Origin of the sequence: Sinomonas atrocyanea, from assembly GCF_030811715.1 — a bacterium.
In the GTDB taxonomy this organism is placed as follows: domain Bacteria; phylum Actinomycetota; class Actinomycetes; order Actinomycetales; family Micrococcaceae; genus Sinomonas; species Sinomonas atrocyanea_A.
In genome coordinates this window covers 1-115,343 of the sequence record NZ_JAUSRH010000008.1, presented here as the reverse complement: position 1 = coordinate 115,343, position 115,343 = coordinate 1, and the positions used below count along the sequence as shown (strand labels likewise).

Below are 115,343 nucleotides of genomic sequence, written 5' to 3'. Positions count from 1 at the left end.
ACGCGGGGGACGGCACCAAGAAGATCGTCACGATCACCCGGGACCAGGCGATCCAGCAGCTCGCAGACGCCGTGGGCAGGCCTGCCGCGGACGTGGCCGCCGCCATCACCGGGGACAAGCCCTTCAACTACGTCGCGCGCGACGTGACCCCGGACACCGAGGCGCGCGTGATGGCCATCGGCTTCCCCGGCATCCTGTCGGAGGGCGTGACCCAGCGCGTCTACCCGAACGGTGCCGTTGGGGGCAACCTCGTCGGATTCGTGGGCTCGGACGGCACCGCCCTCGCAGGCCTCGAGCAGACCCAGGACAGCGTGCTCAAGGGCCAGGACGGCTCCCGCGAGTACGAGATCGGGGCCGACGGCCTCCGGATCCCGGTCGCCACCGACAAGCTCACGCCGGCGCAGGACGGCAAGACGGTCAAGCTCACGATCGACTCGGACCTGCAGTACTTCACCCAGCAGGCCATCCAGACGCAGACGGACAAGTACAGCGCCGAGTGGGGCATCGCGATCGTCATGGACGCCAAGAGCGGCAACATCCTCGCCATGGCCGATTCGAACTCGGTCGACCCCAACGACCCGGGCAAGACCGCCGCGAAGGACCGCGGCGCGCGCGCCGTCACCGCCGCCTACGAGCCTGGGTCGGTCGAGAAGACGATCACCATGGCGGCCCTCATCCAGGAGGGCAAGGCCAATCCCCTCTCGCAGTACACGATCCCGCCCACCTACACCGTCGACGGCCAGACGTTCGCCGATGCCTTCACACACGGCACCGAGCAGCGCACGCTCGCGGGCATCCTCGGCTACTCGATGAACACGGGGACGGTCATGGCGGGCAAGGCGCTCTCGCCGCAACAGCGCTACGACTGGTTCACGAAGTTCGGCATCGGCCAGCCGGTGGATATCGGCCTTCCCGGGCAGGCGCTGGGGGTCCTGCACACCCCGCAGGAGTGGGACGGCCGCCAGCAGTACACGGTCCTCTTCGGACAGGGCGTGACCCAGTCCACGCTCCAGACCGTACGCGCGTACCAGGCGATCGCCAATGACGGCGTCATGGTCCAGCCGCGCCTCATCGACGCCTACGTCGACCAGAACGGGCACACGAGCTCGCCGCAGACGTCCCCGCCGACGCAGGTGGTCAGCAAGGCCACTGCCCAGCAGGTCCAGCAGATGCTCGAGAGCGACGTGACCGAGGGCGAGGTCAAGCCCGCGGCCATCGACGGCTACCGCGTCGGCGCCAAGACCGGTACCTCGGAGGCCCCCCGGGAGGACGGGGTCCCCGGGTACGACGGCGTGACGTCCTCGCTGATCGGCATGGCGCCGATGGAGGACCCGCGCTACATCGTCGCCGTCGTGATCCAGCGGCCCAAGGGCGACATCTTCGGCATCGGCAACGCGGACGTGTTCCGCTCCGTCATGAGCCAGACCCTCCACAAGTACGGCGTTCCGCCGTCCACCGGGACCCCCGCCAAGCTGCCCCAGTACGCCAAGTGAGCACGTGACGATGGCCCACTCCGGGCGCCCCCCACGGCGGCGCCCGGAACCGGCGTTATAGAGTTGGAACCCCGATCGATGAAGGTGAACGTGAGCGAGCAGCCCATGCCCACGGGCAGGAGTGCCTCCCCGGGGGGCACAGAGCAGGACAGGCAGCCGGCCATACGCCCGGCACACGTCGACCCGGTGCCGCTGGCCGAGATCGCGGCGCTCCTCGGCCTCCCGCAGGAGGGGCTCGAGGACGGCCCTGCCGTGACCGGGGTGACCCTCGACTCGCGAGCGGTGCTCCCCGGCGACCTCTACTTCGCGCTGCCCGGCGCCACGCGCCACGGGGCCGACTTCGCCCGCCAGGTGGTGGACGCCGGCGCGGTGGCCATCGTCACCGACCCCGACGGCGCGCAGCAGCTCGCGCTCTCGGAGACGTCGGTCGAGGTTCCCATCCTCGTCCTGGACGCCCCCCGCGCGGCCGTGGGCGCCGCGGCGGCGCTCGTCTACGGCACGGGCCGCGGTGCGGGCCTGACCCTGCTCGGCGTTACCGGCACCAACGGCAAGACGACCACGACGTACTTCGCCAACGCCCTGCTGCGCGCCCTCGGCCACCGCACCGGGCTCATCGGGACAATCGAGATCTCGGCCGGGGGAGAGCCGATCCCGAGCCGCCTCACGACGCCCGAGTCGCCGGAGGTCCACGCGATCCTGGCAGTCATGCGCGAGAAGGGCGTGAGCGCCGCCTCCATGGAGGTCTCCTCGCACGCGATCGAGTTCGGCCGCGTCGACGGGGTCCGCTACGACGCCGTCGGCTTCACCAACCTCACGCAGGACCACCTCGACCTCCACGGCACGATGGAGGACTACTACGCGGCGAAGGCACGGCTCTTCACCCCGGAGCGGGCCGCCCGCGCAGTCGTGACGGTCGACGACGTGTGGGGGCGCCGCCTCGCGGCCGAGGCGCCGATCCCGGTCACCACCCTGCGCACCGAGGCCGGCGGCGCGGACGGGTCCGACACCGCGGACTGGACCGTCGCGGATCCCCGGCGGTCCGGGGTGGGCACTGCGTTCGAGCTGCGCCACGCCGACGGCACGGCGCTGCGCGTTCGCTCGGGCCTTCCCGGCGGCTTCAACGTGGCCAACGCCGCGCTGGCCACGTTGCTCGTCCTCGCCGCGGGCGCCTCAGCCGAGGAGCTGCAGCGCGCCCTTGACACCGACCCCTTCACCGTGGAAGTGCCGGGGCGCATGCAGCTCATCGGCACCGCCCCCGCCGCCGTCGTGGACTTCGCGCACAATCCCGACGCCCTCGAGCGCGCCCTCGACGCGGTCCGCCCAGCGGGCGCAGGCCGCCTCATCGTCGTGTTCGGCGCCACCGGCCAGCGGGACCAGGGCAAGCGCCCCATCATGGGCGCGGTCGCCGCGCGCGGCGCCGAGGTCGTCGTCGTCACCGACGACGACCCGCACGACGAGGACGCCGCAGCCATCCGGGCCGACGTGCTCGCCGGGGCGCGCGCGGAGGACGCCGGGCACGGCCTCGGGCGCCGCATCGACGAGGTCGCCCCGCGCGCCGAGGCCATCCGCCATGCCGTCTCGCTGGCGGGGGAGGACGATGTGATCCTCGTCGCCGGGCGCGGGCACGAGGCCTACCAGGAGGTCAAGGGAGTGAACGTCGCCCTCGACGACCGGCTCGAGCTGCGCGCGGCACTCGCCGAGCACGGCCGCCCGGTGGCCCCGGCCGGCCCGGGATTCCCCTCTGCGGGCACCGACGCACTAGAGTCCGATGCGCAATGATTGAGTTCACAGCGGCGCAGATCGCCGAGATCACGGGCGGGCGCCTCCTCGCAGACCCTGCCATCGTCCCCACCACGGTCGTGACCGACTCCCGGGAGGCCGGCCCCGGCTCCCTCTACGTGGCCAAGCCCGGCGAGCACGCCGACGGGCATGCCTTCGTCGGCGCGGCCTTCCGCGCCGGCGCCACCCTGGCGCTGTGCGAGCGCGAGGTCGCCGACGACGCCGGGGCCCTCTACCCGTGCGTCGTCGTGCCCGACGCGGTGCTCGCCATGGGCGCCCTGGCCGCCGCAGCCGTGGCCCGGATCCGCGCCGTGCGCGCAGAGCGCGGCGAGGAGTTCACCGTCGTCGGGATCACCGGCTCGGCCGGCAAGACCACGACGAAGGACCTGCTCGCCGGGATCTTCCGTTCGACCGCCGCCGGCTCGGCGACGGCCGCCGCGACCGTGGCCCCGCAGGGCTCCTACAACGGCGAGGTGGGCGTGCCGCTCACCGTCTTCCGTGCCGACTTCACCACCCGCTACCTCGTGGTCGAGATGGGCGCCACCGGCATCGGCCACATCCGCTACCTCGCCCAGATGGTCCGCCCCGACATCGGGGTGGTGCTGATCGTCGGGACGGCCCACGCCGGAGAGTTCGGCGGCGTCGAGAACATCGCGAAGGCCAAGGGCGAGATGCTCGAGGCGCTCGCGCCCGAGGGCGCCGCCGTCATCAACCTCGACGATCCGCGCGTGCGGGCCATGGAATCCCGGACCCGGGCGAAGCCGGTCTTCTTCACCGCCCACCCCGAGGCTGCGGGCGCCTACGCCGAGCGCGGGACCGTGGTCGCCGCCCACGGCGCGTCGGTCGACGCCGGCGGCTCCCCGGTGTTCGAGCTCTCGGTGGGCGCCCAGGCGCCCGTCCACGTGGCCAGCCGCCTCATCGGCGCCCACCACACGGGGAACCTGCTCGCGGCCGCCGCGGCGGCCCACGCTGCCGGCGTCCCCCTCGCCCAGATCGCCGAGTCCCTCTCGGCGCAGGGTCCGGGGAGCCGCTGGCGCATGCAGCGCACCGAGCGCGCGGACGGCGTGACCGTCATCAACGATGCCTACAACGCCAACCCCGAGTCGATGCGCGCGGCGCTGCAGACGCTCGCCGATCTCGGCCGGGGCCGGCGCACGTGGGCCGTCCTGGGCGCCATGCTCGAACTGGGAGACGAGTCGATCGCCGCGCACACCGCCGTCGGCACCCTCGTCGTGCGCCTGAACATCGACAGGCTCGTCGTGGTCGGCCGCGAGGCCCGCCCGCTGTACGTCTCGGCCGTGAACGAGGGCTCGTGGGGCAACGAGACGAGCTTCGTCGAGGACGCCGACGCCGCCTACGCGCTGCTCGAGGAGGAGCTCGCCCCCGGCGACCTCGTCCTCGTGAAGTCCTCCAACGGCGTCGGCCTGGGCGCCCTGGGCGATCGGATAGCATTGCCGCAGCAGCAGGCCGCCGCGGACATCCAGGAACGGAGCTGACGTGATCGCACTGCTGATCGGCGGCGGCCTCGCCCTGCTCTTCGGGCTCGTGGGGACCCCGCTCTTCATCCGTCTGCTCGTGCGGCGGGGGTACGGCCAGTTCATCCGGGACGACGGCCCCACCACCCACCACACCAAGCGCGGCACCCCGACCATGGGCGGCGCGGTGTTCGTGCTCGCCTCGGTCGTGGCGTACTACCTCACCCACCTGATCACGTGGCTCATGAACCCGGCGGCCACGAGCCCCACGGTCTCGGCTGCGCTGCTGCTGTTCCTCATGGTCGGCATGGGCCTCGTCGGGTTCCTCGACGACTTCATCAAGATCACCAAGCAGCGCAGCCTCGGCCTCAGCGCCCGCGCCAAGCTCATCGGGCAGGGCCTCGTGGGCATCGCGTTCTCCCTGCTGGTCCTGCAGTTCCCGGACCACCGGGGCCTGACCCCGGGCTCGACGCACATCTCGTTCCTGCGGGACATCCCGTGGCTGGACCTGGCCTTCGGCGGCACCGTCCTGGGGGCGATCCTGTTCGTGATCTGGTCCAACCTGATCGTCACGGCCGCCAGCAACGGAGTGAACCTGACCGACGGCCTCGACGGGCTCGCCGCGGGTGCCTCGATCATGGTGTTCGGCGCCTACACGATCATCGGGATCTGGCAGAGCAACCAGGCCTGCGGCTCGGCCCGCGTGATCGGGTCTGTGTGCTACGAGACCCGGGACCCGCTCGACCTCGCGCTGCTGGCCGCCATCATGAGCGCGGCCCTCGTCGGATTCCTCTGGTGGAACACGTCGCCGGCCAAGATCTTCATGGGGGACACGGGATCGCTCGCGATCGGCGCGGCCGTCGCCGGCTTCGCGATCCTCTCCCGCACCGAGCTCCTGCTCATCATCATCGGCGGACTGTTCATGCTCATCACGCTCTCGGTCATCCTGCAGGTGGGCTACTTCAAGGCCACCAAGGGCAAGCGGCTGTTCAAGATGGCGCCGCTGCAGCACCACTTCGAGCTCAAGGGCTGGGCCGAGGTGACCGTGGTGGTGCGGTTCTGGATCCTCGCCGGGCTCTGCGTCGCAGGAGGCCTGGCCGTCTTCTACGCAGAGTGGGTGGCTGGACTGTGAAATCGTTCTCGGAATCGACCCCTGCCGCACAGCGGCTCGCATCCCTCACCTCGTGGGACGCCGACTGGTCGGGGCTGCGCGTCGTCGTGGCCGGCATCGGCGTCTCGGGCTTCGCCGCCGCGGACACCCTCATCGAGCTCGGGGCGCGCGTCGTCGTCGTCGACGCCTCCGTCACGGAGCGGGCGGAGGCCCAGGCGGACACGCTGCGGATCGTCGGTGCCGAGGACGTCCTCCTCGGGCCGGACGCGGTGGCACGCCTTCCGAAGGTCGACGGCGAGTGGCCCGAGCTCGTCGTGACGTCGCCGGGGTGGCGGCCTGACCAAGCGATGCTCGCCGAGGCCGAGCGCAGGGACATCCCCGTCTGGGGCGACGTCGAGCTCGCCTGGCGCGTGCGGACCCGGCGCGGCAAGAAGACGGCCGACTGGCTCGCGATCACCGGGACGAACGGCAAGACGACCACGGTCGGCATGACGGAGTCGATGCTGCGCGCGGCCGGGCTGACAGCCGTCGCCGTCGGCAACGTCGGCACGCCGATCCTGGACGCCCTCCGGGAGCCGGTCGAGTACGACGTCTTCGCCGTCGAGCTCTCGAGCTTCCAGCTGCACTGGGCGAGCTCCCTCTCTCCCGTGGCCTCGGTGGTCCTGAACGTAGCCGAGGACCACGTCGACTGGCACGGCTCCTACGAGGCCTACCTCGCCGACAAGGCGAAGGTCTACGAGAACACGCAGAAGGCCTGCATCTACAACGCGGAGCAGATCGAGACCGAGCGCATGGTCGAGGAGGCCGACGTCGTCGAGGGCTGCCGCGCGATCGGCTTCACGACGCGCACGCCCTCCGTGAGCATGCTCGGCGTCGTCGAGGGCCTCCTCGTCGACCGGGCCTTCATCGAGGACCGCCGCGACCACGCCGCCGAACTGGGCTCGCTCATGGACCTCGGGCCCGTCGCCCCCAGGCACATGGTGGCCAACGCGCTCGCCGCCGCGGCGCTCGTGCGCGCGTACGGCGTCGAGCCCGCCGCCGTGAAGGCGGGCCTGCAGGCCTACCTGCCCGGCGACCACCGGATCCAGCCCGTCGCGGACATCGGCGGCGTGGCCTGGATCAACGACTCCAAGGCCACCAATCCGCACGCGGCGGCGGCCTCGCTGTCCGCGTTCGAGCACGTCGTCTGGATCGCCGGCGGCCTGGCCAAGGGCGTGGCGTACGACCAGCTCGTCGCCGAGCAGGCGCCGCGGCTCCGCGCGGTCGTGCTGATTGGGCAGGACAGCTCAGAGCTCGCTGGGGCGCTCGCGCGACACGCACAGAATGTCCCCGTGTACCGCGTCGAACCGGGCCAGACTGGTGGGGACCAGTCCGCCGGAGCCGCCCCGACGGGGAGCGATGTGATGGCCTCGGCCGTCCGGCTCGCCGCCGAGCATTCGGAGCCGGGGGACACCGTCCTCATGGCGCCCGCCGCGGCATCCATGGACCAGTTCGACTCGTACGCCCATCGCGGGACGGCCTTCGTCGAGGCGGTGCACTTGCTCGCCCGGGAAGCGGCCGGATCCGGCAGGGACCGGGGAGAGACGACCGAGGAGTAGCAGATGGCGAGCCCAGCCCAGGAGCAGCGGACCCCCGCACGGTTCCTGCGAGCACCGCTCGCCCTCTGGCGGCGGATCGCGCGGCCGGACTCGGCCAGCAGCGGCACCAGCTACTTCCTCATCCTCGGCGCCACCCTCGCGCTGACGGCGATCGGCATCATGATGGTGCTCTCGGCCTCGAGCGTCGAGAGCATCGCCGCGGGGGAGAGCCCCTACACCGCGGCCCTGAAGCAGGCCCTGTTCGGCCTCGTGGGCCTCGTCGGGATGTTCGTCCTCTCGCGCATCAACGTGCGGTGGCTCAAACGGCTCGCCTGGCCGGGGATCGGCGCGACCATCGTGCTGCTCATGCTCGTCCAGCTCATCGGCCGGCGCGTCCTCGGAAACCGCAACTGGATCGACATCGCCGGCTTCAGCCTCCAGCCCTCGGAGTTCGCCAAGCTCCTGCTCGCCCTCTGGATGGCCACGATCCTGAACAAGAAGGCGGACCTGCTCGACCACTGGGGCCACGCCCTCGTCCCCGTCGCTCCCGTGGGCCTCGGCGTGGCCGGCCTCGTCATCTGGGGCCACGACCTCGGCACCACGCTGATCATCCTGCTCGTGGTGGTCGCCGCCCTGTTCTACGCCGGGGTGCCCACCAAGCTCTTCGTGGCGTCCGGCGTCCTGCTGGCGGTCGGCGCGATCGGCCTCGCCGTCACGAGCCCCAACCGCATGTGCCGCATCTACAACTGGGTCGGGCAGGAGCCCGACTTCTGCAAGGCGGACGGCGGCGACTTCGGCTACCAAGTGCAGAACGGCCTGCAGGGGCTCGCCTCGGGCGGCTGGCTCGGCGTCGGACTCGGACAGAGCCGGCAGAAGTACAGCTGGATCCCCGAGGCGCACAACGACTTCATCTTCGCGGTGCTCGGAGAGGAGCTCGGGCTCTTCGGCACGCTCCTCGTCCTCGCCCTCTTCGCCGTCCTGGCCGTCGCGGTCTTCCGCGTCGTCTCCCGGCAGAAGGAGCTGTTCCCACGGATCCTCGGCGGGACCATCATGGCCTGGATCCTCGGCCAGGCCGCCATCAACATGGCGATGGTCACGGGGATCGCCCCGGTGATCGGCGTGCCGCTGCCGTTCATCTCCTCCGGGGGGTCGGCCCTCGTGAGCTGTCTCTGCGCGATCGGCGTAGTGTTGTCCCTGGCCCGCGAGGACATGCGCCCCGTGCGGGTCCGGCGACCCCGCCGCACGGCCGCGCAAGGCGGCGGCCGCGCACCGGCGGCCTCCGCGGGCCGCCGCCCCGGCGTGAAGCCCGCCAAGGTCCCTGCCACGGCCGGCAGGGCCGCGGCGAAGCCGGCCGCCTCGCGCCCGGCAGCAGTGCCCACGCCGTCGCGCAGTACGGCGCAGCACCACACCCAGCGGAAGGCCAGCACCTAGTCATGCCCCATGAGGATCCCTCCGGGACCCCCGTTCCCGCACCGGGACCGTCCGTCGTGCTCGCGGGCGGCGGAACGGCCGGACACATCAGCCCGCTCCTGGCGATCGCGAGGGCGGTCCTCGAGGCCGCTCCCGGGGCGAAGGTCCTCGCCGTCGGGACGGCGGCCGGAATGGAGAGCCGCATCGTCCCGGAGGCGGGATTCGAGCTCGCCGTGATCGACCGGGTGCCGTTCCCGCGCCGGCCGAGCGCCGACCTCCTCCGCCTCCCCGGCCGGTTCGCCCGGGCCCTGCGCCAGTCCGAGGCCATCCTGCGCGGAGCCGGCGCCGACGTCCTCGTCGGCGTCGGCGGCTACGTGTGCACGCCCATGTACCTCGCGGCGCGCCGCCTCGGCGTGCCGATCGTCGTCCACGAGGCCAACACCCGCGCCGGGCTGGCCAACCGCGTCGGAGCCCTGCTCACCCACCGGGTCGGCAAGGCCTTCCCCGACACCCGCCTGCGCCACGCACGCACCGTGGGCATGCCGATGCGCAGGGAGGTCTCGGGGCTGGACCGCGCGGCCGCCCGGGCCGCCGCACGCGCCGATCTCGGCCTCGACCCCGCGAAGACCACGCTCGTGGTCACGGGCGGCTCGCTCGGCGCGGCGAGCCTCAACCGCACGGTCGCGGCCTCGCTCGAGGCACTGGACCGCGCCGGGGTGCAGACGCTCCACATCACCGGGCGCGGGAAGACGCTCACGGATGCCTCCGGTGCCCCGCTCAGCGCCCCGGGCTACCGCCAGATCGAGTTCATCGACGCCATGGAGGCCGCCTACGCCGCCGCGGACCTGATCCTGTGCCGGTCAGGCGCCGGCACCGTCTGCGAGGTCGCAGCCGTCGGGCTCCCGGCAGTCTTCGTCCCCCTGCCCATCGGCAACGGCGAACAGGCACTCAACGCCCGTGGCCTCGTCCAGGCCGGCGCCGCGCTCCTGGTCAAGGACGCCGACTTCACGCCCGAGTGGCTCGCGGACCAGGTCCTGCCCCTCCTCGCCGATCCCGCACGGCTCGCCGAGATGTCCCGCCGGGCAGCGCGGCTCGGCGTCCGGGACGCGGACAGGACGATGGCCGCCATGGTGGTCGAGGCCGCCGCCGCAGCACTGCAGGAAGGAACGCACGCATGAGCGCCGCGGAGCAGCACACACCGGAGCTCGGCTCTCTGGGCAAGGTCCACTTCGTGGGCATCGGCGGCGTCGGCATGTCCGCCGTCGCCCGCGTGATGGTCGGACGCGGGGTCGCGGTGAGCGGCTCGGATGCGAAGGACCTGCCCGTCATGCGCGACCTCGCCGCGCTCGGAGCGCGGATCGCCGTCGGCTACGATGCGGCCAACCTGCAGGACGCGGACACGGTGGTGCGTGGTTCGGCGATCCGGCCGGACAACCCCGAGCTCGCCGAGGCCGCGGCGCGGGGGCTGCGCGTCCTGCACCGCTCCGAGGCGCTCGCCGCGGCGATGGGCTCGGACCAGGTCATCGCCATCGCGGGCACCCACGGCAAGACCACCACCACGTCGATGGCCACCTGGATGCTCCGGGGCGCCGGGCTCGACCCCAGCTTCGCGATCGGCGCCAACGTCCCCGCGCTCGGCGTGAACGGCGCGGCGGGCCGGGATGCGGTCTTCGTCGCCGAGGCCGACGAGTCGGACGAGTCCTTCCTCAACTACCGGCCAGCGACCGAGATCATCACCAATGTCGAGGCCGACCACCTCGACCACTACGGCACGGCCGAGGCCGTGCATGCGGCCTTCGACGCCTTCGCCGCACTCGTGCCCGCGCACGGGCTCGTGCTGGCCTGCGCCGACGATCCCGGCGCACGCTCCGTCGCCGAGCGCCTGCGGTCCCGCGAGGGCGCGCCACGGGTGCTCCTCTACGGCACGGGGGAGGACGCCGACGTGCGGCTGTCCTTCGATCCGGCGGGCTCCGAGGTCCGCTGGGACGGACGGGTCCACCCGCTGCCCCTGCGCGTCCCCGGCCTGCACAACGCTCTCAACGCGACCGGGGCGTTCGCTGCCGCCGTCGACGCCGGCGCCGACCCCGCCCGCGCCTCTGCATCGCTGGCCGACTTCGCCGGCGCCGCCCGGCGTTTCGAACTCAAGGGGGAGGCCGGGGGAGTGCGGGTCTTCGACGACTACGCCCACCACCCCACCGAGGTGCGCGCGGCCCTCGCCGCGGCCCGGGCCGTCGCCGGCGGCCACCGGGTCCACGTGCTCTTCCAGCCGCACCTCTTCTCCCGCACCCGGGAGTTCGGGGCGCAGTTCGCCGAGGCGCTGTCCGCCGCGGATACGGTGCGGGTCATGGACATCTACCCTGCACGGGAGGACCCGATCCCCGGGGTGACGAGCGAGCTCGTCACCGCGCACCTCCCAGCGGGCGCGTACGGCCCGGACACCGCGGCAGCGGTCGACGAGCTCGCCGCGGCCGCCGCCCCCGGGGACATCGTGCTCACCGTGGGCGCGGGGGACGTCACGGCCCAGGGCGAGGCGCTCCTCGCGGCCCTCGCCGCGCGCGCCCGTCCCTCCGTGCCCGAGGCGAACCATGGCTCCTAGCGGACGGGTCCCGCGGATTCCGCGCGTGCCGGGACGGGATGACGCTGCGGCGGGGCGTCCGGGCCGGGACCGCGGGACGCCCCCGCGCGAGCGGGCGGCTCCGCCCGCCTCGTCCGGGACCGCGCACGACGCCGGCCACCCGCCGTCGTCGGCCAGGGTCACCGTTCGCAGCGGGCCCAAGGTCACCCTGCTCGGCTCGGCCAAGCCCGGCCCGGACGCCGGCGACCAGGTCCTCGGCGATGCGGGCGCGGACGTGACGCCGGAGGAGACCGGCGCGCCGGCGGAGGAGGCACCGACCGCCCGGAAACGGTCCCGGCCCAAGCTCTCCAACCTGGCCCCGCTCGCCGAGCTGCGCCGCACCAAGCGCGCGGAGGGGCCGCCGGACGAGTCCGCCGATGTCCTCGCCTTCCCCGAGCCGCCGCGCCGGCGCCGCAGGCGGCGCCTCCTGCTCGGCGCCGCCATCGCGGCAGCGCTCGTCGCGGGGCTGTTCGCCGTGCTGCTGTTCACCCCGCTCGTCGCCGTCCGATCGATCACCGTCCAGGGGACGCACCTGCTGACGGCGCGGCAGGTCGAGGACGCCCTCGGGCCGGTCCGCGGCAGGCCCCTCGCAACCGTGGGCACGGACGAGGTGGGCCGGCTGCTCGGCCAGTTCGTCCAGGTGAAGTCGGTCCGGGCCCGTGCCGTGCCCCCGGAGACCCTCGTGGTCGACGTCGTCGAACGGGCGCCCGTGGCGCTCGTCAAGCAGGGCCAGAAGCTCCTCGTCGTCGACGGCGACGGAGTGGTCCTCGGCGAGGCGCGCGACACCTCGCAGTACGCCGTGCCCGTCATCGACGGCTCGGCAATGCCCATGGGCCAGGCCGTCTTCAAGGCGGTGACGGCCGTGCTCGCCGCGCTGCCCGCCGACGTGCTGGCGCAGTTGGCCACAGCTTCGGCGCAGTCTCCGGACTCGGTCCAGCTCAAGCTCGCGGATGGCCGGAGCGTGGTGTGGGGCAACGCCGACGACCGGGAGCTCAAGGCGAAGGTGCTCGCCGCCCTCATGAAGGCCGGCCAGGCGCCGCAGAAGGGCCAGGCCCCGGTCCAGGTCTTCGACGTGAGCACCCCGCGCCATCCGGTGACACGATGACGGAACCGATGGCCGGGGGCCTGACGCACGTGTGGCACAGTGGAGTGGGTGAGATGGACCTGCGGTCCGCGAGGACGTGGCGCGACACGCCAAGGCGGTCGTTGCACGCCCTCAGGCCGCCCCCTACCGTCTTCCTAAGAGCTACTTGACATAACTATAACCTTCAACTTGAGGGTTAAGGTTTTGGACTCCGGGCTTCTTGCAGAACCAGCAGGCTTTCGAACAAGGGACACTCAACGTGGCAGCACCGCAGAACTACTTGGCCGTCATCAAGGTCGTCGGCATTGGCGGCGGTGGCGTGAACGCAGTCAACCGCATGATCGAAGTCGGTCTGCGAGGCGTGGAATTCATCGCCATCAACACGGACGCGCAGGCGCTGCTCATGAGTGACGCGGACGTCAAGCTGGACGTCGGCCGCGAGCTCACCCGCGGGCTCGGCGCCGGCGCCAACCCGGAGGTCGGCCGTCAGGCTGCCGAGGACCACGCCGACGAGATCGAGGAGGTCCTCCGCGGGGCCGACATGGTCTTCGTCACGGCGGGCGAGGGCGGCGGCACCGGCACCGGCGGCGCCCCCGTCGTGGCCCGGATCGCGCGCAGCCTGGGCGCGCTCACCATCGGCGTCGTCACCCGGCCGTTCACCTTCGAGGGCCGCCGCCGTGCCACGAGCGCGGAGAACGGCATCGAGGCCCTGCGCGACGAGGTCGACACCCTCATCGTCATCCCGAACGACCGCCTGCTCTCCATCAGCGACCGCAACGTCTCCGTCCTCGACGCGTTCCGCTCCGCGGACCAGGTCCTGCTCTCCGGCGTCCAGGGCATCACCGACCTCATCACGACCCCCGGCCTCATCAACCTCGACTTCGCCGACGTGAAGTCCGTCATGCAGGGCGCTGGTTCCGCCCTCATGGGCATCGGCTCCGCCCGCGGCGAGGACCGCGCCGTCAAGGCCGCCGAGCTCGCCATCGCCTCGCCCCTGCTCGAGGCGTCCATCGACGGCGCCCACGGCGTCCTGCTCTCGATCCAGGGCGGCAGCGACCTGGGCCTGTTCGAGATCAACGAGGCCGCCCGCCTCGTCCAGGAGGTCGCCCACCCCGAGGCGAACATCATCTTCGGCGCGGTGATCGACGACGCGCTCGGCGACGAGGCGCGCGTCACCGTCATCGCCGCCGGGTTCGACGACGTCCGCGCGACCTCTCCGTCGCTCGAGGACACCAAGGCGGCGGCGGCCGCACAGGCCCCTGCCGCTCCGTCGGCCCCGGCGGCGCCCGCCGGCCACGGCGCCGCGTCGCAGCCCCCGGTCCCGCCCCGTCCGAGCCAGCCCGCCCCCGCGCACGCCGGCCTGAGCCAGTGGAGCCAGAGCCGCCCGGGCATGTCGGCGGACGGCGGATTCGACGTCGAGCTCCCCGCCGTCGTCGAGCCGGACCTCTCGGGCAACCGCAACGACGACCTCGACGTGCCCGACTTCCTCAAGTGACCGGCGGCGCTGCTGCGGCCGCGCCGGCCGAAGGCCCCTTCTGGTGGCGCCGGGACGTCCGTCCCGGCGTCACCGTCGCGTTCACCGGCGCCGCGGCGGGGAACCTCGCGTTCCACGTCGGCGGCGACGACGACGGCGTTCGCCGCCATCGCGCGGCGCTCGCCGCCGCCGCAGGGGTCCCCTCCTTCCACTACATGAGCCAGGTCCACGGGCGGGAGACCGCGTGGGCGGGCGACGGTCCCGCGCCCACCGCGGACGCCCTCCTCTCGCACGGCGAGCCCCTCGCCGTGATGGTGGCCGACTGCGTCCCGGTGGTCCTCGTGGGCGAGTTCGACGACGGGCGTCCCGCCCTCGCCGCGGTCCATGCGGGCCGCCCGGGCCTCGTGGCCGAAGTGGTGCCCGCGGCGGTCACCCGGCTGCGGGAAGCCGGCGCGCACCGGCTCGAGGCCTGGCTCGGTCCCAGCATCTGCGGCCAGTGCTACGAGGTCCCCGCGCAGATGCGCGACGAGGTCGCAGCCGCGGTGCCCGGGACTGCGGCGACCACCGGCTGGGGGACGCCCGCCCTCGACCTGCCCGCCGGGGTGCGGGACCAGCTCGCCCGGGCTGGCGTGACCGCCCACCGCGACGCGGAGGCGTGCACGTACGAGCACGAGGAGTTCTTCTCCCACCGGCGCGCCCCCGGCGCCGGGCGGATTGCCGGCCTGGTCTGGTCCCATGCCTGAGGCCGGGGGACGGCGCGAGGAGCTCGCCACCCGGCTTGCCGGCGTCCGGGAGCGCATCCGCGCGGCCTGCGAGGCGGCCGGACGGGCGGACGAGCCGCAGCTCATCGTGGTGACCAAGTTCCACCCCGCCTCCGATGTGCGGCTCCTCGCGGCGCTCGGCGTGACTGACGTGGGGGAGAACAGGGACCAGGAGGCCTCCGCGAAGGCCGCCGAACTCGCCGACCTCGGCCTGCGCTGGCACTTCATCGGCCAGCTGCAGACCAACAAGGCCAAGAGCGTGGCCCACTACGCCGACGCGGTGCACTCCGTGGACCGCCCCCAGCTCGTCGCCGCACTCTCCAAGGCAGTTGCAGCCGCGGGGCGCGAGGACCAGCTGGCCTGCCTCATCCAGGTCAACCTTGACCCGGCGGCCTCGGGGCGCGGGGGAGCGCTTCCCGCCGACGTCCTGGAGCTCGCCGCGCGCATCGACGGCGCACCGGGGCTCCGCCTCGCCGGTGTCATGGCAGTGGCTCCGCTCGGGGCCGACCCCGCAGAGGCCTTCGCCGGACTCGCAGACATCGCGGCACGGGTGAGGGAGCGGTTCCCGGCAGCGACGATGGTCTCCGCGGGCATGAGCCAGGACCTCGAGGCGGCCGTCGCCGCGGGTGCGACACACCTGAGGATTGGCACCGATGTGCTCGGCCCCCGGCCAGCGGTGGGGTAGCTTCGTCACTGTCGGGTCCTTCTGGGCCGAGTGGCCCGGCTTTCGCGTTTGCACCCAGAGCGGCCCGAGGACAGGAGTCGAGCATGGCTGGCGCTCTGCGCAAGACGATGATCTACCTCGGCCTGGCGGACGGCGAAGAGCAGTTCGAGACCGAGGCCCATGACGCACGGACGGAAGAGGAACAGCCAGTGCACACTGAGCGCGAGGACCGCCGCACGGCGTTGGCCACCCGCGAGGCGACTCCGGCCGAGGTGGAGGAGTATCGTGCTCCCGTGACTCCCATCAAGCGTGCCGCCGCCGTGCGTGAAGACGGCGGACTCCGCCAGATCACCACCGTCCACCCGCGCTCGTACAACGACGCCAAGGTCATCGGCGAGAGCTTCCGCGAGGGCATCCCGGTCATCATGAACGTGACGGACATGGGCGAGGCCGACGCCAAGCGCCTCGTCGACTTCTCCGCCGGCCTCGTGTTCGGGCTCCACGGCAGCATCGAGCGCGTCACCAACAAGGTGTTCCTGCTCTCGCCCTCGACCATCGAGGTCCTCGGCGAGGACAAGAAGGTCGCCGACAACCAGGCCTCATTCTTCAACCAGAGCTGATCCACGCATCGCCATGGGCTTCCTGTTCGCCATCCTGTACCTCGTGCTCGAGCTCTTCTTCATCGCGCTCGTCGCCCGGCTCGTGTTCGACTGGGTGCAGTCGTTCGCGCGGTCCTGGCGGCCGCGGGGCGCGGCGCTCGTCGCTGCGAGCGCGGTGTACACGGTGACGGACCCGCCCATGAAGCTCTCGCGGCGGTGGTTCAGGCCGCTCCGCCTCGGGGCGATGAGCCTCGACCTGGCGTTCATCGTCCTCGTCATCGTTGTCGTCATCGCGATGTCGATCGTGGCAGGCCTGGCCTAGCGGCGCCCCTTCAGTCCCCAGCTCGTGCCCGCCCGCTGCCGCGGCGGCGGCGTGCCGAACATCCTCCAGCAAATTCAAGATACGGTAGTCGTGGTGGCGGATGCTGCCTGACCGATTAGACCAATGAGGTGAGCAGATGGCTCTGACGCCAGAAGACGTTGTCAACAAGCGGTTCCAGCCGACCAAGTTCCGCGAAGGCTACGATCAGGACGAAGTCGACGACTTCCTTGATGAGATCGTCATCGAGCTGCGCCGCCTCAACCAGGAGAACGACGAGCTCCGCAAGAAGGTGGCCGAGCTCTCCGGCAAGCAGGGTGCAGCGCCCCAGGCCGCCGAGAAGCCGGCACCTGCCGAGGTGCGCGAGGAGCCCAAGCCCGAGCCTGCCAAGGAGGTCGCCCCGGCTCCCGCCGCGCCGGCGCCTCAGGCCCAGGCCCCGTCCGGAGACGGCCGCGCCGCAGTCGCCGAGTCCGCTGCCGGCCTGCTCGCCATGGCGCAGCAGATGCACGACAAGCACGTGCAGGACGGCCTGGATCAGCGCGACAAGATCATCGCCGAGGCCCAGATCGAGGCGAGCAGCCTCGTCAACGACGCCCAGGAGAAGTCCCGCAAGACCCTCGGAGCCCTCGAGCAGCAGCGCTCTGTGCTCGAGCGCAAGGTCGAGCAGCTCCGTGGCTTCGAGCGCGACTACCGCTCCCGTCTCAAGGCCTACATCGAGGGCCAGCTGCGCGACCTCGAGTCGCGCGGATCGGTCGCCACGGCCGAGATCTCCGACAGCGCCGAGGTCTGATCCACCGCGTGAGCCATCGAGGCCGGCGGCCGCCTACGGCGGGCGCCGGCTTCGCGCTGCCATCGGAAAGAAGCATGGACACTACTGAAGACGTTCCCGCCGTCCCGCTCCGGCGGCGACGGCGCGCCGTCGTGCTCCTGGCCGTCATCGCGGCCGTCGCCTACACGGGGGACCAGCTCACCAAGCTGTGGGTGACCAGCACGATGGTCGAGGGCCAGCGCATCCCAGTCCTCCCGCCGCTCCTGCAGTGGTACTACATCCGCAACTCGGGGGCAGCCTTCTCGATCGGCGAGGGCGTCACGTGGGTGTTCACGATCATCATGACCGTGGTGGCCGTCGGGATCATCGTCTACACCCGCAGGGTCCGCTCGCTGTGGTGGGGCGCGGCCCTGGGCCTCGTCCTCGGAGGGGCCCTGGGCAACCTCACGGACCGCCTGTTCCGCGAGCCCTCCTTCGGCATGGGCCACGTGGTCGACTTCATCTCCCTGCCCCACTTCGCCATCTTCAACGTGGCGGACTCCGCCGTCGTCTGCGGCGTCGCGCTGGTCTGCCTGCTCACGCTCATGGGGCGCTCGCCCGACGGCACACGCCAGCGTCACAACAGCGGCCCCCAAGCGGGCGCAGAGGGCACGTCGGCCGGCGACGGCGCGGAGCCGGACCGTGGCTGAGCTGCACGTGGTCCCCGAGGAACTCGCGGGCGGCCGCGCCGACGCCGTGCTCGCCGCCCTCCTCGGCGTCTCCCGGTCCGTGGCGGCCGCGCTCCTGGCCGAAGGACACGTTTCCTCGGGTGGGAAGGCCGTGGCGAAGTCGGCGAAGCTGGGCGCGGGAGAGGAACTCCTCGTCGAACGGCCCAAGACCCGGGACCCTCTGGAAGTGGTGGTGGAGAAGGTGGACGGACTCGAGATCCTCATCGACGACGAGGACTTCGTGGTCGTGGACAAGCCGGTGGGCGTCGCGGCGCATCCCTCGCCCGGGTGGGTGGGCCCGACCGTCGTGGGAGGCCTCGCCGGCGCCGGCTTCAGGATCTCCACCTCCGGCGCGCCCGAGCGGGCCGGCATCGTGCACCGGCTCGACGTCGGCACCTCCGGGGCCATGGTGGTGGCCAAGACGGAGCTCGCGTACACCGCGCTCAAGCAGGCGTTCAAGGACCGGACCGTGGAAAAGGTCTACCACGCCGTGGTCCAGGGGATCCCCGACCCCCTGGAGGGCACGATCGACGCGCCCATCGGGCGCCATCCGGGCTACGACTGGCGCTTCGCGGTCATCGAGGACGGCCGCCCCTCCGTGACCCACTACGAGGTGATCGAGGCCTTCGGCCGGGCCAGCCTCGTCGAGGTCCACCTCGAGACCGGCCGCACCCACCAGATCCGCGTGCACTTCGCCGCGCTGCACCACCCGTGCGCCGGCGACCTGACGTACGGCGCCGACCCCCGGCTCGCCGCGGACCTCGGCCTGACCCGCCAGTGGCTGCACGCATACCGGCTCGCCTTCGCGCACCCGAGGACCGGCGAGCGCGTCGAGGCCGTGAGCCCGTACCCCGCGGACCTGCAGTACGCGATCGACGTCCTGCGCGAGGGCCGTATCTGAGCTGACGCGCGGCGCGCGCGGCTCGGGCGCGCCGGCGGGGGAGACCGCCGTCGTGCCTCCGCCGCGGCACCGGCGCCGACGCCTAGACTGGGTCGGTGACTTCCAGCGGTTCGTTCGTCCATCTCCACAACCACACCGAGTACTCGATGCTCGACGGCGCGGCGCGGCTCGGGGACCTGTTCAGCCACGCCGAGGAACTCGGCATGAACGCGCTGGCCACGACGGACCATGGGTTCGTGTTCGGCGCGTTCGACTTCTGGAAGAAGGCCACGGACGCCGGGATCAAGCCGGTCATCGGGGTCGAGGCGTACCTCACCCCGGGCACGGCCCGCCGGGACAAGACCCGCGTGCGCTGGGGCGAGGGCGGCCGGGACGACGTCTCCGGCGCCGGCGCGTACACCCACATGACGATGTGGGCCGAGGACACCCAGGGGATGCACAACCTCTTCCGCATGTCCTCGCTCGCCTCCCTCGAGGGCTACCTCTACAAGCCCCGCATGGACCGCGAGCTCCTGCAGACCTACGGCAAGGGCATCATCGCCACCACCGGGTGCCCCTCCGGCGAGGTCCAGACCAAGCTGCGCCTGGGCCTGTACCAGGAGGCCCGCGAGGCCGCGTCGGAGTTCCGCGACATCTTCGGCGCGGACAACTTCTTCTGCGAGGTCATGGACCACGGCCTCGACATCGAGCGCAACGTCCAGGCGGAGCTGTACCGGCTCGCCAAGGACCTCGGGCTGCCGCTCGTGGCCACGAACGACCTGCACTACACCCACGCAGAGGACGCCTCCAGCCACGCCGCGCTGCTCTGCGTCCAGTCGGGCTCGACGCTCGCGGACCCCAAGCGCTTCAAGTTCGACGCGGACGAGTTCTACCTCAAGTCCCCCGACGAGATGCGCGCGATCTTCGGCGACCACCCCGAGGCCTGCGACAACACGCTGCTCATCGCCGAGCGGTGCAACGTCGAGTTCAACACCAAGGCCAGCTACATGCCCCGCTTCCCCTGCCCCGAGGGGGAGAACGAGGAGTCGTGGTTCGTCAAGGAGGTCGAGCGCGGCCTCCACTACCGCTTCCCGGGCGGCATCCCGGACGCGGTGCGGAAGCAGGCCGAGTACGAGATCGGGATCATCACCCAGATGGGCTTCCCGGGCTACTTCCTCGTCGTCGCGGACTTCATCAACTGGGCCAAGGACAACGGGATCCGCGTCGGGCCCGGCCGCGGCTCCGGCGCGGGCTCGATGGCGGCCTACGCGATGCGCATCACCGACCTGAACCCGCTCGACCACGGCCTCATCTTCGAGCGCTTCCTCAACCCGGACCGCGTCTCGATGCCCGACTTCGACGTCGACTTCGACGACCGCCGCCGCTCGGAGGTCATCAAGTACGTGACCGAGAAGTACGGCGACGACCGCGTCGCGATGATCGTCACCTACGGCACGATCAAGGCCAAGCAGGCCCTCAAGGACTCCTCCCGCGTCCTCGGGTACCCGTTCTCGGTGGGGGAGCGGCTCACCAAGGCCATGCCGCCGGATGTGATGGGCAAGGGCATGCCGCTCGCGGACATCCACAACCCCGAGGCCAAGCGCTACGGCGAGGCCGAGGAGATGCGCGAGCTGCTGCGCACCGACCCGGATGCGCAGCGCGTCTTCGAGACGGCCACGGGCCTCGAGGGCCTCAAGCGCCAGTGGGGCGTCCACGCCGCCGGCGTCATCATGTCCTCGCACCCGCTGATCGACATCGTGCCGATCATGCGCCGCGAGCAGGACGGCCAGGTCATCACGCAGTTCGACTACCCGACCTGCGAGGGCCTGGGCCTGATCAAGATGGACTTCCTCGGCCTGAGGAACCTCACGATCATCACGGACGCCCTGGACAACATCAAGGCCAACCAAGGCGTCGACCTCGACCTCGAGCGCCTCGAGCTCGACGACGCCGCCTCCTACGAGCTCCTGGCCCGCGGCGACACGCTCGGGGTGTTCCAGCTCGACGGCGGTCCGATGCGCTCGCTCCTGAAGCTCATGCGCCCGGACAACTTCGAGGACATCTCCGCCGTCCTCGCGCTCTACCGCCCCGGCCCGATGGGCGCCAACGCGCACACCAACTACGCGCTGCGCAAGAACGGGCTGCAGGAGATCACGCCGATCCACCCCGAGCTCGAGGAGCCACTGCGGGAGATCCTGGACACGACCTTCGGCCTGATCGTCTATCAGGAGCAGGTCATGGCCATCGCGCAGAAGGTCGCCGGCTACTCGCTCGGCCAGGCCGATATCCTCCGCCGCGCCATGGGCAAGAAGAAGAAGTCCGAGCTGGACAAGCAGTTCGCGGGCTTCTCCGGGGGCATGCGGGAGCGCGGCTACTCCGACGCCGCGGTCAAGGCCCTCTGGGACATCCTGCTGCCGTTCTCGGACTACGCGTTCAACAAGGCCCACTCGGCCGCGTACGGCGTGGTGTCGTACTGGACGGCCTACCTCAAGGCGCACTACCCCGCGGAGTACATGGCGGCGCTGCTGACGAGCGTCGGCGACGACAAGGACAAGTGCGCCATGTACCTCAACGAGTGCCGCCACATGGGCATCACGGTGCTGCCGCCCGATGTGAACGAGTCCGCCCTGAACTTCACCCCGGTGGGCAAGGACATCCGCTTCGGCATGGGCGCGATCCGCAATGTCGGCGCGAACGTGGTCCACTCCATGGTCGCCGCGCGGGAGGAGAAGGGTGCCTTCACGGGCTTCTCCGACTTCCTGACCAAGGTCCCCGCGGTGGTGTGCAACAAGCGCACCATCGAATCCCTCATCAAGGCCGGGGCGTTCGACTCGCTCGGCCACCCCCGCCGCTCCCTCGCCATGATCCACGAGGAGGCGGTGGACGCCGTCATCACCCTCAAGCGCAACGAGGCGAACAACCAGTTCGACCTCTTCAGCGCCTTCGGCGACGCCGAGGGCGGCGGAGCGGCCGGCCTCGCCGTCGAGATCCCCGACCTCCCGGAATGGGAGAAGAAGGACAAGCTCGCGTTCGAGCGGGACATGCTCGGCCTCTACGTGTCCGACCACCCGCTCCAGGGCCTCGAGGGCGTGCTCGCCCAGCACGCCGAGACGGGGATCAGTGCCCTCATCGCGGACGAGGGCCCGGCCGACGGCTCGATCGTGACGATCGCCGGCATGATCACCTCCCTGTCCCGCCGCATCGCCAAGGCGAGCGGCAACGCCTATGCGCGCGCCGAGATCGAGGACCTGGGTGCGTCGATCGAGGTCATGTTCTTCGGCCAGGTGTACGGCCCGATCTCCTCGATCCTCGCCGAGGACCTCATCGTCGTGGTCAAGGGCAGGCTCCAGCGCCGCGATGACGGCAACGTGGCGCTCAACGCCATGGAGCTCACCGTCCCGGACCTCTCGGATGCCACCGGCGGTCCGGTGGTCATCAGCATGCCCACGCACAAGGCGACCGAACGGGTCGTGACGCAGCTCGGGGACGTCCTCAAGACGCATCCGGGCCACAACGAGGTCCAGCTCAGGCTCCAGGGGACGCGGAGCATCGAGGTGATGCGCCTCGGCGTGCACCTGCGCGTGAACCCGAACCCGGCCCTGTTCGGAGACCTCAAGGTCCTCCTCGGCCCGGCGTGCCTCGATGCCTGAGGCGCCCGGGATGAGTGAGGAGTCGGTCCGGCCCGAGGCGGCGGAGGGCCCGCAGCGCGCCGACCGGCGGGAGCGGGTCTCGCTCGTGCGCTGGTGCGTGTTCCCCCTGCTGGGCGGCCTGGTGCTGGGCACCGTCTGGGTGGTCGCGGCACCCGGCGGGCTCTTCTACGGCGCCGGGACCGACTACGAGACCTGGGACGAGCGGGACCTCCTGTTCGGCGCCCTGGGCCTCGCCGCGGGACTCGTGGTCACGGTCGCGCTTGCGGTGGGCCGCCGCCGGACGGGCCTGCCGAACCGGGGCCTGTCCGCCCTCGCGGGCAGCACGCTGGGCACACTCGCCGCCTGGGGGACCGGTGTGGGCCTCGGACACGTGCTCGGGTCGCGCGGCGTCAGCCCCTCGGTCGCCGAGTCCGCCTTCGGGCTGCAGGCCCTCAGCGCCCTCGCGGTCTGGCCCGCCGTCGTCGCCCTCGCGGTGCTCGCCTTCACCACCCTGTGGTGGGTCCCGCCCCGGGACTGACCCCGCCCGGGGGACAGGGCCCCGGAGGACGGGCCCGCAGGCCACCGGGCCGCCCGGTTGCCGCCGGTAGACTGGGGCGGTGACTTCCGCCGCCTCAACGCCCGCCGCGCCCGCCTTCCGCACCATCGACCTGCGGGGACACGCCCTCGGATCCGCGGAGCTGCGGGCCGCGGTCCCGCGCCTGGCGGCTGGGGACGGCACGGGCGTGGAGCAGGCGGTGCGCGGGATCATCGCCGACGTGCGGGCCCGGGGCTTCGCGGCCCTGACCGAGCTCGCGGCGAAGTTCGACGGCGTCGATCAGCGCCACCCGCGGGTGCCCGCCGAGGCTATCTCCGCCGCGCTCGCCGCGCTCGATCCCCGTGTGCGCGCCGCACTGGAGGAGTCGATCGCCCGCGCCCGGGCGTTCGCGGCCGCCCAGGTCCCCGCCGACGTCACCGTGCACCCGGCCGACGGCGCGTCGGTCACCCAGCGCTGGGTCCCCGTGCGCCGCGTGGGCCTGTACGTCCCCGGCGGCCTCGCCGTCTACCCCTCGAGCGTGGTCATGAACGTGGTGCCCGCCCAGGCCGCAGGCGTCGGCTCGATCGCGCTCGCCTCCCCGCCGCAGAAGGAGAACGGGGGCCTGCCCCACCCCACCATCCTCGCCGCGGCTGCCCTCCTGGGCATCGACGAGGTCTACGCGATCGGCGGCGCACAGGCGATCGTCTCGTTCGCCTACGGGATCCCCGAGGGCGCCGACGGCGCGCACGACGGCGGCGGACCACTTCCCGCGATCGAGCCGGCCGACGTCGTGACGGGGCCCGGCAACATCTTCGTGGCCACAGCCAAGCGGCTCGTCAAGGGCGTCGTGGGCATCGATGCCGAGGCGGGCCCCACCGAGATCGCGATCCTGGCCGACGCCGGCGCGCGCCCTGAGCTCGTGGCGGCAGACCTCATCAGCCAGGCAGAGCACGATCCCCGCGCGGGCAGCGTCCTCGTCACGGACTCGCCCCAGCTCGCGGAGCGCGTGCGCGAGCAGCTCGCCATCCTGGCCGAGCGTACCAAGCACCGCGACCGCGTCGTCGAAGCGCTCTCAGGCGAGCAGTCCGGCGTCGTGCTCGTCGACGGCCTCGAGGCCGGCATCGCCGTGTGTGACGCCTATGCGGCCGAGCACCTCGAGATCATGACCGCGGACGCGCCCGCCGTCGCCGCCCGGATCCGCAACGCCGGCGCGGTGTTCGTCGGCGACTACAGCCCCGTGAGCCTCGGGGACTACTGCGCCGGGTCGAACCACGTCCTGCCGACCTCCGGCACGGCGGCGTTCTCGTCCGGGCTGAACGTCACGACGTTCCTGCGGGCGATCCAGGTCGTCGACTACTCCGAGGCGGCGCTCAAGGGCGTCTCGGCGCACATCCGCAGCCTCTCGGACGCCGAGGACCTCCCCGCCCACGGGGACGCGGTCGATGCGAGGTTCGCCGGCGCCTGACGCCAGCGGGCCGCGCCTCTCCCGCACGGGCGGGCTCTGCACCCGGCCGCTTCATCTCCTGCCCCTACACGTAGTGTCCGTGACACTACATGTTGTGGTCATGCCTTGTGGGGGCGGTCCCCGGCTCAGTAGGATGGACTGCGTGTACTGCCCGTTCTGCCGCAACCCCGATTCCCGCGTCGTCGACAGCCGTCTCCAGGACGACGGCTCGGCCATCCGGCGCCGCCGGCAGTGCCCTGAGTGCGGCCGGCGGTTCACGACGCTCGAGACCACGAGCCTGACCGTGCTCAAGCGCTCCGGCGCCGGCGAGCCGTTCAGCCGGTCCAAGGTCATCAACGGCGTGCGCAAGGCATGCCAGGGGCGCCCGGTGACGGACGACGACCTCGCCCTCCTCGCCCAGGAGGTGGAGGAGACGATCCGGGCCGCGGGCTCGGCCGAGATCCGGGCCCACGAGATCGGCCTCGCGATCCTCGGCCCGCTCAAGCGGCTCGACCAGGTGGCCTACCTGCGCTTCGCGAGCGTCTACCAGGACTTCGAGTCGCTCGCCGACTTCGAGGCCGCCATCAGCGTGCTGCGCGCCGAGCGGGAGGGCACACCCGAGTCGGCCGCGAGCTGAGGCCCGCCGCCCGGCGGCGACCACGGCGAGGGGCCCCGGACGAACTGTCCGGGGCCCCTCGCCGTCGTCCGCAGCAGCGGGTCGGCCTACTTCGCGAGCTTGTGGTGGATCGCGACCTGGAGCGCCGCCCCCACGATGCCGGCCTCATTCTTGAGCTTGGCGGGGATGATCGGCGTCCGCAGCTTCAGCAGCGGCAGGTACTCGTCGGCGCGCTTGGAGATGCCGCCGCCCACGATGAACAGCTCGGGCGAGAAGAGGAACTCGACGTGCTCGAAGTAGCGCTGGAGCCGCACGGAGTAGTCCTCCCAGCTGAGCCCGTCCCGCTCCCGCGCCACCGCGGAGGCCCTCGTCTCCGCATCGTGGCCGTCGATCTCGAGGTGGCCGAGCTCGGCATTGGGGACGAGGCGCCCGTCGAACACGAACGCGGACCCGATCCCGGTGCCGAGGGTGATCACGAGGACCGTCCCATCGACGCCCTTGCCCGCGCCGAAGCGCACCTCGGCGAGCCCCGCGGCGTCCGCGTCGTTGACGACCTCGACGGGCCGGCCGAGCTTGTTCGTGAAGGCCTTGTCCACCTCGAAGTCGATCCACGACTTGTCCACGTTCGCGGCGGAGCGGGCCACACCGTGCTGGATGATGGCGGGGAAGGCGACGCCCACCGGGCTGTCGGCGTCGGGCGCACCCTCTCGGGCGCCGAGCTCGTCGACGATCTGGGCGACGACCGCGGCCACGGCCTCCGGGGTCGAGGGCTGCGGGGTGTCGACACGGATGCGGTCCCCGACGAGCTTGCCCTTGGCGAGGTCGACGATTCCCCCCTTGATGCCCGTGCCGCCGATGTCGATGCCGATCGCGGTTGCCCGGGACTTCTTCTTCTTCTCGCTCTTTGCCATGCGCGGCCTGCCTCTCGCGGGTCGTGTGGGGGAGGGGTGGTTCAGGGAACCGTGAGGACCTCGGCGCCGGAATCGGTGACGACGAGGGTGTGCTCGAACTGGGCGGTGCGCTTCCGGTCGCGGGTGACGACGGTCCAGTCGTCCTCCCACATGTCCCACTCGATGCCGCCGAGCGTCAGCATCGGCTCGATCGTGAACACCATCCCCGGCTCCATGATGGTGCCGTAGGCGGGGGCGGCGTCGTAGTGCGGGATGATGAGCCCGGAGTGGAAGGCCTCGCCCACGCCGTGGCCGGTGAAGTCCCGCACCACCCCGTAGCCGAAGCGCTTCGCATAGGCGCTGATGGCCCTGCCGATCACGTTGATCTCACGGCCCGGGGCGACGGCCTTGATGCCTCGGCGGAGGGACTCCTGCGTCCGCTCCACGAGCAGCCTCGACTCCTGGTCCACGTCCCCGACGAGGAACGTGAAGTTCGTGTCCCCGTGGACGCCGTCCTTGAAGGCGGTGATGTCGATGTTGATGATGTCCCCGTCGGCCAGGAGGGTCGAGTCGGGGATTCCGTGGCAGATGACCTCGTTGACCGACGTGCACAGCGACTTCGGGAAGCCGCGGTAGCCGAGGGTCGAGGGATAGGCGCCGTGGTCGAGGAGGAACTCGTGGCCCACGCGGTCGAGTTCGTCCGTGGTCACGCCGGGGCGGATGTGTGCGCCGACCTCCACGATGGCCTGGGCAGCGATCCTTCCGGCCGCCCGGACCTTCTCGATCTGCTCGGGCGTGAGCACGTTGGAGCCCGTGTACTTCTCGGGTGCCTTCTTCCACGCGTACTCCGGCCGCGGGATCGACGCCGGGACGGGACGGACGGGGCTCAGGGTGCCGCGGACAAGCGTGCCCAGAGGTGCCGTGGAGGGGGTAGAAGGCATAGGGTGAGTGTACTAGTCGAGCGCATCGTGGGGCTTCATCGACGGAGGCCCGGGAAGGGCCTGGAAATGGTCGAGTACTGGTACAACGTCCGCACGCACGAGGTAGAGGAAGACGCCCAGAGCGACTGGACGCAGCTCATCGGGCCCTACAAGACGCGCGCGGAGGCGGAGAAGGCCCTCGAGAAGGTCAAGGAGCGCAACCGCGCGTGGGACCCCTCGGACGCCGACGGCGACGGCTGGAGCGACAGGGACTGAGTCCTCAGAAGGAGTGCTCGGGACCCGGGAAGGAGCCCGAGCGCACGTCCTCGCGGTACGCCCGCGCTGCCTCCAGGAGCGTTCCCCGCAGGTCCGCATACTGCTTGACGAACTTGGCCACGCGCGTGCCCGGGCCCCCGCGCAGGCCCGCCATGTCCTGCCAGACGAGCACCTGGCCGGTCGTGGCGCTGCCGGCGCCGATGCCGATGGTCGGCACCGTGACGGCGGCGTCCACGGCGGCGGCCGCGTCCGCGGGGACCATCTCCATCAGGACGCAGAACGCCCCGGCCGCCTCGAGGGCCCTGGCGTCCTCGATGAGGCGCGCGGCGGCCTCGCCCCGGCCCTGCACCCGGTAGCCGCCGAGGGCGTGCTCGCTCTGGGGGGTGAACCCGATGTGCGCCATGACCGGAATCCCCGCCTGGACCATGGCCCGCACCGTGTCCGCGTAGTACGCGCCGCCCTCGAGCTTCACCGCGTGCGCGAGGCCCTCCTTGAGGAATCGGACGCCCGTCGCCACCGCCTGGGCGGGAGAGGCCTCGTAGCTGCCGAACGGGACGTCGGCAACGACGAGGGCGTGCGGGGCGGACACCGCGACCGCGCGGGCGAGCGGGATCAGCTCGTCCACCGTCACCGGGAGGGACGTCTCGTGGCCGTAGACGTTGTTCGCGGCGGAGTCGCCGACGAGCAGGACCTCGATGCCGGCCTCGTCGAAGATGCGGGCCGTGTACTGGTCGTAGGCGGTGAGCATCGCGAAGCGCTCTCCGCGCTCCTTGGCCTGCGCCAGATGGTGGATGCGCGTCCGTCCGGTCCTGGGCGCAGGGGCCGACCCGCTCCCGTAGGGCGCCGGCAGCTCGTCGTGACTCGGTGCGTCGGAACTCGTGGGGGCCATAGGCATGAGACTAGTCGATGCTTCAGTAGAGTGGAGGAAGCGTTGCAGGGCCCAACCGGTAAGGATGCGAAGATCCCATGAACCGTCAGCAGGAGTTCGTCCTCCGGACCATCGAGGAGCGCGACGTCCGCTTCGTCCGCCTCTGGTTCACCGACGTCGTCGGGTCCCTCAAGTCGGTGGCGCTCGCCCCCGCCGAGGTCGAGGGCGCCTTCGAGGAGGGCCTGGGGTTCGACGGCTCCTCGATCGAGGGGCTCGCGCGGGTCTCCGAGTCGGACATGCTGCTCCAGCCGGACCCGTCGACCTTCCAGATCCTCCCCTGGCGCGGCGAGACGGAGCCCACGTCCCGCATGTTCTGCGACATCCTCACCCCCGACGGTGAACCGTCCCCGGCGGACCCGCGCAACGTGCTCAAGCGGACGCTCGCGCGCGCCGCAGAGATGGGCTTCACGTGCTACACCCACCCGGAGATCGAGTTCTACCTCCTCGAGTCGGACCGGCTCGGGCCCGACGGCGCCCCGGTCCCCGTGGACCAGGGCGGCTACTTCGACCACGTGCCCGGCGGCGTGGCCCAAGACTTCCGCCGCACCGTGGTGAACATGCTCGAGTCGGTGGGCATCTCGGTCGAGTTCTCGCACCACGAGAACGGCCCGGGCCAGAACGAGATCGACCTGCGGTACGCGGACGCGCTCCAGACGGCGGACAACATCATGACGTTCCGCACCGTCGTGAAGGAGGTGGCCCTCCAGCAGAACAGCTACGCGACGTTCATGCCCAAGCCGTTCTCGGCGCACCCGGGGTCGGGCATGCACACCCACTTCTCCCTCTTCGAAGGCGACAGCAACGCGTTCCATGAGCCGGGGGCGGAGTTCCAGCTGTCGAAGACGGCCCGGCACTTCATCGCGGGCATCCTGAGGCACGCGAGCGAGTTCACCGCCGTGACGAACCAGTTCGTCAACTCGTACAAGCGGCTCTGGGGCGGGGGAGAGGCGCCCAGCTACCTCAGCTGGGGGCACAACAACCGCTCGGCCCTCGTGCGGGTGCCGCTCTACAAGCCCGGCAAGGCCCAGAGCGGCCGCATCGAGTACCGCGGCATCGATTCGGCCACGAACCCCTACCTCTCCTACGCAGTGCTGCTCGGTGCCGGCCTCAAGGGGATCGAGGAGGAGTATGAGCTTCCGCCAGCCGCCGAGGACGACATCTCGGCCCTGACGACCGCCGAGCGCCGCGCGCTGGGCCACTCGCCCCTGCCTGCGAGCCTCCATGACGCCGTCAACGCGATGGAGGACTCCGAGCTGATGGCGGAGATCCTCGGCGAGCAGGTCTTCGAGTACTTCCTGCGCAACAAGAGGCAGGACTGGAACGAGTACCGCCTCGAGGTGACGCCCTACGAACTGCACCGCAACCTCGGCATCCTCTAGGCGCACGCCGTGGCCCCGTCCCTGACGCGCCGCCTCATCGCCCTGGGGTCCGCCGACCCCGAGCGTGCCGAGCGCTTCCTCGCCGCCCGGGAGCTCGAGGGGATCGACCCCGCCGCGGTGCTGGAGGGACTGGCGCTGGCCGCGGACCCGGATGCCGCCCTCGTCGCCCTCGTCCGCCTGATCGAGCGACGGCCGGACGTGCGCCGCCTTGTGGAGGAGGGCCCGGCGCGCAGCGAGCCGATGTTCCGCCTGCTCGGTGCCTCCGAGGCGCTCGGCGAGTTCCTCATCCGGCGCCCCGAGCACCTCGACGTGCTCGAGCGCCCGCTGTCCGCGGAGCCCTCGGGCGCCGACCCCGCGGAGCTGCGCGCGGCCCTGCTGGCGGCCGTCGGAGCGGACCCGCGCTCCGCCCGCCCCGTGGCCGGGGCCACGGGGCCGGGAGCCTACGAGGCCCTGCGGGTCGCCTACCGGCGCCACCTGTGTGAGCTCGCGCTGCGGGACCTCGGCTCGGCGTCCCCGACCGACTTCATGCCCACCGCCGCGGCGGAGCTCTCCGACCTCGCCGGCGCCGCGCTCGAGGCAGGCCTCGCGGTGGCGCGGGCCGAGGCCGAGGCGAGCTTCGGGCGCGAGGACGTCGCCGCCGTCGCGCTCGCGGTGATCGGGATGGGCAAGTGCGGGGCGCGCGAGCTCAACTACATCTCCGACGTCGACGTCATCTACGTCATCGAGGCCGACGGTGAAGGGCCCGACGGCGCAGGGCCCGGCGGGGCGCCGGACAGCGCCCGCGCGGCCACGATCGGCACCGCGCTGGCCACGGGCATGGTCAAGGCCGTCTGGTCTTCCGGCCGCGAGCCGGCGCTGTGGCAGGTCGACGCGAACCTGCGGCCCGAGGGCCGCGACGGCCCGCTCGTGCGCACCCTCGACTCGCATCTGGCCTACTACGCCCGGTGGGCGGAGAGCTGGGAGTTCCAGGCCCTCCTCAAGGCACGGCACATCGCGGGGGACGCCGGCCTCGGTGCCCGCTACGAGGCGGCCGTGGCCCCGCTCGTGTGGTCCTCCGCGGAGCGTGACGGGTTCGTCGAGTCCGTCCAGGCGATGCGCCGCCGCGTGACGGAGAACATCCCGGCGGCCGAGGCCGAGCGGCAGATCAAGCTCGGCGCGGGCGGCCTGCGCGACGTCGAGTTCACCGTCCAGCTGCTCCAGCTCGTCCACGGGCGCACGGACGAGTCCCTGAGGGTGCGCGACACCACCTCGGCCATCGCGGCGCTCGCCGCGGGCGGCTACATCGGCCGCAGCGCCGCGACCGAGTTCGATTCCTCCTACCGCTATCTCCGCCTGCTCGAGCACCGCCTGCAGCTGGCCAAGCTCCGCCGCACGCACCTCATGCCCGTCTCCGAGGACGCCCTGCGCGCGCTCGCGCGCTCCACCCAGGGCGTTCTCGACCTCGGTCGCGCCTCCCCGGAGCAGCTCCTGGAGACGTGGCACCGCACCAAGCGCAGCGTCCGCGAACTCCACGAGCGGATCTTCTACCGCCCGCTGCTGAACACCGTGGCGCACATGAGCGCCGAGGAGGCACGCCTGACGCCGGAGGCGGCCCAGGCCCGCCTGGCAGCGCTCGGCTACCGGGACCCGCAGGGGGCCATGCGGCACATCGAGGCGCTCACGGCAGGCGTGAGCCGCCGGGCCGCCCTCCAGCGGCAGCTGCTGCCCGTCCTGCTGGGATGGATCGCCGAGGGCGTGGACCCCGACGGCGGGCTGCTGGCTTTCCGCCGTGTCAGTGAAGCCCTGGGCACCACCCACTGGTACCTGGGCCTCCTGCGCGACTCGGCGGCGGCGGCGGAGCGGCTCTCCCATGTGCTGGCCGATTCCCGGCTCATCGCCGACCTGCTCGAGGTCTCGCCCGAGTCCGTCAAGTGGCTGGGAGACGACTCGGACCTCGAGCCGCTTCCGCTCGAGGCGCAGTGGCAGGAGATCCAGTCCAAGCTCTCCCGGCACGCCGAGCCCCCCGCAGCCATGCGGCTCGTGCGGCTCATCCGGCGCCGCGAGATCCTGCGCGTGGCCCTCGCGGACCGCGCCGGGATCCTCGACACCGAGGCCGTGGGCCATGCCCTCTCCGACGCGGACCAGGCCGCGGTGCTCGGCGCGCTCCGGGTCGCCGAGGGGGCGGCGGAGGCGGCCGACGGCGGGCTGCTCACCCGGGTGCTCGTCGTCGCCATGGGGCGCCAGGGCGGCCGCGAGATCGGCTACGGCTCCGACGCCGACGTCATGTTCGTCCACCGGCCCGTCCCCGGCGCGGACCCCGATGCGGCGCAGCGCCAGGCCCTGGCGATCGTCGGGACCCTTTCCGCCCTCCTGACCCAGCCGCTCAAGCCGCCGGTCCTCGCCGAGCGCACGCTTGCGCTTGACGCCGACCTCCGGCCGGAGGGCAAGAACGGCCCCCTCGTGCGCTCGCTCGACTCGTTCGCCGAGTACTACCGCCGGTGGGCGCTCGTGTGGGAGGCCCAGGCGCTCCTGCGGGCGCGGCCGCTCGCGGGCGACGACGCCCTGGCTACCGACTTCATGGACCTCGTGGACTCCGTGCGCTACCCCGAGGAGCTCTCGGCCGCCGACGTCCGCGAGATCAGGCGCATCAAGGCCCGCGTCGAGGCCGAGAGGCTCCCCCGGGGCGCCGATCCGTCCCGGCACGTCAAGCTCGGCCGCGGCGGACTCAGCGACGTCGAGTGGCTCGTGCAGCTGCTCCAGCTCCAGCACGCGCGCCGCCATCCCCAGCTGCGCACCACGGGAACGATGGAGGCGCTCACGGCGGCCTCGGACCTCGGTCTCGTCCCGCCGGGGGAGGCGGCGCTCCTCGCGGAGGCGTGGCGCCTGGCCAGCCGGATCCGCAGCGCGAACGTCGCCTGGAGCGGCCGCGCCTCGGACCTGCTGCCCAGCTCGCGGCGAGACCTCGAAGCGGTGGCCCGGTGGTGCGGGTATCCGCCCGGGCAGGCCACCGCCCTCGAGCAGCACTACCTCAACGTCACCCGCCGGGCCCGGCAGGTGTTCGAGCGCCGGTTCTACGCCCCCGAACACTGAGGGCCGCCGCCCGCGCGCACCCGGCACGGAGAAAGGAAGAGACGATGCACACCCTGGTCGATATCGCCGCCGCCGCAGCCGAGGAGCTCGAGCGGGCCAGAACGAGCCCGCACGGGCGCAGCGCACGCGCCCTGCTCCACGACGGCACGCTGCGCCACACGCTCCTGGCCATCCTGGACGGGCAGGTCCTCGGCGACCATGCCAAGCCCGCCGCGGCCACGCTCCACGTCCTGTCCGGGACATTCGTGGTGCGCTCCGGCGACGCTGAGCTGCGCCTGAGCCCCGGCGAGCTCGCCGTCCTGCCCGGCCCGCGGCACGACGTGACCGCCGAGGGCGACGCCACCGGGCTCCTCACCACGGTCGCAGGCTGACGCGCGCCGCCGCACAGACGGCGGGACGCACGACGGCGCCCCCCGCCTCCCGCCGGCTGGCAGCGGGAGGCGAGGGGCGCCGTCGTGCGCGGTGGAACCCGCGGAAGGGGATCAGACCCCGAAGTAGAGCTCGAACTCGTACGGGTTCGGGCGCAGCGAGAGCGGCATGATCTCCTTCTCGCGCTTGTACGCGACCCAGGTGTCGATGAGGTCCTGGGTGAAGACCCCGCCGGCCTGGAGGAACTCGTTGTCCGCCTCGAGGGCCTCGAGGGCCTCCTCGAGCGAGCCCGGGGCCTTGGGGATGTCGCGGGCCTCCTCGACAGGGAGCTCGTAGAGGTCCTTGTCGATCGGGGCCGGCGGCTCGATCCGGTTGCGGATGCCGTCGATGCCCGCCATGAGCTGGGCCGCGAACGCGAGGTACGGGTTGGACGAGGGGTCCGGCGCGCGGAACTCGATGCGCTTGGCCTTCGGGTTCGAGCCCGTGATCGGGATGCGGATGCCGGCGGAACGGTTGCCCTGCGAGTACACCATGTTCACCGGGGCCTCGAAGCCCTTCACGAGGCGCTTGTAGGAGTTCACCGTCGGGTTCGTGAACGCGAGGACCGCGGAGGCGTGCTTGAGCAGGCCGCCGATGTACCAGCGGGCGAGGTCCGAGAGGTTGGCGTAGCCCTTCTCGTCGTAGAAGAGCGGCTCGCTGCCGTTCCACAGCGACTGGTGGCAGTGCATGCCCGAGCCGTTGTCGCCGAAGATGGGCTTCGGCATGAACGTGACGGCCTTGCCCCACTCGAGCGCGGTGTTCTTGATGATGTACTTGAACTTCTGCAGGTCGTCGGCCGCGCGGACGAGGGTGTTGAAGCGGTAGTTGATCTCCGCCTGGCCGGCAGCGCCGACCTCGTGGTGCGAGCGCTCGACCTCGAGGCCGGCGGCGTCGAGGGCGAGGCACATGGCGTCGCGCAGGTCGGCCTGGTGGTCGACCGGGGCCACCGGGAAGTAGCCGCTCTTGAACGGCGTCTTGTTCCCGAGGTTGCCGCCCTCCTCCTCGCGGCCCGAGTTCCACGGGGCCTCGATGGAGTCGACCTTGTAGAACGAGCCCTGCGGGGAGGACTCGAACTGGACGTTGTCGAAGACGAAGAACTCGGCCTCGGGCGCGAAGAAGGCGGTGTCGGCGATGCCCGTCGAGGCGAGGTAGGCCTCGGCGCGCTCGGCCACGCCGCGCGGGTCGCGGTGGTAGGGCTCGCCCGTGCGCGGGTTGACGATGGAGAAGTTCAGGGCGAGGGTCTTCTCGACGCGGAACGGGTCCACGAACGCGGTCGTCACATCCGGGATGAGCTGCATGTCCGACTCGGCGATGCCCTGGAAGCCGCGGATCGAGGAGCCGTCGAAGAGCTGGCCGTGCTCGAAGAAGTCGGCGTCGACCGTCTTGGCCGGGATGTTGAAGTGCTGCTGGACGCCGGGCAGGTCGGTGAAGCGGATATCGACGAACTTGACGTCTTCGTCCTTGATGAATGCGAGGACTTCGTCCGCAGACTTGAACATCTGTACTCCTTTGGCAGGGTGGGGGCAGTCGGGCCGGCGCGGACCGGCGCGCGCAGCAACTGCGCGTCCGCCGTGCGCCTCGTACGCAACTGGCACCCACAGTACGAACGGGGGATTTCCCGTCCGTGTCGGTATTGTTTCGGCGAGGTTACAGGGCCTTGTCCCGTGTAAACGCTAGCCGCAGCGGCGGCGCCGGGCCAGACCCCGCGCCGCCCCGGCCGTCAATGGGGCGTCCCCGCACCGGCCTAGAATGGACGGGTGATCGACCGCAGAGACCTCGGATCCTGGATCAGCGGGCCGCAGCTCGCCGAAGGCGACTTCCCCGGACGCCGCCTCGGAATGCCCCGCACCGGGCCCGGATCCGTGGGCCGCACCGGCCGCCGGGTGCTCGGACTGTGCATCGACTGGGCCGCGTCGTACGCGATCGCCGCGGCCTTCCTCGGCGGAAGCCAGCTCACCATCCTCGCCGTGTTCGCCGTGGAGCAGGTGCTCCTGGTCGGCCTGGTCGGCCACGGGCTCGGCCACCGCCTCGCGGGCCTGACGGTCCGCCGGCTCGACGGGAGCCCCGTGGGCATCCCGCGCGCGGCCCTGCGCACCCTCCTGCTGTGCCTGGTGATCCCGGCCGTGGTCTTCGACCCAGACCAGCGCGGCGTGCACGACAAGGCGGCCGGGACCGTCGTCGTCCGCCTCTGAACGCCCCGCGGCGCCTCCCGGCAGGGACAGGGGCCCAGGGAATACGGCGAAGGCCCCGGCAGCACTGCCGGGGCCTTCGCCGTATTCCGTTGCGGCTCAGCGGCCGCGCATCGCGCGCCGGTCAGGGCGCATGCGGGTGGGATCGATGCCCTTGGGGATGGGCAGGCGCGTGCCGAGCGAGGCGATGCGCTTGCTCACGGCCGCCACCTCGGTCTTGGTCAGCTGCGGCTTGAGCTTGTTCATCTTCGCCGCCACGTTGCGCAGCGGGGTCTGGCCCTCGTCGCGCCCGGTCTCGATGACGTGTACCGGCACGTTCGGCAGGATGCGCGCCAGCCGCTTGCGCTCGCCCTCGACGAGCTGGCGGACACGGACGCTCGGTCCCTCGGAGACGAGGACGATGCCGGGACGCCCGATGGCCCGGAACACCACATCCTGGGTGCGGGGGTTCACGGCGACGGGCTGCTCCTCGACGATCCAGCCGCGGCGGAGGGAGTTCAGTGCCGCGCCCGCGGCGCCGGGCTGGCCCTCGATCTGGGCGTAGGCGGCGCGCTCGGCCCGGCGGCTGAGGATGAACACGGCGCCGAGGACGCCGAGGAGGATGCCGATGATGAGCCCGGTGATCCAGTTGTCGAGCAGGAGGCCGATGAGCAGGCTCACGGCCGTCACCCCGAGGAACACGAGCAGCATGAGCCACACGGCATTCGGGTCGGCCTTCCGGGTCATCTGGAAGACCTGGAGGAACTGCTGGAAGCCGTTGGGCTTCTTCGCCTTCTTCGGAGCTCCTCCTTGGGGAGACTTGTCCGAGGGCGTGCTGGAGGTGTCGGTGCGCTTCGCCATAGTGACTCAATTCTAAGTCACCGCGCGCCGACATCACCGCCCCGCGGAGCGGCGCGCGGGGTCGGGGACGCAGAGGGGCGCCCACTGCCTCCAGTGGGCGCCCCGGGATGCTGCGCGGATCAGCCCTGCCGGGCTGCGATGAGCGTCGCGGCCTCCTGCCGGGTGGTGCCGGAGGACTCGATGTGGGCCAGGGCGGGCGGGATCTCGCGGCCCTTCTTGCGCATGGCGGTGGCCCAGAGGCGGCCGGCGCGATAGGAGGAGCGCACGAGCGGCCCGCTCATGACGCCGAGGAAGCCGATCTCCTCGGCCTCCTGGGACAGCTCGACGAATTCCTCGGGCTTGACCCAGCGCTCCACAGGGTGGTGGCGCTCGGACGGCCGCAGGTACTGGGTGATGGTGATCAGGTCGCAGCCGGCCTCGTGCAGGTCGGCCAGGGCCTGGGAGACCTCCTCGCGGGTCTCGCCCATGCCCAGGATCAGGTTGGACTTGGTGACCATGCCCTGGTTGCGGCCCTGGGTGATCACGTCGAGGGAGCGCTCGTAGCGGAAGGCCGGTCGGATGGCCTTGAACAGGCGCGGGACGGTCTCGACGTTGTGCGCGAACACCTCGGGCTGCGCCTCGCAGATCGCGGTGATGTGCTCGGGCTTGCCGGAGAAGTCCGGGATGAGGATCTCCACCCCGGTGCCGGGGTTCAGCTCGTGGATCTTGCGGATCGTCTCGGCGTAGAGCCAGGTGCCCTCGTCCTCGAGGTCGTCGCGTGCGACCCCGGTCACGGTGGCATAGCGCAGGCCCATGGACTGGACGGAGCGGGCGACCTTGGTCGGCTCGAACCGGTCCAGCGGGGAGGGCCTGCCGGTGTCGATCTGGCAGAAGTCGCAGCGGCGGGTGCACTCGGAGCCGCCGATGAGGAAGGTGGCCTCCTTGTCCTCCCAGCACTCGAAGATGTTCGGGCAGCCGGCCTCCTCGCAGACGGTGTGGAGGCCCTCCTTCTTCACCTGGTTCTTCAGCTGGACGAACTCGGGGCCCATCTGGACCTTGGCCTTGATCCAGTCGGGCTTGCGCTCGACCGGCACGGCCGCGTTGCGCTGCTCGATGCGCAGCATGCGCCGGCCCTCGGGGGCGATCGTCATGCCAGGGCTCCTTCCGTTGTCGCGGCGTCGACGGCGACGAACTCGCCGGCACGGCGGGAGAGCTCCTCGGTGATCCGGTCGACGATGTCCAGCGGGCCGACCTCGCGGCCGCACTCGGCCGAGATCGTGGTCGTGCCCGCGTCCGTGATGCCGCACGCGATGATCTGCTCGTACGGGTCGAGGCTGTTGCTGCAGTTGATCGCGAAGCCGTGGCCGGTCACGCCGTCATGCACGCTGATGCCGATGGCGGCGATCTTCCGGTCGCCGCCGCGCTCGTCCGCGCGGACCCACACACCCGAGCGCCCGTCGACGTGCTCGGCCTTGATGCCGTACTCCGAGATCACGGTGATCATCACGTCCTCGAGCAGTTCCACGTAGGCACGGATGCCGCGCGGTTCCGCGAGCCTGACGATCGGATAGCCCACAAGCTGGCCGGGGCCGTGCCACGTGAGCTTGCCGCCGCGGTCGACCGGCACGACGGGGGTTCCGTCGAGCGGCCGCTCGTGGTCCTCGGTGCGCTTCCCGGCCGTGTAGACCGGGGCGTGCTCGAGGAGGAGGACGGTGCTGGGGGCGGTACCCGCCGCCACGTCCTCGTGGAGCTTGCGCTGGGCGGCCAGTCCGTCGGTGTAGTCGACGTAGTCCGGCGCGAACCCCAGCCGGGTGAACGCAAGAGTCATGGAGTCCAGCTTAGCCCGCGGGGCGGCCCCGCCGATGGGCACTGTGACGAGGCTCGCACCTGCCGGCGCCTGTGGATAACTTCCGAGGCCCCGCCGCGATCTGCGGTAGACATGAGGCCATGGACGCACCCAGCTCCTCCGGGGCGGACCCCCAGTCCGCCGACCACGTCGTGCCAGAGCCGGCGACCGCCGAGCAGCCGCCGGCCCTGCCGGGCTACGATGCCGTGCGCCCGGTCGGCCGTGGGGCGGCCGGCACCGTCTGGCTCGTGCGCGAAGCCGACACCGGGCGCCTGTTCGCGGCGAAGATCCTCACCCCCACGCAGGCAGACCGCCTGCGCCCCGACGAGGTCCTCTCCCGGGCGCAGAAGGAGGCGAGGATCTCCCGGGCCCGGCCCCATGACCACGTCCTGGGGATCCACCGCGCGCTCCCCGCCGCGGACGGCGCGGTCGCGCTGCTGAGCGAGTACGCCCCAGGCGGCTCGCTGGGCCACCTCGTGCGGGTCCGCGGTCGCCTGCCGGTGGGGGAGTGCGTCACCGTCGTGGTGCCGCTCGCCCGGGCGCTGGCAGCGCTCCACGCCGACGGGACCGCGCACGGCGACGTCTCGCCCGGGAATGTCCTCTTCACGGCCGACGGCCGGCCGATGCTGGGAGACTTCGGGCTCGGGCGGATGGTCGGCGACGCCGGCCCGCGCCCGGCGGGCACCCCGGGGTTTGCCGACCCGTCCGTCGCCGAGGCCGCGGCGGCCGGGGCGGCCGACGGCGGTGAGCCGGCGGGTGGGCGCGGGCTGCGGCCCGCGGCGCTCGCCGCCGCGTCCGACGTCTTCGCCCTCGGGGCACTCGCCTGGTATGCCCTCACGGGCGAGCCGCCCGTGAGGACGGACCAGCGGCCGCCCCTGTCCCTCATGGTCGGCGGCGTCCCGGCCGAGCTGGCTGCCGCGATCGAGGCCGCGCTGCGGGACGATCCGCGCCAGCGCCCCTCGGCCGAGGAACTCGCCCGCTCGGTCATGCGCAGTGCGCGGGCGGAGCCCGTCGACCTCTCTCCCGCGGTCGACGCCGCCGTCCTCCCGGAGCTGCTCACCCGCCGCCAGGGGCCCCCGGCCCGTCGCCGCCCGGTCCTGCGCCTTCCTGGCTGCCGCGATTCCCGGGGCCGGCCCTCGCGCCCGCGTGCGCCCCGCTCCCGGGGCACCCATGCCGCCGCGGCCTCCCGCCTGGCCGGCCCGCGCCCGATGCGCCGCCCACGGGAGAGGGGGCGGCGCCCGGGCCGAGTGGTGGCCCTCTGGCTTGCCGCGGGGCTCGTCGCGGCGGCCGCCGCGGCGGGGTGGTGGAGCGGCGGCCATCCGACCCTGGACCGTAGCCCGGCGGCGGCGGACGCGTCCGAGGGCCGGCCCGCGGTCCAGGAGCCGGCCGCCGCAGGGCAGGGGTGGGACTCGCTGCCCGAGCAGCTCCGCCGCGGCGCCGCTGCCGAGGACCCGGTGCAGGCCGTGCAGGCCCTGTCCGAGATCCGGGCCAGGGCCATCGCGGGGCGCGACCGCGGCATGCTCTCCGCCGTCAACGCCCCCGGCTCCGAGGCGGCATCCGCGGACGGGGAGCTCCTCGACCGGCTCCTCGCCGACGGCCAGCGGCTCGAGGGCTTCAGCGCCCGCGTCCTCGCCGCGTCCCTGGACCCCGGCGGCGGGGACCCGGCCAGGGGCTCCTGGAGCGCCGTCGTGCGGGCCCACGTGGTCACGACCGGCTACACCGTGAAGGACCAGAACGGGGCGACGGTCGGGGAGAGGCCCACGGGCCGCGACGAGGTGCTGAAGGTCCTCGTGCAGCGGGACGGCCAGCGGTGGAAGGTCGCGCGGATCGGCCCCGCGTGATGCGGTGTGCGTCACACTCCTCTCCGCGGGTGTGGCCGGCCCGGGAGGGGCCGCGGCCGGTGAATATGATCGGAGGATGACTGGCTCCAGCTACTTCCGCTATCCCCACGTGCACGGGGACCTCGTGGCGTTCGTCGCCGAGGACGACGTCTGGCTCGCCCCTGTCGCCGGAGGGCGCGCGTGGCGCCTCTCCTCGCTCGGGCTGCCGGCACGCAATCCGCGCTTCGCCCCTGACGGCAGCAAGGTCGTGTGGACCGTCGTGCAGGGCAGCGCCCCCGAGGTCGTCTCGGCCGAGGTCGACGGCGGCGGCTTCCGACAGCTGAGCTGGTTCGGCCACGCCACCACGAGGGTCAGGGGCTTCGAGCCCGGCGGCCGGGTCATCGTCACGAGCGCGCACAACCAGCCCGACTCCCGCCACACCCACGCCTACACGATGCCGCTCGACGGCGGCTGGCTCGAGGAACTCCCCTACGGGCCCGTCGACTCGGTCGCGTTCGGCCCGCGAGTCGGCGACGACCGCCCCGTCGTCGTCGGAAGCGTCCTGACGCGCGAGCCCGCCCACTGGAAGCGGTACCGCGGCGGTGCCACCGGAAAGCTCTGGATCGATCCCGACGGCGGCGGGGAGTTCCGCCGACTCCTCGCCGACCTCGACGGCAACCTCGCGGACCCCCTGTGGGTGGGGGAGCGCATCGCGTTCGTCTCCGACCACGAGGGCGTGGGCAACCTGTACTCGGTCGACCGGGCCGGGGCGGACCTGCGCCGGCACACCGACTCCGACCGCTTCTACATCCGCCACGCGAGCACCGACGGCCGCAGGGTCGTCTTCGACAGCGCCGGCGAGCTGTGGATCCTCGACTCGCTCGACGCGGAGCCGCGCCGGCTCGAGATCGCCCTCGCCTCGGCCTCGACCTCCCGCCGGAGCCGGCCACTCGCCGTCGGACGCCACCTCGGGGAGGTGGTGCCGGCCCCCGACGGCCGTGCCAGCGTGGTCGAATCCCACGGCACCGTCCACTGGCTCACGCACCGCGACGGCCCCTCGCATGTCGTCGAGGCCACCCCCGGGGTGCGCGCCCGGCTCGCACGCCCGCTGGGCTCCGGCGCCGTCGTGTTCGTCGCCGACCACGAGGGCGAGGAGGGACTGTTCGTGCGCCGCCTCGGCGGACTGGGCACCGCGGCCGCTCCCGCCGAGGGCGGGGCCGCGCTCCTCGAGGACGCCGGAAGCGGCGACGACCGGGCGGCCGCCCCCGCCTCCGACGGGCTGCCGCGGCCGGTCTCCGCGCTCGCCGGTGGCCCGGACGGGGCAGGCGCCGGCGGCGCGGCCGCGACGGGGGCCTCGCGTTCCTCCGCGGGAGTCCGGATGCCGCGTTCCTATGCCGTTCCGGCCCGGGGCACGGCGGCGGGCGCGGAGGAGGACGGGGACTCCCTGCCGCGGCTGGTCCGCATCCCGCTGCCCTCGGGGCACCGGCCGGTAGAACTGGTGCCCAGCCCCGATGCGAAGTTCATCGCCGTCGGCACGGCGTTCGGCGATGTCCACCTCGTCGATGTCGCAGCAGGCACGGCGACGACGCTCAGCAGCGTGGGGGAGGGCATGGTCGAGCAGCTGGCGTGGAGCCCCGACTCGCGGTGGCTGGCCTGGATCGAGCCCGTGACCGCCTTCGGCTCGCGGTCGAAGGTCCGCCTCGCCGAGCGTGCCACGGCCCGCGTGGCGGACGTCACCGACGGCCGCTTCCAGGATGCGTCGCCGACGTTCACGCCGGACGGGAAGTACCTCGCGTTCCTCTCCGGGCGCAGCTTCGACCCCGTCTACGACGGCCATTCGTTCGACCTGTCCTTCCCGAGCCCCATCAAGCCGTACATCGTCCCGCTCTCGGCGGCCACGGCCAGCCCCTTCGGTCCCCGCGTGGCGGACTTCACGGACGACCCTGCCGGGGACGCGCACGACGGCGCCCCCTCGCCGTCGTCCGAGGACTCGCCCTCGGCGGCCGACGACGTGCGCGTCGACCTCGACGGCATCCGCCACCGCGTCACCGCGCTGCCCGTGCGCCAGGGCAACTACTCGCACCTCGCGGCCGCGCGGGACTCGCTGCTGTGGCTCTCCCACGACCTCGCGGGGGCCACCGGCGAGGGCAAGGCCAAACCGGAGGACAAGGATGCGCCGCCGACGCTGCAGCGCTTCGACCTCGTCACGGGGAACGAGACCACCCTCGTGGGCGCGCTGGAGTCGTACCGGCTCAGCGGCGACGGCTCGAGGATCGTCTACGTGCGCGACCGGACCGTCCACAGTGTGCCGAGCGACAAGCCGGCCGAGGACGGGCACGCCGAGCACGTCACCGTGGACCTCGAGCGCATCCGGGTGCGTCTCGACCCCGGCGCGGTCTGGTCTCAGGCGTTCGAGGAGGCGTGGCGGCTCCAGCGCGACTTCTTCTGGACTGAGGACATGGCCGGAGCTGACTGGGACGAGGTCCGGGACCGCTACCGGCCGATCGTGGACAGGCTCGGGTCGCACGATGACCTCGTCGACCTCATCTGGGAGCTCCACGGCGAGCTGGGCACGTCCCACGCCTATGTGACGCCGCCTGCGGTCAGTGAGCCCGGCGCCGGGGGCCAGGGCAGGCTCGGGGCGGAGTTCGACTTCGACGGCGGCTGGGTGGTCCGCCGCGTGCTCGCCAACGAGTCCTCTGACCCGCTGGCCGCCTCCCCGCTCGCAGCGCCCGGCGCGGGTGTGCGCCCCGGAGACCGGCTGCTCGAGGTCGACGGCGTCCGGCTCGGACCCGGCTTCGGCCCGGCGACCGCCCTGGCCGGCGCGGCCGGAAAGGTCGTCGAGCTGACGATGCTCAACGGCGCGGCCCATGGCGAGGCCTCGGGCCGGACCCGGCGGATCGCCGTCGTGCCCCTCCGCGACGAGGAGCGGCTGCGCTACCAGGACTGGGTGCAGGCGAACCGCAGGCTCGTCCGCGAGGCGTCCGAGGGCCGCTTCGGGTACCTCCACGTGCCGGACATGGGGGCGCGGGGCTGGGCCCAGCTCCATCGCGACCTCGACACCGAGACGGCGCTGGACGCGCTCGTGGTCGACGTGCGCCGCAACCGCGGCGGCCACACCTCCCAGCTCGTGGCCGAGCTGATCGGCCGGCGTGTCACCGGCTGGAGCGTCCCCCGCGGGGAGCAGCCCCGCACGTACCCGCGGCACGCGCCGCGGGGGCCGGTGGTGATCCTCGCGGACGAGTTCGCGGGCTCCGACGGCGACATCATCACGGCCGTGGGGAAGCTGCGCGGCATCGGCCCGGTGGTCGGGACGAGGACCTGGGGCGGTGTGATCGGCATCGACAACCGGTTCAAGCTCGCGGACGGGACCGCGGTGAGCCAGCCGCGCTACGCGACCTGGTTCGAGGGCGGCATCGGGTGGGGCGTCGAGAACTTCGGCGTGGAGCCGGACATCGAGGTCGCCTACCCGCCGCACGCGTACGCGGCCGGAATCGACCCCCAGCTCGAGCATGGCATCGGCGTGCTCAAGGAGATGCTCGTCGAGATCCCCACGCAGCGTCCCCCGGCGCGCGAAGGCTACCGCTCGGTGCGGCCGGCGCCGCTGCCCCCGCGCCCGCAGGACCGCGAGGCGGCGGCGTCGGTGCCAGCCTTCGAGGGCTGAGTGCGGGCAGCGCCACGGCGCACGAAGGGCCCCTCCCCGTGTCGGGGAGGGGCCCTTCGCTGTCCGGGGCGCGGGGCACTCCGCGCCCCGGACAGGCAGGAATCAGGACTCGAGGGTGGCCTTGAGCGTGATGGTGATCCCGGAGAGCGCCTGGCTCACGGGGCAGCCGACCTTGGCCTTCTCCGCGATCTGCTGGAACTGGTCCTCGGAGATGCCCGGGATCTTCGCGGTGACGGTGAGCTCGCTGCCCGTGACTCCCTTCCCGGGCTCGAAACCGACGGCGGAGGAGGTCTCGATGCGCTCGGCCTTGAACCCTGCGCCGTCGAGCTCGTTGCTGAAGGCCATGGAGTAGCAGGCCGAGTGGGCTGCCGCGAGGAGCTCCTCCGGGCTGGTCTTCCCGTTCGCGTCCTCGCTCCGGGCCTTCCACGTCACGTCGTACGTGCCGAGGCCCGAGGTGTCGAGGGTGGTCTGCCCCTTGCCCTCGAAGAGGTTGCCCTCCCAGACGGTGTGTGCGGTGCGGATCGTAGGCATGTGTGCTCCTTGCCATGGTCGGTGTGCCGCGGCGCAGCCGGTCGAGTGCGCCGTCCTCGCCCATCCTAGGCACAAGACGGCCCCGCCCCCGGATGTGACCGGGACGCGGGGCCGGCTGGGGCGGGGGCCGCCTACTGCCAGATCGTGGCGATGGCGATGTTGAGCAGGGCGAGGCCGCCGACGCCGTGGGCGAGTCCCGGGGCGACCTTCTCGCCGGCCTTGCGGCGGCGGTTGCCGACGAAGGCCAGGGCGCCGACGACCACGGCGATGACGAACTTCACCGTCAGCTTGATGTAGAGGTTCGTGTCGAGCGGCTGGACGCCGCTGTCGGCCTGCTTGGACAGGACCGTGATGAGGCCGACCAGGATGATGCCCGTCGCGAGCTGCGTCATCGCGCCGTCGAACTGCCGCGGTCCAACCGTGGGGTTCTTCATGTTGGCGATCCACGGGCCAACGATCATGGCTGCACCGACGACGTGCAGGAAGACGACAATGCTCAGGACGACAGTCATGAGCCGAGTCTAGTGGCGTGCTCGGCCCCGCCCCGACCTGCAGCGGCGGCGGCAGCGTCCCAAGTCGATAACAAAAGAGCGCGGCGGCCCCAACCCCGGGAAGGGTTGGGGCCGCCGCGCTCACCGGCGGTGCGTCAGAGGCCCAGGTCGGCCTCGAACGAGCCCTCCTCGAGCCGCGCGCGCAGCGTCTGGAGGAAGCGGCCCGCGTCCGCCCCGTCGACCAGGCGGTGGTCGTAGGTGAGCGAGAGGTACATCATCGACCGGATCGAGATCACGTCGTCGCCCTCGGCGTTCTGGGACACCCACGGACGCTTGACGATCGCTCCCGTGCCGAGGATGGCGACCTGCGGCTGGTTGATGATCGGCGTGTCGAACAGCGCACCCACGGAGCCGATGTTGGTGATGCTGAACGTGCCGCCCGAGAGCTCGTCCGGACCGATCTTGTTGTTGCGCGTGCGCGCGGCGACATCGGCGATCCGACCCGCGAGGCCCGCGAGGTTGAGGTCGCCGGCGTTGTTGATCACCGGGACGAGGAGGCCCTTGTCCGTGTCCACCGCGATCGCGAGGTGCTCCGCGTTGTGGTAGGTGATCTGCTGGGTCTCCTCGTTGTACTCCGCGTTGAGCTTGGGGTGCTGCTTGAGCGCCTCGGCAACAGCCTTCGCGATGAACGGGAGGAAGGTCAGCTTGACGCCGTTCTGGGCCTGGAACTGGGCCTTGGCACGGTCGCGGAGCTTCGCGATCTTCGTCATGTCGACCTCGTGCACCTGCGTGAGCTGGGTCGAGGTGTCGAGCGACTCGCGCATCCGGCGTGCGATGACCTGGCGGATCCGCGGAGCCTTCTCCGTGGTCCCGCGCAGGGACGAGACGGCGCCGTTCGCGGCGGCGCCCGTGGCTGCCGGAGCCGGTGCCGAGGCGGGGGCGGCGGCCGGCGCTGCAGCGGCCTTCTTGGCCTCGACCGCGGCGAGGACGTCCTGCTTGCGGATGCGGCCGCCCACGCCCGTGCCGGTCAGCGAGGTCACGTCGATCCCGTGCTGGTTCGCGAGCTTGCGCACGAGCGGGGTCACGTAGCCCGACTCGCCGCCCTGTGCCGGCGCAGCGGCCGCTGCGGGGGCGGGGGCTGCCGCGGGAGCCGGAGCTGCCGCGGGAGCCGGAGCTGCCGCGGGTGCCGGAGCTGCCGCGGGGGCGGGAGCTGCCGCGGGGGCGGGGGCTGCTGCGGGGGCGGGGGCCTCGGCTGCAGGAGCCTCGGGTGCCGGGGCTGCCGCGGGCTCGGGGGCGGCCGCCGGAGCAGGCGCGGCCTGGGCAGGGGCGCCGGAGCCGATGACCGCGAGCACCGCGCCGACCTCTGCGGTCTCGTCCTCGGAGACGCGGATCTCGAGCAGGGTGCCTGCGACGGGGGAGGGGACCTCGGTGTCGACCTTGTCGGTGGACACCTCGAGCAGCGGCTCGTCGACCTCGACGGTCTCGCCGACGGCCTTGAGCCAGCGGGTCACCGTGCCTTCGGTGACGCTCTCGCCGAGGGCGGGGAGCGTGACCTCGTGCCCCTCCGCCGCGGCACCGCCGGAGGCGCCCGCGGGCTCGGGGGCGGCGGCCGGCTCCGCCTGCGGTGCGGGGGCCTGCTCGGGCTCGGTCGCCGCGGCGGGGGCCTGCTCGGCCTCCTGGGCGGCCGGCGCGCCGGAGGCGTCCGGCGAGGACCCGCCGTCGCCGATCACCGCCAGCGGGGAGCCGACCTCGGCAGTCTCGTCCTCGGCGACGAGGATCTGCTCGAGGATGCCCGCGACCGGCGAAGGGATCTCGGTGTCGACCTTGTCGGTGGAGACCTCGACGAGGGGCTCGTCGATCTCGACGCGGTCGCCGACCTGCTTCAACCAGCGGGTGACGGTGCCTTCGGTGACGCTTTCACCGAGGGCTGGAAGGTTGACGGATTCAGACATGGGTCCCCGTGCTCCTTGATTCTTCTGCGTGCGAATGGTGTCGGGGTCGGCTCAGCCGTGCAGCGGCTTGCCGGCCAGGGCCAGGTGGGCCTCGCCGAGCGCCTCGTTCTGCGTCGGGTGGGCGTGGATGAACTGGGCCACATCCTCCGGGTAGGCCTCCCAGTTGACGATCAGCTGGGCCTCGCCGATCTGCTCGCCCATGCGGGCGCCGATCATATGGACGCCGACGATCGGGCCCTCCTTCTGGCGGACGACCTTGATGATGCCGGACGTGCCCAGGATCGAGCTCTTGCCGTTGCCCGCGAGGTTGTACTCCTGGGTCTGCACCTGGTCGTCGCCGAACTTCTCCTTGGCGGCCTTCTCCGTGTAGCCGACCGTGGCGATCTCGGGGTCGCAGTAGGTGACCTTCGGGATGTTCACGTCCTCGACGACGACCGGGTTGAGGCCGGCGATCTCCTCGGCGACGAAGATGCCCTGCTGGAAGCCGCGGTGGGCGAGCTGGACGCCCGGGACGATGTCGCCGACGGCGTAGACATTGCCGACGCCGGTGTGCAGCCGCTCGTTGGTGATGACGAAGCCGCGGTCGATGGTGATGCCCGCCTCTTCGAAGCCGAGGTTCGCCGTCGACGGCCCGCGGCCCACGGCGACGAGGAGCAGGTCCGCCTCGAAGGTCTTCCCGTCGACGAGCGTGACCTTGACGCCGTTCTCGTCCTGCTCGACGCCCTGGAAGAAGATCCCGGTGCTGAACTTGATGCCGCGCTTCTTGAAGGCGCGCTCAAGCTGCTTGACGATCGCGGCGTCCTCGTTCGGGACGAGCGAGGGCAGGCCCTCGACGATCGTGACGTCGACGCCGAAGGACTTCCAGACCGAGGCGAATTCGACGCCGATGACGCCGCCGCCGAGGACGATCACGCTGTTGGGCACGTAGTCGAGCTCGAGCGCCTGGTCGGAGGTGATGACCCGGCCGCCGATCTCGAGCCCGGGCAGGCTGCGGGAGTAGGAGCCCGTGGCGAGGATGATGTTCTTGCCCGTGTAGTCGGTGCCGCCCACGGTCACGGTGCTCGGACCGGTCAGGCGGCCCTCGCCCTCGATGACGGTGATGCCCTTGGACTTGATGAGGCCGGTGAGGCCCTTGAACTTGCCCGCGATGATGCCGCCCTTGTAGGCGTTCACGGCGTTCATGTCGATGCTGTCCAGCGTCACGTTCACGCCGTACTTGGCGGCGTCGCGGGCGTGGTCGGCGAGCTCGGCCGAGTGGAGGAGGGCCTTGGTCGGGATGCAGCCGTTGTGCAGGCACGTGCCGCCCAGCTTGCCCTTCTCGACGAGCCCGACCGAGAAGCCGAGCTCGGAGGCCCGGAGCGCCGCGGCGTAGCCGCCACTTCCGCCGCCGAGGATCAAGATGTCGAATTCGTGCGCAGTTGCCGCTTCGGCCACGTGGACGCTCCCTCGCCTTGTGGACGGCGTGTTCCGCCGTCGGATGTGACAGTTTGCCTGCGGCGGTCCGCGCAGGCCCGGTATCAGGGAAACCCTATATCCCCGACCGACTATGCTCCACCTTCGCGGAACGTTTGTCCCGGCCTTGTGTCAAGAGTCACGGGAACTCTAGCACTTTCGCTACATGGACTTTCAATTCCATAATGCGAAAACAGAGATGGCGGACGCCCGGAGCCGACGGCCGGCTCCGGGCGGCCGGACGGTCACGGGCGTGCGACCGACTCGAGGTAGCCGACGAGCGTGCGGACGGTGGACCCGGTGCCCTGCTTGGGGGTGTGCCCGTAGGCCGAACCGGTGTTGAAGGCCGGGCCCGCGATGTCGAGGTGTGCCCACGGCACGGTGCTGCCGTCCGGGCGCTTGCCCACGAACTCCTTCAGGAAGATGGCAGCGGTGAGCATCCCGCCGGGCCGCTCGCCGACGTTGGCGATGTCCGCCGTCGCGGAGTCCAGGCCCGCACGCAGCTCCTCCGGCAGGGGCATGGGCCAGGCAGCCTCGCCCGCCGCAGCCGCGGCGTCGAGCAGCGGGCGGGTCACGTCGTCGTCGCCCATCACCCCCGCGGTGCGCGTGCCGAGCGCCACGAGCGCCGCCCCGGTGAGCGTGGCCACGTCGATGACGGCGTCCGGGTTCTCCTCGCACGCCGCGACCAGGCCGTCCGCCATCACGAGCCGGCCCTCGGCGTCGGTGTTGAGCACCTCCACGGTGGTGCCGCCGCGGATCGTGATGACGTCGGAGGGCCGCTGCGCGCTGCCCGAGGGCATGTTCTCCGCCACGCACAGCCACGCCGTCACCTTCACGGGCAGGCCCAGGCGCGCCGCCGCGAGCGTCGCGTTCAGCACCGTGGCGGCCCCGGCCATGTCGCTCTTCATCTGGTCCATGTTGGCCGCAGGCTTGATCGAGATCCCGCCCGAGTCGAAGGTGATGCCCTTGCCCACGAGGTGGACCGCGCGCGCCCCGGACGGGCGGGACGGCGTGTACTCCACCTTGACCAGCCGCGGCGGCCGCGCAGACCCCTGGCCGACGGCCAGGATCCCGCCGAACCCGTCCTTCGCGAGCCGCTTCTCGTCGAAGACGGTGACCTTGACGGGAAGCCCCTTCGCGAGGTCCTTGGCCGCCTCGGCGAACGCCTCCGGGTAGAGCTGGCTCGGGGGCATGTTCACGAGCGTGCGGGTGGCGTTGACCGAGGCACCGAGCACGGCCGCGCGCGCGAGGGCGGCGTCCGCCTCGGCGGTTCCGGCGAGGGGGCTGTAGACGATCGCGGTGCGCACGTTGTCCTTGCTGCTGCCGGCAGGGGCGGACTTGTGCTCCGTGTACGAGTAGGCGCCGAGGGCGGCGCCCTCGGCGACCGCGGCGAGGTCGGCGGCAGTCGCTGCCGGCAGGGCCAGGACCACGGTCGCGTTCCCGGCCAGCTGGCGCACGGCCGAGCCGGCGGCCCGCCGCAGCTGCTCGGCGCTCGGGGCGGCGCCGGGCCCGAGCTTGCCCACACCGGCCAGGGCGAGCACATGCGCGCCGAGTTCGGGCAGCCCGGGCAGACGGTGGAGCTGGTCCGCGGCGCCCGTGACGCCGAGCGCGGCAAGCGTGGAGGACACCGCCTCGGCGTTGCGGGCGCTCAGGGGGTTCTCGAGGAGGATCGGCCCGTCCGGGCCCTGCGCGATCCCCACCACCAGGACGTCGCTGGGGGTCTTGCGCAGGTCCTTCGACACGGCCCGGAGGGCGACTTCGCTGTTGCTGAACACTTCTGGTGCCTCGATTCTGCACGGCTCACGCTGCCGCGTGTCTGCGCCGGCGGGTGTGGTGCGGTTGCTTCACGTGCTCCCGATCGTAGTAGGGCGGCTGGGGTCGGCGGCCCCGGCACGGCGCAGGGGAACCGGCGACGCTTCCGCCGGGGTGGAATGATGGAACGCCGCCGAGTGTTGGACGGATGAACGCCAAGGAAGGACTGCCACCGTGATCGACCCCGCGACCGGGCCCCTGCAGGATCCCGCCGGCCTGTACACCGCCGCCCTCGAGCTCAGCGGCGACGAGGGCATCCGCGGCCTGCCGCTCATCATGGGCTTCACCGGCTTCGCCGACGCCGGGCATGCCGTCCGGCAGATCATCGACGAGCTCATCAGCGTCCAGGGCGCCGGGGCGCTCGCCGCGTTCGACGTCGACCAGCTGCTCGACTACCGCTCCCGCCGCCCCCGCATCCGCTTCGTCGAGGACCACCTCGAGGACTACGACGCCCCGGCCCTCGCGCTCTACCGCCTGCAGGACGGCCTCGGGCGCCCCTACCTCCTCCTCGCCGGCCCCGAACCGGACCTGCAGTGGGAGCGGTTCGCGCGCGCCGTCGTCGGCCTCGTCGAGCGCCTCGAGGTGCGCCAGACCCTCTGGGTCCACGCCATCCCGATGCCCGTGCCGCACACCCGCCCACTCGGGGTCACGGTGCACGGCAACCGGCCGGAACTCGTCGAGGGCATCTCACGCTGGAAGCCCGTCGTCGAGTTCCCCGGCGCGGTCGGGCACCTCGTGGAGATCCGCCTCATCGAGGCGGGCCACGATGTCACCGGGTTCGTCGTCCACGTCCCGCACTACCTCGCCGAGGCCGAGTACCCCGCCGCTGCCGTCACGGGCCTCGAGCACCTCGGGGCGGCCGCCTCCCTCATGCTCCCGAGCGACCGGCTCCGCGAGGCGTCGCGCGAGGTCGAGCGGCAGGTGGCCGAGCAGGTCGCGGCCTCCGCGGAGATCCGCGAGCTGGTCGCGGGCCTCGAGGAGCGCTTCGACGACCACACGGCCGACGTCCCCCGCCGCTCCCTCCTCGCGGGACCGGCCGACGAGCTGCCGACCGCCGAGGACCTCGGCGCCGCAGTCGAGGCCTACCTCGCCGCCCACGGCGACGAGGACGCCGAGGGCGACAGCAATAGTGGGGGGACCGGCGCGGCGGACGACGGCGGGGCGCCGCCCGCCGCCGGCAGCTCGCCGCAGTCGGCGGATGACGTGCCGCGCGGGGAGGGGGAGGAACCCCCGCACTAGGATCATGGGGTGAACAGCTGGCGCGCCTACGTGGTCTGGGGAATCGGAGTCTTCGGCTACGGGGTGGCGGTGCTCCAGCGGACCTCGTTCGGGGTCGTCGGCCTTGAGGCCGCGGACCGGTTCCACGCCGGCGGTGCGGTGCTCTCGGCCTTCACCGTGCTCCAGCTCGTGGTGTACGCCTCGCTCCAGATCCCCGTCGGTCTGCTCGTGGACCGCTTCGGGAGCCGCATCATGGTCTCGGCCGGGGCGGTCTTCATGGCGCTGGGCCAGCTCCAGATCGCTGTCGCGGAGACGACGGTGACGGGGATCATCGGCCGCATGCTCGTCGGCATGGGCGATGCGATGACCTTCGTCTCCGTGCTCAGGCTCGTGCCGCTGTGGTTCGATGGGCGCCGCGCCCCGCTCATGAGCCAGCTCACGGGCGTGATCGGCCAGCTCGGCCAGCTCGTGAGCGTCATCCCCTTCCTCGCGCTCCTGCACGCCGCCGGCTGGTCCCGTGCGTTCATGACACTGGCGGGGCTGTCCGTCGTGGTGATCGTGCTCGTGCTCGCCCTCTTGCGCAATGCCCCGGCAGGGGCGGCCGCGGAGCACGCCCAGACGCCGGAGGGCACGCGCGCCCTGCTCGCCGCCGCGTGGCGCCAGCCGGGGACCCGGCTGGGGATGTGGAGCCACTTCACCGTCCAGTTCAGCGGAAACGTCTTCGCCCTCATGTGGGGCTTCCCCTTCATGGTCGCGGGCCAGGGGTTCGACTCCTCCGTCGCCGCCGGGCTCATGTCCTTCTTCGTCGCCGTCGCGATCCTCGCCGGCCCGCCCATGGGCCGGTTCGTCGCCCGGCACCCGCTGCGGAGGTCCACGCTCGTGCTCGGCATCTCCGCCCTGACGGCGGTGGTGTGGACCGCCGTGCTCGTGGTCCCGGGGCGCGCGCCGCTGTGGCTCATGGCCGTCCTCGTGGCGGTGCTGGCCCTCGGCGGGCCGGGGTCGATGATCGGATTCGACTTCGCCAGGACGTTCAATCCCTCGCACCGGCTCGGCACGGCGACCGGGATCGTGAACATCGGAGGCTTTGTCGCGGCGCTGCTGACGATGTTCCTCGTGGGCTACCTGCTCGACCTCCAGCACGCCCTCGGCCTCTCGCCCCACGGGGTGTACAGCCTCGACGCCTTCCGCGTCGCCCTCGCGGTCCAGCTTCTCGTGCTCGCTGGGGGTGCCACCGCCCTGATCCGGGTACGCCGGAAGGTGCGCCGGGACCTCGCTGCCCAGAACGTGCGCGTCCCGCTCCTGAGGGAGGTCTGGGCGGACTACAGGGCACGCAGGCGCCGCTGACTCCTCCTCCCCGGTGCGGCCGCGGGCACGTTGTCCACATACCGCAGGTGTGGGGTGCCGCCGGCGGGAGGCGCCCGAAGACACTGGCTGCATGGACGACACCCAGCACCCAATCGAGCAGCCCGCACCCCGCGATCGGGAAGGAAGCCCGGGCGTTCCTCGCGCGGCGGCCTCGGAGGACCCCATCACCATCCGCAGCGCCGAGGACATCCTCGCCTACGTCCCGCACGCGCTGGGCGAGTGGCCCGAGGAGAGCCTGGTCGCCGTGGGCCTCGCCGACGGCCGCCTCGGGCCGACCCTGCGCATCGACCTCCCGGCACGGCCGAAGGCGGTCCCGGTCCGGCCGGCCGCGCTGCGCCGCTTCTCGGACACGGTGGCGGACTACCTCACCCACGATGCCCCGGTCGGCGCCGTCCTCGCCCTCTACACGCGTTCGGCCTGGGCCGTCCCCCAGGCGCCGCCCCACCGTGACGTCCTCGATGCGGTCGCGGCGAGGCTCACGGAGGCAGGCGTGCCCGTGCTCGAGGCCTGGATCGTGGGGCCCGAGCACTGGCGCACGGTCAGCTGCCCCGATACCAGCTGCTGTCCGTGGCCCGGCGCAAGCGTCGAGGCGCTCAGGACCGGCAGGATCGGGGCCGAGATGGTGTACCGCGGCAGCTCCTACGGCCCCGCCGGCCTGCCCGAGGCGGCCTGCCCCCAACCCCCGCCGGCAGCCGTGGCGGCTGCCCTCGATGCCTATGTCGAGGACCCCGGCCGGTGGTGGGACCCCCTCGTGTTCACGGCAGCCCTCGCGGCCTGGGACGAGGTCCTGTCCGAACCACGCGTCGCGGCCCCGGCGCGCGTGCGGCTCCTCGCGGCCACGCTCATGCGGCCTGCCCTGAGGGACGCCGTCCTCGTCGCCTCCGCCACCGACGCGGGCACCGCCTGGCGCGGCACCGCCGCCACCCAGGGACTCCGGCCCGGCCCGGTGCAGGCAGCGCTGCCCGCCCTGCCTGGCGGCGTCCCGGCCGCCGAGGCCGCGGCGGCGCTGGACCTGTGGTCCGAGGGGCCGCGTGCGGGGGAGGGCGAGCCCGTCCCCTGTGCGGGCCGTGAAGGCAACGCGGGCACGCCTGGCATGCCTCCGGGCTCGTCCCGGGAGTTCGGGCTGATCCTCATGGGCAGCACCGGCGCTGCACCCGCCTGGGAACGGATCGCCCGGCTCGAGCGCATTGCCCTCGGCGTCGCACAGATGGAAGAGCCCGAGCTGCGTGCCCCCGCGCTCGCCGTCCTCGCCTGGGTGCAGTGGGCGAGGGGCCGCGGTGGCCGGTGCCTCGCCTTCCTCGAGCGGGCGCTGTCCACGGACCCGGGCTACCGCCTGGCGCTCCTGCTGCGCGGCCTCGTCGAGCAGGGGGAGCTCGCCGGCTGGGCCCGCAGCCGCGAGACCGCGTGGCACCGCGAGGCCGCCTAGACACCTGTGCTGCCGAGCGTGTGCCCCCGATCGCCGCCGGCCGATCACTGCCGGGGCGCGGACTGCCGGCCCCCGTCGGGCACCATGTGACCTTCGCCCGCGGACGTGTGACCTTCGGCCGTGTCGGCGAGGCAGCCTCTTCGTGAGAGAATGGACGCCAGACCCGGTTGGGTCCGAGCTCCGGAGCATTGTTTTCATCCCGCCGATGTGGGAACGAATCCAGTGGCGGAAGGGTTGTAATCACCAGACCCTTCGGATCGGAGCGGCAGCCTCGGCTGCTCTTCGGACTTGACAGGGTCATAGTGGTGTTGCCCTCCAGGCAATCACTGGCACTGCGGCAGGAAGGTAATCGTGACGCCCCCCACGGAGAATGAGACCGTCGAGACGGCCATCGCGGAGAACGGCTCGGCGAAGAGCGCCCCCGCGCGCCCGGCCAAGCGGTCTTCGGCCAAGGCCGCCGCGTCCAAGGCGAAGGCACCCGCCCGGAAGACTGCGGCCGCGCCCGCAGCCAAGGGCAAGGCCAGCGCGAAGGCCGCCGACGCCAAGGCCACCGAGGCCGTCGCCGAGGACGAGGCAGTCGAGGAAGACCTCGATTCCGCCGCTCCCGACGAAGGCGAGATCGTCGCCGAGAGCGAGGCCGCCGAGGCCGAGGAGAAGACGACCGGCACCGCCATCGTCATCTCCGACGCCGACGAGGACGACGCCCCGGTCCAGCAGGTCACGAGCGCCGGCGCCACCGCCGACCCCGTGAAGGACTACCTCAAGCAGATCGGCAAGGTGGCGCTCCTCAACGCCGAGCAGGAGGTCGATCTGGCCCTGCGCATCGAGGCCGGCCTCTTCGCCAAGCACAAGCTGGCGGAGCAGGGCACCGACTACGACGCCCAGTACCGCCACGACCTCGAGCGCATCGTGCACGACGGCGAGCGGGCCAAGAACCACCTGCTCGAGGCCAACCTCCGCCTTGTCGTGTCCCTCGCCAAGCGCTACACGGGCCGCGGCATGCTCTTCCTCGACCTGATCCAGGAAGGCAACCTGGGCCTCATCCGCGCCGTCGAGAAGTTCGACTACACCAAGGGCTTCAAGTTCTCGACCTACGCGACGTGGTGGATCCGCCAGGCCATCACCCGCGCCATGGCCGACCAGGCCCGCACCATCCGCATCCCGGTGCACATGGTCGAGGTCATCAACAAGCTCGCCCGCGTCCAGCGCCAGATGCTGCAGGACCTCGGTCGCGAGCCCACCCCCGAAGAGCTCGCGAAGGAGCTCGACATGACCCCTGAGAAGGTCGTCGAGGTCCAGAAGTACGGCCGCGAGCCCATCTCGCTCCACACCCCTCTGGGCGAGGACGGCGACTCGGAGTTCGGCGACCTCATCGAGGACTCGGAGGCCGTGGTGCCCGCGGACGCGGTGAGCTTCACGCTGCTCCAGGAGCAGCTGCACTCCGTGCTCGACACGCTCTCCGAGCGGGAGGCGGGCGTCGTCGCGATGCGCTTCGGCCTCACCGACGGCCAGCCCAAGACGCTCGATGAGATCGGGAAGGTCTACGGGGTCACCCGTGAGCGCATCCGGCAGATCGAGTCGAAGACGATGTCGAAGCTGCGGCACCCGTCCCGGTCGCAGGTGCTGCGCGACTACCTGGACTGAGGCGCGCTGCCCGACGTGGCGGCTCCGGGCGACCGGGGCCGCCACGGGCCGACGACGCACGAGGGCCCGGACACCGATCGGTGTCCGGGCCCTCTCTGCGCTTCGGCGTCCCGCCGCGGCGCGACGCTCAGTCTTCGGCCAGTGCGGCCTTGTCCGTCAGACGGTTGGTCTCGTCATGCCACACTGAGGCCAGCGGGCGCAGCGTGGGCTCCACGGCGCGCGCGTGGTGGGCGCAGAAGAGCAGCTCGCCGCCCGAGGTCTCCAGGACCACTCGCACATAGGCCTGGGCGCCGCAGCGGTCGCAGCGGTCGATGGCAGTCAGGGTGGGATCCGCAAGTGCTGCAGTCATCTCAGCCTCCTTAGCATTCACCGGGTGGTCTTACGCGGTCACTACATCTAACACCCCGGCTGCGCCGGATCATGCCAAGAATCCGCAACTTTCGCTCGGGGCGTATTGCGGTTCGGCAACGCCCGGGCCGCCGCGCGTACCTCTTCGGCCACGCCCGGAGCGTCTCGGCGGGGCTGCGGCGGCCGGACCGCTAATGTTGACTTGTGCCGTGCCTTTCGGCCCGGCACCACCGCATCACGGGCGCCGTCGGCACCAATCCCTGCGGCCCCACCGCCTTCCAGCACCACCGAAGGAGTCCCGCGCGCGTGACACCGAGTTCTGAATACACCGCCCGGCACCTGTCCGTCCTCGAGGGGCTCGAGGCCGTGCGCAAGCGCCCGGGCATGTACATCGGCTCCACCGACTCCCGCGGCCTCATGCACTGCCTCTGGGAGATCATCGACAACTCGGTCGACGAGGCCCTCGCAGGGTTCGGCCACGAGATCGCCGTCATCCTGCACGCGGACGGCTCCGTCGAGGTGCACGACGACGGCCGCGGCATCCCCGTGGACGTCGAGCCCAAGACGGGGCTGTCCGGCGTCGAGGTCGTCTTCACCAAGCTGCACGCCGGCGGCAAGTTCGGCGGCGGCTCCTACACGGCTTCCGGCGGCCTGCACGGCGTGGGCGCCTCGGTGGTGAACGCGCTCTCGTCCCGCCTCGACGTCCAGGTCGACCGCGGCGGCAAGACCTACCAGATGTCCTTCCGCCGCGGCGAGCCCGGGCGTTTCCGGGACAGCGGGAAGCCGGGCCCGGCGTCGCCGTTCGAGCCGTTCGTCGACGACTCGGTGCTCGACGTCGTGGGCAAGGCCAAGCGAGGCGTCACGGGCACGCGGATCCGCTACTGGGCGGACGCACAGATCTTCACGCCCGATGCCCGGTTCTCCTACGACGATCTGGCCAATCGCGCGCGGCAGACGTCCTTCCTCGTGCCGGGGCTGCGGATCACAGTGCGCGACGAGCGGCGGCTCGCGGGGACGCCCGGCGCCGACGGGCCGCACGAGGAGGTCTTCCACCATGACGGGGGAATCTCCGAGTTCGTCGACTACCTCGCGATCGACGCCCCGGTGACCGACGTGTGGCGGCTCCACGGGGCGGGCAGCTTCTCGGAGACCGTCCCCGTCCTCGACGAGCACGGCCACTCCCGGATTGCGGAGGTCGAGCGCTCGTGCGAGGTCGATGTGGCCCTGCGCTGGGGAGTCGGCTACGAGACGACGCTGCGGACGTTCGTCAACATCATCGCCACCCCGAAGGGCGGGACGCACCAGGCCGGATTCGAGGCAGCGCTCCTGAAGGTGCTGCGCAAGGCTGTGGAGGCGAACGCGCGCAAGCTCAAGGCCGGCAGCGACAAGCTCGAGAAGGACGATGTCCTCGCGGGCATGACCGCCGTCCTCACGGTGCGCCTCGCAGAGCCCCAGTTCGAAGGCCAGACGAAGGAGATCCTCGGCACCCCCGCGGTCCGCCAGATCGTCTCCAAGGTGGTCGAGAAGGAGCTCGGCGCCAAGCTGTCCTCGACGGCCCGGGGCGACAAGAACCAGAGCTCCGTGCTCCTGGAGAAGGTCGTCAACGAGATGAAGTCGCGCATCACCGCGCGCGTCCACAAGGAGACCCAGCGGCGCAAGACGGCGCTCGAGTCCTCGACCCTGCCCGCGAAGCTGATCGACTGCCGGACCGACGACACGGCCCGGTCCGAGCTCTTCATCGTCGAGGGCGACTCCGCGCTCGGCACGGCCAGGCATGCCCGGTCCTCTGAGTTCCAGGCACTGCTGCCCATCCGGGGCAAGATCCTCAACGTGCAGAAGGCCTCGGTGGGGGACATGCTCTCGAACGCCGAGTGCGCGGCCCTCATCCAGGTCATGGGCGCAGGCTCCGGCCGCAGCTTCGACATCTCGGCGGCCCGCTACGGCCGGGTGATCCTCATGACGGACGCCGACGTTGACGGCGCCCACATCCGCACCCTGCTGCTGACGCTGTTCTTCCGGTACATGCGTCCCATGGTCGAGGCCGGCCGCGTGTTCGCCGCCGTCCCGCCCCTGCACCGGGTCGAGGTCGTGAACCCGGGCTCGAAGGCCAACGAGATGGTGTACACCTACTCGGACGCGGAGCTGCACCGCGTCCTGGCCCGGCTCAACGCCGAGGGCCGCAAGTACAAGGAGCCGCCGCAGCGCTACAAGGGCCTCGGCGAGATGGACGCGGACCAGCTCGCGGAGACCACGATGGACCCCCGCCACCGCAGCCTGCGACGGGTCACCATCGAGAGCGCCCAGCGGGCCGAGGAGATCTTCGAGCTGCTCATGGGCTCGGACGTCGCCCCGCGCAAGGACTTCATCGTGGCCGGGAGCGCGCAGCTCGACCGCGAGCAGATCGACGCCTGAGCGGCGGCCTAGAACAGTCCGGGAACAATCAGCAGGACGGTCGGGACCGCGATCAGCAGCAGGCTGGCTGCGAGCACCAAGGCCGTGGCGCCCCGACCGAGGGGCGGCCGGGGGGTGAGCAGGCGGCTGAGGCGCCCGGCGATGTCCACGCCGTCCGTGTCGAAGGCGCCCGCCGCGGCCGAGGGCGCCGGCACCGAGCCGGGTGCGGCCCCGGCCCGGGCTCCGGGCGAGGGCTCGCCGCCGACGGCCACGAGGGCGATCGCCCGGACCAGGACGTCGTCGCGGGCGGTGCGCCGCGCGACGTCGTCCGCGAGCATCTCCACGAGCGAGTTGACGGCCTGCCGGGCGAGCCGGCTCGTGGGCAGCCACGGCAGCGCGGCGCGCCAGGCCTCGAAGGCCCACAGCAGGAGATGGTGGCGCTGGGTGAGGTGCGCCCTCTCGTGGCTCACGACGGCGTCGAGCTCCTCGGGCGCGAGGGTCTCCATGAGCCCGTCCGAGAGCACCGTGACGGAGCGCGACCCGCCGGGGAGGCAGTAGGCGACCGGCGCAGGGTGGCTGATGACCCAGGTGCGCTCGAGGGCGCCGGACGGGGAGCTCAGCAGCGCCAGGAGCTCACGGTGGCGGCGCCGCTGGCTCACGATCCGGGCGTAGGTGAGCAGGAGGGTGAACACGAGATGCACGCTCAGGAGCGCGGCGGCGCTCAGCGCGAACAGGTGCCAGAAGTGCAGCTCGTCGGGCGCCTCGTTGCCCAGCACGACGGTCAGGGCCCGGCGCACTGCGGCGACGAGGCTGTCGCCGAGGGGGGAGAGGCCGTAGACGAGCATCGCGCCGATCATCGACAGTCCGCCGGCGAGGGCGATCGCCTGCCACAGCATCATCGCGGCGAAGGGGGAGCGCGCGGGCCACTGGGCGCGCGAAAGCGCCACCGGCACGGGCCACGCGAGCAGCAGTGCCAGCAGCGCCAGGAGGTAAGCGGTCACGAGCACGCGCGCGCCCCGGCGGCGTGGATCAGCCGCTGGCCAGGAGCTTGCGCAGCGTGGCGGCCTCGGCCTCCGTCACCGACCCGATGAACCGCGCGAGCACGGCCTCGCGGTCGGTGGCGGTCCCGAGGGCCTCGTGCATGAGGCGGGCAGTGTGGTCCTCGCGGGTCGAGACCGCACGGTAGCGGTGGGGACGCGTCCCGCGCTCGCGCTCGACCAGGCCCTTCTTCTCCAGCCGGGACAGCACCGTCAGGACGGTGGTGACGGCAAGGTCCTTGCCCTGGCCCTCGCCTAGGGCCAGGCGGTCCCGCAGATCATTGGCGGTGGACGCCTCAGGGGCCGACCACAGCAGGTCCATCACCGAGCGTTCGAGCTCACCCAGGCTAGCCATCGTCTTCAAGTCCTCACATGCATCAGGCACGCCAACCCCTGGCGTGCTTCAACCATTCTACGCACGGTAGAACCCATCTGGTGAGATCCTGCACACGCGCGTTCGCTCACAGCAGGACGGCGGCATGCGGTCGCGATCGCCGCGCGCTCTGTTCTACACTTCGTAGAAGTCGAGTTTCTACAAACCGTAGAAATAGGGGACGAGCAACCGGGAGCATGCGTGGACGCCTTGGAAATAGCGCGCTGGCAGTTCGGAATCACCACGGTCTACCACTTCATGATGGTGCCGCTGACCATCGGGCTCGGCCTGGTCGTCGCCGTCCTGCAGACCGTCTGGTACCGCACCGGCAAGGATGAGTTCCTGCGGATGACGAAGTTCTGGGGCAAGCTGTTCCTGATCAACTTCATCATGGGCGTCGCCACCGGCATCGTCCAGGAGTTCCAGTTCGGCATGGCGTGGAGCGAGTACAGCCGGTTCGTCGGCGACGTGTTCGGGGCCCCGCTCGCGATGGAGGCGCTGCTGGCGTTCTTCGTCGAGTCCACCTTCCTCGGACTGTGGATCTTCGGCTGGAAGCAGCTCCGCCGCGGCCTGCACCTCGCGGCCCTCTGGTGCGCCGTCATCGGCTCGGCGGTCTCGGCCTACTTCATCATCGTGGCCAACAGCTGGATGCAGCACCCCGTCGGGGTCAAGGTGGTGGACGGCCACCCCGTCATGACGGACGCCTGGGCCGTCTTCACCAACAACACCGCCCTCGTCGCCGTGCCGCACACCCTCATGGGCGCCCTCGGGGTCGCCGGCGCGTTCCTCCTCGGCATCTCCTGGTACCACCTCTGGCAGCGGCGCCACGACGGCATAGACACCGTCGAGGTCGTGCAGGGGTCAGGACGCAGGCGCCGCGAGCGCGTCGTCGTCGGCGAGGCGCCGGGCGTCCCGGGGCGCGACCGCACGGACCACGCGGTATGGCTCAAGTCCCTGCGGATCGGCGCGGTGGTCGCGATGATCTCGTTCGCGGGCACCGCCGTCACCGGCGACCTCCAGGGCAAGCTCATGTTCGAGCAGCAGCCCATGAAGATGGCGGCGGCCGAGGCCGCCTGCCATGACGGCACCGGCTTCTCCGTCCTGTCCGTGGGCAACCTCGGCTCGCGGGACTGCAGCGACGTCGCCGCCGTGATCGAGGTGCCGGGGCTCCTCTCCTTCCTCGCCAAGGGCGACTTCACCACCGAGGTCAAGGGCGTCAACACCCTCATCCCGGAGTACGAGAAGGCCTACGGGACCAACCTGCCGGACAACCCCCTCTACGGCGACCGCGCCGGAGAGGCCATCCAGTACGTCCCCGTCATGGAGGTCACCTACTGGGGCTTCCGGGCCATGATCGGATTCGGTGCCCTCGCTGCCCTCGCCGCGCTCGCCGCGCTCATCGCCACCCGCAAGGGCACCGTGCCGCAGGCACGCTGGCTCATGCGCCTCGCCGTCGTCGGCATCCTCGCCCCGTTCGGCGCCAACGCCGCGGGCTGGATCTTCACCGAGATGGGGCGCCAGCCGTTCGTCGTCGCCCCCAACCCCTCGATGGCCGGGAGCGTCGACCAGGTGTTCATGTTCACCGCCGCGGCCGTCTCACCGGGGGTGAGTGCCGGCGAGATCCTCACCTCGCTCATCGTCCTGACCCTGCTCTACGCCGCGCTCATGGTCGTGGAGGTCCGGCTCCTGTGGACCTACACCCGCGGCGGGGTGGCCTCGGCCATGCCCGAGCTCGCCCACGCCGCCCAGCCGGAGCCGCCGGCGGACGACGACGGCGGGCCGGCCGGCGGCGGCACCAAGCCCGCGGACGACGTCCTGGCCTTCGCCTACTAGGAGCATCACCATGGATACCCTCCCCACCGTCTGGTTCTGCGCGGTCGCCGTCCTGTGGATCGGCTACCTCTTCCTCGAGGGCTTCGACCTCGGCGTCGGCATGCACATGAAGCTCTTCGCCCGCGGCGAGGGCGAGCGCCGCGTGCTGCTGAACACGATCGGCCCCGTGTGGGACGGCAACGAGGTGTGGCTGCTGACCGCAGGCGGGGCGACGTTCGCTGCGTTCCCCCGCTGGTACGCCTCGCTCTTCTCCGCCCTCTACCTCCCGCTCACGCTCGCCCTCGTCGCGCTCATCTTCCGGGCCGTCTCGATCGAGTACCGGGGGAAGGTCCACTCCGACCGCTGGCGGGCGGCCTGGGACTGGGCGCTGGCCCTCGGCTCCGCCGTCGCGGCGTTCTGCGTCGGCGCGATGCTCGCCCTGACCACCACCGGCCTGCCGCTGGACGCCAACGGCGACCGGGTCGGCGGACCGTTCGCCTGGCTGACCTGGTACGCCGTCCTCGGCGGCGTGGCGGTGGTCGCGTTCGCCCTCGTCCATGGCCTGGCCTTCGTCGCCCTCAAGACCGACGGCGGCATCCGCGCCCGCGCCCACCGCGCCTTCGTCCGCTGGCTCCCGCTGGCGATCCTCCCGCTCGTCGCCTGGGTCATCGCGGTCCAGCTCCGCACAGGGGCATGGTGGAGCTGGCTCCTCACCCTCGTCGCGGCCGCCGCCGCGCTCACGGCGTGGATGCTGGCCCGCCGCGGCTCCGAGGGCCGGGCCTTCATCGGCCTCGCCCTGACCCTGGCCGCGGGCGCCGCCGCCATCTTCTCCGCCGTCTACCCCGTAGTGCTGCCCTCGACGCTCGATCCGGCCAACAGCCTCACGGTGACCAGCGCGTCGTCGTCCGACTACACCCTCGGACTCATGACCGTCGTCGCGCTCATCGGGCTCCCGCTGGTCCTCGCCTACCAGACCTGGACCTACTGGGTCTTCCGCCGCCGCCTGAGCGTGGACAGCATCCCCACCGCGCACTCCGTGGTGCCGGCGACCGTGGTCCGCCTCGTCACCGGCAAGCAGGCCTAGGAGCAAGGAGCACCAAGCATGAAGCCGGACATCCCCCTGGGGCCGACCAGCCGCCGCGCCCTCGTCCTCCTCGCCGTCCTGGCGGCAGGGAAGGCCGCGGGCCTGGCCCTCGTCGCCCAGGGGGTCGCCTCCGGCCTGGCGGCGCTCGCCGCCGGGTCCGTGCGGCCCGAGGCGCTCTCCGCGGCAACGCTCGTCGCGGCCGCCGGCGTCCTCCTCCGCGCCGCCGCGGAGTGGGGCACCGCGGCCGTGGGACGCTGGGCTGCCGTCGGGGTCAAGGAGGAACTGCGGTCCCAGCTGCTCGAGGCCGGCCTGGCGGGCGGCCCGGGCGCCGCCTCGCCGGCGGATCCCCGGGATTCCCCGGACGACGGCGCTGCCCGGGTCGCGTCGTCGCCGGCGGCCACCGCCGTGCTCGCCGGCCGGGGGCTCGACGGGCTCGACGCGCTCTACACGCAGTACCTCCCCGCCCTGGTCCAGACCGCCGTGCTGCCCCTCCTCGTCGGCGCCCGCATCCTCGGGGCGGACTGGGTCAGCGCGCTCATCCTCGTCCTCACGCTCCCGCTCGTGCCGGTGTTCATGATCCTGATCGGGCGCCACACGCTCGACGCGGTCGCCGAGGCCCAGCAGTCGCTCCTGCGGCTCGGCTCGCACCTCGTCGAGCTCGCCCAGGGCCTGCCCGTGCTCGTCGGCCTCGGGCGCGCGGCGGAGCAGCGCAGGGCCCTCGGCGAGCTCTCCCGCGCCTACAGGGGGCGGACCATGGCCACGCTGAGGGTGGCCTTCCTCTCAGCGCTCGCGCTCGAGCTCATCTCGACCATCTCGGTGGCGGTCGTCGCGGTGTTCATCGGCATCCGCCTGGTCCACGGGGAGATGACGCTCGAGGCCGGGCTGCTCGCGCTCATCCTCGCCCCCGAGTGCTTCCAGCCCCTCCGCGACCTGGGCACCGCCCACCACGCGAGCGAGGACGGCGCGGAGGCGCTGCGGCGCGCGCGCGGCCGCGTCGCCGCCCCCCGGGGCACCGCGCTCCTGGCCGCGGGCCACTGCGGCGAGGAGGACGGCTCGCCGGGGGCGGCAGGGTCAGCCGCGCCGAGCGAGCTCCGCGTCGCGCGGCTCACGGTGCGGTACGACGGCACGGCTGAGCCTGCCGTCGGGCCACTCGACTTCACCGCGCCGGCCGGCCTGGTGACCGTCCTCGCGGGGCCGAGCGGGTCGGGCAAGACCACCGTCCTGGCTGCCGTCGCAGGCCTTGTCCGCGACGGTGCCGGCGCCACGGTGCGCGGCTCCGTCCAAGGGCCCGACCCCCGCCGGGTGGCCTGGGTCCCGCAGCACCCCCAGTTCACCGAGCGCACCGTCGCCTCGGAGCTCGCGCTCTACGCCGGGGCAGCGGGGGAGGGGACCGCCTCCGGGGAGCCCGGCGCACTCATCGCGGACCTCCTGGCCCGGCTCGGTCTCGGAGGGCTGGGCGCCGCGGACCCGGCGGAGCTGAGCCCCGGGCAGCAGCGCCGCGTCGCCGTCGCCCGCGGGCTCGCCCGCGTCGCCGACGGAGCCGATCTCCTGCTGCTCGACGAGCCGACGGCCCACCTCGACGACGCCTCGGCGGCGCTCGTGGAGCGGGCCATCGCCTCCCTCACAGGACGGGTCACGGTCCTGCTCGTCTCCCACGAGCCCCGCACGGCGGCACTGGCGGACCGGACCGTCCAGCTCGCGCCAGCCTCCTCGGCCGCATCGGCCCGCTTCCGCGCCGCGCTGCCGGACGCGCCCGGAGCCGGCCGCGGGCTGCCGGCTCCCGCCGCGGTGCGGCGCGGGGCCTGGCTGCGCACCCTGGCCTCTCTGCTCCGCCCGGATGCGGGCACGTACGCCCGGGCTGCGCTTGCCGGGCTGGGCGCGGCCGCGGCCGCCGTCGCCCTCTCGACCCTGTCAGGGTGGCTGATCGTGCGGGCGAGCGAGCAGCCCCCCATCCTCTACCTGCTCACCGCGATCACCGGCGTGCGGTTCTTCGGGATCGCCCGGGCCGTGCTGCGCTACCGCGAGCGGCTGGTGCTGCACTCGGCCGTCCTGTCAACGCTGACCGTGCTGCGCGAGAGGCTGTGGGCCCTCCTGTCCGTGCGGGGGCTCTCGGCGCGCCGGCTCCTCGTGCCCGGGGCCGCGCTCGAGGCGCTCGTGGGCGACGCAGAGGCGGTGCGGGACCAGCTGCCCCGCGTGCTGGCTCCGATCGCCACGGCGGTCCTCGTCGCGGCCGGCGCACTGGTGGCGGTGGGGATCCTCCTGCCAGCCCAGACGCCCGTGCTGGCCGCCGCCGCCGTCGTCGCGCTCGTGGGGGCGCCCGCGGTCGCGAGGGCGGCCGACCGGCGTGCCGCGGCCCGGCTCCAGGCCGGCCGCGCGGGCCTTCTCGCGCGGATGGGCCAGGCGCTCGCCGCCGGAACGGACCTGAGGGCGAACACCCGCGACGGAGCGGTGCTGCAGTCCATCCGCTCCGCAGACGCCGCGCTCACGCGCCTCGAGCGGCGGGGCGCCGCCGCCGAGGGGCTGGCACACGCGATCGTCGTGGCGGCGACCGGCACCGCCGCAGCCCTCACTCTCGGGGCAGCGCACGCCGCGGGTGCCCCCGCAGCGACCGCCGCCGCCGTCCTCCTGCTCCAGCTCGCCCTCGCCGAGCCGCTCGCCGCCGCGAGCACGGCGGTCCAGCAGCTCCCGGCCCTCCGCTCGGCTCTCGTCCGCGTCGCGGCGGAGGAGCAGGCTGTGCAGGACAGCATCGGGGAGCGCGCGGCGGTCCAGGACGCCCCCGGCCGGCGGACAGGCATCGACCTCCGCGGGGTCACCGTCGGCTGGGCCGGGGGCCCCGACGTCCTCGCGGACCTGGACCTCACGGCGCGGCCGGGGGACTGGGTCGTGGTCGCCGGCCCCTCGGGGAGCGGCAAGTCGACCCTGCTGGCGCTGCTGACCGGGTTCCTCGCCCCGCGGGCGGGCGAGGCCGCCGTCGCGGGTCCCGTCGCGTGGTGTCCTCAGGAGTCGCACCTCTTCGACTCCACCGTGCGGGGAAACCTCGCCGTCGCCCGCGACCGGGAGCACGCGCCGTCGGACGCCGAGCTCGAGGCAGTCCTCGCCCGGGTCGGGCTCCTCGAGCACGTGCGCTCGCTGCCGGGCGGCCTCGACGCGCGCATCGGCAGCCGCGGCGCGTTCCTCTCGGGAGGGCAGCGGCAGCGGCTCGCCGTCGCGCGGACCCTCCTAGCCGGCGCAGAGGTGGTGCTCCTCGACGAGCCGACCGCGCACCTGGATCCCGAATCGGGACTCGCGCTCGTAGCGGCCCTGCACGAGGCCCTCGCGGACAGGACCGTCGTCATGGTCACCCACCACGCCACCGAGCTGATGCCCGGCGACACCCTCGTGCGGCTCGGCGCGCGGGAGCGCGCTCCGCACGACGCCGCGCGGGCGGCTGCCCCGGTGGGCTGACCCCGTCGGCGAGTTGGCTCAGCGCGCCGGCAGGCCTTGGGCGCCGGGGCCGCCGGCGCGGGCAGCGAGGACCTGTTCGCGCAGGATGTCGGCGTGCCCGCAGTGCTGGGCGAGCTCGCGCAGCATGTGGAGGTACACCCAGCGCAGCGGCAGCGGCCCGCGGCGGTTGCCCGAGACCACGTCGTCGAGCCCGAGTGGCGCCGTGGCCCGCCGTGCGTCCCGGCACGCCGCGAGGTAGTCGGCGCGCACGGTGGAAATCGTGTCGGACGGAGCCAGGACGAAGGACTCGTCCGGGGTGGCGGGAATGCCGATCTCGGTCCGCGTCCGGCCGGTGACCGCCTCGTCGAACCAGACGCGCTCGATGAACGCGCCGTGCTTCACCAGCCCCAGGAGCGTCGTGCGCGAGGGCACGAGGGACGCCCGTGCCTCGGCCTCGGTCAGCCCGTCGAGGCTCGCCGCCAGGGCCGCCCGGTGCTCGTCGAGGAAGGCGTCGAACTGGGACTTCAGCGGCGCGGCGAACAGGGCCGGCTCCATCGTCTCCACGCCGTCAGCCCGCCACGTCGTGCAGGTGGTGCTCGACGTCGTGCAGGAAGTACCGGGCCAGGGTCACGACCGTGAACGCGCTGCCGTTGCTGCGCAGCCCCCGCCGGCTGAACGCGTCCTCCGGGACCGAGGCGAAGGCGTCTCGGGCCCGGGCCCCCTGCTCCGCGAGCTGGACCCGCACCGTCTCCGGGTCGGCCCGCGCGTAGTCCTTCTCGAGGGCCGTGGCGTCCTGGTCCCAGTCGTCGAAGCGCGCCCCGTCCTCGGCGAGCATGAGGCCCAGCCGCAGCCGGAAAAGCTCGAAGACGTCCCGCACGTGGCAGGCGTACTCGAGTGGCGACCAGGTGGACTCGTCGGGGCGCGCGCACACGTCGCCGCGGCCGAGGACTGCGTCCCAGCGGGGCAGCGCCGCGTCGACACGCTCCGCGACCCCGTGCGGGGTGAGGGAGTCCGCGTCGAACCCGCACTCGGGGCAGGGCCGTTCGAGGACCCAGGTCCAGTCCTTCAGGTCAGGGGTGATCGCCATGGGCGCAGTCTAGCGGCGCGCGACGGCGGCCCTGCGTACCCGGAACCGCGGAGGGGCGACGAGATGCGTACCCGGAACGGGAGAACCGCGACGAGATGCGTACCCGAAACGCAGTGAGGGAGGCTGCGGCAGCTAGGCGAAGCTGGGGCCGACCGCGTCCACCGACTGGGCGAGCGTGACCCCCGAACCGTCCCGGCGGCCGAACTCCGACGGCAGCGAGCGGGCCACCCCGGCCGAGGACGACGCGCGCGCCGGGCCCCGGCCGACCCAGGCGAGCACGAGCCTGTCCTCGCCCCTGAGGAAGCGGTGCGCGCGGACGCCGGCCGTCGCCCGGCCCTTGGCCGGGTACTCGCCGAACGGGGTCACCTTCGCACTGCCGGCGGAGGTCCCGGGCAGCGCATCGGAGCCCCCCGCGATCGTGACGACCACCGACTGCCCCTCGGCGTCGGCGGCGGCGACCACGCCGAAGAACACGGCCGCGTCGCCTGCGGCGAGCTTGATCCCGGCCATGCCGCCCGCGGTGCGGCCCTGCGGCCGCACGGCGGAGGCCTCGTAGCGCAGGAGCTGGGCCTGGCCGGTCACGAAGACCAGCACATCGCCGTCCGCCGCCGGGGCCGCCCCGATGACCGCGTCGCCGGGCTTGAGCGAGATCGCGTCCCAGTCCTCGCGGTTGAGCGGGTAGTCGGGCGAGACGCGCTTGACCACGCCCTGGGCGGTGCCGATCGCGACGACGGCATCCAGCGGCACGAGTGCCACGAGTGACTCGCCCTTGGCGAGCGTGAGGAAGTCCTTCGCGGCCACGCCGCCGGCCATGTTGGGAAGGCCCGACGCGGGCGGGAGCTGCGGGAGGTCCACGACCTGCAGGCGCAGCATCCGGCCGGCCGAGGTCAGCGCGCCGACCTCGCCGCGCGCCGTCGTGCGCACCACGGAGCGGAAGACATCGTGCCGCACCCGCGGGCCCGCCTCGGTGAGCGGCTCGGCGTGCGCGGTGCGGGCCACAAGCCCGGTCGCCGAGAGGATGGCCCAGCACGGCTCGTCAGCGATCTCGAGCTGCAGCGGGGCGGCCTTGCCCTTCGCAGCGCCGGACACCCCGGCCGCCGCGGCGGAGGCCTTGCTGCCCAGGGCGGGCGCGTCGTCGCGCTCGAGGAGGACCGTGCGGCGCGGCGATCCGTACTTCTCGGCCACCTCGCCGAGCTCGCCCGAGACGAGCTGGCGCAGGAGCGAGTCCGAGCCGAGAATGGCCTCGAGCTCGGCGATCTCGCGGCGCAGCTCGTCCTGCTCCTTCTCGAGCTCGATCCTGGAGTACTTGGTGAGCTGCCGCAGGCGCAGCTCGAGGATGTAGTTGGCCTGGATCTCGGTCAGGTCGTAGATCGACATGAGCCGCTCGCGGGCGGCGGCGGCCTCGTCCGAGGTCCGGATGATCTGGATGACCTCGTCGATGTCCATGATCGCGACCAGGAGGCCCTCGACGAGGTGCAGCCGGTCCTTGCGCTTGCCGAGGCGGAACGCGGTGCGCCGCCGCACGACGTCGAGCCGGTGGCCCACGTACACGCGCAGGAGCTCGAGCAGACCGAGGGTCTGCGGCTGCCCGTCCACGAGCGTGACGTTGTTGATGCCGAAGGAGTCCTCGAGCGGGGTGTACCGGTAGAGCTGCTGCAGGACGGCCTGGGGGTTGAAGCCGTTCTTGACCTCGATCACGAGCCGGAGCCCGTGCTGGCGGTCGGTGAGGTCGGTGACGTCGGAGATGCCGGCGAGCTTCTTCGCGTTGACGGCGTCCTTGATCTTCTCGATGACCTTCTCGGGGCCCACCATGTAGGGCAGCTCGGTCACCACGATGCCCGTCCGCCGCGCCGAGATCTGCTCGACCGAGACCTTCGCGCGGGTCTTGAACGAGCCGCGCCCCGTGCGGTACGCGTCGCGGATCCCCTCGAGCCCCACGATCCGCCCGCCGGAGGGCAGGTCCGGGCCCGGCACGAGCTCCATGACGTCCTCGAGCGTGGCCTCGGGGTTGGCGATGACGAGCTGCGCCGCCGCGATGACCTCCACGAGGTTGTGCGGGGCCATGTTCGTGGCCATGCCCACAGCGATGCCGGTGGTGCCGTTGACCAGCAGGTTGGGGAACGCGGCCGGGAGCACCTCGGGCTGGGTGAGCTGGCCGTCGTAGTTGGGGATGAAGTCGACGACGTCCTCATCCAGATCGCCGGTGAGCGCGAGGGAGGCGGCCGCCATGCGGGCCTCCGTGTACCGGGCGGCGGCCGGGCCGTCGTCGAGCGAGCCGAAGTTGCCGTGCCCGTCGATGAGCGGCAGACGCAGCGCGAACCCCTGCGCCATGCGCACCATCGCGTCGTAGATGGCCGCGTCGCCGTGCGGGTGCAGCTTGCCCATCACCTCGCCCACCACGCGGGCGCTCTTGACGTGGGCTCGGTCCGGCCGCAGGCCCATGTCGCTCATCATGTACAGGATGCGGCGCTGGACGGGCTTGAGGCCGTCGCGGGCGTCCGGGAGCGCGCGCGAGTAGATGACCGAGTAGGCGTACTCGAGGAAGGAGGTCTCCATCTCCTCGGACACGTCGATGTCGGTGATGTTCTCCGCGAAGTCGTCGGTGCCCGGGAGGGTGTCCGCCCCCGAGGAGGAGCGCGGGTTCTGTCGACGTGCCAAGAGAGCGTGGGTCCTTCGTGTCGTGGCGGTGGGGCTGAACTAGGCTAACCCTATGGCGGAATCGGCCTCGGACGGCGCATCCTCGACCCGCGCATCGACCACTGGCGCGTCCTACCCGCACCACTGGGAGGCCGACGTCGTCCTCCGGGACGGCGGCACGGCCCACCTGCGCCCCATCCGCCCCGAGGACGCCCAGGCGCTCCAGGACTTCCACACGCACCAGTCCGAGGGGTCCATCTACCTGCGGTTCTTCAGCTACAAGGCCCGCCTCACCCCGGGGGAACTCAAGCGCTTCACCGAGGTGGACCACCACGACCGGGTCGCACTCGTCATCACCATGGGCGACGAGATCATCGGGGTGGGCCGCTACGACCGTCTCACGGACCCGGCGGAGGCCGAGGTCGCCTTCAACATCGCCGACCGGCACCAGGGACGGGGCATCGGCTCGATCCTGCTCGAGCACCTCGCCGCCGCGGCCCGCGAGAACCACATCCGCAGGTTCACCGCCGAGGTCCTGCCCGAGAACCGCAAGATGCTCACGGTCTTCGCCGAGGCCGGGTACGCCGTCGCCCGGCACTTCGACGACGGGGTCGTCTCCGTCGCGTTCGAGATCGACCCGACGGAGAAGTCGCGGGCCGTCATGGAGTCGCGCGAGCACCGCGCGGAGGCGCGGAGCATCATGGGGCTCCTCGCCCCTTCCTCGGTGGCCGTCATCGGCGCCAGCCGCACGTGGGGGACCCTCGGCTACCAGCTGCTCGAGCACATCGTCGAGGGCGGCTTCGCGGGCAGCGTCTACGCCGTCAACCCCGAGGCGCTCGAGCTCGGCGGCATGATGGCCTACGGGCAGATCGGCGAGGTCCCCGAACCGGTCGACCTCGCCGTCGTGGCAGTGCCGTACGCCGAGGTCCAGGGCGTCGTCGCCGACTGCGCGGCGGCCGGCGTCAAGGGCGTGGTCATCGCCTCCGGCGGCTTCGCCGAGCGCGGCGAGGAGGGCCTGGCGCTCCAGCGGCAGATCGTGCGCCACGCCCGCGCCCACGGCATGCGCGTGGTCGGGCCCGAGTCCCTCGGCATCGCCAACACGGACCCTGACATCCGGCTCAACGCCTCCCTCGCCCCGGGGCTGCCGCGGCAGGGCAGCCTCGGCCTGTTCAGCCAGTCGGCCTCGATCGGCGTGGCACTCTATGCCGCCGCCGAGCGCCGCTACCTGGGCTTCTCCTCCGTGCTCTCGGCGGGCAACCGCGCCGACGTCTCCGGCAACGACCTCATGCAGTACTGGGAGGACGACGTCGCCACGAACGCCGTGGGCCTGTACTTCGAATCGTTCGGCAACCCGCGCAAGTTCTCCCGCATCGCCCGCCGCCTCGCCCGCAGCAAGCCGGTCATCGTCGCCAAGAGCGACGTCACCGGGCTGCGGCTCCCGCCGGGCCACTCCGTGCGCACGACCCAGGCCCCGCAGGGCGCGCTCGACGCCGTGCTGCGCCAGTCCGGCGTCATCCGCGTCGGGACGGTCGAGCAGCTCGTCGACGTCGCCCAGATCGCCGTCGGCACGCTGCCCGCGGGCCCGAGGGTCGCCGTCCTGAGCAACTCCCTCGCCCTCGCCCGCGTCGTGGCGGACAGCGCGGAGGGAGAGGGGCTGACCGTGACCGTGTCGGAGGGCGACCTCGACCTCGCCCAGGGGCAGTCGCTCGCGCTCCCGGAGCTGGCCAGGCGCCTGCGGGAGGCGGCCGCCCGCGGCGACGTGGACGCCGTCGTCGTCGCCCTCCTGCCCTCGGCCGGGGTGCGGGTGCCCGCACTCGCGCGGACGCTCGCGGAGACCGCCGAGCCGCTCGGCAAGGCCGTCATCGCGGCCTTCCCGGGTGTGCTGGACCGGCAGACGGACACCGAGGGCCTCCTTCCCGCCCCCCGGGCCGGCGAGCAGGCGGAGGAGTGGCCGGCCGGCGTCCCGTGCTACGCGAGCGCGGGCGACGCCGTGGCGGCCCTCGCCGCCGTCACGCGGTACAGCGAGTGGCTCGCCCGGGACCAGGGCCCCCTGTTCGAGGCCGAGGTGGACGACGGCGCCGCGGCGGCCCTGATCGGCGCCCGGCTCGCCGGCGTGCAGGGCACGGAGCTCGTGCAGCTCGCGGGGGACGACGCCGCGCGGCTGCTCGGCTGCTACGGCATCCCGGTCCTGGCCTCGCGGTCGGCCGCGACCGCGGACGAGGCCGTCGCGGCCGCCGACGCGCTCGGCTGGCCCGTGGCGATCAAGGCCGCCGCGGACAACCTCCGCTCCCGGCTCGACCTCGGCGCCGTGCGCCTGGACATCCGGGACGCGGCGGACCTCCGCGCGGAGTTCGAGCAGATGGGGCGCGCCCTCGCGCCCTACGGCGGCGGCCACGTCGAGGTGCAGCGCATGGCCCCGCTCGGCCAGGCCTGCGTGGTCCGGGCGATCGAGGACCCCCTCCTCGGGCCGGTCCTCTCCTTCGGGCTCGCGGGCGACGCCGTGTCCCTCCTCGATGACTGGGCGCACCGCATCACCCCGCTCACCACGGGCGACGTGCACGACATCGTCCGCTCGCCGCGCACGTCGGTGAAGCTGTTCGGGCACGAGGGCCTGCCTGCCCTGGACGTGCCCGCCCTCGAGGACCTCATCGGGCGGGTCTCGCTGCTGAAGGACCGCCACCCGGAGGTATCGCTGCTCGAGCTGAAGCCGGTGGTCGTGAGCTCCACGGGCCTGACCGTGCTCTCCGCCCAGGTCTGGATCGGCAACGCCGCCCAGCGCATGGACAGCGCCCGCCGGGCCCTCATCGCCCAGTGAGGGCGGCGTCCCGGTTTTGGGGCGCCGGGCGCGGGTCTGGGAGAATGGTGCCCATGAGCCACAACGCGTCCGGGGCACCTGCAGGCGAGCACCGCGTCCCAGGCCCGGGGGAGCCCCTGACGGCGGCGCTCGAGCGGACGGGCTTCTACCCGCTGCTCGTGGGCGACGTCGTGGCCGACGCCCTCGACGGCCGCACGGCGATCGCGCACCTGACGCACCTGGAGACCCACTTCGAGCGGGCCGAGGTCCGCCGGCACGTGACCGTGCTCGTCCTGACCGAGGACATGCTGGTCATCACGCACGTGGACGAGTCACCGCTCGACGACAGCGGAAGCCAGATGGGGGCCCAGGTCTCCACCGAGTCCGTGCCCGTGGACCAGATCGCCACGGTCGTCCTCTCCTACGTCTACGCCCAGCCCGCGGACTACGCCCCCGGCGACCCCGTCCGCGAGGTCACGCTCGCCATCTCGTGGAGCGGCGGCCAGCGGCTGGACATCGTGCCGGCCGGGTGCGGCGACCCGCAGTGCGAGGCCGACCACGGCTACACGGGCACGATGGCGCAGGAGGACATCGTCCTGAGGATCAGCGCCGATGCCGACGGCCCCCGCGCCGTCGACGCCGCCAAGCAGTTCGCGCGGCTCCTGCGCGCGGTGAACACCGGATCGAGGCCCTTCCAGGCCACGCAGCGCCCCCGCCTCTCGGCGTTCTCGTCGCGGACGCTCCGCGGCCACGGCAGCCGGTAGATGGCGGCCGTCCCCGGCGCCGCGACCGGCGCACCGCCCCTTCCGCCCCCGCCTGCGTTCGGATCCCGCTCAGTGGCCGACGTCCTGCCCTCCTGCGCCGCGGCGCTGGGGGCCGAGGGATTCGAGAACACGCTCGGGCTCCCCGAGTCCGTGCGCATCTGCCTCGTCATGGTCGACGGCCTGGGCCGGACCCTGCTGTCCAAGCGCACCGCGCACACGCCGTTCCTGCGCGAGAAGCTCGCCGAAGGCCAGGGGGCGGTCCCGGCGATGCTCGACGCCGCGTTCCCCAGCACCACGGCCGCCTCGCTCGCGAGCCTCGGCACCGGCGTGCCGCCGGGGCAGCACGGCATGGTCGGCTACGACGTCTACGCCCCGCACCTGGACCGGGTGGTCAACCAGCTCAACGGCTGGGACCCCGACGTCGACCCGCAGCGGTGGCAGCCGTGCCCGACCGTCTTCGAGCGCATCCATCCGGCGATCCCGGTGGCGACCGTGAGCCTTCCCCAGTTCGAGGGGTCCGCGATGACCCGGGCCGCGCTGCGGGGTGGCGAGTTCATCGGTGCCGTCAGCCTGCACGCGCGCACCACCGCTGCGGCCGAGGCCATGGCCGCCCATCCGCGCATGCTCGCCTACTTCTACCTCAACGAGCTCGACAAGGCCGGCCACCAGTTCGGCTGCGCGTCCGCCGAGTGGGAGGAGGCGCTCGAGGAGGTCGACGCGTGCCTCCGCCGCCTCGACGGCCAGCTCCCGCCGGGGACGCTCGTCGTCGTCATCGGGGACCACGGGATGGTCGACGTCCCGCCCGGCCGCCGGATCGACATCTCGGCGGACCCCCAGCTGACGGAGGGAGTGCGGCACACTGCGGGCGAGCCGCGCATGGTCCACCTCCACCTCGAGTGCCCCGACGGCGCCCCGGCCCCCGCCCCGGCCGCCGTGGCGGCTGTCGCCGCGCGCTGGCGCGAGCGCTTCGGGAACCAGGCCTGGATCCTCACACGGGCCGAGGCGATCGGGCACGGCCTGTTCGGCCCAGTGGTCTCCGAGGCGGTCCACCCCAGGATCGGCGACCTCATCGTCGCGGTCCACGGCGACCTGGCGCTCTACGACGGGCGCCGGGCCAGGCCGCAGGCGTTCGAGATGGTGGGCCAGCACGGTTCGTGGACCAAGGCCGAGCGGCAGGTCCCCCTCGTGGCCTTCAGCGCGCGCGGCCGCGTCCGCGGGAAGCGGCAGCGCCGTGGCTGAGCTCGTCTTCTTCACCGGCACGATGGACAGCGGCAAGTCCACGCTCGCGCTGCAGATGGACTACAACCACCGCGCGGGCGGCCGGAAGGGGCTCCTCTTCACGAGCCACGACAGGTCGGGGCGTGCCGTCATCACGAGCCGCCTGGGCCTGAGCACCCCCGCGATCGAGGTCACGGCCGAGTCGAGCTTCTGGAACGAGGTCGTGGCCCGGCGGACCCGTGCCGAGGAGGTCGACTACCTCATCTGCGACGAGGCACAGTTCTACCGCCACGAGCAGGTGGACGAGCTCGCCCGGGTCGTCGACGAGCTCGACGTCGACGTCTACGCGTTCGGGATCGGCACGGACTTCCGCGCGCGCCTCTTCGAGGGCTCCCGCCGCCTCGTGGAGCTCGCCGACCGGATCGAGACGCTCCAGGTCCCGACGCTGTGCTGGTGCGGACGCCGCGCGACGCACAACGCGCGCACCGTGGGCGGCGAGATGGTCCTGACGGGGGAGCAGGTGGTCGTCGCGGACGTCGCCGGGCGCGGCACACCCGACGAGGAGGGCTCCTGGACCGAGGTGGAGTACGAGACCCTGTGCAGGCGCCACTACATGGCAGGGAAGACCGCCGCGTCCGTGCCGGTGATGGGGGAGGGGGAGCAGCTGCTCCCCTTCGGCGACTAGGGGCCCCGGGCACCGCAGTCCGGGTCAGTCGCCCTTGGTGCCGAAGACGATCTCGTCCCAGCTGGGGACCGAGGAACGCTTGGGCCGCGAGGACCTGCGGGTGGGTTCGCCCTGGCCCGCCGTCTCCGCACGCGCGGCCTCGCGGTCCTCGGGCGTTCCCTCCCGGGCCTGGCGCTCCGGTTCCTGCGGCGCTCCGGACTCCTCGGGCGTCTCCGGACGCTCCGGCGCCTCCTCGCGGCGTGGGGCGTCCGGCTCTGCGGGGGCATGCCCCGCACCGTCGCCGTCCGGGCGGCCCTGCGGCCGGCGGCCGTGGCCGCCGGCATCGCCTCCGGAATCGCCTCCGGCAGGCCGCGCCGACGGCACGACCGTCATCTCGGTGGTGGCAGTGCTGACGCCGGGCCTGAGGTCGAGCCGGGAATCGGCGTCCTGGGCGGAGCGGACGTTGAGGCGGGTCAGCAGCGAGGTGATGCCGCCGCGCGGTGCCGGCCGTCCGTCGTCGTCCGCAGTCTCGTCGTCCAGATCCTGGTCCCGGTCGCGGTCCGGGGCGTGCGCGCCGTGGCGCTCCGCGTCGCGGTCCGCGCGGCCGCGCGGCCGGGTGCCCTCCCATGCGCTGCGCTCCCACTCGTCGGAGGCAGCCTCGGGATCCGCCTCGTCAGCTTCGGACGAGCGCGGATGGGCCGCGGGGATTCCGTGGGTCAGGAGCAGCGCAAGGGCGTCGTCGCCGTCCTCGTCGACGCCCAGCCGCTGGCCGCGGCGCGCGCGCAGCATATCCAGGAGCTCGCCCTCGCGGTCCAGTTCGCCGCCGGGGTGCTCCTCGGCGGCCTCGACGTCGAACGGGCGGTCCGAGACGGCCGCGAGCCGGCGGCGCGGAGCGGGGCCATCGAGCGGCTCGAGCTCGCTGAGCTGCTGGGCCCACCGGTTGGCGTTGGCTACCGTCCGATGGCCGGGGTGGAAGGTCCACATCGCGGGCGGCTCCTCGCCGATGGACGACGGCGCGCCCTCCGGGAGGGCAAAGCGCGCCACGACGGTCCACTGGCCGTCGGGCCGCCGCCACGAGTCCCATTCGACGGCGTCGGCCGCCACGCCGTGCAGCGACAGCCGGTACGCGGCCATCTCGCCGAGCGTCACCGGGCGGTCCGCGGCCGGGCCGCGCAGCGACTCCTGGGTGGGCAGCCTCCCCGGGACCTCGACGGCCTGGGCACGCCGCGCCATGTGCTCGCGCTCGGCCAGGACGGGGCCCTCGAAGCGCTGCACCCTGGCCAGCGGGACGCCAGAGGACTCGGCCACCTCCTCCGCAGTGGCGCCCGCACGGATCTCGGCCTGGATCTGGCGCGGGGTCATGCCTGGGCCGTCCGAGCCGGACGGCGCAGGACGCTGGGGCGCCGGCCGCGACACCGCGCGGCGCAGCGCCTCGTCCAGCGGCAGCCGGAACATGTCCCCGTTCGCGGCGCTCACGATGAGGTGTGCACCGTCCTCGTGGACCCCGACGAGGCGCAGCTCTTCCGCCTGATCGTGCGCTCGCTCCCGCATGGACGCCCTCCAGCTTGCTCTAGGTCTGAGTAGAACTGTGCCATCCGGGGGCGCCGAAGGCCCGCAGGCCGCCGGTGTGCCGCGAAAATGGCGCCCCGCCGGAACCCCGCCCCGCGCCGCCGCAGACGCGGGAGACGGCTCATGTCGGGAATGTTCCGGAGCCGAATGGCGTTTTGGCTGCTCATCGGGAACAATCTCCCCGTCACTGGGCACAAAATGGGGGCCGAGTGCGTTGGAGTGGACTACGTGGGATGCCACGTGACATGGCTAGCTACCGGAGCGTGAACGAAGAACTATGGCGACCGATTACGATGCGCCGCGCAAGAACGAGGAAGAGCTCAACGAGGATTCGATCGAGGAGCTGAAGACTCGCCGTACCGACAAGCAGTCTGCCTCGGTGGACGAGGACGAGGCGGAGGCCGCGGACAGCTACGAGCTCCCGGGCGCCGACCTGTCCGGCGAGGAGCTCCTGGTGCGGGTGCTGCCCGCCCAGGCAGACGAATTCACGTGCGCCTCGTGCTTCCTCGTCCGTCACCGCTCCCAGATTGCCCGGGAGAAGAACGGCCTGCTCTACTGCAAGGAGTGCGAAGGCTGACGCCTCCGGTTTCAGGCGGCCCACGCAGACGGCGGCCCCGACGCGAGGAGCGTCGGGGCCGCCGTCGTCTCATCGGCGGGGCGCCTCGCTGAGGGCGGCCACGAGGCGGTCCGGGTGGCGGCTCGAGACGAGCCAGTACGGCGTGCGGTCCTCCGGATCCGTGAGCTCGACGCGGACCACTGGGCGGATCCAGCCTCGGATGCACAGGTAGGCCAGCCCGTTCAGGCGCGGGCCGCGCTCGGCGGTGGCCTCGTCGCCGTCGAACGCCTCGACAGTGCCCGTGAAGGTCCGCGGGAGGACGGCGCGGCCGGCGCGGAACGAAGTCCTCGTCACCACGACGGCGGGCGTCGAGGCCACGAGGATCCCGACGAGGATGACGAGAAGGACAGCGGCGCCGGTGTACCCGGCGGCCATGCTGATCGGGGCGAAGACGAGGATGCCCGCGCCGGAGACGCCCAGGACCACGATCCACACCCACCAGGCCGGCCAGAGCTTCTCGGAGTAGACGATCGGGTCGGCGGTGCTCGGCCCGGAGGCGGGCGTCGTGGCGTCAGGCATAGGCCAAGCTTTCCACCCCGGCGCCCGCGAGGACAAAAGCGCGGCCCCCCGCAGGCGCAGGGAGTCGCCGCCGGCCCGCTAGAGTTGATGGGTGAGCGCGCAGCAGACAGCATCCGACCATGCGGCCCCGGACCAGCCCACGGCCTGGGCACCGACCCTCGACGTCCAGCTCAAGATGCTCGACGACGGCCTCGAGCCGCCCGCGTACGCCCACCCCGGGGACGCCGGCGCGGACCTGCGGGCGCGCCTGGACGTGACGCTCGGCCCCGGCGAGCGCGCGCTCGTGCCCACGGGGGTGAGCATCGCGCTCCCGTTCGGCTTCGTCGCCCTCATCCATCCGCGCTCAGGCCTCGCCACGAGGCACGGGCTCACGGTCGTCAACGCGCCCGGCACCGTCGACGCGGGCTACCGCGGCGAGATCGCGGTGACCCTGCTCAACACCGACGCGTCCGAACCGATTGCCCTCCGCCGCGGCGATAGAATCGCCCAGATGGTGATCCAGCGCGTGGAACATGCGCGCTTCGTGCCCGTCGCGGACCTCTCCGACTCCGTTCGGGGCTCGGGGGGCTTCGGCTCGACGGGCGGGTTCACCGCCCCCTAGCGCCCCGCCCGACCGGGCGTTCGGCGGAAGCGGGCTGCCGGAATGGCCGGCAAGACAAAGGAGTGTGTGTGGCACTGTTCGGACGCGGCAAGAACGCCAAGCTGACGTCCGAGGACCCCTCGGTCCTCGGGCAGTCGACCAAGAAGCGTCCCGAGCCCGACAAGAGCGGCTACGGGCGCGCCCAGAAGGGTCCGTTCGACGCGAGCGAGGCCAGCACCGAGACCGGCTACGTCGACCTCGGCTCGATCCTGGTCCGGCCCACCGAGGGCCTGCAGCTCCGCCTCGAGCTCGAGGAGGCCACCCAGCGTGTCGTGGCCGTGACCATGGACCTCGCCGGATCCAGCCTGCAGCTCCAGGCCTTCGCCGCGCCCCGCTCCGAGGGGCTGTGGGGCGAGATCCGCGCCCAGATCGCCCAGTCGGTCGCGAGCCAGGGCGGCACGGTGGAGGAGATCGAGGGCAGTTTCGGCCCGGAGCTGCTCGCGCGCCTGCCCGCCGACGCCTCAGGCGAGCGCCGCAGCTACCGCGCCGCCCGCTTCATGGGCGTCGACGGTCCGCGCTGGTTCCTGCGCGGGGTCATCGGCGGCCAGGCCGCCGAGAGCCATGAGGCCTCCGCCGCCCTCGAGGACCTCTTCCGCCACGTGGTCGTGGACCGCGGCGAGTCCCCGCTGCCGCCCCGGGAGCTCCTCCCGCTGCGCATCCCCGTCGAGGCTGCGCCGCACGAGAACGGCGCAGGCCATGGACCGCACGCCCCGCACGCGCCCGCACGCGGACCGGAGACCACGCATCTTGGCTGAACCCACGGCGCCCGTCCGGCTCGAGGGCTTCGGCGGGCTCCCCGAACGCGGCCTCGTCTCCGGCGAGGGCCTCGTGAGGTCCCTCACCTTCGTCCCCGTCGACGAGGCGCCGCGGCTCACAGCGGTCATCGAGGACGAGCGCGAACGGCCCGGAAGCGGGCCGACGCTCTGCCTCGTCTGGCTCGGGCGCCGGCGGATCAGCGGCGTCAACGCGGGGACGCGCCTGCGCTTCTCCGGCATGCTGGCCCACTTCCACGGGGTCCCCACCATCTACAACCCGCGCTACGAGATCCTGGCCCAGGAGGACTGACGTGAGCTCCGCCCCCGGCCCCGCCGGCCCCCGCGACGAACAGGACCCCGGCCCCCGCGCCGGCCGCCTGCCCACCGGCGCCGACCTCGCCGGCGCCTACGCCGCGCGCGCCGGCCTCCGCCGCCACGACGACGGGCGGATCGACGTGCTCCGCAGCGCCGGCGGCGTCCGCGGGCTCCTCGAGAGCATCCTTCCCGGCCTCGTCTTCCTCGTCTGCTTCACCCTCGTGCAGGACCTCATCCTCGCCGCGGTGCTGTCCCTCGCGGTGGCGGCCGTGTTCGTCGTGGTGCGCCTCGTGGGACGCACGCCGCCCACCCAGGCGTTCGCGGGGATCATCGGGGTGGCCGTCTCGGCCGCGCTCGCCGTGTTCTCCGGCCGCGCCGAGAACTTCTACCTCTCCGGCTTCCTCACGAACGCCGGCTACATCGTGGCGCTCGTGGCCTCGATCCTCGTGAAGTGGCCGCTCATGGGGGTGATCTTCGGCTTCCTCCGCAACGAGGGCGTGCACTGGCGCAAGGAACCCGGGAGGGCGCGGCAGTACCGGCTCGGCACGTGGGTCATGGTCGCTGTGCTCGGCCTGCGGCTGGTCGTCCAGGTCCCCCTCTACCTCATGGGCGACGGCGGGCTCGTCGCCCTGGGTGCCACCCGCCTGCTCATGGGCGTGCCGCTGTACGCCCTCGGCCTGTGGATCGCCTGGCTCATCACCCGCCCCGTGGCCGGTCAGCCGGCCGCGGACACCGAGGTGCAGGACACAAGCCTCTAGGGCACGCCCGCACGCCGGCGTAGCTTCGGAGCGTGGAGAACAAGGCCCTGCGCATCGTCTTCCCCGTCTTCCTGGGCGTGCTGCTGGCACTGTTGATCGGGTTCGGCCTCCAGGCCGTCTACCCGCAGCCAGAGTCCCCCTCGCCCGGCTACGAGGCGCCGTATGAGACGTACATCGCCTCGCTCCAGGCCTATGAGCGCGTCGCGGCGGCCATCCTGTCCGGGCTCGCCGCGGTGCTGCTCGTGGCCGGGTCGCTTCTGCCCGCACGCGCCTCTGCGCTGGCCGACGGCGCCCTGCTGGGCGGAGCGTTCACGCTCCTCTACGCCGCGGCGCGGGGCTCGGGAGCCGGGCCGGGCCTGGCTGCCGCGCCGGCCTTCGGCGCCGTGGGGGCAGGCCTCGTCCTCGCGCTCCTCGCCCTCCTCCTGCGCCAGTCCGGGCGGCTGCCCGGAAGCGGCCCCGCGAGCGAGCGCCGCGGGAACGCGGACGAGACCGCCCTCGCCGTCGTCTTCCCGCTCGCGGCGGCACCCCTCGCGGCCACCGTGGTCTCGCTCGGCCTCCAGGCGTTCTACCCGCCTCCGGTCCTGTCGGGCTACAGCGGCCCCGGCTACCCGGACGTCCTGGCCGCCTATGAGAGGGACCCCGGGCTGATCGGCACTGCCGCGGCCGCAGCGCTGGTCGCCGCGGGCTTCGCGCTGCTGCGCAGGGCGTCCATCCCGGCCGACGCCCTGCTCCTCGGCGGCATCGTCACCCTGGTCGTCGCCTCGGCCGGCGCGATCAGCCCCAAGGCCTCGGGGATCAGCGTCGCGGCCGGCATCGCGGGGCTCCTCGGCTCCCTCGTGCTGGGCCACGTCCGTGCGCGCGGAGCGGCGGCGGCCCCGCGCGTGGGCGAGAAGGTGTTCGCGGTGCTGCACCCCATCGCCTGCGGAGCGCTCAGCGTCGTGGTCTTCTTCCTGGGAGTCTTCGCGGTCTACCCCCCACCGGAGAACGCCGAGCCGTCCCAGGACTGGTTCCGCACCGTGAGCCTGACCGCTACGGCGGTCGCAGTCGTGTTCCTCCTGGCGAGCCTCGTGCTCGAACACCGCGCGCCGGCAGTGGGCAACGCCTCGGTGGTGAGCGGGCTCCTCACCCTCGTCGCGGGGGTGGCCCCGGCCGCGGTCGCGGGGGAGCAGGGCGTCGTGTTCGTCGCGCTTGCGGTGGCGGTCGCCGTCGTCCTCTTCGTCGGGTACCGGCGCTTCGTGCGGGGCGGCCCGAGGGCGCCGAGGGGCACGAGGCCCCCGGGGACGCCGCCGGCGGTTCCTCCCGTCCCGCCGGCACCGGCCGGTTAGGGCGCGGCGCGCGTGCCCAAACCGGCCGGCGTCAGCCGTCGAACGCGTCGTCCTCGTCCTCGCCGGCCTGCGCGGGCCGCACCTGGCCTTCGCCGCCCGACTCCGTCTGCGGCGCGAGCAGGCGGCGCAGCTCGTCCTCCGCGGCGATCGTCGAGATGAAGAACAGCTCGTCCCGGTGGTCCACCACGTCGTCGCGGCTCGGGGCCAGCGGCTTCTGGTCCCGCAGGATCGCCACGAGCGTGCAGTCTTCGGGCCAGTCGATCTGCCCCACCGTCCTGCCCACCACGTGGGAGTCGGCGGGCACCGTGAACTCCACGAGGGAGGAGACCCCGGTCTGGAGAGTCAGGAGGCGGACGACGTCGCCGATCTCCACGGCCTCCTCGACCAGTGCCGTCATGAGGCGCGGCGTGTTGACCGCCACGTCGACGCCCCAGGAGCCGTCGAACATCCAGTCGTTCTTCGGATTGTTCACGCGCCCGACGGTCCGGCCCACGCCGAACTCCGTCTTGGCGAGCAGGGAGACGACGAGGTTGACCTTGTCGTCACCTGTGGCCGAGACGACCACGTCGGCCTCGTCGACCCGGGCCTCCTTGAGCGTCGAGAGCTCGCACGCGTCGCCGATGAGCCACTTCGCCCCGCGCAGGCCGCTGCGGCCGATCACCTCGGGCTTGGGGTCGACGAGGAGGACCTCGTGGCGGTGCGCGAGCAGTTCGCGGGCGATCGAGCTGCCCACGCTCCCGGCCCCGGCGATGATGACCTTCACTCGGACTCCTTCGCAGGGGGAGCGGACAGGATGCGGGAGACCTCAGCGGCGTCGGTGAGGTCCATCATGGCGTGCACGGTGTCGCCCTCCTGGTACGCCGTGGCCGGCGTGGGCAGGACGCCCTCGCCGAAGCGGGTGATGTAGGCCACCCGGACTCCCGCGGCGCGCTCGATCGCGCCCAGCGGGCGCCCGAGCCACGAGGGGTCCAGGGTGATCTCCGAGAGCACGAGCCGGCCCGACGGCTCGCGGTAGTCTCCCGCGACGCCCGACTCGGGCAGGATCCGGCGGAGTACCTGGTCCGCGCTCCAGCGGACGGCCGCGACGGTCGGGATGCCCAGACGCTGGTAGATCTCGGCGCGGCCCGGATCGTAGATGCGCGCGACGACGTGCTGGACGTGGAACGTCTCCCTCGCGACGCGGGTGGCGAGGATGTTCGAGTTGTCTCCGCTCGAGACGGCGGCGAAGGCGTAGGCCTCCTCGATCCCGGCCTGCTTCATGGTGTCCCGGTCGAAGCCGATGCCCGTGACCTTGCGTCCGGAGAACGTCCGGCGGAGGCGCCGGAAGGCGCGGTCGTCCTGGTCGATGATCGCGACCGAGTGGCCCGAGTCCTCGAGGGTGTGGGCCAGGGTCACGCCGACACGGCCGCAGCCCATGATCACGTAGTGCGCCATGGCCCCCAATCTACCGCGCGATGACACCGGCTGCGGTTGTCGCATAACGTGTCAGGGTGCTGACGATTCTCAATGCGGTCAAGCGCGTGATTGTGGGCCGCGCTCTGCGCAATGATCGGCTCACGCACACGCTGCTGCCCAAGCGCATCGCGCTTCCGATCTTCGCCTCGGACGCGCTCTCGTCCGTCGCCTACGCCCCGGACGAGATCCTCCTGACCCTCGCGCTTGCCGGCGTCTCGGCGGTGTCCCTGTCGCCCTGGGTCGGAATCGCCGTCATGCTCGTGCTCGTCACGGTGGTGGCCTCGTACCGGCAGAACGTCCACGCGTACCCCTCGGGCGGCGGCGACTACGAGATCGCCACCGAGAACCTCGGCCGCTTCGCCGGGCTCACCGTCGCCAGCGCCCTCCTCGTCGACTACGTCCTCACCGTCGCCGTGTCCATCTCCTCCGCCGCGTCCTACCTGACCACCGCCGTGCCCTCGCTCCACGGGACGCAGGCCGTCATCGCGGTCGCCGCCGTCGTGGTGCTCGCCCTCGTGAACCTGAGGGGCATCCGCGAGGCCGGGACCGTGTTCGCCGTGCCGACCTACCTCTTCATGCTCTCCATCCTCGGGATGACCGCCGTGGGAGTCGTGCAGTGGCTCACCGGCACGCTGCGCCCCTCGCAGAGCGCGGACTTCACCATCGTCGCCTCGCCGGAGTTCGACCAGGGGCTCGTGGGGATCGCGGGCGCCTTCCTGCTCCTGAGGGCCTTCTCCTCGGGCGCCGCCGCCCTCACCGGCGTCGAGGCGATCAGCAACGGCGTGCCGAACTTCCGCGCGCCCAAGAGCAAGAATGCCGCCACCACGCTCCTCCTGCTCGGCGCCGTCGCCGCGTCGATGCTCGCCGGGATCATCTTCCTGGCCAACGCGACCCACGTGCACCTCGTCCAGGACCCCGCGAGCGAGCTCCTCCTCGACGGCAAGCCGCTCTCCGGCGACTACATCCAGACCCCGGTCATCGGCCAGATCGCCGACTCTGTGTTCGGCGGCGGCAGCATCCCCTTCTATATCGTCGTGGCCGCCACCGGCGTGATCCTCGTCTTCGCCTCCAACACGGCCTTCAACGGCTTCCCGGTGCTCGGCTCGATCCTGGCCCAGGACGGCTACCTGCCCCGCCAGCTGCGCACCCGCGGCGACCGCCTCGCGTTCAGCAACGGGGTCCTCGCCCTCGCCGCGGGCGCGATCGTCCTCATCGTCGCGTTCGACGCCGACGTCACCCGGCTCATCCAGCTGTACATCGTCGGCGTGTTCGTGTCGTTCACCCTGAGCCAGCTGGGCATGATCCGGCACTGGACGCGCGAGCTCAAGCGGGTCAAGGACCGCGGCGTGCGGGTGCGCATGCAGCGCTCGCGGATCATCAACGGCATCGGGTTCGCGATGACCGCCACCGTGCTCGTCATCGTCCTCATCACCAAGTTCGAGCACGGCGCCTGGATCGCGCTCCTGGCGATGTTCGTGATCTTCCTCATCATGTGGAGCATCCACGCCCACTACACCAACGTGGCGCGCGAGCTCGCGGTGGGCGACGACGCCTCGGCCCGCGCGCTGCCCAGCAGGGTGCACGCCGTCCTGCTCGTCTCCCACATCCGCAAGCCCGTGCTGCGGGCGCTCGCCTACGCGCGCGCCTCGAGGCCGTCGAGGCTCGACGCCGTCACCGTGGACATCAGCCCCGAGGAGACCGCCCAGACCGTCGCCGACTGGGAGAAGCTCGAGATCCCCGTGCCCCTCACGGTGCTCGCGAGCCCCTACCGGGAGACGATCACCCCGCTCATGGACTACATCCGCGGCATGCGCCGGGACTCCCCGCGCGACCTGATCGTCGTGTACATCCCCGAGTACGTGGTGGGCAAGTGGTGGGAGCAGCTAGTGCACAACCAGACCGCCCTGAGGATCAAGGCCCGGCTCCACTTCGAGCCGGGCGTCATGGTGGCATCGGTCCCGTGGCAGCTGAAGTCGAGTGAGGAAGCCAGGAGGCTGCAGGAGCTGTGAGCACGTCACCCGGAACTGCTCAGGAGAACGCCGCCGGCCGCACGCTCGAGCTGCGCCTCGGGCCGGTGGCCCACGGCGGCCACATGGTGGCCCGGCACGAGGGCCGGGTGGTGTTCGTCCGCCACGGCCTGCCCGGCGAGCTCGTGCTCGCGGAGCTCACCGATGCCGCACCCGAGGCGACGTTCTGGCGCGCGGACGTCGTCGACGTCCTCGAGCCCTCCCCGCACCGGCGCGACCACGTGTGGGACCTGGCCGACTCGCTCCTGGCCCACCGCGCCGGCCGGCCCCCGGTGGGCGGTGCCGAGTTCGGCCACATCGCCCTCGACGAGCAGCGGCGGCTCAAGGCCGCGGTGGTCCGGGAGCAGCTCGAGCGCCTCGCGGGCCTCGAGCAGGACGTCGAGGTCGAGCCGGTCGCGCTCCGCGAGGATTCCGACGACGACGCGGGCGGCCTCGCGTGGCGCACGCGCTGCAGCTTCTCCGTCACCCCCGAGGGCCGGCTCGCGATGCACGCGCACCGGTCCGAGACGCTCATCCCGGTCGGCCCCATGCCGCTCGCGACCGAGGAGGTCAACCGGCTGCGCCTGTGGGAGCTGGATCTGGACGGGGTCGAGCGCCTCGAGGTCGCGGCCCCCGCCTGCGGCTCCGCGCCGCTGGTCGTCTTCACCCTGGCCGAAGGGGTGGCCCCCTCGCGGCTCACGGACGTCCTGGCCCGGCTGGCGCCGGAGGTCTCGGCCAGCGCGGTGGGTCCGGACGCCGGCAGGGCGCCCCTCACCGTCCGGGGCCGCGGCTCGGTGTCCGAGCGGGTCCTCGGTCGGCACTACACGGTGACGGGGGAAGGCTTCTGGCAGATCCACCGGCGCGCCCCCGAGACCCTTGTGACAGCGGCGCTCGAGGCGCTCGACGGCGCGCTCGCCCCGGGCGGCCAGGTCGCCGACCTCTACGCAGGGGCCGGCCTCTTCACGGCGCCCCTTGCCGACGCCGTCGGGCCCTCGGGCCACGTCCTCTCGGTCGAGGGGGCCCCCGGCACGAGCCGCGACGCCCGGCGGACCTTCAAGCGCCAGCCGGAGGTCGCCGTCGTGCAGGGGCGCGTCGAGCGGGTGCTGCGCCGGCACGGGGGCGAGGGCGCGTTCGACGCCGTCGTCCTCGACCCGCCCAGGGCCGGGGCCGGGCGCGAGACGGTGCGCCAGCTCGTCGACGCAGCGCCGCGGGCCATCGCGTACGTGGCGTGCGACCCGGCGTCGTTCGCTCGCGACCTCGGCTGGTTCCGGAAGGCGGGGTGGCGGCTCGAGGGCCTCCGCGCCTTCGACCTGTACCCGATGACGCACCACGTCGAGACGGTCGCCCGGCTCACGCCGCCCCGCGCGTAGGGAAGCCGGCTGGCGCCGCTTCGGCGGAGACCGTCGCCCGGCGGGCCCGCGCGAACTAGGATGGGCGGCGATGGCCCCGGCATGTGGAGGGCCCCGCAGTTAGGCATGCCTAACTAGCACCGCCCGCGAGGCCGGGACAAAGATGGCAGTGTTGCGAGAGGAGTCCTGCATTGAGCACTGTGGACAGCTTCGGAGCCAAAGGCGTCCTGAACGTCGGCGGAACCGAGTACGAAATTTTCCGGCTGAATTCTGTGGAAGGCGCCGAAAGCCTCCCGTTCAGCCTCAAGGTCCTCCTGGAGAACCTGCTCCGCACCGAAGACGGTGCGAACATCACGGCGGACCACATCCGCGCCCTGGCCGGCTGGGACGAGAACGCCCAGCCGAGCACCGAGATCCAGTTCACCCCCGCCCGCGTCATCATGCAGGACTTCACGGGCGTGCCCTGCGTCGTCGACCTCGCCACGATGCGCGAGGCCGTCAAGGAGCTCGGCGGAGACCCCACGCGGGTCAACCCGCTGGCCCCGGCTGAGCTCGTGATCGACCACTCGGTCCAGATCGACGTGTTCGGCAACGCCGGCGCGATCGAGCGCAACATGGAGATCGAGTACCAGCGCAACGGCGAGCGGTACCAGTTCCTGCGCTGGGGCCAGAGCGCGTTCGAGGACTTCAAGGTCGTCCCCCCGGGCATGGGCATCGTGCACCAGGTCAACATCGAGTACCTGGCCCGCACCGTCATGACCCGCGAGGTCGAGGGCAAGCTGCGCGCCTACCCCGACACCCTCGTCGGCACCGACTCCCACACGACGATGGTCAACGGCCTCGGCGTCCTCGGCTGGGGCGTCGGCGGCATCGAGGCCGAGGCCGCGATGCTCGGCCAGCCGGTCTCCATGCTCATCCCGCGTGTGGTCGGCTTCAAGCTCTCCGGCGAGATCCCCGCCGGCGCGACCGCGACCGACGTCGTGCTCACCATCACCGAGATGCTGCGCAAGCACGGCGTGGTCGGCAAGTTCGTCGAGTTCTACGGCGAGGGTGTCGCTGCGGTGCCGCTGGCCAACCGCGCGACCATCGGCAACATGAGCCCGGAGTTCGGCTCCACGGCGGCGATCTTCCCGATCGACGGCGTCACGCTCGACTACCTCCGCCTCACCGGGCGCTCCGAGGAGAACGTGGCCCTCGTCGAGGCCTACGCCAAGGAGCAGGGCCTCTGGCACGACGCCTCCCGCGAGCCGCGCTTCTCCGAGTACCTCGAGCTCGACCTCTCCACCGTGGTCCCCTCGATCTCCGGCCCGAAGCGCCCGCAGGACCGCATCGAGCTCTCCGACGCGAAGGAGCAGTTCCGCAAGGACCTGCACAACTACGTCGAGGTCGGCAACGGCCACCCGGAGGACGGCAGCGTCGACGAGACCATCGACGAGTCCTTCCCCGCCTCGGACGCCCCGTCGACCACGCAGGCCGACAGCCACGTCCACGACACGGCGCGCCTGGCCAACCCGGTCGAGTCCGCCGCGTCCAACGCGTTCGGGCGCCCGTCCACCCCGACCCACGTGAAGATGGCCGACGGCCGCGAGTTCGAGCTCGACCACGGCGCGGTCTCGATCGCCTCGATCACGTCCTGCACGAACACGTCCAACCCCTCGGTCATGCTCGCGGCCGCCGTGCTCGCGCGCAACGCCGTGAACAAGGGCCTGGTGTCCAAGCCCTGGGTCAAGACCTCCGTCGCCCCGGGCTCGAAGGTCGTCACGGACTACTACGAGAAGTCCGGGCTCGTCCCGTACCTCGAGAAGCTCGGCTTCTTCACCGTCGGCTACGGCTGCACCACGTGCATCGGCAACTCCGGCCCGCTCGAGGCCGAGATCTCCGAGGCCGTCCAGGCCAACGACCTCTCGGTGACGGCGGTCCTCTCCGGCAACCGCAACTTCGAGGGCCGCATCAACCCGGACGTGAAGATGAACTACCTCGCGTCCCCGCCGCTCGTGATCGCCTACGCGCTGGCCGGCACGATGGACTTCGACTTCGACGCCGAGCCGCTGGGCCAGGACCAGGACGGCAACGACGTCTACCTCAAGGACATCTGGCCGAACCCGAACGAGGTCCAGGAAGTCATGGACGCCTCGATCGACCAGGACATGTTCACCAAGTCCTACGCGACGATCTTCGACGGCGACGAGCGCTGGCAGTCCCTGCCCACGCCCACCGGCGACACCTTCGAGTGGGCGGAGGACTCCACCTACGTCCGCAAGCCCCCGTACTTCGAGGGCATGAAGGCGCAGCCGGAGCCGGTCGCGGACATCGACGGCGCCCGGGTGCTGCTCAAGCTCGGCGACTCCGTCACGACCGACCACATCTCCCCGGCTGGCTCGTTCAAGTCGGACACCCCCGCGGGCCAGTACCTCCTGGCCCACGGCGTGGAGCGCAAGGACTTCAACTCCTACGGCTCCCGGCGTGGCAACCACGAGGTCATGATCCGCGGCACCTTCGCGAACATCCGCATCAAGAACCAGCTCCTCGACGGCGTCGAGGGCGGCTTCACGAAGGACTTCACGCAGGACGGCGCCCCGCAGGCCTACGTCTACGACGCCGCCATGAACTACCAGAAGGCCGGCACCCCGCTCGTGGTCATCGCGGGCAAGGAGTACGGCTCCGGCTCCTCGCGCGACTGGGCCGCGAAGGGCACCGCCCTGCTGGGCGTCAAGGCCGTCATCGCGGAGAGCTACGAGCGCATCCACCGCTCGAACCTCATCGGCATGGGCGTCCTGCCGCTGCAGTTCCCCGAGGGCGAGTCCGCCGCGACCGTCGGCCTGACCGGCAACGAGGTGTTCTCGATCCAGGGCATCACGGCGCTCAACGAGGGCTCGACCCCGTCCACCGTGAAGGTGACCGCCACGTCGGAGGACGGTTCCGAGAAGTCGTTCGACGCCGTCGTGCGCATCGACACCCCCGGCGAGGCGGACTACTACCGCAACGGCGGCATCCTGCAGTACGTGCTGCGCCAGATCTCGGCGCGCTGACGCCCCACGGCGACAGCGTCGGCGCAGGCCGGCAGCAAGGAGGGCCCCACCATCCGGTGGGGCCCTCCGCCGTGTCCGGCATGGCTGCATCCGGCCTACGCGCGGGTAGCAGGGGAAACACCGCGGGGGCCGGAGGCGTTACAGTGGTTCGTGCACGTTTCGAGCAAGGAGTCGCCCTTGGGCATCTTGGATTCCATCGAGGGGCCGAAGGACCTCGCCCGCCTCGGCTCCGCCGAGCTCGAGGACCTCGCGGGGGAGATCCGGCAGTTCCTGATCCGCAATGTCGCCCAGACCGGCGGCCACCTCGGGCCGAACCTCGGCGTCGTGGAGCTGACGCTGGCGATCCACCGCATCTTCGAGTCCCCGCGCGACAGCATCATCTTCGACACCGGGCACCAGTCCTACGTCCACAAGCTGCTGACCGGCCGCAGGGACTTCTCCACCCTCCGGCAGGAGGGCGGCCTCTCGGGCTACCCCTCCCGCGCCGAGAGCGAGCACGACATCGTCGAGTCCTCGCACGCCTCCTCCTCGCTGTCCTGGGCCGACGGGATCTCCCGCGCCCGCAGGCTCACGGGCGAGGGCGACCGCTACACCGTGGTCGTGGTGGGCGACGGCGCCCTCACGGGCGGCATGGCCTGGGAGGCGCTGAACAACATCGCCTCGGACAAGGACCGCCGCGTCGTGATCGTGGTCAACGACAACGGCCGCTCCTACGCCCCGACCGTCGGCGGCCTCGCCGACTACCTCGCGTCCCTGCGCACCGCGATCGACAAGGTCCGCACCGCCCCGGCCTACGAGGGCATGCTCGAGGTCGCGAAGAGGCGCCTGCAGAACGGCGGCCCCGTGGGCCAGTTCGTGTACAAGGGCCTGCACGCCACCAAGAAGGGCATCAAGGACTGGTGGGCCCCCCAGGGCATGTTCGAGGACCTCGGGCTCAAGTACGTCGGCCCGGTGGACGGCCATGACCAGCGCGCCCTCGAGGAGGCGCTCGCGACGGCCAGGAACTTCGCCGGCCCCGTGATCGTCCACGCGATCACCGAGAAGGGCCATGGGTACGCCCCGGCCCGCAACCACGAGGCCGACCAGTTCCACGCGGTCGGCGTGATCGACCCCGAGACGGGGCAGCCCACCGGACCCGGGTCGGGGCCCTCGTGGACCTCGGTCTTCGCGGAGGAGATCGCGGCGATCGCCGACGAGCGCGAGGACGTCGTCGGCATCACCGGCGCCATGCTCATCCCGGTCGGCCTGGCCACCTTCGCGCAGCGCCATCCGGACCGCGTCATCGACGTCGGCATCGCCGAGCAGCACGCCGTCACGAGCGCCGCGGGCCTCGCCTTCGGCGGGCTGCACCCCGTCGTCGCGGTGTATGCGACCTTCCTGAACCGGGCCTACGACCAGCTCCTGATGGATGTGGCCCTGCACAAGGCCGGCGTGACCCTCGTGCTGGACCGCGCCGGGGTCACCGGCCCCGACGGCGCGAGCCACCACGGCCAGTGGGACATGGCGCTCGTGCAGAGCGTGCCCGGGCTGCACCTCGCCGCCCCGCGGGACGCGACCCGGCTGCGCGAGGAGCTCCGCGAGGCGATCGCGGTCGACGACGCCCCGACCGTCGTACGCTTCTCCAAGGGGACCGTCGGGGCCGAGACGGAGGCGCTCGAGCGCCTCGACGACGGCGTCGACGTGCTCGCCCGAACCGGCGAGGACACCGAGGACGACGGCGAGACCGGGCCCGACGTGCTGCTCGTGGCCGTGGGCGCCATGAGCGACCTCGCGCTCGAGGTCGCCCAGCGGTTGGACCACCAGGGGATCAGCTCCACGGTCGTGGACCCGCGCTGGGTCCTGCCCGTGCCGCGGAGCATCATCCGCCTCGCGGCGCGGCACCGCATCGTGGTGTGCCTCGAGGACGGCGTCCGTGCCGGCGGGGTCGGCTCGAGGATCCGCCAGGAGATGCGCGCCGCCGGCGTGGACACGGCCCTGAACGAGGTCGGCCTCCCGGTGGAGTTCCTCGACCACGGCTCGCGGTCGCAGGTCCTCGCCCGGGTCGGCCTGACCGCCCAGCAGGTCGCGCACGACATCGTGGCCCAGGTCCTGGGGACCAAGGTCCCGTTCGCGCGGCCGCTGCCGGGCCAGGCTGCCCCCACCACGGGCACGCTCCCCAAGCTGTGAGCGGGCGCGCCCCCGGTTCGGCCCCAGGGGCGTGGCCGATCCAGCCGCCCCCGCCGGCCGACGCCCCGCGCCCCGGAGAGCTCGTCGTCGCCCGGAACCGCAAATGGGACGGGACCGGCCACTGGGTCGTCCCCGGCTTCGGGCTGGGCGAGGACGAGCACGGCTGGTGGATCTACCAGGGGCGCGGCGAGTTCATCTCTCGGCCCGGTGCCGCGCTCCACACGCGCTCCGACGCGGTCCTGCTCATCCCGCGCGCGGGCGGCTACGCGGCGACGTTCTACGACGACACCAACCCCGGCGACTTCCGCGTGTACGTGGACCTCGCGTGGGACCTCTCCTGGCACCGCATCGGCGTGCCGGCGGGGGAGGGCCATCCCGGCGTCGTCGAGTTCCACATGGTCGACATGGACCTGGACGTGATCCGCTCGGCGCACCACGGCGTCTTCGTCGACGACGAGGACGAGTTCACCGAGCACGCGGCCACGATGGCCTACCCGGACGGCCTGGTCGCAGCCGTCCGGTCCGAGTGCGCGCGGCTGCACCGGGCAGTGCTCGCGGGCACCGGCCCCTTTGACGGCATCTCCGACGCCTGGATGGCGTTGGGACGGAAGGAGAACCCATGAGCTACGCGCGCGTCTACCGGCGCCGGGACGACGGCACGCTCGAGTTCCGGGAGGCGTGGCACGACGAGGAGGGCGGCCAGTTCGTGGTGAACCACGGCGTGGTCGGCCACCAGTCCGCGACGGAGGCCACGCACGACGTCGACGCTGCCGCCGCCGAGGGGCTCATGGCGGCCTTCGCTGCCCAGTGCGAGCAGGACGGCTACGCCCCGGTCGGCGACGAAGACCTGTGGCGGGTCGTGGCGCAGTTCGCGCTCAAGACGGCCGATGGCACCGACCGGGACCGGGCCCTCGAGCGCCAGGCCGTCCAGGCCCTCTCGGCCCACCTCGCCTGGCGCGGGCTCGGGTCGGTCGAGGGCAGCGCCATCGGCAACGGCCGGCTCAACGTGTTCGCGACGTGCGTCGACCCGGCCAAGGCCGTCGCGGCGGTCAAGACGTGCCTGCGCGAGGCCACGAGCGACTACACGAAGCTCTCGGTCGCCGTCGCCCCGCTCGCCGATCCGGACGCCTTCAAGCTCAAGCACGCCCCCGCCGGGGTCCGCGGCTTCTCACTGTGAGGACCGTGGGCGCCGCCCCGTGGGGCCCGCTGCCGGCGGGGCGTCGCTGCCCCGGGCCGCACGGGTAGTCTGGCCCCATGACTGACTACCGCCGCCTCGGCCACTCCGGCCTGACCGTCTCGACCGTCGGCCTCGGCTGCAACAACCTCGGCCGCGCCAACACCCCGACCGAGACGCAGGAGGGCACCGACGCGGTCGTCCACGCCGCGATCGACGCGGGGATCACCCTCTTCGACGTCGCCGACGTGTACGGCCGCACCCCGGGACTGAGCGAGGAGATGCTCGGGAAGGCGCTCAAGGGCCGCCGCGACGACGTCGTGGTCGCCACGAAGTTCGGCATGGACATGCACGGCGCGAACGGTAAGGACTTCGGCGCGCGCGGCTCGCGGCGCTACATCCGCACCGCCGTCGAGGCCTCCCTCCGCCGCCTCGGCACGGACTGGATCGACCTGTACCAGTACCACACCCCGGACACCGAGACCCCGATCGAGGAGACCCTCTCGGCGCTCGACGACCTCGTGCGCGAGGGGAAGGTGCGCTACATCGGGCACTCGAACCGCACGGGCTGGCAGATCGCCGAGGCGGAGTTCACCGCGCGGACGGGCGGGTTCACCCCGTTCATCTCGAGCCAGAACCACTACAACCTCCTCGACCGGCGCGCCGAGCTCGAGGTCACGGAGGCCGCCGAGGCGTACGGACTCGGGGTCCTGCCCTACTTCCCGCTCGCGAACGGGCTCCTGACGGGCAAGTACTCCCGCGGCAGCGCCCCGGAGGGCTCGCGGCTCTCCCACACCCGCACCAACCTCGTCCACGACGCCGACTGGGACCAGCTCGACCGATTCTCGGCGTTCGCCGAGGAGCGGGGGCTGACCGAGCTGGAGGTCGCGTTCTCGTGGCTCGCCGCCCAGCCCTCGGTCGCGAGCGTCATCGCGGGAGCCACCAAGCCCGAGCAGATCCGCCAGAACGCCGAGGCGGCCTCGTGGGAGCCGAGCGCCGAGGACCTCGCCGAGCTCGACGAGATCTTCCCGAAGACGCCGCGCGTCGCGCTCTTCTAGGGACCGCGCACCCGTGCACGAGAACTCCCGGCCGGTGCACCACGAGCCGGGCCGTCCGCCGAGGGCCGTCCTGCTCGACTGCGACACGGGGATCGACGACGCCCTCGCGCTGCTGTACCTGTGCAGCCAGCCGCAGGTGGAGCTCGTCGCCGTGACGAGCACCCCGGGCAACGTCGACGCCGACCAGGTCGCGGCGAACAACCTCGCCCTCCTCGAACTGTGCGGGCGGCCCGACGTGCCCGTGGCGATCGGCGCGAGGAAGCCCCTCGAGGTCCCGCTCGTCACGACCACCGAGACGCACGGGCCCCAGGGGATCGGCTACGCGGAGCTGCCCGCGGCGCGCCGGGCACCCGAGGCGCGCGACGCCGTCGACCTCTGGGTCGAGGCTGCCCGCGCCCGCCCGGGGGAGCTCACGGCGCTCATCACGGCCCCGCTGACCAACTTCGCCCTCGCCCTGCGAGCCGAGCCGCGCCTCCCCGAGCTGCTCGCAGGAGTGGTGATCATGGGGGGCGCCTACTACTACCAGGGCAACACGACGCCCACGGCCGAGTGGAACACGCACGTGGACCCGCACGCGGCCGCCGAGGTCTTCGCTGCCTTCTCCGGCCAGCCCGAGGGCCGGCTGCCGACCGTGTGCGCGCTCGAGACCACCGAGCGGATCGAGATGCACCCGCGGCACCTCGCCGCCCTCGCCGAGGCCGCCGGCTGCAGCGAGCCGGAGCTCGTGCTCCCGGACCAGCCCCAGGGGCAGCGCTCCGCCGCCTCGAACCGGCTCGTCCGGCACGTGAGCGACATGCTGCGCTTCTACTTCGAGTTCCACCGGCACTACGACCAGGGCTACGTGGCGCACATCCACGACTACTTCGCCGCGAGCGTGGCCGCGGGGACAGCGCGCTACGCCACGCGGGCGGCGGCCGTGCACGTGGAGACCAGGGCGCCCCGCCTGATGGGCACCACGGTCGCCGACTACCGCGGCCTGTGGGACGAGCCCCCGTCGGCGCGCATCGTGAGCGCCAACCATCCCGAGGAGGCGTTCGCGGAGCTCGTCGCCTCGCTCGGCGCCCTCGCGCGCCGGGTGGGCTAGAATTTCTGTGCCCCGGCCCGGCCGGGGGACGACCGCCGAGGTGACATAGGCGGGAGGCAACCACTTTCCGCAACCGCTGCATCCGTGAAGGACGTGCCCTGGCCATGTCGCACCCCCTGACAGAAGACGCCCCGCGCCGCTCCCCGCTCAGGACGGTCCTCATCGTCCTCGGCGCCGCCGCCATCGTCGCGACGTTCGTCTACCTCGCGGCCACCTCTCCCGCCGAGCCCGTGGACACGCCCTCGGCCTCCGCCGCCCTCGTGGCGCTCACGGGCTACGGGATCGCCACGGTCCTCCTCTTCGCCGGCATCCTGCCCACCCTGCCGACCACGACGCTCGCGCTCATCCCCGTGGCCCTCGTGCTGAACATCGTGCTCGGCCAGTTCGTCGGCACGACGCTCGTGCCGATCTACCTCGACTCGATCGGCACCGTCCTCGTCGGCTTCCTCGCCGGTCCTGCGGCCGGCGCGGCGACGGGGCTGCTGAGCACGATCGTGTGGTCCTTCTTCAACCCGACCCTCATCCCGTTCGCCGCCGGGGCGGCCGCCATCGGCGCCCTCGCCGGGCTCACCGCGCGGATCGGTGCGGTGCGGCGGTGCTGGTGGGTCCCCGTCGCCGGGCTCGTCACCGGCGCGGTCGCGGCGGTCATCGGCTCGACCGTCGCAGTGGCGGTCTTCGGCGGGACCTCCACCGGCGCGACGGGGGCGGTCATCGCCGTGTTCCGCGCCGCGGGGGACAGCCTCGTCGACTCGGTCGTGAAGGGCTCGATCGCGTCCGACCTGACCGACAAGCTCGTCACGTTCGTCGTCGCGGCCGCCCTGGCCTACGCCCTCCCGCGGCGGGCGACGGCGCGCTTCGAGTTCGTCCGGGCGCACCGCGTGCTCGCCCGGCGCCGCGGCGCCGAGGCGGCCCCCGCTGCCTGAGCAACCCGCGGCGGCCGCCGCCGGCCGCCGCCTCAATCCGCTCACGGGGCTCGCGCTGGCCGCGACGGGCGCCGTCGCGTGCTTCGCGGCGGCCCACTGGGCGGTGTGGGCGGGGGCGCTGTTCGCGGCGGGTGCCCTGTCCGCCCGCGCGGGCACGCTGCGGCGGCTGGGCGCCGCGGCGGGCCTCGTCGTCGCGCCGTTCGCGCTGTGGGCGTTCCTGATCCACGGGCTCTTCTTCCCCGAAGGTGCCACGGTGCTCGCCGCGTGGGGGCCCGCCCGCGTCACGGTCGAGGGACTCGCCTACGCCGGGGCGTTCGTGCTGCGCACCGCCGCCCTGGTGGGCACCATGCTCGCATTCTCGGTCTGGGCGGACGTGGCCGTCCTCCGGGCGGCCCTCGTCCGGCGCGGCGTCCCGGCGCCGCTCGGCTACGTCCTCGCCTCGGCCCTGGGCCTCGCCGCCACCGTCTCCGACCGCATGCGCCGCATCCGCGAGGCGCAGGAGGCGCGCGGCCTCGTCGTCCGGCCCGGGCCCGGCGGCCGCGTCCTCGCGGCCCGGCTCCAGGCCGTCCCGCTCGTGCTCGCCCTCGTGGACGAGGCCGGCGAGCGCGCCCTCGCCCTCGACGCGCGCGGACAGGCACTCCCCGGCCCCCGCACGGCGTACGTGGACGAGCCGGACTCCGCGGCCCAGCGCGTCCTGCGGTGGGCGCTCGTCGCCGCCTCGGCGGGCCTGGTGGCGGCGGCCCTCGTCCCCGGGGTGGCCCACGCGGCTGCCGCGACGGGCGGCGGGGGATGAGCGCGGGTACCGAACCGGTGCTCGCGGCGCACGTCGAGCGCTTCGCGTACGACGCCGGGCCGCCGGCCCTGCGGGACGTCCGCCTCACGCTCGGGCCGGGCTCCCTCACCGCGGTGCTCGGTGCCTCGGGCAGCGGCACGTCGACGCTCGCCAAGGTCCTCGCCGGCTGGGCCATCGCCGGCGGCCAGAACACCCTTGCCGGCTGTCTCGAGCTCGGCTCCGGCGTGGGCCGCGCGGCCCCGGGGGACCACGCCGCCGTCCCCGCCGGTCCCGGCAGCCTGCACGGAGCGCCCGCCCGGCTCGTGTTCCGCGGACTGCCCAGCGACCCGCGGCTGCGGCTCGGGGCATGGGGGCAGCATGTCGCCTACGTCCCGCAGCGGCCCGCGGACCTGCTCACCGGCGCGTCCGCCTCGGTCGGCGAGGAGATCGCGTTCGCCCTCGAGCAGCGTGCCGTGCCGCGCGGCCCGATGCGCGAGCGCACCGCGCGCGCGGCGGAGGCGCTCGGCCTGGGGCCCCTGCTCGAGAGGGACCCGGCCCAGCTTTCCGGCGGCGAGCAGCGCCGCCTCGCCCTCGCCTGTGCGATCATCGCCGAACCGGCGGTCCTCATCCTCGATGACCCCACAGCCTCGCTCGACGCGGCCGGCAGCGCGGCCCTCTGGCGCCTCATCGCAGCCCAGCGGGCCAGGGGCGCCGCCGTGGTGGTCGCCGGCGCCTGCGCCGACTCGATCGCCCGCCGCGCCGACCACTGGATCCTCCTCCGCGCCGGGTCGGCCGCGGCCACCGGGAGCCCGGCCGAGGTGCTAGCCTCCGCGGCCTTCGCCGGCTCCGGCGTGCTCGCGCGCGAGCCTGGGGACGAGCTCCCCGCCGCGCACGGGCCCGCCGGCCGCGGCGCTGACTCCGGTGCGTCCGCGGGCTCCCTGGAGCCGACCCCCCTCGCGGCGCTCGAGCGGGTCAGCTTCGCCTACCGCGGCGCGGGGCGTCCCGTCCTCGACGGGGCAGACCTGGCGGTCGCCCCCGGCGAGGTCGTCGCCCTCACCGGGCCCAACGGCGCAGGGAAGTCCACCGCGCTGAGGCACCTCGCAGGCCTCCTGCGCCCCCAGACCGGGCGCGTCAGCGTCGTCGGTGCCGACATCGCGGGGATCCCGGCAGGTCGGGTCGCGGACCACGTGGGCACCCTGTTCCAGGAGCCCCGCGACCAGCTGTTCGAGCGCACGGCCCTGCGTGAAGTGTCCTTCGGGCTGCGCCTGCGGGCGCCGGGCCGACGCCGCCTTGGCGCGGACGCCGCCCGCCGCCGCGCGCTCGAGGCGCTCGAGGAGGTGGGCCTCGCGGCCGATGCCGAGGCACACCCGTACGACCTGCCTGCCTCCGCACAGCGCCTGCTCGCGCTCGCGACGGTCCTCGCGCGGCGGCCGAAGGTCCTCCTGCTCGACGAGCCGACGGTAGGCCTGGACGGGACCTCGCTCGGCCGCCTCGAAGCGGTCGTGGGACGGGCCGCGGAGGCGGGGGCCGGCGTCGTGCTCTCGACCCATGCCCTGGCGTGGGCGAGGCGCCACGCCCACCGCGTCCTCGCCCTCGAGGACGGGCGCTTCGTGCCCGCCTGAGCGTCGACCCCCGGGAGCCGCCGCCCGGGGTCCGGTAGTGTCGATTCCGGGCCGCTCGGCGGCGGCCCCGGAGCAGGAGGAGGACGCGTGGGCGCAGCGTGGGAGCGCTGGGAGGGCTTCTGGGTGGCCGGTGTGCACCGCGGCGCGGTCTTCCGGACGTTCGACGGCGAGCTGCTCGCCACGCGGGTGGCGTTCGAGGACGGCGCCGGGACCCTGTTCGCCTCCGAGTCCCTCCTGCGGCTGGCCCCGTCCGGGGAGACGTGGCACGCCTTCCGGTACCGCCAGGAGCCGGGCGGGCTCGAGGAGGGCGCGCGCCGCGACGAGGCCGAGCTCGGCGCCGACACGCTTCCGGCGAGCGGGGAGTACCTGCTCGTCGCCCAGCTGGCCGCTTCCGACCGCGCCGGCGCCGCATACCGGCGGGTCGAGGAGGCGGCGCCGGACGGGCTCCCCGCGCCCGCGGAGATCCGCCGGCATCCGGCCGAGCCCATCGACCTCCCCGACGGCCGCTCGGTGGCCGCAGAACGCTTCGACGTCACGGCCGGCGGCCAGCGCGTCGCGTCCTACTGGACGCACGGCGGCGCAGTGGTCCGCAGCGCGTGGGCAGGTGCCCTCTGCTTCGCAGCGGGCTCGGCCGCGGACGCGCTCGTGGGCACCGACGAGCGGCTGGGAGCCTTCCTGACCGAGGGCTTCCCCCCGCCCTGACCGCACCACCACGCCGGAGACCCCGCAGCACCACGGTGTTGCGGGGTCTCTGGCGGACGGCTGTGAGGCCCTTGGCGGATCAGGATTCGCGGTGGAACGGCTTCCCGTTGACCCGCTCGGAGGCGCCCACGCGGTCCAGGTACGGCGTGATGCCGCCGAGGTGCATCGGCCACCCCGCGCCCAGGATCATGCACAGGTCCACGTCCTCGGGACCGGCGACCACGCCCTCGGCGAGCATGAGCCCGATCTCCTCTGCGAGGGCGTCCTGGCAGCGCGCGAGGACCTGCTCGGACGTGGACGGGACGTCCCCGAAGGAGAGCACCGTGAGGGCCTCGGGCCGGATCTCGCGGCGGCCATCCGGCCCCGTCGCCCAGAGGCCCTTCACCCCGGCGTCGATGAGCGCCTGCTGGTTGGCCGAGACATGGAACCTGTCGCCGAACGCGGCGTGGAGGGACTCTGCGACGTGCTGGGCGACCGGCAGGCCCACCATCTCGGCGAGCACGAACGGCGGCATCGGCAGTCCCATGGGAGCGAGCGCGTTGTCGGCGACCTCGGCCGGCGTGCCCTCGTCGAAGGCCGCCGTGACCTCGCCCATGAGCCGCAGGAGCACGCGGTTCACCACGAAGGCCGCGGCGTCCTTGACGAGCACCGCCGTCTTCTTCAGCGCCTTCGCGAGGACGAAGGCGGTCGCGAGCACCGCGTCGTCCGTGGCGGGGGCCCGGACGATCTCGATGAGCGGCATGACGGCGACGGGGTTGAAGAAGTGGAAGCCGACCACGCGTTCGGGATGCGCGAGGTCCTCCGCCATGGCCGTGACGGACAGCGACGAGGTATTGGTCGCGAGGATGCACTCCGGCTTGACCACGGCCTCCACCTCGGCGAGGACCTGCTTCTTGACCGAGAGCTCCTCGAACACGGCCTCGATCACGAAGTCGGCATCGGCGAACTCGGCCTTCGAGACGGAGCCGCTCACGAGGGCCTTGGTGCGGTTCGCTGCGTCGCGCGAGATCCTGCCCTTGGCCAGGAGCTTGTCCACCTCGCCGTGCACGTGGCCCACGCCTTTGTCCACGCGGGCCTGGTCCACGTCGGTCATGACCACCGGGACCTTGAGCTGGCGCGCGAACACGAGGGCGAGCTGGCTGGCCATGAGTCCTGCCCCCACCACGCCGACCTTCGTGACCGGGCGGGCCAGCTTCGCGTCGGGCGCGCCGGCGGGCCGCTTGGCGCGCTTCTGGACGAGGTCCAGGAAGGCGTAGACGGTGTCGCGGAACTGTGGTGTCTGCATCAGCCCGGTGAGGGCCGCGACCTCGAGCTCCGCCGACTCCTGCTGGGTCGCGGTGGCGCCGGCCTCGAACACGTCGAGGACCTTGCCCGGTGCAGGGGCGGCGTTGGAGGTCCTCGCGGCGACGAACGCCCGGCCTGCCTCCGCTGCCGCCGCCCAGCGCTCGGCCGCGGCGCGGTCGGTGCGGGGTTCGACCGCGTTCGGCCGCTCGACGGCTGTCTGGCCCGCGAGGACGGACGCTGCCCAGGCGAGGGAGCGCTCGAGGAAGTCGGCGGGCTCGAAGAGCGCGTCCGCGATGCCGAGCCGGTAGGCCTCCTGGCCGCCGATGGTGCGGTTGTTGCTCAGGGGATTCTCGATCATGACCTTCAGCGCGGCCTCCGGGCCGGTGAGGCGGGGGAGCCGCCACACGCCGCCCCAGCCGGGGACGAGGCCGATGAAGGCCTCGGGCAGGCCGATGCCCTGGGCGCCCCCCGAGACGGTGCGGTAGGTGCAGGCGAGGGCGATCTCGAGGCCGCCGCCGAGGGCCACGCCGTTGATGAACGCGAACGTGGGGACGCCGAGGTCGGCGAGCAGGTCGTAGGCGGCGTGGCCGAGACGGGCCATCTGCTCGCCGGCGGCGGGATCGCGCAGCGTCTTGACGGTCGTGAGGTCGGCGCCGGCCACGAGGAAGTACGGCTTGCCCGTGACCGCGACGGCCTCGATCTCGCCGGCGGCGGCCCGGTCGCGGAGGCGCTCGAGCGTGCGGCCGAGCTCGATGAGCGTCCGCGGGCCGAGGGTGGTCGGCTTGGTGTGGTCGAGGCCGTTGTCGAGGGTGATGAGGGCGATGCGGAAGGACCGGCCGCCTGCGGGGACCTCGACCTCGTTGACGAGGGAGCGCGTGACGATCTCGTCGGGCACCTGGGCGGCGAGCGCCTCGAACGCGTCGAAGGTGGACTGGGCAGTCATGGCGGTGTTCACTCGCCCTTTCCGTAGTCGGCGTGGTGGGGGTTCTCCCAGATGACCGTGCCCCCCATGCCGAGGCCGATGCACATGGTGGTGATGCCGTAGCGGACTCCGGGGTCCTCGGCGAACTGGCGCGCGAGCTGGGTCATGAGGCGCACGCCCGAGGACGCGAGCGGGTGCCCGACGGCGATGGCGCCGCCGTAGCGGTTGACGCGGGGATCGTCGTCGGCGATGCCGAAGTGGTCGAGGAAGCTCAGGACCTGGACGGCGAACGCTTCGTTGACCTCGAACAGGCCGATGTCATCGATGGTGAGGCCGGCCTTCGCGAGGGCCTTCTCGGTGGACGGCACGGGGCCGATGCCCATGACCTCCGGCTCAACGCCGGCGAACGCGTAGGAGACGAGGCGCATCTTCGGCGCGAGGCCGAGTTCCTCGGCGGTCTCGGCGGAGGTGAGGAGGCACGCGGTCGCGCCGTCGTTGAGCCCGGCGGCGTTGCCGGCCGTCACGCGCCCATGCGGCCGGAAGGGGGTGCGCAGCGTCGCGAGGTCCTGGACGGTCGTGCCGGGGCGCGGCGGCTCGTCTGCGGTCGCGAGGCCGAACCCTTCGCCGGGGCGATGGGTGGCGACGGGCACGAGGTCGGGCTGGATCCTGCCGTCTGCGTAGGCGGCGGCGAGCTTGGCCTGGGAGGCGGCGGCGTAGGCGTCGGCGCGCTCCTTGGTGATGGCGGGGAAGCGGTCGTGCAGGTTCTCCGCGGTGTTGCCCATGTTCAGGGCCGCAGGGTCGACGAGGCGCTCCGACATGAAGCGCGGATTGGGGTCGGCGCCCTGTCCCATGGGGTGGTTGCCCATGTGCTCGACGCCGCCGGCGATCACGACGTCGTAGGCGCCGACGCCGATTCCGCTGGCCGTCGCGGTCACGGCGGTCATCGCGCCGGCGCACATGCGGTCCACCGCGAAGCCGGGGACAGAGCGGGGCAGGCCGGCGAGGAGCGCGGCGGTGCGCCCGATCGTGAGGCCCTGGTCGCCGGTCTGGGTGGTCGCGGCGATGGAGACCTCGTCCACGCGCTCGGCGGGGAGGGACGGATTGCGGCGCAGCAGCTCGCGGATCGTCTTCACGACGAGGTCGTCGGCGCGGGTGCCGTGGTAGATCCCCTTTTCTCCGGCCTTGCCGAAGGGGGTGCGGACGCCGTCGACGAAGACGACGTCCCGGATGTGCCTGCTGGACATGGGCAGCTCCTTGGATGTCTGGCGGGCGGTGACCGCCCTCACAGCCATGTTACTGAGCAGTAACTTGGTCTGCAACGGCGACGCCCCGCCGGCCCCGAGGAGGCCGTGTCAGCCCTGCCCCGAGGCTGCGGCCTCTGCCCCCGCGGAGGCCTTGAGGGGGCGCGGGTGCTGGAACGCGTCCACGAGCAGCGGCACCGTCTCGGTGATCTGCCATGGCCGTGCTCCCAGACCCCGCAGCGCGTCGGCGAGCGTGTCGGGCGTGAGGGGCTCGGGCGGCCGCCACGCGACGCGTCGCAGGTGGTCCGGCGTGAGGAGGTTCTCCGTGGGCATGGCGAGCTCCCCGGCGCGTGCGGCGATCCGCGGCCGGGCCGCCTTGAGCCGGGCCGCGGCTTCTGGGTCGCGGTCGTCCCACACGCGGGGCGGGGGCGGACCGGAGCTCGGCAGGTGCAGCGGCGGCAGCTCGCTCGCATCGAGGTGCTGGGCCGTGGCGACGGCGCGGAGCCAGCGCGGCGCCTCGCGCTGGGCCGCGCGGCCGTGGAAGCCCTTGGTGGCCAGCAGCTGGGGGACGGTGGCGGGCATCGCCCGTGCCACGGCGACGAGGGCCGAGTCCGGGATCAGCTTGCCGGGCGCGATGTCCCGCTTCTGGGCCAGCGCGTCGCGCTCGAGCCAGAGCTCGCGCACCGCGGCGAGCTGGCGGCGGTCGCGGATCTGGTGCAGCCCCGAGGTGCGCCGCCACGGATCGGCCTTCGGCTCGGCTACGCCGGCGGCGAGGATCGCCGCGAATTCCTCCGCCGCGAACCCGAGCTTGCCCTGGGACTCGAGCAGGTCGGCGAGCTCGTCCCGCAGCTCGACGAGGACCTCGACGTCGAGCGCCGCGTAGCGAAGCCAGGGCTCGGGAAGGGGCCGGGTCGACCAGTCGGCCGCCGAGTGCTCTTTGGCGAGGCTGAAGCCGAGGAGCTGCTCGACGACGGCGGCGAGCCCCACGCGGGGGAGGCCTGCGAGCCGGGCGGCGAGCTCGGTGTCGAAGAGACGGTCGGGCCACATGCCGAGCTCGGAGAGGCAGGGGAGGTCCTGCGTGGAGGCGTGGATGATCCATTCGACCCCGGCCAGGGCGTCGTTGAGGATGGCGAGGTCTCCGAACGGCTCGGGGTCGATGAGCCACGTCCCGGATCCCTCGCGGCGGATCTGGACCAGGAAGGCGCGCTGCCCGTACCGGAACCCCGAGGCGCGCTCGGCGTCCACCCCGGCGGGCCCGGTGCCCCGGGCGAGGGAGGCGGCGGCCCGTTCGAGGCCTTCCTGCGTGGAGATCACGAGGGGGACGCCGTCGCGCGGCTCGTCGAGCTGGATGACCGCGGGGACCGGGACCCCGAAGCCTTCCACCAGGATGTTCTCTGGCGTCGTCGTGGCGGGCGGGGGGACCTGGGTCGCTTCCGGGCCCTGATCGGGTCCGCTGCCCGATCCCGTCCCTGTGGCGTCGTGGGGCTGTGCGGTCATGATGGCGCCAGTCTATCGCCGCCGTCTCCCGCGGCCCGCCTCGAGGGGCATCGGCCCAGTGGACACCGGCCCAGTGGACACCGGCTCAGTGGGGATCGGCCCTGCGCCGGCGCCGCGGCAGCACGGCCACTCCCTCGGGCAGCGGCGGGATCCCGGCGAAGGTCGAGACCATGTCGCACCACGCCTCGAGATGGTCCCGGAGGTCCGGGCCGTCCGGGGTCCACGAGGCCCGCAGCTCGATGTCGATCGTGTCATGGCGGTCGGCGAGCGTCCCGTAGCTCTCCGAGAGGACGCGGGTGGCCGTGCCGCCGGCGGCGGTGTAGCGGGCATGGTGCTTCTCGAGGGCCTCGACGAGCCACGTCCACGCCACGGATCCGAGGAGGGCGTCGTTGCCCATCTCGGGCTCGAGCTGGGCTCTGATGTAGGTCACCACGCGGAAGGTGCCCTCCCAGACGGCGGGGGGCTCCGGGTCGTGCAGCAGGATGAAGCGGCCGGTGGCGAGCTCTTCGTCGCCGTCGCGGACGTCGGCCTCGAGGGCTACGGCGTACGGGGCGAGCCTCGCGGGCGCCGGGATCTCCTCGAGGCGGAAGTCTCCCTGGCGGAGCATGCCCGTGGCACTCCGCATCGAGCGGAGGGCTGTCAAGAAGTCCGCAGGCAGGTGTGCTAGTGCGGTCACGGTCCCAGAGTACGCTGACGCTGTTTTTCCGGGCGGGAACGGCACGCCGGGACGGCCGGAACGGGGCGGCCCGCGCCGGGCCGCCCCCCCGGCTCACGCCTCTGTCGCGGCCAGCTCGACCTTGATCCAGCCGGGCTTGCGCAGGTCGAACGCCTCGTACGCGCCGATCGCCGACTCCAGCGGCTCATGCTCGGTGATGAGCGCGGTCGGGTCGAACTGGCCGGCGGCCACCATGTCGATCAGCGGCGGGGTGACTGAATGGTGGTCGCAGTTGCCCATCCGGATCGTCAGGTTCTTGTTCATCGCCTGCCCGATCGGATACTGCCCGACCTGCGGCGGGTACACGCCGATGATGCCGATCCGGCCGCACTTCGCGACCGCATCCACCGCCCACCGCGCCGCCTGCGACGGGCCGTCGCCGGGCTTGAACTGATCGCCCCGCGGTGCGGCGTCCGGGGCGATCTGCCGCACCTCGTCGTCGAACGCCCCCGCCTGCTCCGCCGACGCCGCCGCGGGTCCCCGCTTGGGACGCTCGGCGTCGACGCCCACGGCGTCGATCACCGCGTCCGCGCCGATCCCGTTCGTGAGCTCCCGGATGGCCTCGACGGGATCCTCCGCGTTGAAGTCCACGATCTCGCAGTGCTGGGCGAGGGCGGCGGCGAGGCGGGTCTCCTCGCCGTCGACCATGATCACCCGCCCCGCGCCCTGCTTGAAGGCGGAGGCGGCGGCGAACTGGCCGACGATGCCTGCCCCGAAGACCGCCACGACATCGCCGCGGCGCACTCCGGCGAGCTCGGCGCCGAACCAGCCCGTGGGGAAGATGTCCGAGAGCAGGATCGCCTGCTCGTCGGAGACGGTGTCCGGCAGCGGGTGCATCGTGTTCTGCGCCCACGGGATCCGCGCGTACTCGGCCTGCAGGCCGTCCACCGGCCCGGTCATCCCCGGGCCGCCGAAGAAGCTCGTTCCCGCCTGGGGGCCGTTCGGGTTCGCGACGTCGCACTGGGCCGTCCGCCCCATCCGGCAGTACCGGCACGCCCCGCACGAGATGGTCGAGTTGACCAGCACGCGGTCACCGGGGCTGAAGCCCCGCACGGCGTCGCCCACGCTGCTGACCACCCCCACGGCCTCGTGCCCGAGGATCGTGCCCTCCTGCATCCCGGGCATCGTGCCGCGGACCATGTGGAGGTCCGTGCCGCAGATCGCCGAGCGGGTGATCCGCACGATCGCGTCGTGCGGGTCCCTCAGGGTGGGCTCGGGAACGTCGTCGAGTCGGATATCGCCAATGCCATGCCAGACCACTGCCTTCATGCTCCGGCTACTACCCACGCCCCGGACCGGCCCAAACCGATCGCGGGCCGGGCCCTCGCCGCGGGCGCGCGGCGGCTAGCGCGCGAGCTCCTCCCGGAGGGCCTCGGCGAAGCGGTCGACGTCGTCCTCCGTCGTGTCGAAGGAGCACATCCAGCGCACCTCGCGCCGGGCGGCGTCCCAGTCGTAGAAGCGGAACCGCTCGCGCAGGCGGTCGGCCACACCCTCGGGCAGGATCGCGAACACGCCGTTCGACTCGGTCGCCTGCGTGATCTCGACGCCGTCGAGCCCCTCCACCGCCGCGCGGAGGCGGGCGGCCATCGCATTGGCGTGCGCGGCCGAGCGCAGCCACAGGCCGTCCTCGAGCAGGGCGAGGAACTGGGCGGAGACGAAGCGCATCTTCGAGGCGAGCTGCATGTCCATCTTGCGCAGGTAGGTCAGGCCCTGGGCCGCCTCGGGGTCGAGCGCCACGACGCACTCGCCGAAGAGCATGCCGTTCTTCGTCCCGCCGAAGGAGAGGATGTCGATCCCGGCGTCGGAGGTGAACTCCCGCACCGGGACGCCGAGGCCGGCCGCGGCGTTCGCGAGCCGTGCCCCGTCCATGTGGACCTTCATCCCGCGGGAGTGGGCGTGCTCGGCGATGGCCCGGAGCTCGCCGACCGAGTACCGCGTGCCCAGCTCGGTGGTCTGGGTGAGCGAGACGGCCAGCGGCTGGGCACGGTGCTCGTCGCCCCAGCCCCACGCCTCCCGGTCGATCAGCTCGGGCGTGAGCTTGCCGTCGGAGGTCGGGACACCGAGGAGCTTGAGGCCGCCGACCCGTTCGGGCGCGCCGTTCTCGTCCACGTTGATGTGGGCCGTCGTCGCGCAGACCACGGCCCCCCAGCGGGGCACGAGCGACTGCAGCGAGACGACGTTGGCCCCGGTGCCGTTGAACACGGGGTACGCCTCGACGCCCTCGCCGAACAGCGACTCCATCTGGGCCTGCAGCCGGGCGGTGTACTCGTCCTGCCCGTACGAGACCTGGTGGCCGCCGTTGGCCGCGGCCAGCGCGGCCAGGACCTCCGGGTGCGCGCCGGAGTAGTTGTCGGAGGCGAAGCCCCGCACGGCGGCGTCGTGGAGCGGCCAGCCCGCGGGCACGGCGGGGGACTGCACGGAAGAGGAAGGGAAAGTCACACTCACAGTATTGCGCACTCGTTTCGGGTCTTCGGTTGCTCAGCTGGTCAGGTCGAGGCGGGCGCCGTTGAGCCGCGCCGCGTCCTCGGAGAAGAGCGCCACCGCGCGCGCGGCGAGGACGTCGACGTGCGTGTAGCCGGGGAACTTCCGTTCCGGCGCGGCGGCGCGCATCGTGTCGTCGAGGAGGGCCTTCACGGCGAGGACGACGGCGGCACTCGTCTGGGGCGTGGGGTCCTCCTTGCGCTGGGACTGGCCCAGTGCGAGGCCCTGTGCCATGGAACGGGTCCAGGCCTCGGCGGCGGCCTTGGCGGCCTGGTAGTTGGCGTTGGCTGCGCTCGGGCGGGCGAGAGTCGTCGTGGAGACCATCGCGAACCGGCCCCGCGGGGAGGCGGCGATGTCGTCGAAGAACGCCCTCGAGGTGTTGCGCAGGGTAGTGATCGCCCCCCGTGCCAGGAAGTCCCAGTCCGCGTCGCTCTGCTCGGTGAAGGGGCCGCCTCCACGCCAGCCGCCCACGAGGTGGATCACGCCGTCCACCCGTCCGAACTGGGCCCGCAGCCCTTCCGCGAGCCGCTCGGTGGCGGCGAAGTCGGCGAGGTCGCACGCGTGCTGGGGGACGGCGGCGTCGTGCGCACCCGGTGCGCCGAAGGCCTCGGCGAGGCGGCCGGCGTCGGAACCGACGGCGATCGGGGTGGCGCCCGCGGCGCGCAGGGCCCGGACCGCGGCCCGCCCGGAGGCCGAGGTGGCCCCCGCGACGACCACGGCCGCGCCCTGCGCGCCGGATTCCGGCGGGACGGTCACGCGGCGGCCTCCGGGCCGGCCGGCAGGGCGGTCTCGCCGGTGATGCCGGCGGTGGAGTCGATGACAGCGCGCATCTTCTTCTCCAGGGCCTCGTAGAACATGGACAGCGGGAACTCGTCGTCGAGGACCTGGTCGGTGATCTCGCGCGGCGTGCCGGTCAGGGGCAGGGCGTCGGGGCCCTTGGCCCACACTGAGGCCGGATGCGGGGTCACGGTCCCGGCGACAAGCTCGTACGCTGCGAGCCAGTGCGCCACCTTGGGGCGGTCGATGGAGCGCCAGTACAGTTCGTCGATCGCGTCGCCGAGGGCGCTGACCACCTCGGGCACCTGGTCCCAGTCGATGGCCAGCTTGGTGTCCGTCCAGTGGAGGACATGGTGCTGGTGCATCCAGGCGAAGAGGAGCTGGCCCCCGAGCCCGTCGTAGTTGCGCACGCGCCCGCCGGTGATCGCGAACCGGAAGATGCGGTCGAAGATCACGGCGTACTGGACGAGCTTCGCGTGCCGCCGAGCCTCGGGCGCCGCCTTCTCGTCCCGCTCGATCTTCACCGACTCGCGGAAGGCCGTGAGGTCACAGCGGAGCTCCTCGAGCGAGTAGAGGAAGAACGGCATGCGCTGCTTGATCATGAAGGGGTCGAACGGCAGATCGCCGCGCATGTGGGTGCGGTCGTGGATGAGGTCCCACATCACGAACGTCTCCTGGGCGAGCTTCTGGTCCGTGACGAGCTCGGCGGCGTCCGCGGGCAGCTCGAGGTTGGTCACCTTGGCCGCGGCGTCGAGCACCCGGCGGAAGCGGGCCGCCTCGCGGTCGGCGAAGATGGCGCCCCACGTGAAGGTCGGGACCTCGCGCATGGCGACGGTCTCGGGGAAGAGCACCGCGGAGTTGGTCGCGTAGCCCGGCGTGAAGTCCAGGAAGCGGATCGGCACGAAGAGGGCGTTGCTGTACGCGCCGGCCTCGAGCTCGGCGACGAACTCGGGCCAGACGACCTCGACGAGGACGGCCTCGACGTACCGGTTGCGGCTGCCGTTCTGGGTGTACATGGGGAAGACGACCAGGTGCGCCAGCCCGTCCACGCGGTGCTGCTGCGGCTGGAACGCGGTCAGCGAGTCCAGGAAATCGGGCACCGCGAAGCCTGCTGAGGCCCAGGCGCGGAAGTCTGCGCCGAGCAGGCGGAGGTAGTCGGCGTCGTGCGGGAAGCGCGGGGCGAGCGCCTCGACGGCGGCCGTGATCGTCTCGACGAGGGCGGCCGCCCGCTCATGGTCCGCTGCGTCCGGCACCGAGCCGTCCTGCGCCTGCAGCCCCTGGAGCTCGACGGCCGCGGCCTTCAGGGCGTGCCACGCCGGGTCGTCCTGGACGGGCAGGTTCGGGGTGGACGCGACGGCGGTCGCGGCGGCGGTGACGGACATCTCACTCTCGCTCTCTCTCGGGGCCGGGGTGTGATCCGAGCGTAGCGAGGAACAGCTGTGCAGGAGTCTGGAAGCGGTCTTGCATCAGAAACTCTGGTGCTCAGTGGGCTTGCGCAAGGTACGAGGCGGGCCGCCCGCTGGTCCTCGCCAGCGGCCGGCCCGCCCTCGGCCCTCCGGACGCCTCACTCCGCGTCGGGAACCAGGGTCAGGGAGATGGAGTTGATGCAGAAGCGCTGGTCGGTCGGGGTGCCGTACCCCTCGCCCTCGAACACGTGGCCGAGGTGGGAGTTGCAGGTGGCGCACCGGACCTCGATGCGGTCCATCCCCAGGGTGCGGTCGTGCAGGTACACCACGGCGTCCTCGGCGAGAGGGGCCCAGAAGGAGGGCCAGCCGCAGTGCGAGTCGAACTTCGTCCTGCTCGTGAAGAGTTCGGCGCCGCAGGCCCGGCACCGGTACGACCCCTGGGTGTGGGTATCCCAGTATTCGCCCGTGTAGGCCCGCTCGGTGCCCGCCTGCCTCAGGACGCGGTACTCCTCGGGGGTGAGCCGGGCGCGCCACTCGTCCTCGGTGAGGGCAGCCGGCGGCCGGCCCGGATCAGGTGTGGGGGTGTGGGTGGTGTCCATGACCACTCCAACGCTCAGGAGTCCCCGATGAATCCCGTTCCGGCGTACAGGTGCAGCACAGGTATGCCGAGCTTGCGCTGGGCGAGGTTGGCCCAGTCGGTGTGGAACGTGTCCTCGATCGCATGCGGGAGGGTCACGACGACGGCCTGCTCGGCGCCCGCCGCGGCGGCCCGCTCGGCGAGGGCCTGCACGGGGTCCCCGTCGATGATGCTTCCCGTGAGCTCGGCCCCGAGCCCTTCGAGCGCGGCGAGCGAGGTGTCGAGCGCGGTCTGCGCGGCGGACCTTTCGGCGGCGGGGTCGGCGGGCTGGTCGGAGAGCCCCTCGACGGCCTTGCTGAACTCGAGCATGGACAGGTGGTCGAGGAAGTCGACCACGAGGCGGCGCTTGCGCCCCGCGGGGACGAGGACTTCGATCCTCGCGGCCTCGCCGCTCAGGAGGCCCTCGATGGCCTTCCGCTCGCTCGGGCCCAAGGCGACTTCGGTCAGGATGAGGATCGGCGCGCTCATGGACCCAGACTAGGGCAGCGTCCGCCGCGAACGGGAGAGGCTCGGGGCGCGCCGGTGCCGGGCCGGGAGGGGGCCGCAGCGCGTGCCGGGCTGCCCCGGGCCTGCCTCACAGGTTCTTCCAGACCCCTTTGCCACAATGGGGGCATGCCCGCCCGAGCCGCCCACGCGCCGTCGTCCGAGTCCGAACCGCTGCCCCGCGCGGTGTGGGCTCTCGCCGGGGCCGGCGCGGTGCTCGGGCTCGCCTCGGCCGCCGCGGCCTCGAGCTCGGCGCTCGCGACGTACTTCGCCCGGCGCATCGTCACTCCGGAACGGGTCAAGACCGAGGACCAGGAGGTCCTCGCTGTCCAGGGCGAGGGCTCCGCCCGCAGGGTCATCCTGCGGGCGACCCCCGAGACGAGGGCGGACGGGGAGTACAGCCTCTTCTTCGACGGCGGTGCCGGGCATGTGCGCCTCGGAGCCCCGATCGACTATGCGCCCGAGGAGCCGACCGTGACGCGGCCCGTCCTGGCCGAATACTCCGGGGACCTCACCACGGCGGTCCGGGCTCGCTGGAGCGGGTACGTCTACGGCTCTCCCGCCGACCTCGGCCTCGCCTACGAGGACGTGGTGCTGCCGCTCGATGTCGGCCCCGGCCCCGCGTGGTACGTGCCGGCGCCCGGGGCGACCTGGGCCATCATGGTCCACGGCCGGGGTGCGACCCGAGGCGAAGGGCTGCGCGCGCTCCCGACGGCGCAGGCCCTGGGCATGCCCTCGTTGCTGGTCTCCTATCGCAACGACGGGGAAGCCTCGGCCACCCCGGACGGGCGCTACGGCCTCGGCATGACCGAATGGCGGGACGTCGAGATTGCCATCCAGTACGCCCTCGACGCCGGGGCGCGGGACGTCGTCCTCTTCGGCTGGTCGATGGGCGGGGCGATCAGCCTGCTCACCGCCGACTCGTCGCTCCTTCGCGAGCATGTGCGCGCGCTCGTGCTCGACGCTCCCGTCGTCGACTGGGTCGACGTGCTCGCCTACCAGGCCCGACTCAACCGTATCCCCTCCCGGGTCGGGCGGCTGGGCCAGCTGCTGCTCGGACGCTCCTGGGGGCGACGCCTCACCGGCCTCGCCGCACCGCTGGACTTCAAGGCAATGGACTGGGTCACCCGTGCCGTCGAGCTGCGCACACCGACCCTGATCCTGCACAGCGTGGACGACGACTTCGTCCCGGTGGGGCCCTCGCTCGAGCTCGCGAAGCGCAACCCGGAGATGGTCACGCTCGAGACCTTCCGGCACGCCCGCCACACGAAGGAATGGAATGTGGACCCCGAGCGGTGGGAGTCCGTGGTGCGCTCCTGGCTCTCCGATGTGCTCGCACCGCGCCGGGCGCCCGGTGGGGCCGCCTGACGCCGCACGCCCCGCTGCGGGCCCTCGGCGGGGGCAGCTCAGTCCGCGGTCCGCAGGCGGGTGACCACTGCGCCGGTGAGGCGGACCAGATCCGCGGGGGAGAGCTCGACGTCGAAGCCCCGCCGGCCGCCCGAGACGAGGACGGTCGGGTGGGCGAGCGCGGAGTCGTCCACCGCCGTGGGGGAGGGCTGCCGCTGGCCGAGGGGCGAGATGCCGCCGCGGACGTAGCCCGTCCGCCGCTCCGCCGCGGCCGGATCCGCCATCGCGGCCTTCTTGGCTCCGAAGGCCGCGGCAGCCGCCTTGAGGTCGAGGCTCCCCGTCACGGGCACGACGGCCACGCAGAGGGCGCTTCCGCTGCCGGTCGCGACGTCCACCATCAGGGTCTTGAACACGCGGCCGGGATCGACGCCCAGGGCCTCCGCGGCCTCCGCCCCGTAGCTCGACGCCGCCGGGTCGTGGCTGTACGCGCGCGCCGTGTACGGCACTCCGGCCGCCTCGAGGGCCTTGGTGGCGGGTGTGCCGGGGCCGTCCTTCGCCTTCTTCGCCACGTCAGGCGCCCAGCGGGCACTCCCCGCGGACCTTGCGCTTGATGCGCCCGAGCATCGCCGCCATCCCGCGCATCCGCAGCGGGCTCACGAGGCGTGTGAGGCCCAGCTCCTCGGGCATGTCATCCGGCACCGCGAGGATCTCGGCGGCGGTCAGGCCGTCCAGGCCCTCGTGGAGCACCGAGGCAAAGCCGCGCGTGGTGGGTGCCTCGGCCGGAGCCGAGAAGAACAGCCGGACCACCGGGCCCGCCGAGGGCGGCGTGCCCTCCGGAGCCTGCTCGGTCTCGATCGAGATGAACAGCGGCGACTGGCACTCGACGACCTGCTCCAGCATCTCGGGGTGGTCGTGGTACCGCTCCGGCAGCTCGGGCAGCGACTGGGAGAACTCCAGCAGCAGCTGGAGCCGCTCGCGCTCCTCGACGGCCTGGAAGTCTTCGACGATCTCCGCCAGCGCGGCGGGCAAGGTGTTCGTGCTCATCCCCTCCAGCGTAAGCCCAAGGCCCCGCCGGGCGGCGCGCGTTCGCCGTCGGCGGGGCCTTGTGTGACACCGGGTTGCGTCAGCTCAGCGGCAGGTGCTGTCCGTCCGCCGCCCTGACTGGGCGGCCGGGCCGCCGCGCCTCAGCTCAGCGGCCAGGTACCGCGGTCCTCGCCCTTCACAATCGGCACCCGCACCGCATTGCCCCACTCCGTCCACGAGCCGTCGTAGTTGCGCACGCTGTCGAAGCCGAGCAGGTACTTCAGGGCGAACCAGGTGTGGCTCGAGCGCTCGCCGATGCGGCAGTACGCCACGACCTCATCGCCCGCGGTGAGCCCCGCCTCCCCGAGGTACAGCGCCTCGAGCTCCTGCCGGGACCGGTACGTGCCATCCTCGGCGGCTGCGCGGGCCCACGGGATGGAGGCCGCGGTCGGGATGTGCCCGCCGCGCAGTGCGCCCTCCTCCGGGTAGGCCGGCATGTGGGTGCGCTTCCCGGAGTACTCCTCGGGGGAGCGGACGTCGATGAGGGGCTTGCCGAGGTGGGCGAGCACGTCCTCCTTGAAGGCGCGGATCGGCGCGTCGTTGCGCTCGACGACGGGGTACTCGGCCCGCGCGGGGACCGGGGCCTCGGTGGTCAGCTCACGGCCTTCCGCGATCCACTTGTCGCGGCCGCCGTCCAGGAGCCGCACATCCTCGTGGCCGAACAGGGTGAAGACCCAGAGCGCGTAGGCGGCCCACCAGTTCGACTTGTCGCCGTAGATGACGACCGTGGTGTCGCGGGCGATCCCCTTCGAGGCAAGGAGCTCGGCGAACCCTGCACCGTCCACGTAGTCCCGCGTGACCTCGTCGTTGAGGTCCGTATGCCAGTCGATCTTCACGGCGCCCGGGATGTGCCCGGTCTCGTAGAGCAGCACGTCCTCGTCCGACTCGACGACGGCGAGCCTGCCGGTCCCGACCGCACCGGCGGCCAGCTGCTCGGCGAGCCACTCGGTGGACACGAGGCGCTCGGGGTGGGCGTATGCGGCGAACTTGTCGCTGCTGTCGGCGGGGTAGCTCATGGTGTGCCTTTCGCTCGGCTGAGCCAGGGCGCGCGGGCGGTCCGCGTAACGGCGGCCGCCGCGCTCCTGAGTGGTCCCCACCAGCGTAGCCACGCCCGCGGGGGAGCGTGCGGGCCTCTGCGTGTGCAGGTCACGTGGAGCAACATGGTCCCGGGCGGCCCTCGCTGTGCGGTTGGGCACATGTGGCCCCCTGCGGCAGCCTCCGGCGGTAAGCTGGCCGGTGGCCCACCGACCCCTTGACCACGGACGGAACCCTTGGCGACTGTCGAACACCTGACCACCCGCACGCCCAGAGTGTCCGTGGAGGAACTCCTGACCGGCCTGCGGCCGTCCGCACGGTTCGGAGAGGTGTCCTTCTCGAGCTACCGTCCGGATCCCTCGCAGCCCACCCAGGCCGCGGCCGTGAAGGAGCTCGAGGCGTTCGGCGACGGGATCGGCGCCTCCGCCGGCGGCCTGCTCTCCCGGCTCTTCGGCTCCAAGCCGGCCACCCGCGCCGGCATCTACCTCGACGGCGGCTTCGGCGTCGGCAAGACCCACCTGCTCGCCTCGCTCTGGCATGCGGCCCCCGGCCCCAAGGCCTTCGGGACGTTCGTCGAGTACACGAACCTCGTCGGCGCGCTGTCGTTCCGCAAGACGGTCGACGCCCTGAGCTCGTACAAGCTCGTCTGCATCGACGAGTTCGAGCTCGACGATCCCGGCGACACCGTGCTCATGTCCCGGCTCATGCGTGAGCTCGCCGACGCCGGCGTGAAGCTCGCCGCCACCTCGAACACCCTCCCGGGTTCCCTCGGCGAGGGCAGATTCGCCGCGGTCGACTTCCAGCGCGAGATCCAGGTGCTGGCCGACCAGTTCGACGTGGTGCGGATCGACGGGGAGGACTATCGCCACCGTGGGCTTCCCGCCGCCCCGGCACCGCTGGAGAACCATGAGCTCGACGCCCGGATGAACGCGGAGTTCGACGGCGGTCTGGTCGCCGTCGACGATTTCGGTGCCCTCCTGAAGCATCTCGCCGGGGTCCACCCCAGCCGGTACCGCCAGCTCATCGACGGGATCGACGGAGTCGTGTGGAAGGACGTCCACACGATCGAGTCGCAGGCGACCGCGCTGCGCTTCGTGGTCCTCGCTGACCGGCTCTACGACAGGGACGTGCCCATCCTGGCCTCCGGCGTCCCGTTCGACAGGCTCTTCACCGAGGAGATGATGGGGGGCGGCTACATGAAGAAGTACTTCCGTGCCGTCTCGCGCCTGACGGCTCTCGCCCGCGAGGGCCAGACGCACGAGCCGTCCTGACCCACAGACGCCAAGTGCCGGTCCCGCCTCGCGGCGGTACCGGCACCCAGTGACGATGATCGGGCTGATGAGGCTCAGGCCCTCAGCCGTAGGCCGATTGCTCGACCGGTGGAGCAGCTGTGGTGCGGGACGCGGTCCCGACCAGGCCGTTCACAGGATCGAGGCGGCCTACTGGACTCCCGAGACGTGGTCGGCGAGCCTGTCGCCGCTCCTGTCATTGGTGGGATCCTCAGCCTTGCCCTTCATGTCGTCGAGAAGAAACACGGCCACCTCCTTTCCTGCCTCCGGGGCCAGATCGCCCCTGCTGTGCTCGATCGTAGCCACGCGGGAGGGGCTTTCCAACCGGTTGCCGGCGAAAGGCGTTGCGCTCTCAGCGGACGTCGAGGGCGGTCCGGTGCCCGACAGCAGGATGGAGGGGATACGCGAAAGGCGCCCCGCGGGGGAGCGCCGGTGGTGGGCGATACTGGGATCGAACCAGTGACCTCTTCCGTGTCAGGGAAGCGCGCTACCGCTGCGCCAATCGCCCGGGGGGCTGTTCACTTGTGTTCCCCCAGGGGGGAAGAGAGCGGACGACGAGACTCGAACTCGCGACATCCACCTTGGCAAGGTGGTGCTCTACCAACTGAGCTACGTCCGCGTGGGGGAGCTGCTGCTCC

95 protein-coding genes and 2 tRNA genes (1 of these 97 running past the window's edge) are annotated in these 115,343 nt (G+C 72.6%); 60 read left to right on the top strand and 37 right to left on the bottom strand.

Annotation, left to right across the window (positions count from 1 at the left end; genetic code table 11):
• From J2W21_RS13395 to nrdR, 21 genes are all read left to right on the top strand, one after another.
• Positions 1–1,493, top strand: the 3' portion of a protein-coding gene (locus tag J2W21_RS13395) for a peptidoglycan D,D-transpeptidase FtsI family protein (RefSeq protein ID WP_307115002.1). Its footprint begins 364 nt before the window's first position; only the last 1,493 of its 1,857 coding nucleotides appear in the window; its start codon lies beyond the left edge, outside the window; the stop codon is at positions 1,491–1,493.
• A 105-nt stretch (positions 1,494–1,598) separates the two neighbouring features.
• On the top strand, positions 1,599–3,272 hold the full coding sequence (locus J2W21_RS13390) for a UDP-N-acetylmuramoyl-L-alanyl-D-glutamate--2,6-diaminopimelate ligase (protein WP_307115058.1): 1,674 nt from the start codon (positions 1,599–1,601) through the stop codon (positions 3,270–3,272).
• A complete protein-coding gene (locus tag J2W21_RS13385; RefSeq protein WP_307115001.1) occupies positions 3,269–4,768 on the top strand; it encodes a UDP-N-acetylmuramoyl-tripeptide--D-alanyl-D-alanine ligase in 1,500 nt (499 codons plus the stop codon). The genes J2W21_RS13390 and J2W21_RS13385 overlap by 4 nt, the downstream gene beginning before the upstream one ends.
• 1 nt (position 4,769) lies before the next feature.
• On the top strand, positions 4,770–5,879 hold the full coding sequence (mraY, locus tag J2W21_RS13380; protein WP_307115000.1) for a phospho-N-acetylmuramoyl-pentapeptide-transferase: 1,110 nt from the start codon (positions 4,770–4,772) through the stop codon (positions 5,877–5,879).
• Positions 5,876–7,456 (top strand): UDP-N-acetylmuramoyl-L-alanine--D-glutamate ligase, encoded by a 1,581-nt coding sequence (gene murD, locus J2W21_RS13375; RefSeq protein WP_307114999.1) that lies wholly within the window; start codon positions 5,876–5,878, stop codon positions 7,454–7,456. Before mraY ends, murD begins: the two co-directional genes overlap by 4 nt.
• Before the next feature lie 3 nt (positions 7,457–7,459).
• Positions 7,460–8,866: a putative lipid II flippase FtsW gene (ftsW, locus tag J2W21_RS13370; protein ID WP_307114998.1), complete on the top strand. Its 1,407-nt coding sequence runs from the start codon at positions 7,460–7,462 to the stop codon at positions 8,864–8,866.
• 2 nt (positions 8,867–8,868) lie between these two features.
• Positions 8,869–10,023, top strand: coding sequence for an undecaprenyldiphospho-muramoylpentapeptide beta-N-acetylglucosaminyltransferase (gene murG / locus J2W21_RS13365; protein WP_307114997.1), 1,155 nt, complete (start codon positions 8,869–8,871; stop codon positions 10,021–10,023).
• Positions 10,020–11,441: a UDP-N-acetylmuramate--L-alanine ligase gene (gene murC, locus J2W21_RS13360; protein WP_307114996.1), complete on the top strand. Its 1,422-nt coding sequence runs from the start codon at positions 10,020–10,022 to the stop codon at positions 11,439–11,441. The genes murG and murC overlap by 4 nt, the downstream gene beginning before the upstream one ends.
• 25 nt (positions 11,442–11,466) lie before the next feature.
• Positions 11,467–12,564 (top strand): cell division protein FtsQ/DivIB, encoded by a 1,098-nt coding sequence (locus J2W21_RS13355; RefSeq protein WP_307114995.1) that lies wholly within the window; start codon positions 11,467–11,469, stop codon positions 12,562–12,564.
• 238 nt (positions 12,565–12,802) lie between these two features.
• The gene (gene ftsZ / locus J2W21_RS13350) at positions 12,803–14,038 is read left to right on the top strand and encodes a cell division protein FtsZ (protein ID WP_307114994.1); all 1,236 of its coding nucleotides are present in this window, start codon (positions 12,803–12,805) and stop codon (positions 14,036–14,038) included.
• Positions 14,035–14,760 carry a polyphenol oxidase family protein gene (locus tag J2W21_RS13345; protein ID WP_307114993.1) on the top strand — a complete coding sequence of 242 codons (726 nt, stop codon included), beginning with the start codon at positions 14,035–14,037 and terminating at the stop codon, positions 14,758–14,760. Before ftsZ ends, J2W21_RS13345 begins: the two co-directional genes overlap by 4 nt.
• Complete coding sequence (locus J2W21_RS13340) at positions 14,753–15,463, top strand: YggS family pyridoxal phosphate-dependent enzyme (protein WP_307114992.1); 711 nt, start codon at positions 14,753–14,755, stop codon at positions 15,461–15,463. Before J2W21_RS13345 ends, J2W21_RS13340 begins: the two co-directional genes overlap by 8 nt.
• An 83-nt stretch (positions 15,464–15,546) precedes the next feature.
• Positions 15,547–16,062 (top strand): cell division protein SepF, encoded by a 516-nt coding sequence (locus J2W21_RS13335; RefSeq protein ID WP_066497432.1) that lies wholly within the window; start codon positions 15,547–15,549, stop codon positions 16,060–16,062.
• A gap of 13 nt (positions 16,063–16,075) precedes the next feature.
• Complete coding sequence (locus tag J2W21_RS13330; RefSeq protein ID WP_307006340.1) at positions 16,076–16,363, top strand: YggT family protein; 288 nt, start codon at positions 16,076–16,078, stop codon at positions 16,361–16,363.
• Between the two features lie 136 nt (positions 16,364–16,499).
• The gene (locus tag J2W21_RS13325; RefSeq protein ID WP_307114991.1) at positions 16,500–17,150 is read left to right on the top strand and encodes a DivIVA domain-containing protein; all 651 of its coding nucleotides are present in this window, start codon (positions 16,500–16,502) and stop codon (positions 17,148–17,150) included.
• A 74-nt stretch (positions 17,151–17,224) separates the two neighbouring features.
• Positions 17,225–17,818 (top strand): signal peptidase II, encoded by a 594-nt coding sequence (gene lspA, locus J2W21_RS13320; RefSeq protein WP_307114990.1) that lies wholly within the window; start codon positions 17,225–17,227, stop codon positions 17,816–17,818.
• The gene (locus tag J2W21_RS13315; protein WP_307114989.1) at positions 17,811–18,737 is read left to right on the top strand and encodes an RluA family pseudouridine synthase; all 927 of its coding nucleotides are present in this window, start codon (positions 17,811–17,813) and stop codon (positions 18,735–18,737) included. Before lspA ends, J2W21_RS13315 begins: the two co-directional genes overlap by 8 nt.
• 95 nt (positions 18,738–18,832) lie before the next feature.
• Positions 18,833–22,366: a DNA polymerase III subunit alpha gene (gene dnaE, locus J2W21_RS13310; protein ID WP_307114988.1), complete on the top strand. Its 3,534-nt coding sequence runs from the start codon at positions 18,833–18,835 to the stop codon at positions 22,364–22,366.
• Positions 22,367–22,376: 10 nt separating this feature from the next.
• Entirely contained in the window at positions 22,377–22,883 is a 507-nt protein-coding gene (locus J2W21_RS13305) for a hypothetical protein (RefSeq protein WP_307114987.1), read from the top strand.
• Between the two features lie 79 nt (positions 22,884–22,962).
• Positions 22,963–24,345 carry a histidinol dehydrogenase gene (gene hisD, locus J2W21_RS13300; RefSeq protein WP_307114986.1) on the top strand — a complete coding sequence of 461 codons (1,383 nt, stop codon included), beginning with the start codon at positions 22,963–22,965 and terminating at the stop codon, positions 24,343–24,345.
• Between the two features lie 142 nt (positions 24,346–24,487).
• Positions 24,488–24,961 carry a transcriptional regulator NrdR gene (gene nrdR / locus J2W21_RS13295; protein WP_307114985.1) on the top strand — a complete coding sequence of 158 codons (474 nt, stop codon included), beginning with the start codon at positions 24,488–24,490 and terminating at the stop codon, positions 24,959–24,961.
• 86 nt (positions 24,962–25,047) lie between these two features.
• Here the strand turns inward: nrdR and ppgK are convergent, their stop codons facing one another.
• Both ppgK and map read right to left on the bottom strand, forming a co-directional pair.
• Positions 25,048–25,851, bottom strand: coding sequence for a polyphosphate--glucose phosphotransferase (gene ppgK, locus J2W21_RS13290; protein ID WP_307114984.1), 804 nt, complete (start codon positions 25,849–25,851; stop codon positions 25,048–25,050).
• Between the two features lie 41 nt (positions 25,852–25,892).
• Positions 25,893–26,771, bottom strand: a complete 879-nt coding sequence (map, locus tag J2W21_RS13285; protein WP_307114983.1) for a type I methionyl aminopeptidase — start codon at positions 26,769–26,771, stop codon at positions 25,893–25,895.
• A gap of 66 nt (positions 26,772–26,837) precedes the next feature.
• Here map and J2W21_RS13280 point away from each other — a divergent pair, with 66 nt between their 5' ends.
• Positions 26,838–27,026, top strand: coding sequence for an SPOR domain-containing protein (locus tag J2W21_RS13280; RefSeq protein WP_066497450.1), 189 nt, complete (start codon positions 26,838–26,840; stop codon positions 27,024–27,026).
• Between the two features lie 4 nt (positions 27,027–27,030).
• On the opposite strand, the gene panB is transcribed toward J2W21_RS13280, so the two are convergent.
• Positions 27,031–27,915: a 3-methyl-2-oxobutanoate hydroxymethyltransferase gene (gene panB, locus J2W21_RS13275; RefSeq protein WP_307114982.1), complete on the bottom strand. Its 885-nt coding sequence runs from the start codon at positions 27,913–27,915 to the stop codon at positions 27,031–27,033.
• 77 nt (positions 27,916–27,992) lie between these two features.
• On the opposite strand from panB, the gene glnA (J2W21_RS13270) reads away from it, so the two are divergent.
• From glnA (J2W21_RS13270) to J2W21_RS13260, 3 genes are read left to right on the top strand one after another with little or no spacing between them, the layout of a single operon-like run.
• Complete coding sequence (glnA, locus tag J2W21_RS13270) at positions 27,993–29,333, top strand: type I glutamate--ammonia ligase (protein WP_307114981.1); 1,341 nt, start codon at positions 27,993–27,995, stop codon at positions 29,331–29,333.
• 9 nt (positions 29,334–29,342) lie between these two features.
• Entirely contained in the window at positions 29,343–32,402 is a 3,060-nt protein-coding gene (locus J2W21_RS13265) for a bifunctional [glutamine synthetase] adenylyltransferase/[glutamine synthetase]-adenylyl-L-tyrosine phosphorylase (RefSeq protein ID WP_307114980.1), read from the top strand.
• Positions 32,403–32,446: 44 nt separating this feature from the next.
• Positions 32,447–32,773 carry a cupin gene (locus tag J2W21_RS13260; protein ID WP_307114979.1) on the top strand — a complete coding sequence of 109 codons (327 nt, stop codon included), beginning with the start codon at positions 32,447–32,449 and terminating at the stop codon, positions 32,771–32,773.
• Between the two features lie 111 nt (positions 32,774–32,884).
• On the opposite strand, the gene glnA (J2W21_RS13255) is transcribed toward J2W21_RS13260, so the two are convergent.
• The gene (glnA, locus tag J2W21_RS13255) at positions 32,885–34,309 is read right to left on the bottom strand and encodes a type I glutamate--ammonia ligase (RefSeq protein ID WP_307114978.1); all 1,425 of its coding nucleotides are present in this window, start codon (positions 34,307–34,309) and stop codon (positions 32,885–32,887) included.
• 258 nt (positions 34,310–34,567) lie between these two features.
• Here glnA (J2W21_RS13255) and J2W21_RS13250 point away from each other — a divergent pair, with 258 nt between their 5' ends.
• A complete protein-coding gene (locus J2W21_RS13250) occupies positions 34,568–35,002 on the top strand; it encodes an RDD family protein (protein WP_307114977.1) in 435 nt (144 codons plus the stop codon).
• 96 nt (positions 35,003–35,098) lie between these two features.
• Here J2W21_RS13250 and J2W21_RS13245 read toward each other — a convergent pair whose 3' ends face one another.
• The 3 genes from J2W21_RS13245 to lipB all read right to left on the bottom strand — a co-directional run bounded on the left by J2W21_RS13245 (position 35,099) and on the right by lipB (position 37,646).
• Positions 35,099–35,839 carry a DUF4191 domain-containing protein gene (locus J2W21_RS13245; RefSeq protein WP_307114976.1) on the bottom strand — a complete coding sequence of 247 codons (741 nt, stop codon included), beginning with the start codon at positions 35,837–35,839 and terminating at the stop codon, positions 35,099–35,101.
• Positions 35,840–35,958: 119 nt separating this feature from the next.
• Positions 35,959–36,969 carry a lipoyl synthase gene (gene lipA, locus J2W21_RS13240; protein ID WP_307114975.1) on the bottom strand — a complete coding sequence of 337 codons (1,011 nt, stop codon included), beginning with the start codon at positions 36,967–36,969 and terminating at the stop codon, positions 35,959–35,961.
• A complete protein-coding gene (gene lipB / locus J2W21_RS13235; RefSeq protein ID WP_307114974.1) occupies positions 36,966–37,646 on the bottom strand; it encodes a lipoyl(octanoyl) transferase LipB in 681 nt (226 codons plus the stop codon). Before lipB ends, lipA begins: the two co-directional genes overlap by 4 nt.
• Positions 37,647–37,765: 119 nt before the next feature.
• On the opposite strand from lipB, the gene J2W21_RS13230 reads away from it, so the two are divergent.
• The gene (locus tag J2W21_RS13230) at positions 37,766–39,505 is read left to right on the top strand and encodes a protein kinase domain-containing protein (RefSeq protein WP_307114973.1); all 1,740 of its coding nucleotides are present in this window, start codon (positions 37,766–37,768) and stop codon (positions 39,503–39,505) included.
• Between the two features lie 76 nt (positions 39,506–39,581).
• Positions 39,582–43,148 (top strand): S41 family peptidase, encoded by a 3,567-nt coding sequence (locus J2W21_RS13225; protein ID WP_307114972.1) that lies wholly within the window; start codon positions 39,582–39,584, stop codon positions 43,146–43,148.
• A gap of 102 nt (positions 43,149–43,250) precedes the next feature.
• Here the strand turns inward: J2W21_RS13225 and J2W21_RS13220 are convergent, their stop codons facing one another.
• The 5 genes from J2W21_RS13220 to J2W21_RS13200 all read right to left on the bottom strand — a co-directional run bounded on the left by J2W21_RS13220 (position 43,251) and on the right by J2W21_RS13200 (position 49,349).
• The gene (locus tag J2W21_RS13220; RefSeq protein ID WP_307114971.1) at positions 43,251–43,679 is read right to left on the bottom strand and encodes an OsmC family protein; all 429 of its coding nucleotides are present in this window, start codon (positions 43,677–43,679) and stop codon (positions 43,251–43,253) included.
• A gap of 131 nt (positions 43,680–43,810) precedes the next feature.
• A complete protein-coding gene (locus J2W21_RS13215) occupies positions 43,811–44,191 on the bottom strand; it encodes a hypothetical protein (protein WP_307114970.1) in 381 nt (126 codons plus the stop codon).
• 134 nt (positions 44,192–44,325) lie between these two features.
• Entirely contained in the window at positions 44,326–46,122 is a 1,797-nt protein-coding gene (gene sucB, locus J2W21_RS13210) for a 2-oxoglutarate dehydrogenase, E2 component, dihydrolipoamide succinyltransferase (protein ID WP_307114969.1), read from the bottom strand.
• A 51-nt stretch (positions 46,123–46,173) separates the two neighbouring features.
• Complete coding sequence (gene lpdA / locus J2W21_RS13205; RefSeq protein ID WP_307114968.1) at positions 46,174–47,556, bottom strand: dihydrolipoyl dehydrogenase; 1,383 nt, start codon at positions 47,554–47,556, stop codon at positions 46,174–46,176.
• A 263-nt stretch (positions 47,557–47,819) separates the two neighbouring features.
• Positions 47,820–49,349, bottom strand: coding sequence for a leucyl aminopeptidase (locus J2W21_RS13200; protein WP_307114967.1), 1,530 nt, complete (start codon positions 49,347–49,349; stop codon positions 47,820–47,822).
• 211 nt (positions 49,350–49,560) lie between these two features.
• On the opposite strand from J2W21_RS13200, the gene J2W21_RS13195 reads away from it, so the two are divergent.
• From J2W21_RS13195 to J2W21_RS13180, 4 genes are all read left to right on the top strand, one after another.
• Entirely contained in the window at positions 49,561–50,625 is a 1,065-nt protein-coding gene (locus J2W21_RS13195) for a proteasome assembly chaperone family protein (RefSeq protein ID WP_307114966.1), read from the top strand.
• Between the two features lie 9 nt (positions 50,626–50,634).
• Positions 50,635–51,948 (top strand): MFS transporter, encoded by a 1,314-nt coding sequence (locus tag J2W21_RS13190; RefSeq protein WP_307114965.1) that lies wholly within the window; start codon positions 50,635–50,637, stop codon positions 51,946–51,948.
• Positions 51,949–52,039: 91 nt separating this feature from the next.
• Entirely contained in the window at positions 52,040–53,395 is a 1,356-nt protein-coding gene (locus tag J2W21_RS13185) for a DUF4192 family protein (protein ID WP_307114964.1), read from the top strand.
• Between the two features lie 351 nt (positions 53,396–53,746).
• Positions 53,747–55,039, top strand: coding sequence for an RNA polymerase sigma factor (locus J2W21_RS13180; protein WP_307114963.1), 1,293 nt, complete (start codon positions 53,747–53,749; stop codon positions 55,037–55,039).
• A gap of 127 nt (positions 55,040–55,166) precedes the next feature.
• Here J2W21_RS13180 and J2W21_RS13175 read toward each other — a convergent pair whose 3' ends face one another.
• Complete coding sequence (locus tag J2W21_RS13175; protein ID WP_307114962.1) at positions 55,167–55,388, bottom strand: DUF7455 domain-containing protein; 222 nt, start codon at positions 55,386–55,388, stop codon at positions 55,167–55,169.
• Between the two features lie 305 nt (positions 55,389–55,693).
• On the opposite strand from J2W21_RS13175, the gene J2W21_RS13170 reads away from it, so the two are divergent.
• Entirely contained in the window at positions 55,694–57,799 is a 2,106-nt protein-coding gene (locus tag J2W21_RS13170) for a DNA gyrase/topoisomerase IV subunit B (protein WP_307114961.1), read from the top strand.
• An 8-nt stretch (positions 57,800–57,807) separates the two neighbouring features.
• Here J2W21_RS13170 and J2W21_RS13165 read toward each other — a convergent pair whose 3' ends face one another.
• A complete protein-coding gene (locus tag J2W21_RS13165; RefSeq protein WP_307114960.1) occupies positions 57,808–58,785 on the bottom strand; it encodes a M56 family metallopeptidase in 978 nt (325 codons plus the stop codon).
• Between the two features lie 22 nt (positions 58,786–58,807).
• Positions 58,808–59,170, bottom strand: coding sequence for a BlaI/MecI/CopY family transcriptional regulator (locus J2W21_RS13160; protein ID WP_307114959.1), 363 nt, complete (start codon positions 59,168–59,170; stop codon positions 58,808–58,810).
• 219 nt (positions 59,171–59,389) lie between these two features.
• On the opposite strand from J2W21_RS13160, the gene J2W21_RS13155 reads away from it, so the two are divergent.
• From J2W21_RS13155 to cydD, 3 genes are read left to right on the top strand one after another with little or no spacing between them, the layout of a single operon-like run.
• Entirely contained in the window at positions 59,390–61,021 is a 1,632-nt protein-coding gene (locus J2W21_RS13155) for a cytochrome ubiquinol oxidase subunit I (protein WP_307114958.1), read from the top strand.
• A gap of 10 nt (positions 61,022–61,031) precedes the next feature.
• Positions 61,032–62,084 (top strand): cytochrome d ubiquinol oxidase subunit II, encoded by a 1,053-nt coding sequence (gene cydB, locus J2W21_RS13150; RefSeq protein ID WP_307114957.1) that lies wholly within the window; start codon positions 61,032–61,034, stop codon positions 62,082–62,084.
• Positions 62,085–62,102: 18 nt separating this feature from the next.
• A complete protein-coding gene (gene cydD / locus J2W21_RS13145) occupies positions 62,103–65,528 on the top strand; it encodes a thiol reductant ABC exporter subunit CydD (protein WP_307114956.1) in 3,426 nt (1,141 codons plus the stop codon).
• An 18-nt stretch (positions 65,529–65,546) separates the two neighbouring features.
• Here the strand turns inward: cydD and J2W21_RS13140 are convergent, their stop codons facing one another.
• From J2W21_RS13140 to J2W21_RS13130, 3 genes are all read right to left on the bottom strand, one after another.
• The gene (locus tag J2W21_RS13140; RefSeq protein ID WP_307115057.1) at positions 65,547–66,062 is read right to left on the bottom strand and encodes a DinB family protein; all 516 of its coding nucleotides are present in this window, start codon (positions 66,060–66,062) and stop codon (positions 65,547–65,549) included.
• Positions 66,063–66,075: 13 nt separating this feature from the next.
• Positions 66,076–66,594: a DinB family protein gene (locus tag J2W21_RS13135; RefSeq protein ID WP_307114955.1), complete on the bottom strand. Its 519-nt coding sequence runs from the start codon at positions 66,592–66,594 to the stop codon at positions 66,076–66,078.
• A gap of 132 nt (positions 66,595–66,726) precedes the next feature.
• Positions 66,727–69,252, bottom strand: coding sequence for a DNA gyrase/topoisomerase IV subunit A (locus J2W21_RS13130; protein WP_307114954.1), 2,526 nt, complete (start codon positions 69,250–69,252; stop codon positions 66,727–66,729).
• A 52-nt stretch (positions 69,253–69,304) separates the two neighbouring features.
• On the opposite strand from J2W21_RS13130, the gene J2W21_RS13125 reads away from it, so the two are divergent.
• The 4 genes from J2W21_RS13125 to J2W21_RS13110 are packed head-to-tail and all read left to right on the top strand — an operon-like array spanning position 69,305 to position 74,692.
• Entirely contained in the window at positions 69,305–72,046 is a 2,742-nt protein-coding gene (locus J2W21_RS13125) for a bifunctional acetate--CoA ligase family protein/GNAT family N-acetyltransferase (protein ID WP_307114953.1), read from the top strand.
• Between the two features lie 53 nt (positions 72,047–72,099).
• Positions 72,100–72,789 (top strand): DUF5998 family protein, encoded by a 690-nt coding sequence (locus J2W21_RS13120; RefSeq protein WP_307114952.1) that lies wholly within the window; start codon positions 72,100–72,102, stop codon positions 72,787–72,789.
• Entirely contained in the window at positions 72,790–74,028 is a 1,239-nt protein-coding gene (locus J2W21_RS13115) for an alkaline phosphatase family protein (protein WP_307114951.1), read from the top strand.
• Positions 74,021–74,692: a thymidine kinase gene (locus J2W21_RS13110; protein ID WP_307114950.1), complete on the top strand. Its 672-nt coding sequence runs from the start codon at positions 74,021–74,023 to the stop codon at positions 74,690–74,692. Before J2W21_RS13115 ends, J2W21_RS13110 begins: the two co-directional genes overlap by 8 nt.
• A gap of 24 nt (positions 74,693–74,716) precedes the next feature.
• Here the strand turns inward: J2W21_RS13110 and sepH are convergent, their stop codons facing one another.
• A complete protein-coding gene (gene sepH, locus J2W21_RS13105) occupies positions 74,717–76,222 on the bottom strand; it encodes a septation protein SepH (RefSeq protein WP_307114949.1) in 1,506 nt (501 codons plus the stop codon).
• Between the two features lie 295 nt (positions 76,223–76,517).
• Here sepH and J2W21_RS13100 point away from each other — a divergent pair, with 295 nt between their 5' ends.
• Positions 76,518–76,817, top strand: a complete 300-nt coding sequence (locus J2W21_RS13100; RefSeq protein ID WP_189692179.1) for a DUF4193 domain-containing protein — start codon at positions 76,518–76,520, stop codon at positions 76,815–76,817.
• 69 nt (positions 76,818–76,886) lie between these two features.
• Here the strand turns inward: J2W21_RS13100 and J2W21_RS13095 are convergent, their stop codons facing one another.
• Positions 76,887–77,375 (bottom strand): DUF3093 domain-containing protein, encoded by a 489-nt coding sequence (locus J2W21_RS13095; protein WP_307114948.1) that lies wholly within the window; start codon positions 77,373–77,375, stop codon positions 76,887–76,889.
• Positions 77,376–77,466: 91 nt separating this feature from the next.
• On the opposite strand from J2W21_RS13095, the gene dut reads away from it, so the two are divergent.
• From dut to J2W21_RS13070, 5 genes are all read left to right on the top strand, one after another.
• Positions 77,467–77,976, top strand: a complete 510-nt coding sequence (gene dut, locus J2W21_RS13090) for a dUTP diphosphatase (RefSeq protein WP_307114947.1) — start codon at positions 77,467–77,469, stop codon at positions 77,974–77,976.
• 68 nt (positions 77,977–78,044) lie between these two features.
• Positions 78,045–78,770: a DUF3710 domain-containing protein gene (locus tag J2W21_RS13085; RefSeq protein ID WP_307114946.1), complete on the top strand. Its 726-nt coding sequence runs from the start codon at positions 78,045–78,047 to the stop codon at positions 78,768–78,770.
• Positions 78,763–79,080: a hypothetical protein gene (locus tag J2W21_RS13080; protein WP_307114945.1), complete on the top strand. Its 318-nt coding sequence runs from the start codon at positions 78,763–78,765 to the stop codon at positions 79,078–79,080. Before J2W21_RS13085 ends, J2W21_RS13080 begins: the two co-directional genes overlap by 8 nt.
• Before the next feature lies 1 nt (position 79,081).
• Positions 79,082–79,843 (top strand): DUF3159 domain-containing protein, encoded by a 762-nt coding sequence (locus tag J2W21_RS13075; protein ID WP_373423109.1) that lies wholly within the window; start codon positions 79,082–79,084, stop codon positions 79,841–79,843.
• A 32-nt stretch (positions 79,844–79,875) separates the two neighbouring features.
• Entirely contained in the window at positions 79,876–81,168 is a 1,293-nt protein-coding gene (locus J2W21_RS13070) for a hypothetical protein (RefSeq protein ID WP_307114944.1), read from the top strand.
• A gap of 31 nt (positions 81,169–81,199) precedes the next feature.
• Here J2W21_RS13070 and J2W21_RS13065 read toward each other — a convergent pair whose 3' ends face one another.
• Both J2W21_RS13065 and J2W21_RS13060 read right to left on the bottom strand, forming a co-directional pair.
• On the bottom strand, positions 81,200–81,931 hold the full coding sequence (locus J2W21_RS13065; protein ID WP_307114943.1) for a potassium channel family protein: 732 nt from the start codon (positions 81,929–81,931) through the stop codon (positions 81,200–81,202).
• The gene (locus J2W21_RS13060) at positions 81,928–82,602 is read right to left on the bottom strand and encodes a potassium channel family protein (protein ID WP_307114942.1); all 675 of its coding nucleotides are present in this window, start codon (positions 82,600–82,602) and stop codon (positions 81,928–81,930) included. Before J2W21_RS13060 ends, J2W21_RS13065 begins: the two co-directional genes overlap by 4 nt.
• Positions 82,603–82,658: 56 nt before the next feature.
• On the opposite strand from J2W21_RS13060, the gene J2W21_RS13055 reads away from it, so the two are divergent.
• The 12 genes from J2W21_RS13055 (at position 82,659) to J2W21_RS13000 (ending at position 98,508) form a co-directional block, all read left to right on the top strand.
• Positions 82,659–84,632 carry an APC family permease gene (locus J2W21_RS13055; RefSeq protein ID WP_307114941.1) on the top strand — a complete coding sequence of 658 codons (1,974 nt, stop codon included), beginning with the start codon at positions 82,659–82,661 and terminating at the stop codon, positions 84,630–84,632.
• Positions 84,629–85,999, top strand: a complete 1,371-nt coding sequence (locus J2W21_RS13050) for a class I SAM-dependent RNA methyltransferase (protein ID WP_307114940.1) — start codon at positions 84,629–84,631, stop codon at positions 85,997–85,999. Before J2W21_RS13055 ends, J2W21_RS13050 begins: the two co-directional genes overlap by 4 nt.
• Before the next feature lie 170 nt (positions 86,000–86,169).
• Complete coding sequence (locus J2W21_RS13045) at positions 86,170–89,007, top strand: aconitate hydratase (protein ID WP_307114939.1); 2,838 nt, start codon at positions 86,170–86,172, stop codon at positions 89,005–89,007.
• 177 nt (positions 89,008–89,184) lie between these two features.
• Complete coding sequence (gene dxs, locus J2W21_RS13040) at positions 89,185–91,173, top strand: 1-deoxy-D-xylulose-5-phosphate synthase (RefSeq protein WP_307114938.1); 1,989 nt, start codon at positions 89,185–89,187, stop codon at positions 91,171–91,173.
• Positions 91,174–91,211: 38 nt separating this feature from the next.
• On the top strand, positions 91,212–91,796 hold the full coding sequence (locus J2W21_RS13035) for a DUF402 domain-containing protein (RefSeq protein WP_307115055.1): 585 nt from the start codon (positions 91,212–91,214) through the stop codon (positions 91,794–91,796).
• A complete protein-coding gene (locus J2W21_RS13030; RefSeq protein WP_307114937.1) occupies positions 91,793–92,350 on the top strand; it encodes a hypothetical protein in 558 nt (185 codons plus the stop codon). The genes J2W21_RS13035 and J2W21_RS13030 overlap by 4 nt, the downstream gene beginning before the upstream one ends.
• 77 nt (positions 92,351–92,427) lie before the next feature.
• Positions 92,428–93,405 carry an aldo/keto reductase gene (locus J2W21_RS13025; RefSeq protein ID WP_307114936.1) on the top strand — a complete coding sequence of 326 codons (978 nt, stop codon included), beginning with the start codon at positions 92,428–92,430 and terminating at the stop codon, positions 93,403–93,405.
• Between the two features lie 13 nt (positions 93,406–93,418).
• The gene (locus J2W21_RS13020; protein WP_307114935.1) at positions 93,419–94,489 is read left to right on the top strand and encodes a nucleoside hydrolase; all 1,071 of its coding nucleotides are present in this window, start codon (positions 93,419–93,421) and stop codon (positions 94,487–94,489) included.
• 104 nt (positions 94,490–94,593) lie between these two features.
• Positions 94,594–95,412, top strand: coding sequence for an ECF transporter S component (locus J2W21_RS13015; RefSeq protein ID WP_307114934.1), 819 nt, complete (start codon positions 94,594–94,596; stop codon positions 95,410–95,412).
• A gap of 103 nt (positions 95,413–95,515) precedes the next feature.
• Positions 95,516–96,205 carry an energy-coupling factor transporter transmembrane component T gene (locus J2W21_RS13010; RefSeq protein WP_307114933.1) on the top strand — a complete coding sequence of 230 codons (690 nt, stop codon included), beginning with the start codon at positions 95,516–95,518 and terminating at the stop codon, positions 96,203–96,205.
• Positions 96,202–97,806: an ABC transporter ATP-binding protein gene (locus tag J2W21_RS13005; RefSeq protein WP_307114932.1), complete on the top strand. Its 1,605-nt coding sequence runs from the start codon at positions 96,202–96,204 to the stop codon at positions 97,804–97,806. The genes J2W21_RS13010 and J2W21_RS13005 overlap by 4 nt, the downstream gene beginning before the upstream one ends.
• Before the next feature lie 87 nt (positions 97,807–97,893).
• Complete coding sequence (locus J2W21_RS13000) at positions 97,894–98,508, top strand: hypothetical protein (RefSeq protein WP_307114931.1); 615 nt, start codon at positions 97,894–97,896, stop codon at positions 98,506–98,508.
• A gap of 79 nt (positions 98,509–98,587) precedes the next feature.
• Here the strand turns inward: J2W21_RS13000 and J2W21_RS12995 are convergent, their stop codons facing one another.
• From J2W21_RS12995 to J2W21_RS12950, 10 genes are all read right to left on the bottom strand, one after another.
• Complete coding sequence (locus J2W21_RS12995; RefSeq protein ID WP_307114930.1) at positions 98,588–100,735, bottom strand: 3-hydroxyacyl-CoA dehydrogenase NAD-binding domain-containing protein; 2,148 nt, start codon at positions 100,733–100,735, stop codon at positions 98,588–98,590.
• Positions 100,736–100,743: 8 nt separating this feature from the next.
• Positions 100,744–101,958 (bottom strand): thiolase family protein, encoded by a 1,215-nt coding sequence (locus J2W21_RS12990; protein WP_307114929.1) that lies wholly within the window; start codon positions 101,956–101,958, stop codon positions 100,744–100,746.
• Between the two features lie 108 nt (positions 101,959–102,066).
• Positions 102,067–103,452, bottom strand: a complete 1,386-nt coding sequence (locus tag J2W21_RS12985; RefSeq protein WP_307114928.1) for an HRDC domain-containing protein — start codon at positions 103,450–103,452, stop codon at positions 102,067–102,069.
• Positions 103,453–103,537: 85 nt separating this feature from the next.
• Entirely contained in the window at positions 103,538–104,128 is a 591-nt protein-coding gene (locus tag J2W21_RS12980; RefSeq protein ID WP_307114927.1) for a DUF3000 domain-containing protein, read from the bottom strand.
• A gap of 93 nt (positions 104,129–104,221) precedes the next feature.
• A complete protein-coding gene (locus J2W21_RS12975; protein ID WP_307114926.1) occupies positions 104,222–105,436 on the bottom strand; it encodes a zinc-dependent alcohol dehydrogenase in 1,215 nt (404 codons plus the stop codon).
• A gap of 75 nt (positions 105,437–105,511) precedes the next feature.
• Positions 105,512–106,606 (bottom strand): threonine aldolase family protein, encoded by a 1,095-nt coding sequence (locus J2W21_RS12970; RefSeq protein ID WP_307114925.1) that lies wholly within the window; start codon positions 106,604–106,606, stop codon positions 105,512–105,514.
• A gap of 39 nt (positions 106,607–106,645) precedes the next feature.
• Positions 106,646–107,404 (bottom strand): SDR family NAD(P)-dependent oxidoreductase, encoded by a 759-nt coding sequence (locus J2W21_RS12965; protein ID WP_307114924.1) that lies wholly within the window; start codon positions 107,402–107,404, stop codon positions 106,646–106,648.
• Entirely contained in the window at positions 107,401–108,807 is a 1,407-nt protein-coding gene (locus J2W21_RS12960) for a DUF6421 family protein (RefSeq protein WP_307114923.1), read from the bottom strand. The genes J2W21_RS12965 and J2W21_RS12960 overlap by 4 nt, the downstream gene beginning before the upstream one ends.
• 182 nt (positions 108,808–108,989) lie before the next feature.
• A complete protein-coding gene (gene msrB / locus J2W21_RS12955; RefSeq protein ID WP_307114922.1) occupies positions 108,990–109,430 on the bottom strand; it encodes a peptide-methionine (R)-S-oxide reductase MsrB in 441 nt (146 codons plus the stop codon).
• A gap of 14 nt (positions 109,431–109,444) precedes the next feature.
• The gene (locus J2W21_RS12950) at positions 109,445–109,936 is read right to left on the bottom strand and encodes a hypothetical protein (RefSeq protein ID WP_307114921.1); all 492 of its coding nucleotides are present in this window, start codon (positions 109,934–109,936) and stop codon (positions 109,445–109,447) included.
• Between the two features lie 144 nt (positions 109,937–110,080).
• Here J2W21_RS12950 and J2W21_RS12945 point away from each other — a divergent pair, with 144 nt between their 5' ends.
• The gene (locus J2W21_RS12945; RefSeq protein ID WP_307114920.1) at positions 110,081–111,319 is read left to right on the top strand and encodes an alpha/beta hydrolase family protein; all 1,239 of its coding nucleotides are present in this window, start codon (positions 110,081–110,083) and stop codon (positions 111,317–111,319) included.
• A 38-nt stretch (positions 111,320–111,357) separates the two neighbouring features.
• On the opposite strand, the gene ybaK is transcribed toward J2W21_RS12945, so the two are convergent.
• The 3 genes from ybaK to J2W21_RS12930 form a co-directional block, all read right to left on the bottom strand.
• Entirely contained in the window at positions 111,358–111,867 is a 510-nt protein-coding gene (gene ybaK, locus J2W21_RS12940; protein ID WP_307114919.1) for a Cys-tRNA(Pro) deacylase, read from the bottom strand.
• A 1-nt stretch (position 111,868) separates the two neighbouring features.
• The gene (locus J2W21_RS12935) at positions 111,869–112,342 is read right to left on the bottom strand and encodes a SufE family protein (RefSeq protein WP_307114918.1); all 474 of its coding nucleotides are present in this window, start codon (positions 112,340–112,342) and stop codon (positions 111,869–111,871) included.
• A gap of 140 nt (positions 112,343–112,482) precedes the next feature.
• The gene (locus J2W21_RS12930; RefSeq protein WP_307114917.1) at positions 112,483–113,397 is read right to left on the bottom strand and encodes a sulfurtransferase; all 915 of its coding nucleotides are present in this window, start codon (positions 113,395–113,397) and stop codon (positions 112,483–112,485) included.
• A 255-nt stretch (positions 113,398–113,652) separates the two neighbouring features.
• Between J2W21_RS12930 and zapE the strand changes: the two genes are divergently transcribed.
• Positions 113,653–114,687, top strand: a complete 1,035-nt coding sequence (zapE, locus tag J2W21_RS12925; protein WP_307114916.1) for a cell division protein ZapE — start codon at positions 113,653–113,655, stop codon at positions 114,685–114,687.
• A 451-nt stretch (positions 114,688–115,138) separates the two neighbouring features.
• On the opposite strand, the gene J2W21_RS12920 is transcribed toward zapE, so the two are convergent.
• Positions 115,139–115,213: transfer RNA gene (locus J2W21_RS12920), tRNA-Val, on the bottom strand.
• A gap of 38 nt (positions 115,214–115,251) precedes the next feature.
• A tRNA-Gly gene (locus J2W21_RS12915) sits at positions 115,252–115,324 on the bottom strand.
• Positions 115,325–115,343: the final 19 nt, after the last annotated feature.

Excerpts from the sequence above, each read along its gene's own strand:
- lipA (WP_307114975.1), bottom strand. The coding sequence starts at position 36,969 with ATGACGATCGCCCCCGAGGGCCGGCGCATGCTGCGCATCGAGCAGCGC.
- J2W21_RS13175 (WP_307114962.1), bottom strand. The coding sequence starts at position 55,388 with ATGACTGCAGCACTTGCGGATCCCACCCTGACTGCCATCGACCGCTGC.
- J2W21_RS12975 (WP_307114926.1), bottom strand. The coding sequence starts at position 105,436 with ATGAAGGCAGTGGTCTGGCATGGCATTGGCGATATCCGACTCGACGAC.
- J2W21_RS13060 (WP_307114942.1), bottom strand. The coding sequence starts at position 82,602 with ATGGCGCACTACGTGATCATGGGCTGCGGCCGTGTCGGCGTGACCCTG.
- map (WP_307114983.1), bottom strand. The coding sequence starts at position 26,771 with ATGCCTTCTACCCCCTCCACGGCACCTCTGGGCACGCTTGTCCGCGGC.
- J2W21_RS13030 (WP_307114937.1), top strand. The coding sequence starts at position 91,793 with ATGAGCTACGCGCGCGTCTACCGGCGCCGGGACGACGGCACGCTCGAG.
- J2W21_RS13185 (WP_307114964.1), top strand. The coding sequence starts at position 52,040 with ATGGACGACACCCAGCACCCAATCGAGCAGCCCGCACCCCGCGATCGG.
- glnA (WP_307114981.1), top strand. The coding sequence starts at position 27,993 with ATGAACCGTCAGCAGGAGTTCGTCCTCCGGACCATCGAGGAGCGCGAC.
- cydB (WP_307114957.1), top strand. The coding sequence starts at position 61,032 with ATGGATACCCTCCCCACCGTCTGGTTCTGCGCGGTCGCCGTCCTGTGG.
- J2W21_RS13390 (WP_307115058.1), top strand. The coding sequence starts at position 1,599 with ATGCCCACGGGCAGGAGTGCCTCCCCGGGGGGCACAGAGCAGGACAGG.
- J2W21_RS13335 (WP_066497432.1), top strand. The coding sequence starts at position 15,547 with ATGGCTGGCGCTCTGCGCAAGACGATGATCTACCTCGGCCTGGCGGAC.
- lspA (WP_307114990.1), top strand. The coding sequence starts at position 17,225 with ATGGACACTACTGAAGACGTTCCCGCCGTCCCGCTCCGGCGGCGACGG.
- J2W21_RS13025 (WP_307114936.1), top strand. The coding sequence starts at position 92,428 with ATGACTGACTACCGCCGCCTCGGCCACTCCGGCCTGACCGTCTCGACC.
- J2W21_RS13325 (WP_307114991.1), top strand. The coding sequence starts at position 16,500 with ATGGCTCTGACGCCAGAAGACGTTGTCAACAAGCGGTTCCAGCCGACC.
- J2W21_RS13385 (WP_307115001.1), top strand. The coding sequence starts at position 3,269 with ATGATTGAGTTCACAGCGGCGCAGATCGCCGAGATCACGGGCGGGCGC.
- lipB (WP_307114974.1), bottom strand. The coding sequence starts at position 37,646 with ATGACTCTTGCGTTCACCCGGCTGGGGTTCGCGCCGGACTACGTCGAC.
- glnA (WP_307114978.1), bottom strand. The coding sequence starts at position 34,309 with ATGTTCAAGTCTGCGGACGAAGTCCTCGCATTCATCAAGGACGAAGAC.
- panB (WP_307114982.1), bottom strand. The coding sequence starts at position 27,915 with ATGGCCCCCACGAGTTCCGACGCACCGAGTCACGACGAGCTGCCGGCG.
- J2W21_RS13260 (WP_307114979.1), top strand. The coding sequence starts at position 32,447 with ATGCACACCCTGGTCGATATCGCCGCCGCCGCAGCCGAGGAGCTCGAG.
- J2W21_RS13280 (WP_066497450.1), top strand. The coding sequence starts at position 26,838 with ATGGTCGAGTACTGGTACAACGTCCGCACGCACGAGGTAGAGGAAGAC.
- J2W21_RS12930 (WP_307114917.1), bottom strand. The coding sequence starts at position 113,397 with ATGAGCTACCCCGCCGACAGCAGCGACAAGTTCGCCGCATACGCCCAC.
- J2W21_RS12960 (WP_307114923.1), bottom strand. The coding sequence starts at position 108,807 with ATGTCCGTCACCGCCGCCGCGACCGCCGTCGCGTCCACCCCGAACCTG.
- J2W21_RS12995 (WP_307114930.1), bottom strand. The coding sequence starts at position 100,735 with ATGACTGCCCAGTCCACCTTCGACGCGTTCGAGGCGCTCGCCGCCCAG.
- J2W21_RS12990 (WP_307114929.1), bottom strand. The coding sequence starts at position 101,958 with ATGTCCAGCAGGCACATCCGGGACGTCGTCTTCGTCGACGGCGTCCGC.
- J2W21_RS13340 (WP_307114992.1), top strand. The coding sequence starts at position 14,753 with ATGCCTGAGGCCGGGGGACGGCGCGAGGAGCTCGCCACCCGGCTTGCC.
- J2W21_RS13120 (WP_307114952.1), top strand. The coding sequence starts at position 72,100 with ATGAGCCACAACGCGTCCGGGGCACCTGCAGGCGAGCACCGCGTCCCA.
- J2W21_RS12950 (WP_307114921.1), bottom strand. The coding sequence starts at position 109,936 with ATGAGCGCGCCGATCCTCATCCTGACCGAAGTCGCCTTGGGCCCGAGC.
- J2W21_RS13095 (WP_307114948.1), bottom strand. The coding sequence starts at position 77,375 with ATGCCTGACGCCACGACGCCCGCCTCCGGGCCGAGCACCGCCGACCCG.
- J2W21_RS13140 (WP_307115057.1), bottom strand. The coding sequence starts at position 66,062 with ATGGAGCCGGCCCTGTTCGCCGCGCCGCTGAAGTCCCAGTTCGACGCC.
- J2W21_RS12945 (WP_307114920.1), top strand. The coding sequence starts at position 110,081 with ATGCCCGCCCGAGCCGCCCACGCGCCGTCGTCCGAGTCCGAACCGCTG.
- ftsW (WP_307114998.1), top strand. The coding sequence starts at position 7,460 with ATGGCGAGCCCAGCCCAGGAGCAGCGGACCCCCGCACGGTTCCTGCGA.
- J2W21_RS13215 (WP_307114970.1), bottom strand. The coding sequence starts at position 44,191 with ATGACTGTCGTCCTGAGCATTGTCGTCTTCCTGCACGTCGTCGGTGCA.
- J2W21_RS13305 (WP_307114987.1), top strand. The coding sequence starts at position 22,377 with ATGAGTGAGGAGTCGGTCCGGCCCGAGGCGGCGGAGGGCCCGCAGCGC.
- J2W21_RS13115 (WP_307114951.1), top strand. The coding sequence starts at position 72,790 with ATGGCGGCCGTCCCCGGCGCCGCGACCGGCGCACCGCCCCTTCCGCCC.
- J2W21_RS13005 (WP_307114932.1), top strand. The coding sequence starts at position 96,202 with ATGAGCGCGGGTACCGAACCGGTGCTCGCGGCGCACGTCGAGCGCTTC.
- J2W21_RS13225 (WP_307114972.1), top strand. The coding sequence starts at position 39,582 with ATGACTGGCTCCAGCTACTTCCGCTATCCCCACGTGCACGGGGACCTC.
- msrB (WP_307114922.1), bottom strand. The coding sequence starts at position 109,430 with ATGGACACCACCCACACCCCCACACCTGATCCGGGCCGGCCGCCGGCT.
- murG (WP_307114997.1), top strand. The coding sequence starts at position 8,869 with ATGCCCCATGAGGATCCCTCCGGGACCCCCGTTCCCGCACCGGGACCG.
- murC (WP_307114996.1), top strand. The coding sequence starts at position 10,020 with ATGAGCGCCGCGGAGCAGCACACACCGGAGCTCGGCTCTCTGGGCAAG.
- J2W21_RS12985 (WP_307114928.1), bottom strand. The coding sequence starts at position 103,452 with ATGACCGCACAGCCCCACGACGCCACAGGGACGGGATCGGGCAGCGGA.
- cydD (WP_307114956.1), top strand. The coding sequence starts at position 62,103 with ATGAAGCCGGACATCCCCCTGGGGCCGACCAGCCGCCGCGCCCTCGTC.
- J2W21_RS13245 (WP_307114976.1), bottom strand. The coding sequence starts at position 35,839 with ATGGCGAAGCGCACCGACACCTCCAGCACGCCCTCGGACAAGTCTCCC.
- J2W21_RS13230 (WP_307114973.1), top strand. The coding sequence starts at position 37,766 with ATGGACGCACCCAGCTCCTCCGGGGCGGACCCCCAGTCCGCCGACCAC.
- J2W21_RS13135 (WP_307114955.1), bottom strand. The coding sequence starts at position 66,594 with ATGGCGATCACCCCTGACCTGAAGGACTGGACCTGGGTCCTCGAACGG.
- J2W21_RS12935 (WP_307114918.1), bottom strand. The coding sequence starts at position 112,342 with ATGAGCACGAACACCTTGCCCGCCGCGCTGGCGGAGATCGTCGAAGAC.
- J2W21_RS13330 (WP_307006340.1), top strand. The coding sequence starts at position 16,076 with ATGGGCTTCCTGTTCGCCATCCTGTACCTCGTGCTCGAGCTCTTCTTC.
- sucB (WP_307114969.1), bottom strand. The coding sequence starts at position 46,122 with ATGTCTGAATCCGTCAACCTTCCAGCCCTCGGTGAAAGCGTCACCGAA.
- sepH (WP_307114949.1), bottom strand. The coding sequence starts at position 76,222 with ATGCGGGAGCGAGCGCACGATCAGGCGGAAGAGCTGCGCCTCGTCGGG.
- ppgK (WP_307114984.1), bottom strand. The coding sequence starts at position 25,851 with ATGGCAAAGAGCGAGAAGAAGAAGAAGTCCCGGGCAACCGCGATCGGC.
- J2W21_RS13015 (WP_307114934.1), top strand. The coding sequence starts at position 94,594 with ATGTCGCACCCCCTGACAGAAGACGCCCCGCGCCGCTCCCCGCTCAGG.
- J2W21_RS13220 (WP_307114971.1), bottom strand. The coding sequence starts at position 43,679 with ATGCCTACGATCCGCACCGCACACACCGTCTGGGAGGGCAACCTCTTC.
- J2W21_RS13100 (WP_189692179.1), top strand. The coding sequence starts at position 76,518 with ATGGCGACCGATTACGATGCGCCGCGCAAGAACGAGGAAGAGCTCAAC.
- J2W21_RS13160 (WP_307114959.1), bottom strand. The coding sequence starts at position 59,170 with ATGGCTAGCCTGGGTGAGCTCGAACGCTCGGTGATGGACCTGCTGTGG.
- J2W21_RS13125 (WP_307114953.1), top strand. The coding sequence starts at position 69,305 with ATGGCGGAATCGGCCTCGGACGGCGCATCCTCGACCCGCGCATCGACC.